At 74.1% G+C, this 113,669-nt stretch carries 102 protein-coding genes, 1 tRNA gene, 1 pseudogene and 1 riboswitch (1 of these 105 running past the window's edge); of the genes and pseudogenes, 39 read left to right on the forward strand and 65 right to left on the reverse strand.

Annotation, left to right across the window (positions count from 1 at the left end; genetic code table 11):
* Positions 1-458: 458 nt before the first annotated feature.
* Positions 459-1,349, forward strand: coding sequence for a serine/threonine-protein kinase (locus HNR61_RS12590; protein ID WP_182843327.1), 891 nt, complete (start codon positions 459-461; stop codon positions 1,347-1,349).
* A gap of 16 nt (positions 1,350-1,365) precedes the next feature.
* Here HNR61_RS12590 and HNR61_RS12595 read toward each other — a convergent pair whose 3' ends face one another.
* Positions 1,366-2,478, reverse strand: coding sequence for a PP2C family protein-serine/threonine phosphatase (locus HNR61_RS12595; RefSeq protein ID WP_182843328.1), 1,113 nt, complete (start codon positions 2,476-2,478; stop codon positions 1,366-1,368).
* A 163-nt stretch (positions 2,479-2,641) separates the two neighbouring features.
* Here HNR61_RS12595 and HNR61_RS12600 point away from each other — a divergent pair, with 163 nt between their 5' ends.
* The gene (locus HNR61_RS12600) at positions 2,642-2,833 is read left to right on the forward strand and encodes a hypothetical protein (protein ID WP_182843329.1); all 192 of its coding nucleotides are present in this window, start codon (positions 2,642-2,644) and stop codon (positions 2,831-2,833) included.
* A gap of 33 nt (positions 2,834-2,866) precedes the next feature.
* On the opposite strand, the gene HNR61_RS12605 is transcribed toward HNR61_RS12600, so the two are convergent.
* From HNR61_RS12605 to HNR61_RS12635, 7 genes are all read right to left on the reverse strand, one after another.
* Positions 2,867-3,343, reverse strand: coding sequence for a ribose-5-phosphate isomerase (locus HNR61_RS12605; protein WP_067817857.1), 477 nt, complete (start codon positions 3,341-3,343; stop codon positions 2,867-2,869).
* Positions 3,344-3,385: 42 nt separating this feature from the next.
* Positions 3,386-4,333 carry an ATP-binding protein gene (locus HNR61_RS12610; RefSeq protein ID WP_182843917.1) on the reverse strand — a complete coding sequence of 316 codons (948 nt, stop codon included), beginning with the start codon at positions 4,331-4,333 and terminating at the stop codon, positions 3,386-3,388.
* Between the two features lie 119 nt (positions 4,334-4,452).
* Positions 4,453-5,244 carry an energy-coupling factor ABC transporter ATP-binding protein gene (locus HNR61_RS12615; protein WP_182843330.1) on the reverse strand — a complete coding sequence of 264 codons (792 nt, stop codon included), beginning with the start codon at positions 5,242-5,244 and terminating at the stop codon, positions 4,453-4,455.
* Positions 5,241-6,005, reverse strand: a complete 765-nt coding sequence (gene cbiQ / locus HNR61_RS12620) for a cobalt ECF transporter T component CbiQ (RefSeq protein ID WP_182843331.1) — start codon at positions 6,003-6,005, stop codon at positions 5,241-5,243. Before cbiQ ends, HNR61_RS12615 begins: the two co-directional genes overlap by 4 nt.
* Positions 6,002-6,310, reverse strand: coding sequence for a PDGLE domain-containing protein (locus HNR61_RS12625; protein WP_182843332.1), 309 nt, complete (start codon positions 6,308-6,310; stop codon positions 6,002-6,004). Before HNR61_RS12625 ends, cbiQ begins: the two co-directional genes overlap by 4 nt.
* Before the next feature lie 4 nt (positions 6,311-6,314).
* Positions 6,315-7,016: an energy-coupling factor ABC transporter permease gene (locus HNR61_RS12630; protein WP_182843333.1), complete on the reverse strand. Its 702-nt coding sequence runs from the start codon at positions 7,014-7,016 to the stop codon at positions 6,315-6,317.
* A 95-nt stretch (positions 7,017-7,111) separates the two neighbouring features.
* On the reverse strand, positions 7,112-7,726 hold the full coding sequence (locus tag HNR61_RS12635; protein WP_182843334.1) for a mycothiol-dependent nitroreductase Rv2466c family protein: 615 nt from the start codon (positions 7,724-7,726) through the stop codon (positions 7,112-7,114).
* A gap of 164 nt (positions 7,727-7,890) precedes the next feature.
* On the opposite strand from HNR61_RS12635, the gene pepN reads away from it, so the two are divergent.
* From pepN to HNR61_RS12650, 3 genes are all read left to right on the forward strand, one after another.
* On the forward strand, positions 7,891-10,428 hold the full coding sequence (gene pepN, locus HNR61_RS12640; RefSeq protein WP_182843335.1) for an aminopeptidase N: 2,538 nt from the start codon (positions 7,891-7,893) through the stop codon (positions 10,426-10,428).
* Between the two features lie 190 nt (positions 10,429-10,618).
* Positions 10,619-11,230, forward strand: a complete 612-nt coding sequence (locus HNR61_RS12645; protein WP_220509294.1) for a Uma2 family endonuclease — start codon at positions 10,619-10,621, stop codon at positions 11,228-11,230.
* Positions 11,231-11,311: 81 nt separating this feature from the next.
* Positions 11,312-12,307: a hypothetical protein gene (locus HNR61_RS12650; protein ID WP_182843337.1), complete on the forward strand. Its 996-nt coding sequence runs from the start codon at positions 11,312-11,314 to the stop codon at positions 12,305-12,307.
* On the opposite strand, the gene malQ is transcribed toward HNR61_RS12650, so the two are convergent.
* On the reverse strand, positions 12,288-14,402 hold the full coding sequence (gene malQ, locus HNR61_RS12655; RefSeq protein ID WP_182843338.1) for a 4-alpha-glucanotransferase: 2,115 nt from the start codon (positions 14,400-14,402) through the stop codon (positions 12,288-12,290). The genes HNR61_RS12650 and malQ overlap by 20 nt on opposite strands.
* A gap of 72 nt (positions 14,403-14,474) precedes the next feature.
* Entirely contained in the window at positions 14,475-15,899 is a 1,425-nt protein-coding gene (locus HNR61_RS12660; RefSeq protein WP_182843339.1) for an amidase, read from the reverse strand.
* 225 nt (positions 15,900-16,124) lie between these two features.
* Between HNR61_RS12660 and HNR61_RS12665 the strand changes: the two genes are divergently transcribed.
* The 3 genes from HNR61_RS12665 to HNR61_RS12675 all read left to right on the forward strand — a co-directional run bounded on the left by HNR61_RS12665 (position 16,125) and on the right by HNR61_RS12675 (position 19,519).
* Positions 16,125-16,964, forward strand: coding sequence for a nuclease-related domain-containing protein (locus tag HNR61_RS12665; protein WP_182843340.1), 840 nt, complete (start codon positions 16,125-16,127; stop codon positions 16,962-16,964).
* Between the two features lie 251 nt (positions 16,965-17,215).
* Positions 17,216-19,072 carry a dihydroxy-acid dehydratase gene (ilvD, locus tag HNR61_RS12670; protein ID WP_182843341.1) on the forward strand — a complete coding sequence of 619 codons (1,857 nt, stop codon included), beginning with the start codon at positions 17,216-17,218 and terminating at the stop codon, positions 19,070-19,072.
* A gap of 102 nt (positions 19,073-19,174) precedes the next feature.
* Positions 19,175-19,519 carry a DUF1330 domain-containing protein gene (locus tag HNR61_RS12675; RefSeq protein WP_182843342.1) on the forward strand — a complete coding sequence of 115 codons (345 nt, stop codon included), beginning with the start codon at positions 19,175-19,177 and terminating at the stop codon, positions 19,517-19,519.
* Here HNR61_RS12675 and HNR61_RS12680 read toward each other — a convergent pair.
* From HNR61_RS12680 to HNR61_RS12690, 3 genes are all read right to left on the reverse strand, one after another.
* Positions 19,516-19,731, reverse strand: a complete 216-nt coding sequence (locus tag HNR61_RS12680; protein ID WP_182843343.1) for an FmdB family zinc ribbon protein — start codon at positions 19,729-19,731, stop codon at positions 19,516-19,518. The genes HNR61_RS12675 and HNR61_RS12680 overlap by 4 nt on opposite strands.
* Before the next feature lie 24 nt (positions 19,732-19,755).
* The gene (locus HNR61_RS12685) at positions 19,756-20,265 is read right to left on the reverse strand and encodes an HNH endonuclease (RefSeq protein ID WP_067817898.1); all 510 of its coding nucleotides are present in this window, start codon (positions 20,263-20,265) and stop codon (positions 19,756-19,758) included.
* Positions 20,266-20,535: 270 nt separating this feature from the next.
* Entirely contained in the window at positions 20,536-21,054 is a 519-nt protein-coding gene (locus HNR61_RS12690; RefSeq protein WP_182843344.1) for a hypothetical protein, read from the reverse strand.
* Positions 21,055-21,271: 217 nt separating this feature from the next.
* Between HNR61_RS12690 and HNR61_RS12695 the strand changes: the two genes are divergently transcribed.
* Together HNR61_RS12695 and HNR61_RS12700 are read left to right on the forward strand one after the other, a co-directional pair.
* Positions 21,272-23,350 (forward strand): prolyl oligopeptidase family serine peptidase, encoded by a 2,079-nt coding sequence (locus tag HNR61_RS12695; RefSeq protein ID WP_182843345.1) that lies wholly within the window; start codon positions 21,272-21,274, stop codon positions 23,348-23,350.
* Positions 23,351-23,458: 108 nt separating this feature from the next.
* A complete protein-coding gene (locus tag HNR61_RS12700) occupies positions 23,459-24,250 on the forward strand; it encodes a class I SAM-dependent methyltransferase (protein WP_182843346.1) in 792 nt (263 codons plus the stop codon).
* A gap of 103 nt (positions 24,251-24,353) precedes the next feature.
* Here HNR61_RS12700 and HNR61_RS12705 read toward each other — a convergent pair whose 3' ends face one another.
* Both HNR61_RS12705 and HNR61_RS12710 read right to left on the reverse strand, forming a co-directional pair.
* Positions 24,354-24,986 (reverse strand): GNAT family N-acetyltransferase, encoded by a 633-nt coding sequence (locus HNR61_RS12705; protein WP_312897878.1) that lies wholly within the window; start codon positions 24,984-24,986, stop codon positions 24,354-24,356.
* 57 nt (positions 24,987-25,043) lie between these two features.
* Complete coding sequence (locus tag HNR61_RS12710; protein ID WP_182843348.1) at positions 25,044-26,624, reverse strand: NsdA family TPR-like regulatory protein; 1,581 nt, start codon at positions 26,622-26,624, stop codon at positions 25,044-25,046.
* 562 nt (positions 26,625-27,186) lie between these two features.
* On the opposite strand from HNR61_RS12710, the gene HNR61_RS47605 reads away from it, so the two are divergent.
* The 4 genes from HNR61_RS47605 (at position 27,187) to HNR61_RS12730 (ending at position 31,435) form a co-directional block, all read left to right on the forward strand.
* Positions 27,187-27,576: a hypothetical protein gene (locus HNR61_RS47605; protein ID WP_245681653.1), complete on the forward strand. Its 390-nt coding sequence runs from the start codon at positions 27,187-27,189 to the stop codon at positions 27,574-27,576.
* A gap of 756 nt (positions 27,577-28,332) precedes the next feature.
* Complete coding sequence (locus tag HNR61_RS12720; protein WP_246442646.1) at positions 28,333-29,367, forward strand: mechanosensitive ion channel family protein; 1,035 nt, start codon at positions 28,333-28,335, stop codon at positions 29,365-29,367.
* 56 nt (positions 29,368-29,423) lie between these two features.
* Positions 29,424-29,813 carry a globin gene (locus HNR61_RS12725; protein WP_182843349.1) on the forward strand — a complete coding sequence of 130 codons (390 nt, stop codon included), beginning with the start codon at positions 29,424-29,426 and terminating at the stop codon, positions 29,811-29,813.
* Positions 29,814-29,845: 32 nt separating this feature from the next.
* Entirely contained in the window at positions 29,846-31,435 is a 1,590-nt protein-coding gene (locus HNR61_RS12730; protein ID WP_182843350.1) for a glycoside hydrolase family 13 protein, read from the forward strand.
* Between the two features lie 116 nt (positions 31,436-31,551).
* Here HNR61_RS12730 and HNR61_RS12735 read toward each other — a convergent pair whose 3' ends face one another.
* On the reverse strand, positions 31,552-32,958 hold the full coding sequence (locus HNR61_RS12735; protein ID WP_182843351.1) for a S28 family serine protease: 1,407 nt from the start codon (positions 32,956-32,958) through the stop codon (positions 31,552-31,554).
* 164 nt (positions 32,959-33,122) lie between these two features.
* On the opposite strand from HNR61_RS12735, the gene HNR61_RS12740 reads away from it, so the two are divergent.
* On the forward strand, positions 33,123-33,731 hold the full coding sequence (locus tag HNR61_RS12740; protein ID WP_182843352.1) for a hypothetical protein: 609 nt from the start codon (positions 33,123-33,125) through the stop codon (positions 33,729-33,731).
* Between the two features lie 3 nt (positions 33,732-33,734).
* Here the strand turns inward: HNR61_RS12740 and HNR61_RS12745 are convergent, their stop codons facing one another.
* The 17 genes from HNR61_RS12745 to HNR61_RS12825 all read right to left on the reverse strand — a co-directional run bounded on the left by HNR61_RS12745 (position 33,735) and on the right by HNR61_RS12825 (position 55,426).
* Positions 33,735-34,172, reverse strand: coding sequence for an acyl-CoA thioesterase (locus tag HNR61_RS12745; protein ID WP_182843353.1), 438 nt, complete (start codon positions 34,170-34,172; stop codon positions 33,735-33,737).
* Positions 34,173-34,298: 126 nt separating this feature from the next.
* Positions 34,299-35,963: an energy-dependent translational throttle protein EttA gene (ettA, locus tag HNR61_RS12750; RefSeq protein WP_182843354.1), complete on the reverse strand. Its 1,665-nt coding sequence runs from the start codon at positions 35,961-35,963 to the stop codon at positions 34,299-34,301.
* A 108-nt stretch (positions 35,964-36,071) separates the two neighbouring features.
* On the reverse strand, positions 36,072-37,361 hold the full coding sequence (locus HNR61_RS12755; protein ID WP_182843355.1) for a sensor domain-containing diguanylate cyclase: 1,290 nt from the start codon (positions 37,359-37,361) through the stop codon (positions 36,072-36,074).
* A 293-nt stretch (positions 37,362-37,654) separates the two neighbouring features.
* A complete protein-coding gene (locus HNR61_RS12760) occupies positions 37,655-38,206 on the reverse strand; it encodes an apolipoprotein A1/A4/E family protein (RefSeq protein ID WP_182843356.1) in 552 nt (183 codons plus the stop codon).
* Positions 38,207-38,744: 538 nt separating this feature from the next.
* Positions 38,745-39,182 carry a single-stranded DNA-binding protein gene (locus HNR61_RS12765; protein WP_182843357.1) on the reverse strand — a complete coding sequence of 146 codons (438 nt, stop codon included), beginning with the start codon at positions 39,180-39,182 and terminating at the stop codon, positions 38,745-38,747.
* Between the two features lie 110 nt (positions 39,183-39,292).
* On the reverse strand, positions 39,293-40,984 hold the full coding sequence (locus HNR61_RS12770) for a GTPase family protein (RefSeq protein WP_246442649.1): 1,692 nt from the start codon (positions 40,982-40,984) through the stop codon (positions 39,293-39,295).
* A complete protein-coding gene (locus tag HNR61_RS49135; protein ID WP_312897879.1) occupies positions 40,981-43,311 on the reverse strand; it encodes an AAA family ATPase in 2,331 nt (776 codons plus the stop codon). The genes HNR61_RS12770 and HNR61_RS49135 overlap by 4 nt, the downstream gene beginning before the upstream one ends.
* Positions 43,308-44,546, reverse strand: a complete 1,239-nt coding sequence (gene cobA, locus HNR61_RS12780; protein ID WP_312897880.1) for a uroporphyrinogen-III C-methyltransferase — start codon at positions 44,544-44,546, stop codon at positions 43,308-43,310. The genes HNR61_RS49135 and cobA overlap by 4 nt, the downstream gene beginning before the upstream one ends.
* A gap of 155 nt (positions 44,547-44,701) precedes the next feature.
* Complete coding sequence (gene cobT / locus HNR61_RS12785; protein ID WP_182843359.1) at positions 44,702-46,441, reverse strand: nicotinate-nucleotide--dimethylbenzimidazole phosphoribosyltransferase; 1,740 nt, start codon at positions 46,439-46,441, stop codon at positions 44,702-44,704.
* Positions 46,425-47,447: an Rv2231c family histidinol phosphate aminotransferase CobC gene (gene cobC, locus HNR61_RS47615; protein ID WP_182843360.1), complete on the reverse strand. Its 1,023-nt coding sequence runs from the start codon at positions 47,445-47,447 to the stop codon at positions 46,425-46,427. Before cobC ends, cobT begins: the two co-directional genes overlap by 17 nt.
* Positions 47,444-48,052, reverse strand: coding sequence for a precorrin-8X methylmutase (locus HNR61_RS12795; protein WP_312897881.1), 609 nt, complete (start codon positions 48,050-48,052; stop codon positions 47,444-47,446). The genes cobC and HNR61_RS12795 overlap by 4 nt, the downstream gene beginning before the upstream one ends.
* A 10-nt stretch (positions 48,053-48,062) precedes the next feature.
* Positions 48,063-49,397 carry a cobalamin biosynthesis protein gene (locus HNR61_RS12800; protein ID WP_182843362.1) on the reverse strand — a complete coding sequence of 445 codons (1,335 nt, stop codon included), beginning with the start codon at positions 49,395-49,397 and terminating at the stop codon, positions 48,063-48,065.
* Positions 49,394-50,524 carry a cobalamin biosynthesis bifunctional protein CbiET gene (locus HNR61_RS12805; RefSeq protein WP_182843363.1) on the reverse strand — a complete coding sequence of 377 codons (1,131 nt, stop codon included), beginning with the start codon at positions 50,522-50,524 and terminating at the stop codon, positions 49,394-49,396. The genes HNR61_RS12800 and HNR61_RS12805 overlap by 4 nt, the downstream gene beginning before the upstream one ends.
* Before the next feature lie 3 nt (positions 50,525-50,527).
* Positions 50,528-51,337: a GNAT family N-acetyltransferase gene (locus HNR61_RS12810; protein ID WP_182843364.1), complete on the reverse strand. Its 810-nt coding sequence runs from the start codon at positions 51,335-51,337 to the stop codon at positions 50,528-50,530.
* The gene (locus HNR61_RS12815) at positions 51,334-52,668 is read right to left on the reverse strand and encodes a cobyrinic acid a,c-diamide synthase CobB (RefSeq protein WP_312897924.1); all 1,335 of its coding nucleotides are present in this window, start codon (positions 52,666-52,668) and stop codon (positions 51,334-51,336) included. The genes HNR61_RS12810 and HNR61_RS12815 overlap by 4 nt, the downstream gene beginning before the upstream one ends.
* 11 nt (positions 52,669-52,679) lie before the next feature.
* Positions 52,680-53,282, reverse strand: coding sequence for a cob(I)yrinic acid a,c-diamide adenosyltransferase (gene cobO / locus HNR61_RS47620; RefSeq protein WP_182843366.1), 603 nt, complete (start codon positions 53,280-53,282; stop codon positions 52,680-52,682).
* On the reverse strand, positions 53,282-55,426 hold the full coding sequence (locus HNR61_RS12825) for a putative cobaltochelatase (RefSeq protein WP_182843367.1): 2,145 nt from the start codon (positions 55,424-55,426) through the stop codon (positions 53,282-53,284). Before HNR61_RS12825 ends, cobO begins: the two co-directional genes overlap by 1 nt.
* Positions 55,427-55,471: 45 nt before the next feature.
* A riboswitch (cobalamin riboswitch) is annotated at positions 55,472-55,666 on the reverse strand.
* Between the two features lie 19 nt (positions 55,667-55,685).
* Here HNR61_RS12825 and HNR61_RS12830 point away from each other — a divergent pair.
* Positions 55,686-56,318, forward strand: a complete 633-nt coding sequence (locus HNR61_RS12830; protein ID WP_182843368.1) for a TetR/AcrR family transcriptional regulator — start codon at positions 55,686-55,688, stop codon at positions 56,316-56,318.
* Positions 56,319-56,328: 10 nt separating this feature from the next.
* Here HNR61_RS12830 and HNR61_RS12835 read toward each other — a convergent pair whose 3' ends face one another.
* Positions 56,329-56,988 (reverse strand): ATP-binding protein, encoded by a 660-nt coding sequence (locus HNR61_RS12835; RefSeq protein WP_182843369.1) that lies wholly within the window; start codon positions 56,986-56,988, stop codon positions 56,329-56,331.
* A 448-nt stretch (positions 56,989-57,436) separates the two neighbouring features.
* Here HNR61_RS12835 and HNR61_RS12840 point away from each other — a divergent pair, with 448 nt between their 5' ends.
* From HNR61_RS12840 to HNR61_RS12860, 5 genes are all read left to right on the forward strand, one after another.
* Positions 57,437-58,279, forward strand: a complete 843-nt coding sequence (locus HNR61_RS12840) for a helix-turn-helix domain-containing protein (RefSeq protein WP_182843370.1) — start codon at positions 57,437-57,439, stop codon at positions 58,277-58,279.
* Entirely contained in the window at positions 58,276-58,476 is a 201-nt protein-coding gene (locus HNR61_RS12845) for a DUF397 domain-containing protein (protein ID WP_182843371.1), read from the forward strand. Before HNR61_RS12840 ends, HNR61_RS12845 begins: the two co-directional genes overlap by 4 nt.
* A 133-nt stretch (positions 58,477-58,609) precedes the next feature.
* Positions 58,610-59,629 (forward strand): LLM class F420-dependent oxidoreductase, encoded by a 1,020-nt coding sequence (locus HNR61_RS12850; protein WP_182843372.1) that lies wholly within the window; start codon positions 58,610-58,612, stop codon positions 59,627-59,629.
* Positions 59,630-59,739: 110 nt separating this feature from the next.
* Positions 59,740-61,395 (forward strand): acetolactate synthase large subunit, encoded by a 1,656-nt coding sequence (locus tag HNR61_RS12855; RefSeq protein ID WP_182843373.1) that lies wholly within the window; start codon positions 59,740-59,742, stop codon positions 61,393-61,395.
* Positions 61,396-61,471: 76 nt separating this feature from the next.
* Entirely contained in the window at positions 61,472-63,187 is a 1,716-nt protein-coding gene (locus HNR61_RS12860; RefSeq protein WP_182843374.1) for a hypothetical protein, read from the forward strand.
* Position 63,188: 1 nt separating this feature from the next.
* Here HNR61_RS12860 and HNR61_RS12865 read toward each other — a convergent pair whose 3' ends face one another.
* Together HNR61_RS12865 and HNR61_RS12870 are read right to left on the reverse strand one after the other, a co-directional pair.
* A complete protein-coding gene (locus tag HNR61_RS12865; RefSeq protein WP_182843375.1) occupies positions 63,189-64,160 on the reverse strand; it encodes an aldo/keto reductase in 972 nt (323 codons plus the stop codon).
* Positions 64,161-64,179: 19 nt separating this feature from the next.
* The gene (locus tag HNR61_RS12870; RefSeq protein ID WP_182843376.1) at positions 64,180-64,791 is read right to left on the reverse strand and encodes a TetR/AcrR family transcriptional regulator; all 612 of its coding nucleotides are present in this window, start codon (positions 64,789-64,791) and stop codon (positions 64,180-64,182) included.
* Positions 64,792-64,862: 71 nt separating this feature from the next.
* Between HNR61_RS12870 and HNR61_RS49140 the strand changes: the two genes are divergently transcribed.
* Positions 64,863-65,069, forward strand: a complete 207-nt coding sequence (locus HNR61_RS49140; RefSeq protein WP_312897882.1) for an SDR family oxidoreductase — start codon at positions 64,863-64,865, stop codon at positions 65,067-65,069.
* Here the strand turns inward: HNR61_RS49140 and HNR61_RS12880 are convergent.
* The 4 genes from HNR61_RS12880 to HNR61_RS12895 form a co-directional block, all read right to left on the reverse strand.
* Positions 65,062-66,048, reverse strand: a complete 987-nt coding sequence (locus tag HNR61_RS12880; RefSeq protein ID WP_182843377.1) for an NAD-dependent epimerase/dehydratase family protein — start codon at positions 66,046-66,048, stop codon at positions 65,062-65,064. The two genes, HNR61_RS49140 and HNR61_RS12880, sit on opposite strands and share 8 nt — an antisense overlap.
* Entirely contained in the window at positions 66,045-67,079 is a 1,035-nt protein-coding gene (locus HNR61_RS12885; protein WP_182843378.1) for a hypothetical protein, read from the reverse strand. The genes HNR61_RS12880 and HNR61_RS12885 overlap by 4 nt, the downstream gene beginning before the upstream one ends.
* Before the next feature lie 21 nt (positions 67,080-67,100).
* Complete coding sequence (locus HNR61_RS12890; protein ID WP_182843379.1) at positions 67,101-67,901, reverse strand: methyltransferase domain-containing protein; 801 nt, start codon at positions 67,899-67,901, stop codon at positions 67,101-67,103.
* A 102-nt stretch (positions 67,902-68,003) separates the two neighbouring features.
* Positions 68,004-68,264: a hypothetical protein gene (locus HNR61_RS12895; RefSeq protein ID WP_182843380.1), complete on the reverse strand. Its 261-nt coding sequence runs from the start codon at positions 68,262-68,264 to the stop codon at positions 68,004-68,006.
* Positions 68,265-68,460: 196 nt separating this feature from the next.
* Here HNR61_RS12895 and HNR61_RS12900 point away from each other — a divergent pair, with 196 nt between their 5' ends.
* On the forward strand, positions 68,461-69,651 hold the full coding sequence (locus HNR61_RS12900; protein ID WP_182843381.1) for a trans-sulfuration enzyme family protein: 1,191 nt from the start codon (positions 68,461-68,463) through the stop codon (positions 69,649-69,651).
* A 9-nt stretch (positions 69,652-69,660) separates the two neighbouring features.
* Here HNR61_RS12900 and HNR61_RS12905 read toward each other — a convergent pair whose 3' ends face one another.
* A complete protein-coding gene (locus HNR61_RS12905; RefSeq protein WP_182843382.1) occupies positions 69,661-70,254 on the reverse strand; it encodes a dihydrofolate reductase family protein in 594 nt (197 codons plus the stop codon).
* A 148-nt stretch (positions 70,255-70,402) separates the two neighbouring features.
* On the opposite strand from HNR61_RS12905, the gene HNR61_RS12910 reads away from it, so the two are divergent.
* Positions 70,403-71,344, forward strand: coding sequence for an ankyrin repeat domain-containing protein (locus tag HNR61_RS12910; protein WP_182843383.1), 942 nt, complete (start codon positions 70,403-70,405; stop codon positions 71,342-71,344).
* On the opposite strand, the gene HNR61_RS12915 is transcribed toward HNR61_RS12910, so the two are convergent.
* The 4 genes from HNR61_RS12915 to HNR61_RS12930 all read right to left on the reverse strand — a co-directional run bounded on the left by HNR61_RS12915 (position 71,275) and on the right by HNR61_RS12930 (position 75,381).
* Entirely contained in the window at positions 71,275-72,471 is a 1,197-nt protein-coding gene (locus tag HNR61_RS12915; RefSeq protein WP_182843384.1) for an MFS transporter, read from the reverse strand. The genes HNR61_RS12910 and HNR61_RS12915 overlap by 70 nt on opposite strands.
* A 104-nt stretch (positions 72,472-72,575) precedes the next feature.
* The gene (locus HNR61_RS12920; RefSeq protein ID WP_182843385.1) at positions 72,576-74,546 is read right to left on the reverse strand and encodes an ABC transporter permease; all 1,971 of its coding nucleotides are present in this window, start codon (positions 74,544-74,546) and stop codon (positions 72,576-72,578) included.
* Positions 74,546-75,229, reverse strand: coding sequence for an ABC transporter ATP-binding protein (locus HNR61_RS12925; protein ID WP_182843386.1), 684 nt, complete (start codon positions 75,227-75,229; stop codon positions 74,546-74,548). The genes HNR61_RS12920 and HNR61_RS12925 overlap by 1 nt, the downstream gene beginning before the upstream one ends.
* Complete coding sequence (locus HNR61_RS12930; protein WP_182843387.1) at positions 75,229-75,381, reverse strand: hypothetical protein; 153 nt, start codon at positions 75,379-75,381, stop codon at positions 75,229-75,231. The genes HNR61_RS12925 and HNR61_RS12930 overlap by 1 nt, the downstream gene beginning before the upstream one ends.
* Before the next feature lie 139 nt (positions 75,382-75,520).
* On the opposite strand from HNR61_RS12930, the gene HNR61_RS12935 reads away from it, so the two are divergent.
* Genes HNR61_RS12935 through HNR61_RS12945 form a run of 3 tightly spaced genes read left to right on the forward strand, consistent with a single transcriptional unit; the run spans position 75,521 to position 77,747 of the window.
* Positions 75,521-76,735 carry a sensor histidine kinase gene (locus HNR61_RS12935; protein WP_220509297.1) on the forward strand — a complete coding sequence of 405 codons (1,215 nt, stop codon included), beginning with the start codon at positions 75,521-75,523 and terminating at the stop codon, positions 76,733-76,735.
* Complete coding sequence (locus tag HNR61_RS12940; RefSeq protein ID WP_182843388.1) at positions 76,732-77,379, forward strand: response regulator; 648 nt, start codon at positions 76,732-76,734, stop codon at positions 77,377-77,379. The genes HNR61_RS12935 and HNR61_RS12940 overlap by 4 nt, the downstream gene beginning before the upstream one ends.
* Complete coding sequence (locus tag HNR61_RS12945; protein WP_182843389.1) at positions 77,376-77,747, forward strand: hypothetical protein; 372 nt, start codon at positions 77,376-77,378, stop codon at positions 77,745-77,747. Before HNR61_RS12940 ends, HNR61_RS12945 begins: the two co-directional genes overlap by 4 nt.
* Here the strand turns inward: HNR61_RS12945 and HNR61_RS12950 are convergent.
* Positions 77,744-78,883, reverse strand: a complete 1,140-nt coding sequence (locus tag HNR61_RS12950) for a hypothetical protein (protein WP_182843390.1) — start codon at positions 78,881-78,883, stop codon at positions 77,744-77,746. The two genes, HNR61_RS12945 and HNR61_RS12950, sit on opposite strands and share 4 nt — an antisense overlap.
* A 162-nt stretch (positions 78,884-79,045) precedes the next feature.
* On the opposite strand from HNR61_RS12950, the gene HNR61_RS12955 reads away from it, so the two are divergent.
* Positions 79,046-79,726, forward strand: a complete 681-nt coding sequence (locus tag HNR61_RS12955; protein ID WP_182843391.1) for a DUF4328 domain-containing protein — start codon at positions 79,046-79,048, stop codon at positions 79,724-79,726.
* Positions 79,727-79,770: 44 nt separating this feature from the next.
* Positions 79,771-80,187, forward strand: a complete 417-nt coding sequence (locus tag HNR61_RS12960) for an SgcJ/EcaC family oxidoreductase (protein WP_182843392.1) — start codon at positions 79,771-79,773, stop codon at positions 80,185-80,187.
* A 75-nt stretch (positions 80,188-80,262) separates the two neighbouring features.
* On the opposite strand, the gene HNR61_RS12965 is transcribed toward HNR61_RS12960, so the two are convergent.
* The 3 genes from HNR61_RS12965 to HNR61_RS12975 all read right to left on the reverse strand — a co-directional run bounded on the left by HNR61_RS12965 (position 80,263) and on the right by HNR61_RS12975 (position 84,298).
* Entirely contained in the window at positions 80,263-83,565 is a 3,303-nt protein-coding gene (locus HNR61_RS12965; protein WP_182843393.1) for a DNA polymerase III subunit alpha, read from the reverse strand.
* A gap of 9 nt (positions 83,566-83,574) precedes the next feature.
* Entirely contained in the window at positions 83,575-83,853 is a 279-nt protein-coding gene (locus tag HNR61_RS12970) for a DUF6504 family protein (RefSeq protein ID WP_182843394.1), read from the reverse strand.
* 145 nt (positions 83,854-83,998) lie between these two features.
* Positions 83,999-84,298 (reverse strand): hypothetical protein, encoded by a 300-nt coding sequence (locus HNR61_RS12975; protein ID WP_312897883.1) that lies wholly within the window; start codon positions 84,296-84,298, stop codon positions 83,999-84,001.
* Positions 84,299-84,575: 277 nt separating this feature from the next.
* Between HNR61_RS12975 and HNR61_RS12980 the strand changes: the two genes are divergently transcribed.
* Both HNR61_RS12980 and HNR61_RS12985 read left to right on the forward strand, forming a co-directional pair.
* Positions 84,576-85,250 (forward strand): TetR family transcriptional regulator, encoded by a 675-nt coding sequence (locus tag HNR61_RS12980; protein ID WP_182843395.1) that lies wholly within the window; start codon positions 84,576-84,578, stop codon positions 85,248-85,250.
* A gap of 56 nt (positions 85,251-85,306) precedes the next feature.
* Positions 85,307-87,079 carry a serine/threonine-protein kinase gene (locus tag HNR61_RS12985; protein WP_182843396.1) on the forward strand — a complete coding sequence of 591 codons (1,773 nt, stop codon included), beginning with the start codon at positions 85,307-85,309 and terminating at the stop codon, positions 87,077-87,079.
* 21 nt (positions 87,080-87,100) lie between these two features.
* On the opposite strand, the gene HNR61_RS12990 is transcribed toward HNR61_RS12985, so the two are convergent.
* Positions 87,101-88,051, reverse strand: a complete 951-nt coding sequence (locus tag HNR61_RS12990) for an alpha/beta hydrolase (RefSeq protein ID WP_182843397.1) — start codon at positions 88,049-88,051, stop codon at positions 87,101-87,103.
* A 44-nt stretch (positions 88,052-88,095) separates the two neighbouring features.
* On the opposite strand from HNR61_RS12990, the pseudogene HNR61_RS12995 reads away from it, so the two are divergent.
* Positions 88,096-89,187: pseudogene (locus tag HNR61_RS12995) on the forward strand (serine/threonine-protein kinase); the annotation flags it as partial.
* 106 nt (positions 89,188-89,293) lie between these two features.
* Complete coding sequence (locus tag HNR61_RS13000; protein ID WP_246442651.1) at positions 89,294-90,694, forward strand: amino acid permease; 1,401 nt, start codon at positions 89,294-89,296, stop codon at positions 90,692-90,694.
* Here the strand turns inward: HNR61_RS13000 and HNR61_RS13005 are convergent.
* The 11 genes from HNR61_RS13005 to HNR61_RS13055 form a co-directional block, all read right to left on the reverse strand.
* Positions 90,691-91,326: a LysE family translocator gene (locus tag HNR61_RS13005; protein WP_182843398.1), complete on the reverse strand. Its 636-nt coding sequence runs from the start codon at positions 91,324-91,326 to the stop codon at positions 90,691-90,693. The genes HNR61_RS13000 and HNR61_RS13005 overlap by 4 nt on opposite strands.
* 52 nt (positions 91,327-91,378) lie before the next feature.
* Complete coding sequence (locus HNR61_RS13010; RefSeq protein WP_312897884.1) at positions 91,379-92,668, reverse strand: polysaccharide deacetylase family protein; 1,290 nt, start codon at positions 92,666-92,668, stop codon at positions 91,379-91,381.
* Positions 92,669-92,772: 104 nt separating this feature from the next.
* On the reverse strand, positions 92,773-94,335 hold the full coding sequence (locus HNR61_RS13015; protein ID WP_182843399.1) for an ABC transporter ATP-binding protein: 1,563 nt from the start codon (positions 94,333-94,335) through the stop codon (positions 92,773-92,775).
* On the reverse strand, positions 94,332-95,189 hold the full coding sequence (locus HNR61_RS13020; RefSeq protein WP_182843400.1) for an ABC transporter permease: 858 nt from the start codon (positions 95,187-95,189) through the stop codon (positions 94,332-94,334). Before HNR61_RS13020 ends, HNR61_RS13015 begins: the two co-directional genes overlap by 4 nt.
* A complete protein-coding gene (locus tag HNR61_RS13025; protein WP_312897885.1) occupies positions 95,176-96,192 on the reverse strand; it encodes an ABC transporter permease in 1,017 nt (338 codons plus the stop codon). Before HNR61_RS13025 ends, HNR61_RS13020 begins: the two co-directional genes overlap by 14 nt.
* Positions 96,177-97,757: an ABC transporter substrate-binding protein gene (locus tag HNR61_RS13030; RefSeq protein ID WP_182843401.1), complete on the reverse strand. Its 1,581-nt coding sequence runs from the start codon at positions 97,755-97,757 to the stop codon at positions 96,177-96,179. The genes HNR61_RS13025 and HNR61_RS13030 overlap by 16 nt, the downstream gene beginning before the upstream one ends.
* An 82-nt stretch (positions 97,758-97,839) precedes the next feature.
* Positions 97,840-99,354: an AMP-binding protein gene (locus HNR61_RS13035; protein ID WP_182843402.1), complete on the reverse strand. Its 1,515-nt coding sequence runs from the start codon at positions 99,352-99,354 to the stop codon at positions 97,840-97,842.
* A gap of 169 nt (positions 99,355-99,523) precedes the next feature.
* Positions 99,524-100,165: a DUF1444 family protein gene (locus HNR61_RS13040; protein WP_312897886.1), complete on the reverse strand. Its 642-nt coding sequence runs from the start codon at positions 100,163-100,165 to the stop codon at positions 99,524-99,526.
* Positions 100,166-100,273: 108 nt separating this feature from the next.
* Complete coding sequence (locus tag HNR61_RS13045; RefSeq protein WP_182843927.1) at positions 100,274-101,785, reverse strand: cobyric acid synthase; 1,512 nt, start codon at positions 101,783-101,785, stop codon at positions 100,274-100,276.
* 22 nt (positions 101,786-101,807) lie between these two features.
* Complete coding sequence (locus HNR61_RS13050) at positions 101,808-102,743, reverse strand: cobalamin biosynthesis protein (RefSeq protein ID WP_182843403.1); 936 nt, start codon at positions 102,741-102,743, stop codon at positions 101,808-101,810.
* On the reverse strand, positions 102,727-103,521 hold the full coding sequence (locus HNR61_RS13055; RefSeq protein ID WP_312897887.1) for a phosphotransferase: 795 nt from the start codon (positions 103,519-103,521) through the stop codon (positions 102,727-102,729). Before HNR61_RS13055 ends, HNR61_RS13050 begins: the two co-directional genes overlap by 17 nt.
* Before the next feature lie 122 nt (positions 103,522-103,643).
* On the opposite strand from HNR61_RS13055, the gene HNR61_RS13060 reads away from it, so the two are divergent.
* The 4 genes from HNR61_RS13060 (at position 103,644) to HNR61_RS13075 (ending at position 106,236) form a co-directional block, all read left to right on the forward strand.
* Positions 103,644-103,720 (forward strand) — tRNA-Arg (locus HNR61_RS13060).
* 155 nt (positions 103,721-103,875) lie between these two features.
* On the forward strand, positions 103,876-104,676 hold the full coding sequence (locus tag HNR61_RS13065; RefSeq protein WP_182843404.1) for an alpha/beta fold hydrolase: 801 nt from the start codon (positions 103,876-103,878) through the stop codon (positions 104,674-104,676).
* A gap of 23 nt (positions 104,677-104,699) precedes the next feature.
* The gene (locus HNR61_RS13070) at positions 104,700-105,491 is read left to right on the forward strand and encodes a MerR family transcriptional regulator (protein ID WP_182843929.1); all 792 of its coding nucleotides are present in this window, start codon (positions 104,700-104,702) and stop codon (positions 105,489-105,491) included.
* Between the two features lie 76 nt (positions 105,492-105,567).
* The gene (locus tag HNR61_RS13075; RefSeq protein WP_182843405.1) at positions 105,568-106,236 is read left to right on the forward strand and encodes a hypothetical protein; all 669 of its coding nucleotides are present in this window, start codon (positions 105,568-105,570) and stop codon (positions 106,234-106,236) included.
* 92 nt (positions 106,237-106,328) lie between these two features.
* Here HNR61_RS13075 and HNR61_RS13080 read toward each other — a convergent pair whose 3' ends face one another.
* The 4 genes from HNR61_RS13080 to HNR61_RS13095 form a co-directional block, all read right to left on the reverse strand.
* Positions 106,329-106,832 carry a hypothetical protein gene (locus HNR61_RS13080; RefSeq protein ID WP_182843406.1) on the reverse strand — a complete coding sequence of 168 codons (504 nt, stop codon included), beginning with the start codon at positions 106,830-106,832 and terminating at the stop codon, positions 106,329-106,331.
* Between the two features lie 54 nt (positions 106,833-106,886).
* Positions 106,887-107,546, reverse strand: a complete 660-nt coding sequence (locus HNR61_RS13085) for an HAD family hydrolase (RefSeq protein WP_182843407.1) — start codon at positions 107,544-107,546, stop codon at positions 106,887-106,889.
* A 55-nt stretch (positions 107,547-107,601) separates the two neighbouring features.
* Complete coding sequence (locus tag HNR61_RS13090; protein ID WP_182843408.1) at positions 107,602-108,495, reverse strand: helix-turn-helix domain-containing protein; 894 nt, start codon at positions 108,493-108,495, stop codon at positions 107,602-107,604.
* Between the two features lie 109 nt (positions 108,496-108,604).
* Positions 108,605-109,405: an SAM-dependent methyltransferase gene (locus HNR61_RS13095; protein WP_182843409.1), complete on the reverse strand. Its 801-nt coding sequence runs from the start codon at positions 109,403-109,405 to the stop codon at positions 108,605-108,607.
* Between the two features lie 423 nt (positions 109,406-109,828).
* On the opposite strand from HNR61_RS13095, the gene HNR61_RS13100 reads away from it, so the two are divergent.
* Together HNR61_RS13100 and HNR61_RS13105 are read left to right on the forward strand one after the other, a co-directional pair.
* Complete coding sequence (locus HNR61_RS13100; RefSeq protein ID WP_182843410.1) at positions 109,829-110,980, forward strand: FKBP-type peptidyl-prolyl cis-trans isomerase; 1,152 nt, start codon at positions 109,829-109,831, stop codon at positions 110,978-110,980.
* A 364-nt stretch (positions 110,981-111,344) separates the two neighbouring features.
* Positions 111,345-113,669 carry the 5' portion of a transglycosylase domain-containing protein gene (locus tag HNR61_RS13105; RefSeq protein ID WP_182843411.1) on the forward strand. The gene runs 135 nt beyond the window's last position, so only the first 2,325 of its 2,460 coding nucleotides appear in the window; its start codon is at positions 111,345-111,347; the stop codon falls past the right edge of the window.

Consider the following 113,669-nt stretch of genomic DNA (forward strand, 5'->3'; position numbering starts at 1 on the left):
GTGGCAGGGATCCCCGCTCATGCCTCAAGCGAAGCCCATTATTCCTACCAAGTCAATAGGTTATATCGGGAGGCGGACGGCCGACGCCCGCACGCACGGCGCCTCCCACCCCTGGGGTGCCGTCCGCGCGGGCATCGCCTTCGGTGCCGCCGGCCGCCCACCGGGCCCCGCGCCGAGGAGGGATCACCGGTCCGGGGGTGGCCGTCGAACTGCCCCTTACTCTGCCGTCGCCCCGTGCACCAGGCGTTACCAGGATGTTACTTCCGGGTGAAACCAGCGCGGATACGGCGCCTCAGGGGCCCCGGCCGACGATCCGTGGAGATTCGACCTCATACTTTGCCGACTTTCGGGCACAAGGGGGCTGATCGACAAAAGCTCCGGAAGGGGAAGGAGGCGCGAGGCACGACATGGACGGGCACAAGAGCGAGGCTCAGCCGGGCGGGAGCATGGCGTGCGAGGTGAGCCCTCTGGAAGACGCCGATCCGCGTACGATCGGCGGCTACCCGCTGCTGGGGCGCATCGGCACGGGGGGCATGGGCACGGTCTTCCTCGCGCGCGAACCGGACACCAGCGAACGCGTCGCGGTCAAGACCATCCATCCGCGGCTGGCGGGGGACGCCAAGTTCCGGGAACGGCTGCGCGAGGAAGCGGTGATGGCGAGCCGCGTGGCCTCGTTCTGCACCGCGCGGGTGCTGGACTACGGCGAGGACGCCTCGGGGCTCCCCTACATCGTCAGCGAGTACGTCGGGGGCATGTCCCTCCAGCGGCGCCTGCTCCAGTCGGGACCGCTCCCGGCGGCCGACCTGCACGGCGTCGCGGTCGGCGTGGCGGCGGGCCTGTCGGCGGTGCACGCGGCGGGCCTGATCCACGGCGACGTCAAGCCGGCGAACGTGATCCTCACCCTCTCCGGGCCCCGCGTCATCGACTTCGGCGTCTCCCGCAAGTGCGACTCCCCGTCCCCGGCGCCGTCGGGCACCGTGGTCGGCACGCCCGGCTGGGTCCCCCCGGAGGTCATCAGGGGCGGGCCGCCCACCCCCGCCGCCGACGTGTTCGGATGGGGCTGCCTGGTGGCCTACGCGGGAACGGGCCGCCTGCCGTTCGGCGAGGGCGAGCCCACGGAGGTGGCGCTGCGCACGGCCAACGAGGAGCCCGACCTGTCGGACGTCCCGCCCGACCTGCTCCCGACGGTCCGCGCGGCCCTCGCCAAGAACCCCCTCGAACGTCCGACCGCGCCCGACCTGCTGCTGTCCCTGGTGGGCTACCCGGCCTCCCCGGAACCGACCCCGGCCGTCCCCGCTTCGGCCGAGGAGCCCCCGGAGGAGACCAAGGAGTTCAGCGCGGTCGCCTAAGGGCACCGCGGCCCGGTCAGGTCCGCCAGATCAGCACGAGGGCGCAGTCGTCGTCGCGCGCCGCCGCCATCGTCTCGACCAGCTCGCGGGCGCCCTTGCGGAACCCCTGCGGGACCAGGCGCTCGGCCTCGCCGAGCAGACGGTCGATGCCCGCGTCCAGATCGCGGCCCGGGGACTCCACCAGCCCGTCGGTGTAGAGCAGCAGCGCGTCGCCGGAGCGCAGCTGGCCGCGCACCGCGTCGGCGTCCATGTCGGGGACGACCCCCAGCACCACGCCCTTGGCGGGGCTCACCTGCCAGGTGCCGCTGCCCGCGTCGAACTGGACGGCCGGGGGGTGGCCCGCCGACTCCACCGTGTACTCGCCGCTGGTCAGGTCGATGACGACGTGCACCGCCGTCACGAAGCCCTCGTCCCAGTGCTGGCGGTGCAGGAAGTCGTTGCACGCCGGGAGGAACCGGTCGGGCCGCACCGAGCCCAGCAGCCCGCCGAACGCGCCGGAGAGCATCAGCGCGCGGGTGCCCGCGTCGGTGCCCTTGCCCGAGACGTCCACCAGCGCCAGTTCCAGGGTGTCGCCGCGCCGCACCGACACCACGAAGTCCCCGCCGAACGACGACCCGCCCGCCTGGAGCATCACCACCTGCGCGTCCCAGCCGTCGGGGAGCCTCGGCATCTCGCCCTGGCGGAGCAGCCGGTCGCGCAGCTCCAGGAGCATCGAGTCGCCGCGCAGCCCCTGGACGCCGAGCTTCTGGCGGGTGCGGGCCAGCGACAGCGCCAGCACCGCCGTGATGCCCAGCGGCCCGATCGTGCCGGGGCCGACCACCGCGTGGTGGAACCAGGCGGTGTAGGCGACCATCACCGCGACCACGCCGAGCAGCGCGACCAGGCCGCGCACCTTCAGCAGCAGCCCGCCGCCGAGCACCGTCAGCACCAGCGCGCCCGACGGGGCCCACTCCCACTCGGCCGCGCCGATGCCGATGACGACCGTGAGGATCGCCAGCACCGCGAACACGTGGCGTTCGCGGGTCAGCCTGCCCCGCCGCAGCCACTGGTACAGCGCCACCAGCACGGGGACGCGGCGCAGGAACGCGCGCACCCGTGGCGGCAGGAGATGGACCAGACGTTGCAGCATCTCCGGCACTGTACCGAGCATCGCGCCCGCCCGGCGGTCATCCGCGCCAGTGATCATCCCTGGTGGCGGGATCGGGGGCGGGACCGGGCGGGCGCCCGGTCTTGCGCGGGGACCGGTCCGGTGGTGTGCAATGGGGATCCGGACCGGAGCAAGGAGGCGGAGCGTGGGTCAGCCGAGCATGCGGATCACGGTGGACGCGGCGATGCGGGCGCGGGAGGTGTCGCGGCCGCTGCCGGAGGGCGAGCGCGAGCCCGCGCCGCCGCCGGGCGCCGCCGAGCCGGGCCGCAGCGGCCGGGCCGCCAAGAACGAACGCCGCCGCCTCGGCAAGCGGGGCGGCGGCGCGCGGCTCCGGTAGCGGCTCCGGCGGCGGCTCCGGCGGCGGTGGGGGTCAGCCCTCGCCCGGCAGCGCCGGCAGCTCGCCGGTCCGCTCGTACGCGCCGAGCATCTCGATGCGACGGGTGTGGCGCGGCTCCTCGGAGTAGGGCGTCTCCAGGAACAGCTCGACGAACCGGGTGGCGGTGTCCAGGTCGTGCTGGCGGGCGCCGATGCTGATCACATTGGCGTCGTTGTGCTGGCGGGCGAGGGTGGCGGTGTCCTCGTTCCACACCAGCGCGGCGCGCACGCCCTTCACCTTGTTGGCGGCGATGGCCTCGCCGTTGCCGGAGCCGCCGAGCACGATGCCCAGCGAGCCCGGCTCGGCCGCGACCCTCTCGGCCGCCCGCAGCACGAACGGCGGGTAGTCGTCCACGGCGTCGTACTCGAACGCGCCGCAGTCCACGGCCTCGTGGCCGTTGGCCTTCAACCAGGCGACCAGGTGCTCTTTGAGCTCGTATCCGGCATGGTCACATCCAAGAAACACGCGCATGCCCAGATTCTCGCAGGTGGCGCCGCCCCTTCCGCCCCCGGGTCAGACCACGGACACCGCCGGGAAGCGGAAGTCCGGGTCGACCTGCTGTTCCAGGTCGCGGCCGGTGGCGCGGTTGGCCCAGCTGCGGGCGTTCTTGACGTGGAACTCCACCGCCTGGCGCTGGAACCCGTCCCAGTCCTTGGGGCGGGCGTCGAGCGCGGCGAGCATGGTGTCGAGCGCGGCGGTGTTGGCGTCCTCCAGCACGGCGCCCTGGCGGCCCTGCTCGAACGCGCGCACCGCCGCCGACTGCCCGACCCACGTCAGCAGGTCGTCGCCGACGTGCTCGCGCAGGTAGGCGACGTCGTCGTCGCTCTGGACCTTGTTGCCGACCACGGCGATGGCCACGTCGTAGTCGCGGGCGTACTCGGTGTACTGGCGGTAGACGCCGACGCCCTTGCGGGTCGGCTCGGCCACCAGGAACATCAGGTCGAACCGCGTGAACAGCCCCGAGGCGAAGGTGTCCGCGCCCGCGGTCATGTCCACCACGACGTACTCGCCGGGCCCGTCGACCAGGTGGTTGAGGTACAGCTCGACCGCGCCGGTCTTGGAGTGGTAGCAGGCCACGCCGAGGTCGTCGTCGTTGAACGGGCCGGTGGCCAGCAGCGTCACCCCGTCGACCTCCTGGCCGAGGGCGTGGACCGGGTCGTCGCCGCGCAGCCGCAGCAGCCTCGAGCCGGAGCCGGGCGGGGTGGTCTTGACCATGGCGTCGGCGGAGGGGATGCGGGGGTTGTCGCCGCGCAGCCAGTCCTTGATCTCGGGCAGGTGGTCGCCCATCGCGGGGATCTTGGCGCAGCGGTCCTCGTCGAGGCCGAGCGCGACCCCCATGTGCTGGTTGATGTCGGCGTCGATGGCCACCACCGGCAGCCCGCGCGCGGCGAGGTGCCGGGTGAACAGCGACGACAGGGTGGTCTTGCCGCTACCGCCCTTGCCGACGAACGCGACCTTCACGAAAGCCCCCATTCGGACATGAAAACCGTTGTCAGTTTCAGTCCGAGAGCCTGCCGGAACGCGGGGGCCGAAGCAAGCAGAATCCCCGAACCCGTCCCGGCGGGTCGGTGACACCTTCCTCAGCGAAGACGGGCCGCCGCGGCGGCCGGGTCGAACCCGAACGGCAGCTCCAGCCGGTGTTCCCGCAGCAGCTCCTCCTCCGCCAGCAGCTCCAGCGTCGGCGCGTCGGCCGCGATCACGCCGCCGGACAGGATCACCGAGCGCGGGCACAGCTCGGCCGCGTACGGCAGGTCGTGGGTGACCATCAGGACCGTCACGTCCAGCGACAGCAGGATCTCGGCCAGCTCGCGGCGGCCCGCCGGGTCGAGGTTGGACGACGGCTCGTCCAGCACGAGGATCTCCGGCTCCATCGCCAGCACGGTCGCGACGGCGACGCGGCGGCGCTGCCCGAAGCTGAGGTGCTGCGGCGGCCGGTCGGCGACGTCGAGCATCCCCACCCGCTCCAGCGCCCCGGCGACGCGGCGGTCCAGCTCCGCGCCGCGGACCCCCAGGTTGGCGGGGCCGAACGCGACGTCCTCGCGCACCGTCGGCATGAAGAGCTGGTCGTCGGGGTCCTGGAAGACGATCCCGACCCGGCGGCGGATCTCCCGCAGGCCCCTGCGGTCCCCGGGGTCGATCCGCAGGCCGCCGACGCTGACGGCGCCGAGGCCGCCGGCCAGGATGCCGTTGAGGTGCAGGACGAGGGTGGTCTTGCCCGCGCCGTTCGGGCCGAGGAGCGCGACGCGCTCGCCGCGTCCGATGGTGAGGTCCACGCCGAACAGCGCCTGCGTGCCGTCGGGGTAGGCGTAGGCGAGGCCCCGCACTTCCAGGGAGGGCGCCGTCTCCGGGGAGGGCGTCGTCGATGTCGTCACGGCGCCATCCAAGCAGCCGTCATCAGCAGCGCCGCCGCCAGCGGCAGGACGGCGGCGGCCGCCCACTGCGCGCGGGAGGCGGCGGTGGCGTGCAGGACCGGCATCCGGCCGTCGTAGCCGCGGCTGAGCATGGCGAGGTGGACGCGTTCGCCGCGCTCGTAGGAGCGCAGGAACAGGGCGCTGAGCGAGCGCGCCAGCACCTTCGCGTCCCGCGCGTCGCGCGCGACGAACCCGCGCGAGGCGCGCGCCACCCGCATCCGCTGCGCCTCCCCCACGATCACGTCGGCGTAGCGCAGCATGAACGCGGCGATCTGGGTGAGCAGCGCGGGCATCCGCAGCCGTTCCAGCCCGAGCAGCAGCACGCGCGGCTCGGTGGTGGCGGCCAGCAGGATCGTGGCCGCCGCGCCGAGCGTCGCCTTGGCCAGGATGTTCCAGCCGGCCCACAGGCCGTTCTGGCTGACGGCCACGCCCAGCACCTCCACGCGCGGGCCGTGCGCGACGAACGGCAGCAGCACCGCGAACAGCACGAACGGCACCTCGACCACCATCCGCCGCGCCACGAACCCCGGCGGCACGCGCGCGAGGGCCGCCACGAGCGCCAGCAGCGCCGCGTAGCCGGCGAACGCCCACATCCGCTCGCGCGGCGTGGCGACCACCGCCAGCGTGAACGCCAGCACCGCGACCAGCTTGCACTGGGGCGGGAGCCGGTGGACGGGCGTGTCGCCCGGCCGGTGGAGCCGGTGGGTGTGACCCGCGCTCATCGCCGGCCGGCGGGGGCGCCCCGGCGGCGCAGCACCCAGAACAGGCCGCCGCCGACCGCCAGCGTCAGCCCGACGCCGATCACCCCGGCCAGGCCGCCCGACAGGCGCTCGTCGCCCACGCCCTTGACGCCGTAGTCGCTCAGCGGGGAGTCCTTCAGGGTGTGCTCCTTCTCCTGGGAGATGAAGCCCTTGTCCTCGGCGACCTTGGTCAGGCCGTCGGGGTGGGAGCTGGCGTAGAAGCTGAGCAGGCCCGCCACGACCACGGCGACCAGCAGGAAGACGGCGAAGAAACGCTTGGTGCTCATCGGCTCAGGCTCCGCTGGTCTGGGGTCCGGTGGTCCGGGGCTCGCGGATCTCCAGCGGCCGCCCGGCGTCGCGCAGCCCGTACACCAGGTCGGGCCGCACGGCCGCGACGCCGCCCACGGTCACGGCGGTGATCAGGCCCTCGCCCAGCCCGATCAGCAGGTGGACGCCGACCATCGCGGCGGCCACCGCGCCGAGCGACAGCTCCGCGGTGCCGCCGATCGCGAACAGCCCGACGAACACCAGCGCCGAGGCGGGCACCGACAGCGCCGCGCCCAGGAACGAGGCGGCCGTCACCGTGGACCGCCGCGTCGGCAGGACGGCGGTGACCAGGCGGAACACGCCGTACCCGACCAGCACGCCGACCAGCGCCATCAGCGTGACGTTGATGCCGTAGGCGGTGATGCCGCCGTCGGCGAACAGGATCTGCACCAGCAGCACCACCGCGATGCACAGCACCCCGGTGTAGGGCCCGACCAGGACGGCCGCCAGCGCGCCGCCCATCAGATGGCCGCTGGTCCCCGCGCCGATCGGAAAGTTGATCATCTGGGCGGCGAACACGAACGCCGCCACCAGCCCGGCCAGCGGGGCGGTGCGGTCGTCGAGCTCGCGGCGCGCGCTGCGCAGGCACAGGCCGAGGCCCGCCGCGGCGACCACTCCCGCCCCGACCGAGACCGGCGCGTCGAAGAAACCGTCGGGTACATGCACGGGCGTCCACCGTCCTACCTGTTCGCACTGTCGCGACCAGTGTGCGGCGAACGCCCGTTACCTGCAATAGCGTCGCAATAACGCCTTCGTTGCCGTCAGTCGAAGATGGGGTCCCGGGTGCGGGTGCGCTTCAGCTCGAAGAAGCCGTCGGTCCCGGCGACCGCGACGACGCCGTCCCACAGCCTGGCGGCGGCCTCGCCGCGCGGGGTCGGGGAGACGACCGGGCCGAAGAACGCGCTGCCCTCGACCTCGATCACCGGGGTGCCGACCTCCTGGCCGACCCGGTCGATGCCGTCCTGGTGCGAGGCGCGCACGGCCTCGTCGTACTCGGTGGACTCGGCGGCCGCGGCCAGCTCCGGGTCCAGTCCGGCGGCCTCCAGCGCCTCCCGGAACATGGCCACGTCCAGGGGCTTCTTCTCGTGGTGGCGGCGCGTCCCGAGCTCGGTGTAGAGCCCGCCGAGCACCTCGGGGCCGTACTTCTGCTCGGCGGCGACGCACACGCGCACCGCGCCCCAGGCGTCGACGAGCATGTCGCGGTACTCCTGCGGGATGTCCTTGTCCTCGTTGAGGACGGCGAGGCTCATCACGTGCCAGCGGACCTCGATCGGCCGCAGCTTCTCCACCTCCAGGATCCAGCGGGAGGTGATCCACGCCCAGGGACATTTGGGGTCGAACCAGAAATCGACCGGAGTGCGGGCTTCATCGGCCACGGGGGTCTCCTCAAACCTGTCGTCGCTTAACAGCGGCAACCCCGGGCACCTCCGTCGGATTCCCGCCGATCCCGGTCGCCCCGAACCTCGCGCCGAGGGCACCGAAGTCGGCTCTGGTTGATAGACATTGGGGGGACACAGCTTTAGGCGACCAAGGAGTACATGTGGCAGGCAACCTCACGCGCGATGAAGCGCGGGAACGGGCCCGGCTGCTCACCGTCGACTCGTACACGGTGGAACTGGACCTGACCAGGGGCGCGGAGCGGTTCGGCTCCACCACCGTCGTCCGGTTCGGGTGCGCCGAGCCGGGAGCGTCGACCTTCGTCGACCTGCACGGGGGCGTCGTGCACGAGGTGACGCTGAACGGCGACGCGCTCGACCCCTCCTCCTACGACGCCGAGAAGGGACGTCTCCCGCTGCCCTCCCTGGCCGCCGAGAACGAGCTCAAGGTCGTCGCGGACGCCACCTACTCGCGTTCCGGCGAGGGCCTGCACCGGTTCGTGGACCCGGTCGACCAGAGCGTGTACCTGTACACGCAGTTCGAGACGGCCGACGCGCACCGGATGTACACGTGCTTCGACCAGCCGGACCTGAAGGCGACGTTCGAGCTGACCGTCAGGGCCCCCGAGGACTGGCAGGTGGTCACCAACGAGCCCACCGACCGGGAGGAGGGAGGCGTCTGGCACTTCGCGCCGACCCCGCGCGTCTCCACCTACATCACCGCGCTGGTCGCCGGTCCGTACCACGTCGTGCGCGACGAGTACCGGCGCGAGGACGGGTCGGTCATCCCGCTCGGCGTGTTCTGCCGGGCGTCGCTGGCCGAGCACCTGGACGCCGACGCGATCATCGACGTGACGCGGCAGGGCTTCGCGTTCTTCGAGAAGGTCTTCGACCAGCGCTATCCGTTCGGCAAGTACGACCAGCTGTTCGTGCCGGAGTTCAACGCGGGCGCGATGGAGAACGCGGGCTGCGTGACGTTCCTGGAGGACTACGTCTTCCGGTCGCGCGTCACCGACGCCGCCTACGAGCGCCGCGCCGAGACCATCCTGCACGAGATGGCGCACATGTGGTTCGGCGACCTGGTCACCATGCGCTGGTGGGACGACCTGTGGCTGAACGAGTCGTTCGCCACCTACATGAGCGTGCTGTGCCAGGCCGAGGCGACCAAGTGGAAGAACGCCTGGACGACGTTCGCCAACGTGGAGAAGGCGTGGGCCTACCGGCAGGACCAGCTGCCGTCCACGCACCCGATCGCCGCCGACATCCCCGACATCCGCGCGGTGGAGGTCAACTTCGACGGCATCACCTACGCCAAGGGCGCCAGCGTCCTCAAGCAGCTCGTCGCCTACGTCGGGCTGGAGAACTTCCTGGAGGGCGTGCGCCGCTACTTCCAGCGGCACGCGTGGGGCAACACGGTGCTGGGCGACCTGCTCGACGCGCTGGAGGAGACCTCCGGGCGCGGCGACCTGGCCCAGTGGTCCAAGGAGTGGCTGGAGACCGCCGAGGTCAACACGCTGCGGCCGGTGTACGAGGTGGACGGCGAGGGGAACTTCACCTCGTTCGTCGTGCAGCAGGAGGCCAAGCGGGACTACCCGACGCTGCGTTCGCACCGGGTGGCGATCGGCCTGTACGACCGGACCGCCGAGGGCGTCGTGCGGCGCCGCCGGGTCGAGCTGGACGTGCGCGGCGCCCGCACCGAGGTGCCCGAGCTGGTCGGCGAGAAGCGGCCGGACCTCGTCCTGGTCAACGACGACGACCTCACCTACGCCAAGATCCGCCTGGACGAGCACTCGCTGCGCACCCTCGTGGAGGGCATCGGCGACATCAGGGAGAGCCTGCCGCGCGCCCTGTGCTGGTCGGCGGCGTGGGACATGACCCGCGACGCCGAGATGGCGACCCGCGACTACGTGAAGCTGGTTCTCTCCGGCATTCGCGGCGTCACGGACATCACGGTCACGCAGACGCTGCTCCGGCAGGCCCGCACCGCCGTCCAGCAGTACGCCGACCCCGCCTGGCGCGCCACGGGCCTCGGCCTGATGGCCGACGCGCTGTACGAGCTGGCGCAGGAGGCCCCGGCGGGCTCGGACTTCCAGCTGGCGTACGTGCAGGCGTTCACGGCGACGGCGACCTCCGAGGAGCACCTGGGCTACGTCCGGGAGCTGCTGGACGGCGCCCAGGTCCTGGACGGGCTCAAGGTCGACACCGAGCTGCGCTGGGCGCTGCTGCGCCGCCTGGTCGCCACCGGCCGGGCGGGCCAGGCGGAGATCGACGCCGAGCTCCGGCGGGACCCGACCGCCGCGGGCGAGCGGCACGCCGCCGCCTGCGCCGCCGCGATCCCCACCGCCGAGGCCAAGGCCGCCGCCTGGGACCGGATCACCGGCGGCGAGCTGCCCAACGCGGTCTTCCGCGCCACGCTCGGCGGCTTCGTCGAGCCCGACCAGGCCGAGCTGCTGGTCCCCTACGTGGACCGGTACTTCGCGGAGGTCGGCCGGATCTGGAAGGAGTGGTCGAGCGACATGTCCCAGACGTTCGCCGAGGTCGCCTACCCCTTCCTGGTGATCGAGCAGTCCACGATCGACCGCACCGACGCCCACATCCGGGAGCAGGACCCGCCGGCGGCCCTGCGCCGCCTGCTGTCGGAGGGCCGCGACGGCGTGGCCCGGGCCCTGCGGGCCCGCGCCAAGGACACCGCCGCGTCCTGACCCGACACCCGCCCGTGGCCGCCTCCCGAGGGAGGCGGCCACGCCGCGTCCGGCCCGCCCCTCGCGGGTATGCGGAACGTGAGGCACACTGAGAGTAGTCAGCTTTCACAAACGCAAAGCAATCAGTCGGTCACGCCGCGACACTGTCGGACATGTCGACTGAAGGCGGTGAGGGGCGGTGCGAACCGCAGTGGCGCGAACCGTGGTCGTATCCGACCGGCTCTACACGATCCACGACCTCCTCGAACTCAACGAGGAACGGTGGCCGCGCTTCGAGGTGCTGGGCGGAACCCTCATGATGAGTCCTGCCCCGGCCCCGAAGCACCAGATCTTCGGCGACAACCTCCAAACCCTGCTGACCGTCGCCGCACCGCGTGGAGAGGCCGTCATCACGGCGTCCCACCTGCGGCTCTGCGAAGACGAGACAGGGATGGTCCCCGACCTCCTGGTCCTCCACCCCGGGGTGAACCTGGAGCGCACGTACTTCGAAGCCGAGGACGTGCTCGCGGCCGTCGAAGTGGTCTCTCCCGGCAACCACAAGAACGACCGGATCGTCAAGGCCATCGCGTACGCTGAGGCGGGCATCCCCTTCTACTGGCGCGTCGAACTCGCTCCCTTCCCCGGCCAGGGCGAGGACCGGCTGCCCGTCGTCCTGGTGCAGGAGCACACGGGAGACGGTTACCGCGAGGTCGAGCGGTTGACCGCGGGCTCGGTCGGCAACGTGACCCGACCGTTCCCACTGAGCATCGACCCGGCCGTGCTTCTGGATCCGGCCTGGCAGCGCACGCTCCTCTCCCGCTGAACCGGCCGGAACGCCGCCGTCGCCGGGATCGTTGCCGGGACGATTGCACGATCACGGTGCGGCGGGTGGAAGGCTTGGTGCGTGGAGACGGCACGGGATGTTCTGACGGAGTTGGCGCGGCGGCACGCGTTCGGGGATCTGGAGGCGCTCGTCGGGGACGGGACGCTGCTCGGGAGGCGGACCGGGGAGGTCGCGGCGCTGTGCGCGTTCGGGCAGCGGGTGCTGGACCTGGACGCCGAGGACTTCGGGATGCCCGAGGCCGTCGGGGACGTGCCCAGGGACCTGCTGGACCGGGCGCGGGCCAGCCGGATGCCGCAGGCGCCCAAGGAGCGGCCCCGGGGCGCGCTGGCCAGCCTGCGGCCCGCCTACGCGCTGCTGCTGGAGGCCATCGCCATCCGGTGGGAGCGGCGGGAGATGGCCGCCCTCGTCGCCGCGCTGCACATCGCCAGCGAGTACCTGCCGATGCTGGCGTGGGAGCCGGTGCTCGGGCACTCGGGGGACCCGGCGCTGCTCGGCCGGGCGGTGACCGGGGCGGGCAGCCGGTTCGGGGTGCCGATCGAGCCGGGCGCCGAACGCATGTGCGACCACACCCGGCCCGAGCGGTCGGCGTGCGAGCGGGCGCTGCGGGTCGCGAACGAGCCCCCGCCCGGCTGGCGCGCCTACCTGGACCGCCAGCACAGCCAGGTCGCCTCCGCCCTCGGGGACTGCGCGGCGCGGTGCCGGACGCCGTGCTCGGTGATGTCGCGGATCCCCGAGCCGGTGCGGCGGGACCTCGTCGACCGGTGCAAGCTCGCCGCCGACTTCACCGACAGCGCGATCGTGCGGCTGCGGCACGCGGCACCGGTCGGGCACGGGTTCGGGGTGCCGTCGCCGGAGGAGGTGCAGACGGCGTGGGCGCGGGCGTGCAAGTCGCTGCGGCACCACCCGCTGGGCGACGCCGCGCTGGCGCACGCCGACGCCGACCCCTACCCGCTGCCGGGGCTGCCCGCGCTGGTCTCCGCGATCGCCGCCACCGAGATCGCGCCGGACGGCCTGCTCAACGAGGTGACCGTCCGGCTCACCAGGGCGCTCGGCTGACCGGGTCCAGGGCGTCCCGCACGCGGGGGTCGGTGAACAGGTCGTCCAGCGGCAGCGGCCGCCCCTCCGCGTCGGCCAGCGGGATCCGCCAGTTGGGGTACTCGTCGACGGTGCCGGGCTGGTTCTGGGTGCGGCGCTCCCCGGCCGCGTCGGCCAGGGACACGCCGACCAGGCGGGCGGGCGTGCGCAGCAGGAACGCGTGCAGCGCGGCCGTCACCTCGGCGTCGTGGTCGGTCTGGCCGCGCCGCAGCGCCGCCAGCACCGTCTTCGGCGGGGTCGCCAGCAGCCCCTCCTCGTGCAGGAGGTCCAGCCATTCGCCGAGCTGGCGGCGGTGGTCGGCCAGTTCCTCGTCCAGAGTGCGGGTGTAGAGGCCGAGGCGGTCGCGCAGCTCGATGTGGTCGCCGTGCAGGATCCCGGTGATCGGCGGCATGTCGTGGGTGCCGACCGTCGCCAGCGACAGTTCGCGCCACCGCGACGGGGGTTTCGGGCGGCCCTCGCCGTCGCGTTCGAACCACAGCAGCGAGGTGCCGAGGACGCCGCGGGCGGCCAGGTCCTCGCGGACCTCCGCCTCGACGGTCCCCAGGTCCTCCCCCACCACGACCGCGCCGGTGCGGGCCGCCTCCCAGGTGAGACAGGAAAGAAGGACGTCCCGGTCATAACGCACGTAGGTCCCCTCGGCCGGGGAGCCGCCCTCGGGGATCCACCACAGCCGCGACACCTGCATGGCGTGGTCCAGCCGCAGGCCGCCGCCGTGCCGCAGCGCCGCGTTCAGCATCTCCCGGTACGGCAGGTACGCGGCCTCGGCGAGGCGGCCGGGGTGCCAGGGCGGCTGCCCCCAGTCCTGGCCCATCTGGTTGAACTCGTCGGGCGGCGCGCCCACGCTGATGCCCTCGGCGAACAGGGGCCGGTTCATCCACACGTCGGCGCTGCCGTGCGCGACGCCCACCGCCAGGTCGTGCATGATCCCGATGTGCATCCCGGCGGCGCGGGCGGCCGACTGGGCGGCGGTGAGCTGCTCGTCCAGCTGCCACTGGAGCCAGGCGTGGAAGTCGACGCGCCCGGCCAGGCGCTTGGCGGCGGCCGCCACGGCGGGGCCGCGCGCGTCCCGCAGCTCCTCGGGCCAGCGCCGCCAGTCGGGGCCCTGCTCCTCGCTGATCGCGCACCAGGTCGCGAACGCCGTCAGCGCCTCCCCCTCGTGCTCGCGGAACCGCTCGAACGCCCGCTGCCGCGCCGTGCCGCGCGGCCGCCGGTACAGCAGCTCCAGGGCGTGCCGCTTGGCCGTCCACACCGCGTCCCGGTCCAGCACGTCCAGGGTCTCGTCCCGGCCGCGCAGCGGGTTCGCCAGCAGGTCGACGCGTTCGCGGTCCTCGGGCGGCAGCGCCGCGTACTCGGGGACGTCCTCCACCCGCAGGTAGAGCGGCGCGCCGAAGCGGCGGCTCGCCGGCGAGTACGGCGACGGCGTGATCGGCGGGGACGGCTCGGCCGCGTGCAGCGGGTTGACCAGCACGAAGCCCGCGCCCATCGCGCGCCCGCCCCAGGTCGCCAGGTCCGCCAGGTCCCGCAGGTCGCCGATCCCCCACGACGCCCGCGACCGCACCGAGTACAGCTGGGTCGTCAGGCCCCAGGCGCGCGGGACGGGCGCCAGCCGCGCCGGGGCCACCAGCAGCGGCGCGCTCTGCTCCAGCGGCCCCTGGCGGACCACCAGGCGGTGCCAGCCGAGCGGGGTCCCCTCCGGCAGCGCGCAGGGCAGGACCCCGTCCGCGGGCGGGCCCGGCGCGGGCGTCAGGACCCGCCCGTCGGCCAGCTCGACCGCCACCTCCGTCCTCCCGGCGGCCCGCACCGGGACGCGCAGCGGCTCGGCCCGCGCGCCCATCCGGTGGGTCACGACCGGGGGCAGCAGCCGGACGCGTTCGGTCTCGGCCAGCCGCGCCAGCTCGTCGCGCACGGCGGCCGGGGTCGCCACGTCGGCGCCGAGGGAGGTCAGCACGGCGCGCAGGGTGTCGGCGGGCACCGTCGCCTCCCGCCCCCGCCAGTCGGTGTAGCGCGTCGCGACCCGGTGCGCGCGCGCCAGCCTGTTCAGCTCGTCGTCCAACACGACTGCCCCATGCCCCCGAAAACCGTGTTCAAAGGTGGGGTGGCCGCCGACGGCCACCCCGAAACCGGCAATTCAGGCGTTCCAGACCTCGGGTTTGCGGTCGGCCCAGGGGCGGGCCTCCTCCAGCTGCGCCGACAGCGAGACCAGCACGCCCTCGCCGCCGAGCCGCCCGGCCAGCATCACGCCGATCGGCAGGCCCGCGTCGGTCCAGTGCAGCGGAACGCTCACCGCGGGCTGCCCCGAGACGTTGTAGACCGAGGTGAACGGCGTGAACATCTTCTGCCGCCGGAAGTTCTCCGCCGGCTCCTGCCCGTGGAAGTACCCGACGGGCACCGGGGGCTGGGCCAGCGTCGGGTGCAGGATCGCGTCGAACTCGTTGGTCACCGGCAGCGCCCGGCGCAGCGCCGCCTGGAGCGCCGCGTGCGCCTTGAAGATCTCCGGCGCGGAGGTGGCGTGGCCGCGCTCGCGCAGCCAGCGGGTGAGCGGCTGGAGCAGGTGCTCGCGCTCGGGGGGCACCGGGTTCAGCGTCGCCATCACGCCCCACAGCGCCTCGAAGTGCGGCACCAGGTCCGGCTCGAACGTCGGCGGCAGCTCCACCACCTCGTGGCCCAGCTCCTCCAGCAGCGCCGACGCCTCCTCGTAGGCCGCCAGGCAGTCGGGGTGGACCTCGGCGCCGGGAACGGACGGGACGGCGCTGCGGGCGATCCGGAGCCGTCCGGGCGGGCGTTCGGCGTAACCGAGGAAGGTGCGTTCGACGGGCGGGGCCAGGTACAGGTCGCCGGGCTCGTTCCCGGCCATCACGTCCAGCAGCAGCGCCGCGTCCCGCACGGTGCGGGCCAGCGGGCCGCTGGTGGCCAGCCCGAACAGGTCCGGGTTGACCGGGCCCTGGGAGATCCGGCCCCGGCTCGGCTTGATCCCGAACAGCCCGCACGCGCTGGCGGGGATGCGGATCGAGCCGCCGCCGTCGCTGGCCTGCGCGGCCGGGGCCAGCCCGGCGGCGACGGCCGCCGCCGCGCCGCCGCTGGAGCCGCCCGCCGACCGGGTCAGGTCCCAGGGGGTGCGGGCGGGCGGGGCCACGTCGTTCTCGGTGTAGCAGGGCAGCCCGAACTCGGGGGTGTTGGTCTTGCCGGTGAGGATCGACCCGGCCTCCCGCAGCCGCACCACCACGGTGTCGTCGGCGAACCCGGTCAGGTCGTGGTAGGCCGCCGAGCCGAAGGTCGCCGGCACCCCGGTCACCAGGTTCAGGTCCTTGATCGGGATCGGCACGCCCAGCAGCGGGGGCAGGTCGGCCGGGTCGGCCGTGTCCGCCACCAGCTTCGCGGCCTGCCGCGCCTGGTCGCGGGCCTGCTCGGCGGTCACCGTGACGAACGCGCCCACCCGCGGGCCGACCCGCTCGATGCGCTCCAGGTAGTGATCGACGATGTCGACGGGGGAAAGCTCGCGGGAGCGGACGGCCTGCGCCAGTCGCATCACGGACAGGTCATGGATATGGGGCATAACGTCGAACGCTAGACGGCGGAGACCGGAGCATCAAAGATGGCGGCGAGGGGCCGACGCCGAAAGAGGGGGTGAATACCGCCCTACCCGCGTGAGGCATGGACGAACCCCCGGACACGGCGACAAAACTATTAACCCGGCATGTCTAGTAGTCATCTCTGGAAATGATTACTCTGCGCACGGAGGATCATGCTTCCGAGCCGACAGGAACACGGAGCGTCACTTATGGCCATCATGGAGCGGGGCAACGCACACGGAGAGGCCCGCGGGCAGCCTTCCGCCACGTCGGCCGGGACATCGGCCGCCACGTCGCCGGTCACCGACCAGGCCGACGACCGGGAGACCAGACCCGGGGGCGGCCGGACCTACGGGGACCTGCTGGGCGATCCGCAGATACGCCGCTGGCTCGAACGGGCCCTGCTGGGCGTCGCGGTGGGCGCGTTCGTCGCGTTCTTCTTCGGCCTCCAGCTCGGCGTCACGGCGGCGCTGCTGGTCGTGGTCGTGGACGTGGTCCGCCGCGCCCGCACCTCCTCCAGCATCGCGGCCTGGCAGAAGTCCTCGGCGGCCGAGCGGCGCACCGAGAAGCAGCTGAAGGGCCTGGAGCGCAACGGCTACCGCGTGCTGCACGCCCGCGCCGTCCCGATGGACGACGAGGGGGTCAGCGACGGCCGGATCGACCATCTGGTCATCGGGCCGAGCGGGGTCTACGCGATCGACTCGGAGAAGTGGGACAAGCGGCTCCCGGTGCGGACCCTGTCGCACCGCAAGCTGTTCCACGGGCCGTTCAACAAGAAGGACCGGCTGGACGAGGCGCGCTGGGAGGCCGAGCAGGCGAGCAGGATCATCGGCGCGCAGGTCGGCTTCGAGGTGCCGGTCCAGGCATCGGTGGCGATCTACGGTCCCGCCATCCCCTGGAAGGTGATGCGGGTCCGCGACGTGGACGTCTACGCCGGCAACCGGGCGCGCGGCTACCTGCGCCGCCGGCCGAAGATCCTCACCGCCACCGACGTGGAGCGGATCTACCAGGCGGCCGAGAAGTCGCTGCCGCCCAACTACCCCGAGTAGGGGGCGCTCCGCGGGACGCACCGGGCGGCGCGGGACGACGGCACGCCGGGCCGCCCTCTCCTCCCCCTCCCCTTCCCTGGAGGGACTCCGAACGCCGGGCGACGTCGCCCGGCGTTTTTGCATGCGGTTGGTAACATCGCTGGACACGGCCCGGCCCCGTCACGACCTCTGCTCGGCCGGTGGCAGCGACGCGATCCGCCGCCGCCCCGCCGTGTCCGCAACCGCACACCACCAGCTTGGAGAGGTCTTCGATGCCCCCGCTCAGGTCACGCACGGTCACCCACGGCAGGAACATGGCGGGCGCCCGCGCGCTCATGCGCGCCAGCGGCGTGGCGCGGGAGGACTTCGGCAAGCCGATCGTCGCGGTGGCCAACAGCTTCACCCAGTTCGTGCCCGGCCACGTCCACCTGCGCGAGGTCGGCGACGTGGTCGCCGGCGCCGTCAAGCAGGCCGGGGGCGTCCCCCGCGAGTTCAACACGATCGCCGTCGACGACGGCATCGCGATGGGCCACGAGGGCATGCTGTACTCGCTGCCCTCCCGCGAACTGATCGCCGACGCCGTCGAGTACATGGTCAACGCGCACCAGGCCGACGCGCTGGTCTGCGTCTCCAACTGCGACAAGATCACCCCGGGGATGCTGCTGGCCGCGCTGCGGCTGAACATCCCGACCGTGTTCGTCTCCGGCGGCCCCATGGAGGCGGGCAAGCCCGTCGAGGGCGTCATGGGCGGCCACAAGCTCGACCTGATCGACCCGATGATCGCCTCGGCCGACGAGTCGATCAGCGACGCCACGCTGCTGGAGCTGGAGGAGAGCGCCTGCCCGACCTGCGGGTCCTGCTCGGGCATGTTCACCGCCAACTCCATGAACTGCCTCACCGAGGCGCTCGGGCTGGCGCTGCCCGGCAACGGCACCGTCCTGGCCACCCACACCGCCCGCCGCGGGCTGTACGAGGACGCGGGCCGCACCGTCGTGGAGATCGCCAAGCGGTACTACGAGGGCGACGACGAGTCCGTCCTGCCGCTGAACATCGCGACCCGGGAGGCGTTCGAGAACGCCATGGTCCTGGACATCGCGATGGGCGGCTCCACCAACACGATCCTGCACCTGCTGGCGGCGGCCGTGGAGGGCGGCGTCGACTTCGGCCTGGACGAGATCGACGCGCTGTCGCGGCGCGTCCCGTGCGTCTGCAAGCTCGCCCCCGCCACCGCCAGGTACCACGTGGAGGACTGCCACCGCGCGGGCGGCATCCCGGCCCTGCTGGGCGAGCTGAACCGCGCCGGGCTGCTGAACTCCTCGGCCCACTCGATCCACTCGGCGTCGGTGGACGAGCTGGTCGACAGGTGGGACCCGACCTCCCCCAACGCGCTGCCCGAGGCCCTGGAGCTGTGGCACGCCGCGCCGGGCGGGGTGCGCTCGACCTCGGCGTTCAGCCAGTCCGCCCGCTGGGAGGAGCTGGACCTGGACCGGGAGAACGGCTGCATCCGCTCGGTCGAGCACGCCTACACCGCCGACGGCGGCCTGGCGGTGCTGCGCGGCAACATCGCCCCCGACGGCGCGATCGTCAAGACCGCGGGCGTCGAGGAGGAGCTGTGGACCTTCACCGGCCCGGCCGTGGTCTTCGAGAGCCAGGACGACGCCGTCGAGGGCATCCTCGGCGGGAAGGTCAAGGAGGGCGACGTCGTCGTCATCCGCTACGAGGGCCCCAGGGGCGGCCCCGGCATGCAGGAGATGCTGTACCCGACGAGCTTCCTGAAGGGCCGCGGCCTCGGCAAGAAGTGCGCGCTGATCACCGACGGGCGGTTCTCCGGCGGCACCTCGGGCCTGTCCATCGGGCACGCCTCCCCCGAGGCGGCGGGCGGCGGGGTCATCGCCCTGGTCGAGGACGGCGACGAGATCGTCATCGACATCCCGAACCGGAGGCTGGAGCTGAACGTCCCGGCCGACGAGCTGGAGATCCGCCGCGAGAAGCTGCTGGCCGACCTCGGCGGCTACCGCCCCCGCGACCGGCAGCGCCCGATCAGCGCGGCGCTGCGCGCCTACGCGGCCATGGCGACGTCGGCGTCCACGGGCGCGGCCCGCGACGTGTCCCAGCTCGACCGTCTCTGAGGTGACGGGCGGGCGGTTACCCGCGGGGTAATCGCCCGCGTTCCCTCCGGGCGGCAGACTCGGTCATGTCAGGCAGAACGCCCCGACCGCCCGGAGGAAACGATGCCCGCCTACGCGATGGCCCACCTGCGCCCCACCGAGATGCCCAACGACGAGGTGCTGGAGTACATCGAGCGGATCCAGGCGACGATGGACCCCTTCGGCGGCCGGTTCCTGGTGCACGGCAGCGAGGTCGAGGCCGTCGAGGGGACGTTCGAGGGCGCCTTCGTGATGATCGAGTTCCCCGACCGGGACGCGATCCACGCCTGGTACGCCTCGGAGGCCTACCAGGAGATCCTGCCGCTGCGCGCCCGGAACATCCCCGGCGACGTGTGGATCGCCGAGGGCGTCCCGGAGGGCTACGACGCGAGGCGGACCGCCGCGAAGCTCCGCGCGGCGCGCGGCTAACCGCAGCAGCCGCCCCCGCAGCAGCCGCCCCCGCCGCTCGGCGGGGGCGCGGAGCCGCCCCTGGCGGTGCCGGTGACGGCGACCGTCGACAGCAGCTTGACCGTGTCGTCGTGCCCCTCGGGGCAGGGGGCGGGCGCGGACGCCTCGCTCATCGGGCGGGACATCTCGAACGTGGACCCGCAGGCGCGGCAACGGTAGTCATAGCGTGGCACGCGCCCAGGATACGTTCTCCCGCGCTACGCGGCGGGCTCCCGGACGTAGGGGGCCCACTGGGGGTCGTTGTCGCCGTTGAGGCCGATCAGCCGCCAGTGGGCGCCGCGCGGCACCGACGGCGTGATCGGGAGCGACCAGCCCAGCTCCTCCAGCAGCCGGTCCGCCTTGCGGTGGTTGCAGGTGGTGCAGGAGGCGACGCAGTTCTCCCAGACGTGCTTGCCGCCGCGGCTGCGCGGCAGGACGTGGTCGATGGTCTCGGCGCGGCGGCCGCAGTAGACGCAGCGGTGGTTGTCACGCCGCATCAGGGCGCTGCGGGTGAGCGGGACCCTGCTCCGGAACGGGATCTTCACGTACCGGCGGAGCCGGATCACCGAGGGGACCTCGACCGCCATGGTCGCCGAGTGCAGGACCGCACCCGTGGAGTCGTGGTGGACGATCTCCGCCTTCTCGCGGAGCACCAGGCAGACGGCCCGGCGGAGGGAGAGCGTGGTGAGGGGTTCGTACGTCGCGTTCAGCAGGAGGACCTGTCTCATCGGACGGCCCCCCGCGCGAAGCGCTGCTGCTTTTCGGCCTCGGCGGGCGCGCTCCCACGCGCCCCATACCGAGGCCCGATTATTGTCTCCGGCACCTGAGCACCCGCCATGAGGACCTCCCCAGGGGCGAACCGACCCGAAATCAGTGTGACGGCTGAGGGAGGCCGTCCGCTACCCCATTAATCCCCATAAGCGCGCCGGATCGAACGTGAAAAAGGCCCCACGGCCGCGAAAACGCGCCGCCGCCGGGCCCCTTCCGGTCACGGACCGTCAGTCGCCCGCGCTCCCCTCGGCCGGGGCCTCGGCCTTCCCGGCGCCGGTGGCCGCGGGCGAGGCGGAGGGCGCGGGGGCGGGCGCGGGGGCGGGCGCGGCGCCCCGCTGCTGCCAGGTCACCCGGCCGTTGATCTGCACGTTGCCCGCGGCGGTCGCCGGGACCTCGGCGACGATGACGCCGCTCCTCGCCTCCCCGGCCTTCAGGGAGCCGTACTCGCAGCGGATGGCGTCCTTCAGCACCCGGCACCGCGCGCTGACCGACCGCACCTTCATGACCGGCCTGAACCGGTGGGTCAGCACGACCTTCTCGACGGGCTCGCCGCCGTTGTTGCGGATGCTCCACCCCCAGGTGACGCTGTCGCCCGCCCGGGAGACCTTCGGGGCCGTGTACACGAACTCGACCTTGCCGGGCGCGGCGGCCTGGATCGGCGGCGCGGCCAGCAGGCAGCCGCCCAGCGCGAGCGCCCCGGTGACGGCGCGGGCCGCCGTCCGGTGCGCGGTGACGATGCTCCTCATGTTCAACCCCCGTGTGGAAGAGCGCGGTGACCAGGCCACTTCTACCGAAGATGACCGGCGCGTTCACCTCGCCACACGTGGCGTCCGGCGGGTCGGTCCGCAAGAGTGATCATCGTTGCGGGCGGGACGGTGGAGATGACCCGCTCCGGCCGGGGAGGGGTTCCACCGCCGTGGCGTTGCCGTCCTGCGGGGCGAGGGCCGAATAGGGTTCTGACCCATGAGCCGACCGCCCTACCCGCCCGCCCCGCGTCAGGACATCGTCGACGAGCTGCACGGTCGCCGCGTCGCCGACCCCTACCGCTGGCTGGAGGACCGTGACGACCCGGACACGCGCGCGTGGCTGGACGCCCAGGACGCGCTGTTCCACCGGGTGGTGGACGACCTGCCGGGACGCGACCGGCTGCGCAAGCGGCTCGGGGAGCTGCTGGCCGCGGGCAGCGTCGGATCGCCCGTCTGGCGCGGCGGGCGCCGCTTCTTCACCCGCCGCGCCGCCGACCAGGAGCACCCGGTGCTCTACACCGTGGACCCGGGCGGCACCGAACGCGTCCTGATCGACCCCGTCGCCCTCGACCCCGAGGGCACCACCACGCTCGACATGTGGCAGCCCGACAAGGAGGGACGGCGGCTGGCCTACAAGGTGTCGCACGGCGGCGACGAGGAGGCCCTGCTCTACGTCATCGACGTGGAGACCGGCGAACGGGTCGAGGGCCCCATCGACCGCAGCCGCGAGTCGTCGGTGGCGTGGCTGCCCGGCGGCGAGGCGTACTACTACGCGCGCCGCCTGTCCCCCGACCGGGTGCCCGAGGGCGAGGCCCAGTACCACCGCCGCGTCTACCTGCACCGCGTCGGCACCGACCCCGACGCCGACGACGTGCTGGTGTTCGGCGAGGGCCGCGACAAGACCGACTACTACGGCGCGGGCGTCAGCCGCGACGGGCGCTGGCTCACCGTCACCGCGTCGCAGGGCACCGCGCCGCGCAACGACCTGTTCGTCGCCGACCTCGCGGCGTCCTCCCCCGAACGCCCCGAACTGCGCCCCGTGCAGGTCGGCGTGGACGCCTCGACCGGGCTGTACGTGGGCCGCGACGGGCGCGCCTACATCTTCACCGACCTGGACGCGCCGCGTTCCCGGCTGTGCGTCGCCGACCCGGCCGACCCCGCGCCCGGGAACTGGCGGACGCTGATCCCGCAGGACGACGAGGCGGTGCTCACCGACTTCGCGATCCTGGACGACCTGGACCGGCCGGTGCTGCTGGCGGGCTGGACCCGGCACGCCCTCAGCGAGATCACCGTGCACGACCTGGCGACCGGCGAGCGGATCGGCGAGGTCCCGGTGCCGGGCCTCGGCTCGATCGGCGGCATCGTGGAACGCCCCGAGGGCGGGCACGAGGCGTGGTTCGGCTACACCGACAACGTCACCCCCTCGTCGGTGCTGCGCTACGACGCCCGCACCGGCGAGACGAGCCTGTGGGCGTCGGCGCCCGGCTCGGTCGAGGTGCCCGACCTCGACACCCGGCAGGTCGCCTACACCTCCCGGGACGGCACCACCGTCCGGATGCTCGTCATCTCCCGGCCCGGCTCGACCGGCCCGCGCCCGGCGATCCTGTACGGGTACGGCGGCTTCAACATCTCCCTCACCCCCGCCTACTCGGCCAGCATCCTCGCCTGGGTCGAGGCGGGCGGCGTGTACGCCGTCGCGAACCTGCGCGGCGGCTCGGAGGAGGGCGAGGAGTGGCACCGCGCCGGGATGCGCGACCGCAAGCAGAACGTCTTCGACGACTTCCACGCCGCCGCCGAACGCCTCATCGCCGACGGCCTCACCACCGCCGACCGGCTGGCGATCTCCGGCGGCTCCAACGGCGGCCTGCTGGTCGGCGCGGCGCTCACCCAGCGTCCCGACCTGTACCGGGCGGTCGTGTGCTCGGCCCCGCTGCTGGACATGATCCGCTACGAGCGGTTCGGCCTGGGCCAGGTGTGGACCGACGAGTACGGGACGGTGGCGGACCCCGAGGAGTTCGGCTGGCTGCGCGCCTACTCCCCGTACCACCACGTGGCGGAGGGGACGGCGTACCCGGCGACGCTGTTCACCGTCTTCGACAGCGACTCGCGGGTGGACCCGCTGCACGCCCGCAAGATGTGCGCGGCGCTCCAGCACGCCACCTCCTCCGACGCGCCGGTCCTGCTGCGCAACGAGACGGAGGTGGGGCACTCGTCGCGTTCGGTGTCGCGGTCGGTGAACCTGATGACGGACACCCTGTCGTTCCTGGCCTCCCAGACGGGCCTGGACCTGACCTGAGCGGGGACCGCTCCGGGGCCGGGCGGGGCGCGTGGGGTCGGTCACATCGGGCCGCGCGGGCGGACAGCGGCAATTGACGGGTGGTCGAATAAAGGGGTGAGCCCTTCGATGGCACGGACCCCGGTCCACGACCGGATCCTGCGGCTGCTGTCCGCCCCGCCCGCCGAACCCGACCTGTCGGCGGGCTATCTCGACCTGCTCGGCCCCGGCGCCGCGCCCGCCCCGACGGTCGCCCAGCGGGTGATGCGCTCGACGTTCCTGCCGCAGATCTACGAACGCCTGTGGCGGCCGGTCGGCTTCAACCTCGCCAAGGGCTGGCCGTTCGGCCCCGACACCGCCGCCGAGCAGGCCCTGGCCCGCGACTGGCTCGGCCTGGGCCGGCCCGGCGACGCCGGGAGACCGGCCGCGACCGTCCTGGACGTCGCCTGCGGCCCCGGCAACGTCACCCGCGCCCTGGCGGCGGGCGTCGCCGGGGACGGCCTGGTCGTCGGGCTGGACGCGGCCCCCGCGATGCTGGACCGCGCGGTGACCGACACCGCCGGCACCACCGGCGGCGGCGCGATCGGCTACGTGCGCGGTGACGCGGTGGAGCTGCCGTTCGGGGACGCGACGTTCGACGCGGTGTGCTGCTTCGGCGCGCTGTACCTGTTCGACGAGCCGTGGACCGCGCTGGAGTCCATGCTGCGCGTGCTGAGGCCCGGCGGCCGGATCGTCATCCTGACCTCCCGCCGTCCGGTCCTGCCGGTGGGACGGCTGGGCGCCGAGGCGTTCGGCCGGGTCGCGGGGCTGACGGTGTTCGGCGACCGCGAGGTGACGGGCTTCCTCCGGGAGCACGGGCTGACCGACGTCCGGCAGCGCCGCTTCCCGCTGATGCAGCTGGCGGGAGCCCGCAGGCCGTGAACGGGCCCGGGCCGTGGCGGTCGGCGTGCCGCGTCACACCGTCCGCCACGGCCCCGGGGTCCGCTGCTCCCCTCAGCGGAGTCCCGCTCCGCGGAGCGCTCGCTCAGCGCAGCCGTTTCTCGATGTAGATGTTCTCGATGCCGCCGATCTTCTCGCGGCGGGTCTCCTTCCACCCGAACGAGCGGTACAGGGTCAGGGCCGCCTGCTGGTAGGCCGTGGTGTCGCCCTTCAGGAGGCGGTAGCCGAGCTCGACGGCGCGTTCCTCCAGGGCCCGGACCACCGCCGCGCCGTAGCCCCGGCGCTGGCGGTCCGGACGGACGCGCAGCCGCACCATCTCCGCCGCGTCGAGGGCCGGGTTCCCCAGGGCGTAGCCGCCGAACGCGCGGGACGAGCCGCCGGGGACCAGGTCGGCGCGGCGCAGGCCGCCCATCGCGACGATCTCGCCGTCGGACTCGCCGACGAGGAACTCGCCGTCGTTGCGCAGATAGATCTCCTCCATCCGGAAGAAGTCATGGTCGTAGTAGACGCCGTCGCCGGGGCGCAGGCCCACCTGGGCCAGGCCCTCACGGTGCAGGTCGAGCACCGTGGCGTGGTCGGTCGCGCGGTAGCGGCGCAGGCGCAGGCCGCCGACCGGCCCGCCCAGCCGCCACACCGGGGGCTCCGCCTGGAGCCGGACGAGGGTCCGGGCACCGGCGGGGCCGTCGCCCCCGTCGCTGCGCGCGGAGGCACGTCGCACCTCCCCTGCGGCCTGATCATGCTGCCGAGGGGTGCTGTCCGGGGATTCCATCGCCCGTCAGACCTGCTCTGAGGGCGGGACGGCAGGCGGCGCGGGGGGTGACGCCTTGGTCGGGCTCGTCACCGAGGGACCGCTCAACGCCTCGTAGAAGTCGCGCAGCATCGGGCTGTCGCCGTACTTGGCGCGCACCGTCGCGCCGATCTGCCTGGCCCGGTGGACCAGGATGTCGCTGCGGTGCTCGGTCGGCAGCTCCTCGATCGCCTCGCGGGCCGTGGCCAGCGCGGCGTCGATGTGCCCGGCGTGCAGCCGGCAGGCCGCCCGGTCGAGGCGGACCAACGTCAGGTCGACCCGGTCGGTCGGCGCGTAGAGGGTGAGCGCGCGGCTCAGCGCCTCGTCGCCCGCCCGGTGGTCACCGAGGTTGGTGAAGGTGTCGCCCTCATAGAAGGTCATCTGCCGGTCGGTGAAACCGAACGCCAGGTCTCCGGTGTCGTCCCTGGAGAGCTGGTCGAAGACCGCGCGGCCCCGCACCAGCGCGCGGCGCGCGCTCGGGGCGGCGTCGCCACGGCCGCGCAACGCGAGCATGCCGAGGGCGCGCGCCTCCACCGCGGGCGCCATCGCGGCCGCCACGCTGGGGGTGCGCCCCGCCAGGTCCTGCGCCTTGCGGGCCAGGTGCAACGCCTCACGCGGATCGCCGTAGTACATCGGGACCAGCGCCTCGCGCACCGTCACCCAGGCGCGCAGCTTGCGGTCGGCGGTCTCGTCGGCGGCCGTGCGGGCGGTCCGGAAGAACGAACGGGCCAGCCGGTGGTCACCCAGATTGATCATGATCAGCCCGGACAGCCCGGACAGCTGGGCGGCGATGCGGCACAGCCGTTCCTGCAACTCCACCGGCTGGCGCTTGTCGCACATGCGCCGCACCTCGCTGAAGTCCAGCAGCACGTCGCACAGCATCCGCAGCGACGGCGTCGCCTGGTACTGCTGACCGTAACCGAGGGTCGTCTCCTCCCACTGGTCGAGCATGGTCGGCGACACCGTGGCACTGACCAGGGTGTCGTCCATCTTGCGACGAAGGTTGTCCACTGCGCCCAGGAACTGACCGTCGAGCGCCACGCCCGCCCCGGCCAGTAGTTGCAGAAGGGTCCTACGAAGCACGATGTCCTCCTCTCCCACATCGATGGAAAGGGGGCCTTCGGCGCGGTCAGGGCCCCGTTGCTGTTCGATGACCGTCATCCGGTGACGGTCGCCAGGGACGAGGACGGCGCCCTCCAGGGCGTCGGGTTCCCCCGGTCCTCGCCGGTCCGGCCCCTCCGGCAGGGGCGCGGTGGCGTCGACCAGGCGGACCGCGTGCCCGCGGCCGCAGATGCAGGGGCTCTGGTACCCGAGCTTGTCGGGCTCCACCCGGTAGACGGCGCAGAGATAGTGCAGGTACTCCGGACCCGGTCGTTTGTAGCCGCTCTCGTAGGCCGACAGCAGCGTCTCCCCCAGCTTGGGGGCGGGCTTGCCGTCCACCTCGAACAGCGCTCTGACCTGGGCGACGATGTCGGACAGCGCGACACCGTGGGCCAGCCGGTGTGCCTTGACCATGCTGGTCCCGAACAGCGGCCCGCACTGGTCGTGGATCTCGTGGGCGATCTCCACGGGGGAGCGTCCACGCGCCAGACCGTACGCACGGATGCGCCGAGCGATGTCCGTCTCTTTACGAGGGGGGTCCGACATCGTTTTCCGGCCTCCTCACCGCCGGCCCGCCGGACCCCTCCCTTGGGAGCGGGGCCCCGCGACCGCGGCGACCGGTGTCCAGATGGCCACGACTGATAATCTCTCGCGCACGCAGCGTAACGCCGTCAACAGGGCAGGCCAAGCCTTCCCTGAGAAACCCGGGCGGCCTGGGCGCAACCTTCAACACCAGGGTAGAGATTTATCCTCCACAGAGGACCAGAACACCTCTGAGGAGGCAAAATCGCGTCCTTCGCGGGACAGCGGCACCCTTGACCCTCCACCGTGTGAGTTGCAATTCTCACCCCGAGCGACCAACCGGTCCCGCAGAGTTCGATCAACGGCCCGCCCCCGGGCCGCATCACGGGGTCGATCCGGCGCTCAGGGAGCGATCACGTGCGGGCGGCGCGAGCCGCCGCGCGGGAGGCACGACACACGGGAACGTCGGAGCAGACCTCGCAGCACGAACGACGGAGGGGGTGCGCAGGTGGTCAGCGACAGACGCGTCGACTACCTAGAGGAGCTGGAGCAGGAACTCGACACGCGCGGGCTCGTCGCCCGGGTCGTGCGGACCCGTTCCGGGCCCGCCTTCCTGCGGGTGGTCAACCCGGAGGCGGCCAGCCTCGCCGAGGACGTGACCTGCGCCCCGGCGCCCGAGTCACACGATCATTACTACTGGTGGTCCTGGGGGGAGCGCATGCACCGGGTGGACGATCCGGGCGGCGCCGCGGTGAAACTGGCGCACGTCCTGCAGCCGCTCCGGCGGGAGCTGCGCGGCGAGACGGGCGGCACCGCGACGCGGGACCCCGGGGCGCAGGGCCTCGGGTCCCACCTGCCCGGACCGGCACCGACCGAGTGGCCGTCCGGCCACTCCTGAAAGCCGGGCGCGTCCCGTGGTCCCGCGGCCGGTACGGCGCGGCGGCCGCGGCGTACCGCGGGACGCGCTCGCCCCATCCCGGTGCGTGCACGGGCGGTGCGGTGCGTGCGCGGGCGGTCCGCCGCCCGCGCACGCACCACATCGAAGGAACCGCCATCGAGGGAACCGACGGGACAGACATCCGACCGGAGGAGCCGATGAACCGGACCGACCGACCGGAACGGCGGGCCATGGGCACGGCGCGGCGTCGCGGGGGCGCGGCGCGACGTCTCCGGTCCCCCGCTCCCCGGCCCTTGGGCCACCGGCTCTCCGCGCCGGCAGGCTTCCGAGCCGGACCGGCAGGACCTGCTGCCCCACACGGGACATTTTGGGAAATTTTCGAAATCTATCCCCACGGAGACCCCCTCCGGCGATTGGTCCGGCGAAAGCACACCGGGCGCGCAGTTCGACAAGACCATAGGTAGAGGATTTTCCACCGCGGAGGTCGCCCCGACGGCCTCCGCGAGGGTCGGCCCGTCCGACCACTCCGGGCACCGAGAGGGAGAACACCGACCTTCCCGGAGTGCCGCGGACCCGGCGCACCCACGCCCGCACACCGGGTCCGCGGCACGCGAGCCACCCTCCCCGGCCGGGTGACGCCACCCGCCCGGCGTCGTACGAACCGGTCGTCACCGTCCCCTACGATCGGGCTCGTGCCGCCGCAGGTCCACGGCGACGTGACGTGAAACCCACAACCGGCCGGGGAGGGTCCGCCCGATGTCAGCGACGATGAACGCCCTTGCCGCCCAGGCGGTGACGGCCGCCGAGCCGCTGCTGCCCTGGGCCCAGAACGGCGGCTCGGCCGAGAAGGCGTGCGCGCCCGGCGAGCCCAGCATCGCCTGCCGGATCGTCTGGAACGTCTCCAACGACGACTTCACCCGTTTCTACCGGACCTGGCTGGACGGCCCGCTCAACACGACCGTCACGATCGTCATCACGCTCGCCATCGCGCTGCTCCTGCGCAACATCGCCCACCGCATGATCACCAGGGTGACGCTGCGGATGGCCGAGAGCACCATGTCGGAGAAGGTGCGCGAGCGCAGCCGCACGGCGTTCGAGGGCTCCCCCGCGCTGCTGTCGCAGCGGCGGGCGCAGCGCGCCAGGACGCTGGGCTCGGTGCTGCGCAGCATCTGCTCCATCGTGATCATGGGCACGGCGGCGTTCAGCTGCCTCGGGGTGATCGGCCTGAACCTGACCCCGGTGCTGGCCAGCGCCACCGTGATCGGCATGGCGGTCGGCTTCGGCGCGCAGAACATCGTCAAGGACTTCCTGGCCGGGCTGTTCATGCTGCTGGAGGACCAGTACGGCGTCGGCGACTTCATCGACGTCGGCACCGCCAAGGGCACCGTCGAGGCCGTCACCCTGCGGGTCACCCGGATGCGCGACGTCAACGGCGTCGTCTGGTACGTCCCCAACGGCGAGATCAAGAAGGTCGGCAACGAGTCCCAGAACTGGGGCCGCACCGTCCTGGACATCCCGGTGGACATCACCGAGGACATCGAGAAGGTCAAGGAGATCCTCCAGAACACCGCCGACGCGCTGGCCTCCGACCCGCACTGGGACGACCTGGTCCTGGAGGAGCCCTCGGTGTGGGGCGTCCAGGAACTGGCGGGCAACGCGCTGGTGATCCGCGTGGTGCTGAAGACCGCGCCCGGCAAGCAGGGGGACGTGGCCCGCGAGCTGCGCGAACGCGTCAAGGTCGCGTTCGACGAGGCGGGCGTGACGGTCGCCACCCCGACCGCCCCGGCCTGATCGTCGCCGGTTCTCCCCCCGGAATAAGCGACCGCTCGCGTAGGCTGGAGATCGTTATGACGCAACAGGTCACCTTTTACGAGGCGGTCGGCGGCGAGGAGACCTTCCGTCGCCTGGTCCACCGCTTCTACCAGGGCGTCGCGGACGACCCCCTGCTCCGCCCGCTCTACCCGGAAGAGGAGCTCGGCCCGGCCGAGGACCGGCTGCGGCTGTTCCTCATCCAGTACTGGGGCGGGCCCAACACCTACAGCCAGCAGCGCGGCCACCCCCGGCTGCGGATGCGGCACAACCCGTTCGTGATCGGCGAGGCCGAGCGGGACGCGTGGCTGCGGCACATGCGGGACGCCATGGACGAGCTGGCGCTGCCCGAGCAGCTCGACCGCATGATGTGGGACTACTTCATCATGGCCGCCAACAGCATGATGAACGCGCCCATCAACGGGTGACCCCGCCCCCGCGACGGGGTAGATCGCCGGGTATGACACCATCCCCCCGGAACGTTCCGGGCGACGGCGTTCCCTGGTGGCGGAACGCCGTCGTCTACGAGGTCTACGTCCGCAGCTTCGCCGACTCCGACGGGGACGGCGACGGCGATCTGGCGGGTGTCCGCTCCCGGCTGGGCCACCTGCGCGACCTGGGCGTGGACGCGCTGTGGCTCACCCCGTTCTACGTCTCGCCGCTGGCCGACGGCGGCTATGACGTCGCCGACTACCGGGACGTCGATCCCCGGTTCGGCTCGCTGCGCGACTTCGACGACCTGGTCTCCGCCGCCCACGACCACGGGCTGCGGGTGATCGTCGACATCGTGCCCAACCACACCTCCGACCGGCACCCCTGGTTCCGGGAGGCGGCGAAGTCCCCGCCCGGCTCCCCCGCCCGCGACCGGTACATCTTCCGCCCCGGCAAACCCGACGGCTCCCCGCCCAACGACTGGCCCTCGACGTTCGGCGGCCCCGCCTGGACCCGGCTGGACCCCTCCGACGACGCGAGCGAGTGGTACCTGCACCTGTACGCGCCCGAGCAGCCCGACCTCAACTGGCGCAACCCCGAGGTCCGCGCCGAGTTCGAGACCATCCTGCGGTTCTGGCTGGACCGGGGCGTGGACGGGTTCCGCATCGATGTGGCGGCGGGCCTGTTCAAGGACGCCAACCTCGCCGACCTGGGCGAACGCCGCCGCCATGTGGTGGACGGCCCCATCTACAGCCGTCCGGAGGTGCACGAGGTGTACCGGGACTGGCGGCGCGTCCTGGACGCCTACCCCGGCGAGCGGATGGCGATCGGCGAGGTGTGGACCGACAGCGCCGCCGAGCTGGCCCGCTACCTGCGGCCGGACGAGCTGCACCAGGTGTTCCAGTTCGACCTCCAGCTCGCGCCGTGGTCGGCCCCGGCGTTCCACAAGGTGGTGACGGCGGCGCTGCGCGAGATCGAGCCGACGGGCTCGGCGCCGACCTGGGTGCTGTCCAGCCACGACGCGGTGCGGCACCTGACCCGGTACGAGCAGCGCGGCGGCGTTCCGGGGATCGGGTACGCGCGGGCGCGGGCGGCGCTGCTGTTCCTGCTGGCCCTGCCGGGCTCGGCCTACCTGTACCAGGGCGAGGAGCTGGGGCTCCCGCAGGCCGACGTGCCCGACGACGCCCGCCAGGACCCCGTCTTCCTGCGCACGGGCGGGGTGGAGAAGGGCCGCGACGGCTGCCGCGTGCCGATCCCCTGGTCGGACCGGACCTCCCCCTACGGCTTCGGGCCGGAGGGGACGCGCCCCTGGCTGCCGATGCCGGAGGGCTGGGCGTCCCTGACGGTCGAGGCGCAGCGGCAGGACCCGGGGTCGATGCTGTCGTTCTACCGGGAGGCCCTGCGGCTGCGGCGCGAGCTCACCCCGGGCCTGCCCGGGACGCTGGAGTGGACCGAGGTCACCGAGACGACGCTGGCCTTCCGGCGCGACCGGCTGGTCTGCGTGGTCAACTTCGACGAGAACCCGGTCCGCCTGCCCGAGGGCCGGCCGGTCCTGACCACGATCCCGCTCTACGGCGACCTGCTCCCCGGCAACGCCGCCGCCTGGCTGACCACCTGAGGTACACGCCGAAACGCACGCGGCACCCGTCCCCACGAGGGACGGGTGCCGCGCGCCGTTCCAGCCGAAACCACCGGAGCGGGGGGTGTGGGGGGTCGCCCCCCACACGGGACTGCTTACAGCGGGGGGCGACGGCCTTCCAGCTTCAGGGGGTCGTCGGCCTGGTCCAGGACCGAGGCGGAACGGACGCCCGGCTGGACGGCCGCCCAGCGCAGCAGGTCCGCGGTGGCCTTGGCGCGCTGCGCGTCCGGCAGCGTGCCGATCAGGCGGCCGCTGTGGTTCTGGCCCGGGGAGGTGTAGACGTAGGAGTCACGGCTGCCCCGGCCCAGCCGGAACGGCTCGGCCTTCCACGGGTCGTTGCCGCCGTAGACGAACATGAGCTGGCGGCCGTGGTTGCGGACCCAGGAGTCGATGTCGCGCATCGCCTTGCCGCCGTCCCAGCGCACCTTGATCGAGCGCGGCAGGTAGGCGCGGGCGTTGTTGTAGGTGTGCTCGTACCGCAGGTAGGGGCGCAGGTGCTTGAACTTGGGGTTCGGAGCGCCGAGCTGGTAGCCCGCCTGGTAGTAGTACGGCAGGTACGGGTCCAGGCCCTGGTCGGTGTAGAACGACAGGCCCGCGATGGCGTCGAGGCTCTTGTAGAGGGTGTCGTCGTCGGCCTTGGGCGATGGCACGATCTTGCAGTCCGACTGCAGGTGGTACTGCCAGAAGCCCCACTCGTAGTCCATGACCGAGTTCTCGAACGCCCGGTCCATGGTCCGCAGGTACTCGAACGTCCAGCCGTTCTTGGCGGCGTCGGCCTTGAAGCGCTTCAGCATCGCCGGGCGGCGCTTGAGGAGCTCGCGGGCCACGCTCTTGAGCTGGGCGCGGCACTGCGGGTCGGTGCCGACGGTGGCGAAGAAGCGGTCGTAGGCGCTGTCCTCGCGGTCGTTGACGTTGTTGGGGGCCACGTAGGCGACGGTGCCGTCCACGTCGCGCGGGTAGAAGCGCTTGTGGTAGACGGCGGTCATGCCGCCCTTGCTCGCACCGGTGGAGATCCACTTCTTGCCGTAGATCTTCTTGAGCCGCGTGATCAGGCGGTGCTCGTCGGTGGCGGCCTGCCAGATGGTGTCCTTGGTCCAGTCGGTGGGGACCGGGCGGGACGGGGTGAAGTAGCGGTACTCGACCGAGACCTGGTTGGCGTCCAGCAGCGTGGTCGGCTCGGACCGGAACATCACCTCGGGGGTGTGGTAGCCGCTGGTGTACAGCACCATCGGCTTGCCCGCGTCCTTGTGCTGGAGCATGACCCGCTGCTCGAACCACTGGCCCTTGGGCTTGCGGTGGTCCACCGGCTGCTTGTAGGTCAGCCAGAACCAGCGGTAGCCGGGAAGGGTGGAGGGTTTCTCCTCCACCTTCATTCCGGGGATCGCCTTGAGCTGGGCCGTGATGTCGGCCGGAGTCGCCTGGGCGGGAACGGCGGTGAGGGCACCGCCCGCCAGCCCGGCGGCCAGCAGCAGGGCGGCCGTTCCTTGTGAGAAGCGCGGCATGGCGCCCCTTTCACGTGGGGAGATCGTGAATCAGCAGGGGCACCATAAAGGGAAAATCGCGGCCAAAACGGATTCATGTCGCGCTTGTTATGCACCCGTGACGGCCCGGTTGTCAGCCCTCCGTGACCAGGCGTAGCGTCGAGAACACACGCGAGGGGGGCGTGATGTTCGTTCAGATCATTCAGGGCCGGATCACCGACGCGGCGGCGCTGCGCGCCGCGATCGACCGCTGGGTCGCCGAGCTGGCCCCGGGCGCGTCCGGCTGGCTCGGCGCGACCGCCGGGGTCACCGAGGACGGGTCGCTGTTCAACCTCGCCCGGTTCGCCACTCCGGAGGACGCCCGCCGCAACAGCGACCGGCCCGAGCAGGGCCGCTGGTGGGAGGAGGTCTCCCGGCTGTTCGACGGTGAGCCGGTCTTCCACGACTGCGAGCGCGCCGAGACGTGGCTGGACGGCGGGTCCGACGGGGCCGGGTTCGTCCAGGTGATCCAGAGCCGGGTCCGCGACTTCGACGGGCTGGTCGCCCGCATGCGGGAGCGGGCCGTCCCGCGGCTGCGCGCGCTGAGGCCGGACGTGATCGGCGGGCTGATGTGCCCGCACGGCGACGGCGGCCTGACCGAGGTCGTCTACTTCGCCTCCGAGAAGGAGGCCCGCGAGGGCGAGGGCCGGACACCGCCGCCGGAGGCGCAGGCGGAGATCGAGGCGCTGACGCGCTTCTACGAGGGCGGCCTCACCTACCTCGACCTGCGCGACCCCTGGCTGTACTCCCCCTGAGCGTCAGTCCGCCGGGGGCAGGTAGCGGCCGATGAACTCGCGTTCGTAGGGGGTGAACCGGCGCAGCCGGTTGCCCTCCACGTCGAACGCCACGATCGTCGAGGCCGCCTCCGCGTAGACGTGGTCGTCGTCGCACACGCGGTAGGCCAGCCTGCACGAGGCCGCGCGGGCCTCGGTCACCCATGTCTCCACCCGGATCGGCCACACGGTCGGCAGCAGCGGCGTCCGGTAGTCGATCTCGTGCCGCGAGATCACCATGCCGCGCACCGGCTCCTCGCCCTTGCGCACCGGGTCGCCGTGGAACATCTCCAGCCGGGCGTCCTCCAGGTAGCCGAGGAACTTCACGTTGTTCACGTGCCCCTGGGAGTCGATGTCACCGAACCGGATCTTGAACTCGTACACATGCCGGAACTCGGCCGGGGGCACCTCGCTGCGCTGCATGTCCTCGCCTGGGGGTCGGTGACGTCGCTCCTGGTCGGGCCCGATGGTACCCGGCGGAGAACGCGGCGGAGCGCCGCACCCGGCGTGGGGTGCGGCGCTCCGGCCGTGCGTTCCGTCCCGCGGTGATCAGTCGCGGGTCAGGCGGCGGTGGGTGACGCGGTGCGGGCGGGCGGCGTCGGCGCCCAGCCGCTCGACCTTGTTCTTCTCGTAGTCGGCGAAGTTGCCCTCGAACCAGAACCAGTTCGAGCCCTCTTCCCACGCCAGGATGTGGGTGGCGATGCGGTCGAGGAACCACCGGTCGTGCGAGGTGATCACGGCGCAGCCGGGGAACTCCAGCAGCGCGTTCTCCAGGCTGGACAGGGTCTCGGTGTCCAGGTCGTTGGTGGGCTCGTCCAGCAGCAGCACGTTGCCGCCCTGCTTGAGGGTGAGCGCGAGGTTCAGGCGGTTGCGCTCACCGCCCGACAGCACGCCGGCGGGCTTCTGCTGGTCGGGGCCCTTGAAGCCGAACGCGGCCACGTAGGCGCGCGAGGGCATCTCGACCTGGCCGACCTTGATGTGGTCCAGGCCGTCGGAGACGACCTGCCAGACGTTCTTGTTCGGGTCGATGCCGCCGCGGCTCTGGTCCACGTAGGAGATCTGGACGGTGTCGCCCAGCTTGACCGCGCCGCCGGTCGGCTCCTCCTCGCCCACGATCATGCGGAAGAGGGTGGACTTGCCGACGCCGTTCGGGCCGATGATGCCGACGATGCCGTTCGGCGGCAGGTTGAACGACAGGTTCTCCATCAGGACCCGGTCGCCGAACGCCTTGGTCAGGTCGTCGGCGACGATCACCGTGTTGCCCAGGCGCGGGCCCGGCGGGATCTGGATCTCCTCGAAGTCCAGCTTGCGGGTCTTGGCCGCCTCGGACGCCATCTCCTCGTAGCGCTGGAGACGGGCCTTGGACTTGGTCTGGCGGGCCTTCGGGTTGGACCGGACCCACTCCAGTTCCTCCTGGAGGCGCTTCTTGCGCTTGGCGTCCTTGTTGCCCTCGACCTTCAGGCGCTCGGCCTTCTTCTCCAGGTAGGTGGAGTAGTTGCCCTCGTAGGGGAACAGGCGGCCGCGGTCGACCTCGCAGATCCAGCCCGCGACGTTGTCCAGGAAGTACCGGTCGTGGGTGACCGCGAGGACGGTGCCCTCGTACTTCTCCAGGAACTGCTCCAGCCACTGCACGGACTCGGCGTCCAGGTGGTTGGTGGGCTCGTCCAGCAGCAGCAGGTCAGGGTGCTCCAGCAGCAGCTTGCACAGCGCGACGCGGCGGCGCTCACCACCGGACAGGTTCTTCACCGGAAGGTCGCCGGGCGGGCAGCGCAGCGCGTCCATGGCCTGCTCGAGCTGGGAGTCCAGGTCCCAGGCGTTGCGATGGTCGAGCTGCTCCTGGAGCTTGCCCATCTCGTCCATCAGCTCGTCGGAGTAGTCGGTCGCCATCTTCTCGGCGATCTCGTTGAACCGGTCGAGCATCGCCTTGGTCTCGGCGACGCCCTCCTCGACGTTGCCGAGGACGGTCTTGTCCTCGTTCAACGGGGGCTCCTGCTGCAGCATGCCCACGGTGTAGCCGGGCATCAGGCGGGCCTCGCCGTTGGAGGGCTGCTCCAGGCCGGCCATCATCCGCAGCAGCGTGGACTTGCCCATGCCGTTCGGCCCCAGCACACCGATCTTGGCGCCGGGCAGGAAGCTCATGGTGACGTCGTCAAGGATGACCTTGTCACCGTGCGCCTTGCGCACACGCTGGAAAGTGAAGATGTAGTCGGCCATGGTTCCCAAGCCTAGAGGGTTTTCAACACCGTTCGTTGCAACGTCGTCAGGCCCGCCGGCATTCCGGCGGGCACGGGGCGGACGGGCCGGTGGGGCGGGGGGCGGCGATCAGGCCTCGGGTTCCCTGGAACCGTCGACCGCCGGGAGGCAGACGCGGTCGCGGCCGGACTGCTTGGCCCGGTACAGCGCCAGGTCGGCCGCCGCCAGCAGCTCGATCAGGTCCTCGCCGTGCATCCGGAACAGCGAGACCCCGACGGAGATCGTCACGGTGACGGTGCCGTCGTCGGTGGGGACGGCCAGGCGGCGGACGCGGCCGCGCAGGCGTTCGGCGACCCGGCACGCCTCGACGGTGTCGGCGCCGGGCAGCAGCACCACGAACTCCTCGCCGCCGAAGCGGCCCACCACGTCGTAGTCGCGGAGCTGGCCGCACAGGGTGCTGGCGACGCCGACCAGGACCTGGTCGCCGACCAGGTGGCCGTGGGTGTCGTTGACCTTCTTGAAGTGGTCGATGTCGATCAGCAGCAGGGCCAGCGGGTCGTGGGTGCGCACCGAGCGGGACAGCTCGGTGTCGGCCTCGCGCTGCCAGGCGGCGGCGTTCAGCAGGCCGGTCTTGGCGTCGGTGCGGGCGGCGGCCTGGAGCTGCTGGTGCATCAGGCTGCGTTGCAGCAGCATCACCGGGGGCAGCGCCAGCAGCAGCATGCCCAGCGACAGGGTGCTGGTGACGGCCACCAGGACCCCGACGCACAGCTCGACGACGTCCAGCAGCAGGCTCTCGCGGTTCCACAGGACGTCGCGCCAGCGGCTCTCGGGCTCGGCGGCGTGCGCGGCGACGGCCACCAGCAGCGTGTTGACCACCGCGAACAGCGCGGCGCAGCCGATCGCCACGGGGATGCCGGGGTAACCCTGGACCACCCAGTCGGGGGTGCCGGCCAGCGGAGCGGGCACCGCCCGGTGGAACACCACCGACGCCGCGGCCCCGGCCAGGCCCAGCGCCGAGGTCACCAGGATCCGCCGGTGCGGCAGCGTGCGGCGCACCCGGAACTGGAGCAGGATCTGCAACGGGATCGGCGTCAGCAGCGCGTACAGCGGGGGCAGCAGCAGCGCGGCGGGCAGCCACCACGCCGACAGCAGGTCGCGCGCCACCCCGGCGGGCATGCCGAGCCGGCGCGTCGCCTCGATGCAGACCGCGCCGCACGCCAACAGCGCGGCAAACGTCAGTAGATCTTCCGGCCGGAACGCGGTGCCGAGCAGGGCGACGACGGTCAGCACCAGGTGCAGGCCGACGACGGCGGGCACGTACACGGCCAGGAAGGGCGGGCGGCCCGCAACCGCCCCCCGGCCGGGCTTCGGGGCCAGCTCACCGCCACGATCCTCGGCGGACGACTGCACTGCCGTCATCCTTCCCCCCTACGGCTCACGTTGTGTAACACGATAGTTGCAACGTGTGCGGAACGCGTTGGAAAACGGTACCTTCGATTACGCGGGCGGCCGGACGGCCGCCCGTCGCGGGGCCCGCGGGAGGCCGCGGCCCGCGACGCTTCCGGAGGGGGAGAGATCATGGGCGTTTCCTGGATCTGATCGGAAAGCGGCCGCAACCCCGACGGCACGGAGTGTCGGCCCGCCTCCGTCCCGTCCTCCGAGGATCCCGCACCCGGCGATCCGACACGCGAGGTTCGCGCACATCGGGCGGATCAGGATCGCGAGGGTCGCTCCATCACCCTGATGGACGGCGCCGAGCCCTCCCGGTCAAGGGTCTCCGCCCGTTCCCCGATCTCCGCGAGCCGCGCGGTGATCTCGTCCCGCAGGGCGTCCAGCCGTCCGCACATCTCGGCGCGCAGCGACTCGGCGGTGTCGTCGACCCGGCCGCGCAGCCACTCCGACGAGGACTGGACCTGCTCGCGGTGGGCCTGGGCGTTGACGCCGATCTGCTCCCGCAGCACCTCGGTGGCGCCCTGGACATGCCCTCGCAGCGCCGCCACGTCCGCCCGCACCTGCCCGCGCAACCGGTCCACATGCCCCTGCGTCTCCCTGCGCTGCCCCTCGGCCTCGGCCTGCATCTCCCGGCGCAACCCGTCGGTGCCGGCGTGCAGCTCGGCCCGCAGCCCGCCGAGCCCGGCCCTCATCTCGGCCCGCAGCCCCTCGCAGGCGGCGCCCGTCCCCGCGCGCAGCCCCTCCACCGAGGCGGCCGTCTCCCCGCACAGTCCCGCCACCTCCGCCTTGATCATCCGAACGGCGAAGGTCACGGTCACGAGGATCGCGGCCGAGAAGAGCGTGATGGCAACCCAGCCTTGATTCATAATTACCGAGCGTACATCAACTTTTACTCTCCGCATAGCCGGTTGGGAAGCGACGTCCCCCTTCCCCCTGTCGCGTTCACCCCTTGAGCCCGGAACTCCAGGACTTCCACCCATTCCCAGCAAACGCCGCGACCACACAGCAAGTCCCCGATCCCTATCGCTCCCGGGCGACGCCCCCGGGCCCGTCGCGGGGACGGTCCGGCGGGCGAGCGAGACCTCCGTGATCGCGAACCGGTCCCGCCACGACGGCGCGTCGGCGAGCCGCCGCCCGATCCGCTCCGCGTCCCGACCCCACACGTCGAGGGTGACGACGGCGTGCTCCGGCTCCGCCGGGGAGGCGCCCAGCACGGCGCCCGCGACCAGCGGGGACAGGCGCACCTGCACGCACGCGACGTGCTCGCCCCGCACCCGCACTTCTCACCCGTTGGCGCGGGTGGGACGTCAGGCGGGTCGGGGCGGGCGGCTCTGCGTGGTTCGGGCGGGGTCAGGGCGTGGTGGTCTCCTCGGGGGTCGATGTCGTGGGAGCGGTTTCTCGGGGCTCGTGGTGGTCGGGGGCGGCCCGATCGGGCGGGTGGAACGTCGCCGCTCCCCGGCTCAGGTCGTGGCCCACCGTCAGGGCCTCCACCTCGGCGGAGAAGCGCCACTGGCCGTCGCGTTCGTACTGGCGGATGCGCAGGCGGCCGGTCACCACGACCGGATGGCCCCGGCGGAACCGGGAGGCGCGGACGTTGTCGGCCAGGGCCCGCCAGCAGTTGACCGTCAGGAACAGGGACGGCTCGTCGTGCCACTGGGCCGTGCGGCGGTCGTAGCGGCGGGGCGTGCAGCCGACCCGTAACGCCAGGTACGGCGTGCCCGAGGCGGTCGTGCCGTGGCGGGGGTCGTCGGCCACCCAGCCGGTGACGGTGATCAGGGCCTCGTTCACGGGTCCTCCACGGGTGATGCCGGGCCCGGAGTCTCCGGGCCCGGCATCCACGGTGCAGGACGGGAGGGCGGCGGCGGAAGGGCCGTCCCCAGGTTGTGGACAACCTCCGGTCAGGCGCTGCGGACCGCGTCCACGTCGTTCCGGAACGCCGCGTACGCCGCCAGCTCGGCGGCCACCGGGCGCAGCACCTTCTCCTCGGCGACGCCGCCGATGCGGTCGCGCATGTCGCGCTCCATCCGGTCGCCGTGCCGGGCCGACGACAGGGCGACCAGGTTGCGGCAGGCGGAGGAGGTGAGCCAGCCCATCCCCAGCGTGCAGACCACCAGGACCGCCACGTACGGGATCAGGCCCGCCTCGCCGAGCAGGCCGTCCATGTCGCCGAGGCCGAGCACCCCGTAGGCGATCAGCAGGCCGATCCACACCACGCCCAGCACGCTGGTCAGCGTCAGGAAGTACTGCCAGGTCTTCACCAGCCACCACCAGCGCGGCACCTGGTTGAACGCGGGCAGCGCGTCCTTCAGCGCCTCCCCCAGGTCCTCGGGCAGCTCGTGCGCGTGGGAGCGGGCGGCGGCGCGGACCGCGCGGGCCCACGGCGCGGGCAGGCCGGCGGTGACGCCGTCGGTGGCGGCGGCCAGGGCCGCGTCCACGTCGCCCTGCTGCGCGCCGACGGGGCCGGTGAACGCCCCCCGCAGCTCCTCGCGCAGCTCCGACAGCTTCATCCGGCGCAGCGGGTCGCGGCGCAGCCGGTCGACCAGGGCCGCCGCCGGCCAGCCCACGAAGTCGGCGGCGCGCAGCTCGTAGGCGCTCTCCATCGTCTCGGCGACGGCGGGCGCCCCGGCGGCGGAGGTGAGGTTCTGGATCAGCTCCTCGCGGTGCGCCTCGTCCACGCCCGCGGGCGGCTCGGCCGCGCCCCGGTACTCGGCGAACCGGTCGGCCAGGCCCGTCACGTCGGTGGCCAGGCGCTCGTTGCGGGCGCGGCGGGCGGCGACGGTGTCCACCAGCACCTCGCGGAACCCGGCCACCCCGTCGGACGTCACCGCCGACGTCGTGATGATGTTCGGATTGCGCAGGCCCTCGGCCTCCAGCAGGCGGCGCAGGTCGGCGACGCACTCGTCGACCTCGGCGGCCTCCAGGCGGTCGATCTGGTTCAGCACGATCAGCGTGACCGACGCGTACCGGGCGAACGGCACGATGTAGTTGCGGTGCAGCGCCGCGTCGGCGTACTTCTGCGGGTCCACCACCCACACCAGCAGGTCCGCGACGCCGATGAACCGGTCCACCTCGGCGCGGTGCATCGCCTGGATGGAGTCGTGGTCGGGCAGGTCCAGCAGCACCAGGCCCTGCAACGAGGAGTCCGAGCGGGCGACGTCCAGGGCGCTGGCGCGGGCGTAGCGGTGGCGCTTGTCCACGTCGAGCCAGTCGAGCAGCGGCCCGGCGCCGTCCAGGCCCCACACGCAGGCGTGCGCCTTGGAGGTCATCGGGCGGCGCAGGCCGGTGGGCGACAGCTCCAGCCCGCAGACGGCGTTGAACAGGGACGACTTGCCGCTGCCGGTGCCGCCCGCGAGCGCGACGACGGTGTGCTCGGCCGACAGCCGCAGGCGCTGCCCGGCCCGGTCCAGCAGGGCCTCGGCGTCGTCGAGGAGCCGCTGGTCGAGCCGTCCGGTCGCGGCCCGGACGACGCGGTCCAGGGCCGCGAGGCGGTCGGGCAGGCCGGGCGGCTCGGGCACCGGGGCGGGGACGGGCGCCACCGGGACGTCCGGGGCCGGGGGATTCGCGGGCGAATCGTTGACCTGGGTGGTCATCGGGCGACCTCAAGGTTGTAGGTGGCCTGGTACAGCGAGACGGGAACGGTCTGGTCGGGGATGCCGGCCGCGTCGAGCGCCTGCCCGAACCGGATGGCCTCCTCGTCGAACAGCATCCCGATGCGGCTGCGCAGGTCGGCGCGGGCCTTGGCGCCCATGCCGCGCAGCGACTCGGCGCCGAACAGCGCCTTCAGCAGCCGCTGCGGCAGCGCGCTGGTGCCGCCCTCCACCTTGACGTCGGTGGTGCCGTAGCCGAGCAGGCCGACCATCAGCACCAGCGACAACGCCTCGGGGTCGAACGACACCAGCTTGGCGACCGAGCGCTTGGTGACGCCCTCGGTGCGGACGAGTTCCTGGACGTGGTCCTGCCAGGAGCTGACGGCGCGGGTGACGCGGCGCGACAGCTCCGGCGAGACGCCCTCCAGCGGGGCGGGCCCGCCGAGGACCCGCTCGCCCGCCGGGTGCTCGCGCCAGCCGGTCAGGACCTGCTCGGCGGCGTGCTCGGCCGACGACATGATCAGCGATTCGAGGCCGCCGCGCAGCGCCGCCTTCAGCGCGCGGACGCGGGCGGGGCTGCGGTGCCGCCGCGCCGAGCCCCGGCCCCGGCGGCGGCGCGCGTGCAGGGAGCGCAGCAGGTCGCCGGTCCCGGCGAAGTCCTGCCAGCGGGCCAGCACCTCGCCGCGCAGCAGCGAGCCGTTGCGGGTGGCCTCGTCCAGCTCGGCCAGCGCGGTCGCGTAGGCCGACTCGACCCGCTGGGCGAGTTCGGCGCGCTGCTCGACCTGCACCTCGACCTGCTTGGCCAGCTCGGGGACGCGGGTGCGGAAGCTGTCGAGCACCCCGGCCAGGGTGTCGCCGATCACGACCTCGCGGCCGTCGCCGTTCTCGGCGACCCCCACCAGCCAGGACCGGATATCGGCGACGGCCTCCTCGGGCAGGCGGCTGTCCTCGATGCGGGTCTCGGGCACGGTGAAGCGGTGCGCGTCGCCGACGCCGTTCTCGGTCAGCATCTCGCCGAAGTGCTCGACGACCTCCTGGCCGGCGCCGTCGGGGACGCGCGACAGCACCACGCCGATGGTGGCGCCGTTCTCCTTGGCCCGCCGGAGCATCTGCCAGACCTGCGCGTCGGCGTACCGGGCGGCGGTGGTGACGCACAGCCACAGGTCGGCCGCCGCCATCAGCTTGGTCGCGAACTCGTAGTGGTCCTCGAAGACCGAGTCGAAGTCGGGGCTGTCCAGCAGCGCCAGGCCGGGCGGCAGCGCCTCGCTGGCGATGACCACCAGCTGGTCGCCGGCGATGGCGTCGGGCGCGGGCCCGCGCACGCGGCCCATGCCGGGCAGCAGCGGCCCCTCCATGAACCAGTCCACGTGGTCGGGGTGGCACACCAGGATGGGGCTGGAGGTGGTGGGCCGCAGCACGCCGGTGGCGGACACGCGCGCGCCGACCAGCGTGTTGACCAGCGTGGACTTGCCCGCGCCGGTGGAGCCGCCGAGCACCACCAGCATGGGCTTGCCGGAGGCCTGGACGCGCGGCAGCACGTAGTCCGCGAGCTGGTTGCGCAGCTCGTCGCGGGCCTCGCGGGCCTCCTCGACGCCGGGCACGTCCAGCACGAACTCGAACGCCCCGAGCTGCTCGCGCAGCGAGGTGAGCGCGGCGACCAGCTCGCCGCGGGTCATCTTCGCCGCGCCGGTCCCGGCCCCGGTGACAGGCGGGGCGCCGGGCGGGGCGCCGGGCACGATGTCGGGAACGGTCTCCGGTACGGGCTCGACGGCCGGGGCGTCGGGCACGGTGTCGGGGACGGGCTCGACGGCGGCGCTCGCCCCGGGGGACGTGGCCAGCGCGTCGACGGCGGCCGCGACGTCCAGGCCGGGCGGCTCGGCGCCCTTCCCGGGCCCGGGGGGCGCCTCCTCGCCGGCGGGCTCATCGGCCTCGGCGACCTCGGCGACCTCGGCGGGCTCGCCGGGCGTGTCGGCCTCGGCCGGGCCGTCGGCCGCCGCCTCCTCCCAGCCCTTCCCGGGCGCGTCGGCGGACGCCCCGGCCGCGCCCGCGACCTTCGTGTCGCCGGGGACCGCGTCGTCCGGCGTCGCCTCGCCGGCCGCCGGTTCCCCGGCCTTCACCGGGGGTTCCTCGGCCTTCGCGGGCGTGTCCCCGGGCTTCGGCGGGGTCTCGCGCTTGGCGTGCCTGCCCTTGGCGTGGCGGCCGCGAGGCTCCGGGAGCGGCACCCCGGCGGAGGCGCCCGCCGTGTTCCCGCCCTCCTCGGAACGCTCGGAGGCGGAACCGGTCCCGCCGGTCTCGTCGTGCAGCGCGCTTCGTTCTGCCGGGGGTGTCACGGATCCCGTCCCATGTCCGCTCGAATCATGTCGATCTCTCGTGCCACGGTGACCACGTCGCCCACCACCACGATCGCCGGAGGCCGGACGCCCGCCTCGGTCATGGCGCCGGCCACCGTGCCCAGGGTGGCCGTCAGCGCCCGCTGGCCCGGGAGCGTGCCGTCCTGCACCACCGCGACCGGCGTGTCGGACGACCGACCATAGCGTATGAGGGCCTCGGCGATGAGGGGCATGCGCTCCACCGCCATCATCAGCACCAGCGTGCCGTTGGAACGGGCCAGCGCCGACCAGTCCACCGTGGAGTCGGGGTGGCCGGGGGCGACGTGCGCCGAGACCACGTGGAACTCCTGGGAGACCCCCCGGTGCGTCACCGGGATGCCCGCGGCGGACGGCACCGCGACCGGGCTGGTGATGCCGGGGACGACCGTCACCGGGATCCCGTGCCGGGCGCAGTGGATCGCCTCCTCGCCGCCGCGCCCGAACACGAACGGGTCGCCGCCCTTGAGCCGCACCACGAACTTGCCCTGCTTGGCGTGTTCCACCAGGTAGTCGTTGATCCGCTCCTGGGTGACGGTGCGCCCGTAGGGGATCTTGGCGGCGTCGATGACCTCGACGTCGGGGGGCAGCTCGTCGAGCAGCTCGCGGGGGGCGAGCCGGTCGGTGACCACGACGTCGGCCATGGCCAGCAGCTGGCGTCCGCGCACGGTGATCAGGCCGGGGTCGCCGGGGCCGCCGCCGACCAGGGCGACGCCGACCGGCTTGCGGCGGGACTGACGGGACTCCAGCGCCCCGTCGCGCAGGCCCTCCACGATCGCGTCGCGGATGCCGGCCGCGCGGCGCGGGTCGCCGCCCGCCAGCACGCCGACGGTGGCCTCCCCGGCGTGGCCGGACGCGGGGGTCCAGCCCGGGGAGGCGTCGGCGTCGTCGGCGCGCACCGACCAGATGCGCCGCTCCTCGGCCTCGGCGACGACGGCGGCGTTGACCTTGCCGTCATCGGTGACGGCCTGGACGAGCCAGGCCCCTTCGCAGTCGCCGGGCCGGTAGGGGCGGGCGTGCCAGGTGACGCGTCCGTCGTTGATCAGGTCGTCGAGCGAGGGCGTGACCTCGGGCGAGACCAGCACGACGTCGGCTCCGGCGGCCAGCAGCGCCGGAACGCGGCGCTGGGCCACGCGTCCTCCGCCGACGACGAGGACGCGTCGGCCGCCGAGTCGCAGGCCGAGCAGGTACGGGGGCACGTCGGTGTTCTCTCGTTGCTGAGGGTCGGCGGTCTCGCCGGACGCGGGTGACGGACTTGTTCCTTTGTGGACCAAAGGTACTCGGCCGGGCCAGATCATGGAGAGGGTCCCCGGCCAGTTGACACCCGACGGTGACTTCTCCCGTGATCACGTTGTTACGTCCGGGACGGTTTGTCGCTCACCCCGGCCGAGTCGAAGGTGGCGACCTCGTGGAGGACCCGGACCGCGCCTTGGACCAGGGGCAGCGCCAGCAGTGCGCCGGTCCCCTCGCCGAGCCGCAGTTCCAGGTCCACCAGAGGATGGAGTCCCAGGTGGGACACGGTAGCGGAATGTCCCGGTTCGGCGGAACGGTGACCCGCCACGCACGCGCCGAGGGCGTCCGGGCACAGGGCGGCGGCGACCAGCGCGGCGGCTCCGGCGATCACGCCGTCGAGGACGACGGGCACGCGCAGCGCGGCGGCCCCGAGGATGAACCCGGCGAGCGCGGCGTGCTCCAGCCCGCCCACGGCGGCGAGGATCTCCAGGGGCGGGCGCCCGGCCGGGCGGTGCAGGTCCAGGGCGGCGGCGATCACGGAGATCTTGTGGGCGTGGGTGGCGTCGTCGATGCCGGTGCCTCGCCCGGTGACCTCCGCCACCGGCCGCCCGGTGAACGCCGCGACCAACGCCGCCGACGCGGTGGTGTTGGCGATGCCCATGTCGCCGGTGAGCAGGCAGCGCGCGCCGCCCGACACCAGGTCGCGGGCGACCTCGATGCCGGTCTCGACGGCGCGGCGGGCCTGGTCGGCGGTCATCGCCGGGCCCCGCGTCAGGTCGGCGGTGCCCTTGGCGATCTTGCGCGGGAGCAGGCCGGGCGCGGGGTCCAGGTCGGCGGCCACGCCGACGTCCACGACGCTGACCTCGGCCCCGACCTGCCGCGCGAACGCGTTGACGACCGCGCCCCCGGCCAGGAAGTTGGCGACCATCTGGGCGGTCACCTCCTGCGGCCAGGGGGTGACGCCCCGGGCGTGCACGCCGTGGTCGGCCGCGAACACCGCGACGGCGGCGGGCTCGGGCAGCGGCGGCGGGCACTGCCCCGCCAGCCCGGCGAGCCGGACCGAGACCTCCTCCAGCACGCCGAGGGAGCCGGGCGGCTTGGTCAGGCGGTTCTGCAGGTCGCGGGCGTCGCGCATGGCGGCCTCGTCCAGCGGACGGATGGCGGCGATCGTCTCGTCGACGAGGTTCACGGTGTCCTCCCCGGGCAGGCCGCGTCGGCCGTAGGTCTCGTTGTGGACCGCCCACGACAGCGGGCGGCGGTGCGCCCAGCCGCTCAGCGCGAGCTGGGGGGCGGGCGGGAACGCCTCCACGTGCCCCACGCACAGGTAGGCGACGACCTCCAGGTGCTCGGGGAGGCCGAGTTCGGCGTTCAGCTCGCGCTCGTCGAAGAAGCTGACCCAGCCGACGCCGAGGTTCTCGGCGCGGGCGGCGAGCCAGAGGTTCTGGACGGCGCAGGCCACCGAGTAGGGGGCGGTCCGGGGCTGGCTGTGGCGGCCCAGGGGGTTGCGCCCGCCCCGGGTGGGGTCGCAGGTGACGGCGATGTTGACCGGGGCCTCGCGGATCGCCTCGATCTTCATGCCGTCGAAGCGGGCCGCCCGGGAGGGGACCAGCGAGGCGGCGTAGATCCGGCGCTGGCGTTCGGCGAGGGCGTGGACGCGGGCGCGGCGCCCCGGATCCCGGATGATCACGAAGTCCCAGGGCTGGGTGAGGCCGACCGAGGGGGCCCGGTGGGCGGCCTCCAGGACGCGGGTGAGGGTCGCGTCGTCCACCGGGTCGGGCCGGAAGCCGTCGCGGATGTCGCGGCGCTCCGCGATCACCCGCTGGACGGCGTCCGCGTGGACGGCCTCAGATTCCCAGCTCACCCAGCACCTCCAGCAGCCGGTCGTTGGTCTCCCGGTCGCGCACGGCGACGCGCAGCCAGTCCGGGCCGAGCCCGGGGAAGGTGTCGCCGCGGCGGACGGCGTAGCCGCGTCCGCGCAGCAGGGCGCGGATGCCGAGGGCGTCGGGGACGCGCAGGCACAGGAACGAGGCGCGCGGCTCGGGCACCACGTACAGGCCGCGCGTGGCCAGCTCGGCCGCGAGGCGGTCGCGTTCGGCGCCCATCTCGGCGGCCCAGGCGTCGGCCTCGGCGACGGCCTCGGGCGCGCAGCACGCCTCGACCGCCACCAGGGCGGGGGTGGACACCGCCCACAGCGGCTGCGTCCCGGCCAGCCGCGCGACCAGGTGCCGGTCGGCCAGGACGTAGCCCGCCCGCAGCCCGGCCAGGCCCCAGGTCTTGGTGAGGCTGCGCAGCACGACGACGCCGGACGGCAGCCGGCTCGCCAGGGACTCGGGCTCGCCGGGGACGCAGTCCATGAACGCCTCGTCCACCACGACGGTGCGGCCGGGCCGGGCCAGCGCGGCGATCATGGCGGCGGGGTGCAGCACCGAGGTCGGGTTGGTCGGGTTGCCGATCATGACGAGGTCGGCGTCGGCGGGGACCAGCGCGGGGTCCAGGGTGAAGTCCTTGCCGAGGATGACCCGTTCCACCGGGTGCCCGGCGGCGCGCAGCGCGGCCTCCGGCTCGGTGAACTGCGGGTGCACCACCACGGCCCGCTCCGGCCGCAGGGCCCGCGCCAGCAGCACGAACGCCTCGGCGGCCCCGGCGGTCAGCAGCACCTCCTCGGTGGCGCGGCCGTGGCGGCGGGCCACGGCGCGGCGGGCCCGCGCGGGGTCGGGGTAGGCGGCCAGGTCGGCGACCGCGTCGCGGAGGCGGGCGGCGAGCCAGGCGGGCGGGGTGCCGGTGCGGACGTTGACGGCGAAGTCGACCAGGCCGTCGCCGACCTCGGCGTCCCCGTGGTGCCGCAGGTCCGGTTCGTCGGCGGTCACGAGAGGTCCCCCTCGAAGTAGAGCAGCGCGTTGAGGGCCGCGGCGGCGACGGCCGAGCCGCCCTTCTCCGAGACGTTGCTGACCTGCGGCAGTCCGCTGTCGCGCAGCGCCCTCTTGGCCTCGGCCGCGCCGACGAACCCGACCGGCAGGCCGATGACCAGGGCGGGCCGGACGTCCCGCTCGATGATCTCGTGGAGCGCCGAGGGGGCCGAGCCGACGACCCAGACCGCGCCGGGGCCGACCTCGGCGTAGGACAGCCGGACGGCGGCGGCCTCGCGGGTGATCCCGGCGGCGCGGGCCAGGCGGGCGGCGGCGGGCTCGTTGAGCTGGCACACCGCCGGGCGTTCGGTGATCCCGGCGGCGACCATGCCCTCGTCGGCGACGATCGGGGCCCCGGCGCGCAGCGCGGCCAGGCCGCGTTCCAGGTCCTCCTCGCGGGTGACCAGGTCCACCGCGTACTCCAGGTCGGCGCTGGCGTGGATGACGCGCTCGGCGACCGCCCGCCACAGCGGCGGCATCGGGGACAGGTCGACGCGGGACCGCAGGATCTCGTACGACCGGACCTCGACGGGATGGGGCTGGCGGACCTGGTGGACCTCGGTCACCGTCTCCTCCTCAGGCGTCATCTCGTGGGGGCAGAACAGGGTCGCACGAATGCGGGGCAAAGCGCGCATCTCCTGTGATCCCGGGCACTTTTTCGAGGAGGAAGGCGTCGGTGGAGACGGCCGTCGCCCAGGAGCCGTCGCCCGGCCTGGCGAGCGCGACGGCCCGGCCCCGCACGGCCTCCTCGAAGGCGAGGTCGAGGGCCTCCTCCGGCAGGACGAGCGTGCCGGGGCGGACCAGGTCGGCGACCGGCGCGTCGGTGATCACCAACGAGGCCCGCCGCAGCGCCGCCCGCGCGCGGGCCGTGATCAGGTCGCGGTCCCCGGGGCCGAGCCCGACGACGGTCAGCCGCCCCTTGGGGGCCAGCCGGGCGACGGCGGCGGTGGCGTGCGCGGACTTGCGCTTCTCGGCGACCAGCTCGCCGCCCCGGCCCAGTGAGCGGGCCGTCCACAGCGCGGCGGCCTCGGCGACGCTGGGCGTCCCGACCCCGGCACGGGCCGCGTCGGTGGGGTTGGGCACGGGCACGCGGGCGAGCACGTCGGCCGGGTGGGCGATGACCCGCCAGCCGCGTTCCTCGGCGAACGCGCGGATACCCGGCTCGTCGGCCTTGACCTCCACCGTCGCCAGGCACCGCACCGACTCGGGGGCGAGCCCGGCGGCGGAGAGCGTGGCGTCCACGAGCTTCGCGATCTCCCCGGCCCCGGTGCCCGCGCACGCGCCGACCCCGACGACCAGCGAGGGCGGCCGGTAGACCAGGCGGTTCCCGAACCATCCCTCGTGGCACATGCACTCCAGCGCGGCGCGGTCGGTGACGAGGATGCCGGTGGCGGGGGCGTCGTGCGTGCCGACGTTGGGCGGCAGCGCGGGCAGCGGCCAGCCGTCGGCGCCCTCCAGCCCGACCGGCTCCCCGGCCAGCACCGCGGCCTCGACGTGCGGGAGCAGGGCCGGATCGTGCACGGTGAAGCCGAGATCGGCCCCGTAGCCGGCGAGGGACACGGTGTCGTTCTCGGTCCCGGTCGCGGTGGAGACCGGCACGCACCCGAGCACCGGGGCCAGCCGGTGGGCCAGCCGGTACGCGCCCCGGTGCTCCCCCAGCAGCGCGAACGCGAACCGCATGCTCTCGTCCACGCACACCACCGGGACGCCGGTCGGCGGATGCCCCACCAGCGCCTGCGCGACCGCGCCGACCGGCATGAACGCGACGACCGCCGCGCATCGGGCGACAGCGTCCCGCAACGCGTCCGCGGCCCGCCCGGCCTCGACGAGCCGCGTCTCCTCCGGCCAGGCGGCGACCAGCGTCTCGGCGGCGGAACGCCCACCCGCCGAGCCCGCGACGACCCCGATCATCCGCCCCGCTCCCCGGCCCCACGCACCGGACGACCGGGCCGCCCCGCCATCCGCGCGGCGGCCCCCGTCCCGTCCGGCGTTCCCTGGTCCTGCGGCGGGTGTGGGGCCTTCGGGGGCTCGGGGTCGCCGGGGGCCTCTGGGAGCGGGGTGATCGTTTGGGGGCGGCGTTCGGGGCGGGCGCGCGGGGGCTCCGAGGTCGCGGGGCCGCGTTCGCCCCACACGACGAAGGTCGAGCGCGCCGGGCCCGGCGCCGGTGTCGCGGCCAGGTGGACCGCGTGGGCCCGCATGCCCTCCGCGCGGAGGATCTCCAGGGCCGGGCCCACCCCGGTCTCGTCGCGGGTCAGGGCCACCACCGCGCGCAGGGCGCGGATCGCGCTCGCCCGGAGCGCCTCGGGCTCCGCGCTCCCCAGGAAGATCGCGTCGGGGTCGGGGAGGTGGGTGAAGACCTCGGGGGGCTCGCCCCGGGAGACCGCCACCCGCACGCCGTGGGCGCGCACGTCGGCCTTGGTCCGCTCCCACGCCGCGCGTTCGCGGGCGACCGCCACGGCCGCCGCGCCCAGGCGGGCGCACTCGATCGCCACCGCGCCGCCGCCGTCCACGTCCCACACCAGGTCACCGATGCGCGGCCCCAGCTTCGCCAGCGCGAACGCGCGCACCTCCGCGCCCGGCACCTCCCCCTCGAACGCCTCCTCCCCCAGCGCCCATCCGGCCGGCCCCGACCGCGAACCCCGCACCCACGACACGTCCTCCGACTCCGGGTGCGCGTCGGTGGCCGCGCCGGTGTGCGACGCCAGCACCAGCACCACCGACGGGTCGCGCCACGGGCGGGTGGTGGCCTCGGCGGGGCGCACGTGCACGATCCGCTCGCCCGGTCCGCCCAGGTCCTCGCACACCACGAACGCGCGCGGCGACTGCGGGAACAGCGCCCGCGCCAGCTCGGCCGGCCCCGCGTCCGGCCCGGTCAGCACCGCGACCTTGGGGTGGGCGCGGCAGACGTTGACCGCGCGGCGCAGCCCCTCCTCGGGGGCCGACACGACCAGCGCGCCGTCCCAGTCCAGGCCCGCCCGCGCGAACGCCGTCGCGACCAGCGTCAACGCGGGCGGCCCATGGCCGATCACCGTGATCATCGCTCACCCCGTGCGGGCCATCCGGCCGTACATGCCGACCATGCGCGTGCCACCGGCGTCCACCATCACGACCTGCGCCGCGACGCTCCCGTCCACGATCTCCTCCAGGCGCAGCGCGACGCGGCGGCACAGTTCGCGGCCGCACGGCCCGAGCAGCCCGGCGTCCTCCCACAACCCGTAGACCCGGGCCGGGGAGGAGCCGGCGACGGCGGCGGCCGGTTCGGGCAGGCCGCCCATGTCGGCGGTGATCTCGGCGAGCGGGACGCCGTCCGCCAGCGCGTCGATCGTGCCGACCACGATGAGCTGGGCCAGGCCGTGCGCGGCCGCCGCGCGGACGGCGTCGTCGGCGCGTTCGCCGGGGTCGGTGAAGCACACGTCGGGAAGGGCGGGCAGCATCCGGCGGGCGGCCTCGCCCGTCCGGTCGCCCGTGTGCAGGACGAGGGTGCGCTCCCCGGCCGCCGCGATCGCCGCGACGTTCGCCGTGATGTCGTGGGTCATGGGCGTCGAGCCTGGCGAAGCCGCCGCCGGAACGGGCGCCGACCCGCCGACCGCGACCGAGTCGAGATCCGCGTCTAGGTCCGCGTCGAGGTCCGGCTCGATCAGGTCGAACACGTACCGGTCGACGTCGCGGCCCGCGACCCGCCCGGCCCCGCGCGCCACCCCTTCCAGCCGGAACCCGGACTTCCCGGCCACCCGGACCGACGCGGCGTTGGCGGTGAGTGTCCGCAGCTCGCTGCGGTGCGGCCCGCAGTCGGCCGGCGTCCACCGGGCGAACGGCCGGACCGGCCCGCCGGACGTCCTCCCGCCGCTCACCGGCACGCCTCCACCAGCCGCCGCGCGAACAGCGGCGTCGCGGCCCAGTGCAGGTGCAGGTACGACGCCACGCACCGCCCCCGGACGAACCCCGCCGGTCCCTCCGCCGACCACTGCCACGCGGGCGTCGCGCCGTGCGGGGGGTCGGTGGCGGTGCGGTGGAACTCGTGCCCGCGCACGCGTTCCCCGGCGCGCGCCACCACCGAGTCGGCGACGGCGACGGCCGCGCGGTACCCGAGCGTGAGGCGCGGCGTCATCGTGGCCGTGACCTCGTCCAGCACGCCGCACATGGGGGTGCCGTCGAGTTCGCGGGCCAGGTACAGCAGCCCGGCGCACTCGGCGTAGACCGCGCCGTCGAACGCGGCCACGGCCTTGCGCAGCGGCTCGTTGGCCCCCAGGTCCGCCGCGTACACCTCGGGGAACCCGCCGCCGATCACCAGCGCCCGCGCGCCCTCCGGCAGCGCCTCGTCCCGCAGCGGGTCGAACCGCACGACCTCGGCCCCGGCGGCGCGCAGCAGCTCCTCGTTCTCGGCGTACCCGAAGGTGAACGCCGCTCCCCCGGCCACCGCGACGACCGGCCGTCCCGGCACCGGGTCGCCGGTCGCGGGCTCCCAGGCGGGCGCGTCCAGCGGCGGGGCGCCGCGGGCCAGCGCCACCAGCGCGTCCAGGTCGCAGGACTCCGCCACCAGCTCGCCGAGACGCCGCACGGTCTCCACCGCGTCGGCGTGCCGTTCGGCGGCCGGGACCAGGCCCAGGTGCCGCGACGGCTTGGCGATCTCCGGCCGGCGGCGCAGCGCGCCCAGCACCGGCAGGCCCAGCGCTTCCACGGCCTCCCGGCACATCGCCTCGTGCCCGGCCGAGCCGAGCCGGTTGAGGATCACCCCGGCCAGCCGGACGTTCCCGTAGGACCGGAACCCGTGGACCAGCGCCGCCACCGACCGCCCGGCCGCCGCCGACGCGTCCACCACCAGCACGACCGGCGCCTCCAGCAGCGCCGCGACATGCGCGGTCGAGGCGAAGTCCCCGCCGGACCGGCCGCCCTCGCCGTGCCCGGTCGCGCCGTCGAACAGGCCCATCACGCCCTCGACGACCGCGATGTCCGCCCCGACCGCGCCGTGCCGCAGCAGCGGGACGACCAGCTCCTCCGAGGTCAGCCACGGGTCGAGGTTGCGGCCCGGACGGCCGGTCGCCAGCGCGTGGTAGCCGGGGTCGATGTAGTCGGGGCCGACCTTGTGCGGCGAGACGGCCGTCCCGCGCGCCGTGAGCGCCGCCATCAGCCCGGTGGCCACGGTCGTCTTGCCGCTCCCGGACGCGGGAGCGGCGATCACGATCCGCGGAACGGCTACCACTCGATGCCCTTCTGCCCCTTCTGCCCCTGGTCCATCGGGTGCTTGACCTTGCCCATCTCCGTCACCAGGTCGGCGAACCCCACCAGCCGCGGGTCGGCGTCCCGGCCGGTGATCACCACGTGCTGGTTGCCGGGCCGGTCCCGCAGCACGGCGATGACGTCCTCCACGTCCACCCAACCCCACTTCATCGGATAGGTGAACTCGTCCAGCACGTACAGCCGGTAGGTCTCGGCGGCCAGGTCCCGCTTGATCTGCTCCCAGCCCTCACGGGCGTCGGCGGCGTGGTCGGCCTCGCTGCCCGGCCGCTGGATCCACGACCAGCCCTCGCCCATCTTGTTCCAGGTCACGGTGCCGCCCTCGGCGCTGTCGCCCAGCACCCGCAGCGCGGTCTCCTCGCCGATCCGCCACTTGGCGGACTTGACGAACTGGAACACCCCGATCGGCCAGCCCTGGTTCCAGGCGCGCAGCGCCAGCCCGAACGCGGCGGTCGACTTGCCCTTGCCCGGCCCGGTGTGCACGATCACCAGCGGCCGGTTGCGGCGCTGCCGGGTGGTCAGCCCGTCGTCGGGAACGTACTCCGGCTTGCCCTGCGGCATCACGCACTCCTCTTCACGGGCTTCCGCGCCTCGCGCACCACTCCGGCCAGCCCGTCGGCGGCCAGCTCGTCCAACCTCACGACCTCGCCGCCCAGGCGGGCCCCCAGCGCGGCGGCCAGCCCGAGCCGCACCGGCCCGCCCTCGCAGTCCACCACGACGGCGGCCACCCCCGACAGCAGCGGCAGCACCGCGGCCGGGTCCGGTCCGTGCGTGGCGCGGCCGTCGGTCACCAGCACCAGCAGCGGACGCCGCGCCGGGTCCCGCAGCCGTTCGACGCGCAGCACCTCGGCGGCCCGCAGCAGCCCGGCCGCCAGCGGGGTGCGGCCGCCGGTCGGCAGCCGCTCCAGCCGCCGCGCCCCGGCCTCCACCGAGGAGGTCGGCGGCAGCGCCAGCTCCGCGTCGCGGCCCCGGAACGTGACCAGCCCGACCTTGTCGCGCCGCTGGTAGGCGTCGCGCAGCAGGCTCAGCACGGCCCCCTTGACGGCCCGCATCCGCCGGCGCGCGGCCATCGACCCGCTGGCGTCCACCACGAACAGCACCAGGTTGCCCTCGCGGCCGTCGCGCACCGGCTCGCGCAGGTCCCCCGGCGCGATCAGCAGCCCCGGGCCGGTCCGGCCCCGCGACCGCTGGTGCGGGGCCGCCGCCCGGAGCGTGGCGCTCAGGTGGACGCCGCCGTCGCCGGGCCGCGAGCCCGACACCCGCCCGTGCGGGCTGCGCGCCTTGGACCGCCGCCCCGGCGCGCCCTGCCCCAGGCCCGGAACGGTGAACAGGCGCGGCTTGTAGGCGTCGTCGGCGGGAACGGCCTCCTGCTCCCCGGCCGGGGACGCGCCGCTCTCGGGCCGCTCCGGCTGCTCGGGCTGTGCGGTCTGCCCGTTCGGTGACGGGGGGACGGCCCCGTCCGGCGCGTCGCCGGGCGGGGCGCCGCCGCCACCGCCGTCCGGCCCCGGGTCGTCGGGGTCGTCCTCGGGCCACTCGGGCTCGGCGGGCGGCGGGGGCTCCTCCTCGCGGTGGCGCTCCAGGATCTCGTCGAGCCGGTCGGCGTCCAGGCCCGGCGCGTCGAACGGGTCGCGCCGCCGCCGGTGCGGCAGCGCCAGCCGCGCCGCCGTCCGCACGTCGTCGTCGGTGACGCCGGTCCGCCGGTTCCAGGCGGCCAGCGCCATGGCGGCGCGCGCGGTCACCAGGTCGGCGCGCAACCCGTCCACCTCGAACTCCGCGCACACCGCCGTGATCTGCCGCAGCGCCGCGTCGGTCAGCTCGACCTCCGCCAGCCGGGCCTGCGCGGCCTGGATACGGGCGGCCAGCTCGGCCTCGGCGACGGCCCAGCGGGCGGCGAACCCGCGCGGGTCCTCCTCGAACCGCAGCCGCCGCCGCACCACCTCGGCGCGCTCGGCCGGGTCGCGGGTCGCGGCGACCTCCACGGTCAGCCCGAACCGGTCCAGCAGCTGCGGCCGCAGCTCGCCCTCCTCCGGGTTCATCGTGCCGACCAGCAGGAACCGCGCCGCGTGCCGCACCGACACGCCCTCGCGCTCCACGTGCGACTCGCCCATGGCGGCGGCGTCGAGCAGCAGGTCCACCAGGTGGTCGTGCAGCAGGTTGACCTCGTCGACGTACAGCACGCCCCGGTGCGCGGCGGCCAGCAGGCCCGGCTCGAACGCCTTGACGCCCTCGGTGAGCGCCCGTTCGATGTCCAGCGACCCGGTCAGCCGGTCCTCCGACGCGCCGACCGGCAGCTCGACCAGCCGCGCGGGCCGCTCGACGGCGTCCTCGCCGCCGGCGTGCGGGCCGTCGGGGCAGGCCGGGTCGGGGTCGCGCGGGTCGCACGAGAACCGGCAGCCCGCCACCACCCGCACGCCCGGCAGCAGGTCGGCCAGCGCCCGCACGATCGTCGACTTGGCGGTGCCCTTCTCGCCGCGCACCAGCACGCCGCCGACGGCGGGCGACACGGCGTTCACGATCAGCGCGAGCTTCAGGTCCTCCATGCCGACCACGGCCGAGAACGGGTAGCGGGGCGTGCGCGCGGCGTTCGGCTCGGGGCCGCCCGTCGCGGCGGGGGTGGTCCCGGGGAGCTCGGGGGTGTCGGGTCCGTCGTCCCCGGTGCGAGCCGAGTCCGGCTCCACGGCGTTGTCCTGCCCGGCAGGGGGCATGCGTCACGTTCCTTCCGTCGGGTGTCCACGCCCATCGGATGTCCACAGCGGTCGCGTCCGACGGCCGGAGTCTCCTGGCTCCCGGATCGCCGTTCCCCCTCGGCCTTCCAGCGTCGCCGCCGTGGCCCGCGCTGAGGCGGAACTCCCCGGTCACAGTTGCGGGACAGCCCCGGATTCGCACCGGAGTTCCTCCGTGTCCGTCGCCGCCCAGGATGGCATACCGCCGGAATCGGCCCAAGTCGCGGCATAGGCTGGGCGGGTGCCCCGCTACCGACGGTTGTCCCCCGACGAGCGCCGCGACCAGATCCTGCGGGTGGCGCGGCGGCTGTTCACCGAGCTGCCCTACGCGGAGGTCTCCACCACCGCGATCGCCGAGGAGGCCGGGGTGCGCCGCGGCCTGCTGCACTACTACTTCGGGACCAAGCGCGAGCTGTTCCTGGAGGTCGTGCGGGAGCTGGCCGCCGACGCCGCCGTGCAGGCCCCGCCGCCGGACGTGGGCCTGCCGCTGCCGGAGGCCGCCGACCTGTGCGTGGCGCGCTACCTGGACACCGCCGAGACCAACGCGACCACCTGGTTCGCGGCGATCGACGCCGAGGGCTTCGGCCGCGACCCCGAGCTGCTGCGGATCGTCAACCGGTTCCGCGACCTGACGGTCGGGCACCTGCTGTCGGTGCTGGGCCATCCCGACCCGGACGCGACGCTGCGGGCGGTGGGCTGCGCCTACTCGGGCCTGGCGGAGGCGGCGACCCGGCAGTGGCTCCAGGAGAGGACCCTGACCCGCCCGCAGGTGCACACGCTGCTGACGCGTTCGCTGCTGACGATGCTCACCGACATCGCGCCCGCGCTGGGGGAACGGCCGGACCCGGCGGTGGCCGGACCCGGCGGTGGCTAGGGAACACGGCCTAGACCGAGCGCGGCTCCTCGTCGCCGAACGAGATCCGCTCGGTCACCCGGATCGCGAACCACACCGCCTTGCCCCGCACCGGCGGGCCCAGCCGCGACAGCGTCCGCAGCACCCCCCAGCGGCCCTCCGCCAGCTCCCGGACGATGCTCAGGCCGCGTCCGCAGTCGCCGGACGTCCACGAGTAGCCGGGCAGCCGGGCGTCGGCGTGGCCGTCGAACACCGCGCAGCGGATCTCCGCCGTCGGGCGGGCGCCCGGCGGCGTCCACGGCAGGTCCGGGACGGCGGGCGGGTCGCCCAGGTAGAGCCACAGCTCGTGCGGGCCGTGGTCCCCGGCGTGCTGGTAGGCGTTGGTGGCCAGCTCGCTGACCATGAGCTGGGCGTCGGCGACGGTGTCGCGCGGGACGCCGAGCCCGGTGAGGGCCTCCCCGAGCACCCGGCGGGCGTGGGAGGCGCAGGCCGGGCCGCTGGGCAGCGCCCAGACCCGTCCGGGCCGCCCTCCCCCCGGGTCCGGCCGCCGGCCGTCGTCGTCGCGGACGTGGTCGTCCCGGACGTCGCCGTCCCAGCTCCCCCCGTTCCAGGCCTCGTCCCAGGTGTCGTCGTCTCCGGCCGGGTCTCCGGCCGGGTCCGTTCCGGTGCTGCTGTCCGCCGAGATCCTCACGGGTTCCTCCCGCGTTGCGTGCCCTCGCCTGCCCCTGCGACACGGCGCGTGACCGGCGGCGCGAGGCGGCCGCGCGTCCGGCGCGCCCGCGCCGCCCCGGACCGCTTCGTCACTTTCGGTCCCCGAGTCGTCACGATTCAGCGTCTCGTGGGATTCTCATCCCCGCAACCACCTCCGGCATATTGTTCTGGCGCGGTGTGACGGTCGGGAGCGTTCCGCACCCCCGTGACCGGTGACGACCCCCGTTGGCCGTGTCCGGCCGACCGTTTTCGTCGTTTCCGTTGCCGGTCGGCCGCGGAGCGTGGACACTGCCCGCCATGACCTGTCCATTGCCGCACCTCCGGCACGGCGGGTCCCGGCGCTCGGACGCCGGGTCTTCCCTCGTCGCTTACAGGATCGCTCGCAAGCTCCCGATCTTGACACTCCTCAGTCCAGACCAGGCGGCGCCATGACCTACCGGCCAACCGTGCGCGGTCGGCGGCTCGCCCGCGAGTTGCGGAACCTGCGCGAGGACCGCGGACTGACCCTGCAGGAGGTGGCCGACCGGCTCGAATGGTCGCGGGCCACCGTCTCCCGGGTGGAGACCGGGCAGACCCGGCCCAAGGTCGAGGACGTCGCCGGGCTGCTCGACCTGTACGGCGTGCCCAGCCCCGAGCGCGACGCGCTGCTGACCCTGACCCGCGAGGCGGGGCAGCGCGGCTGGTGGACCGCCTACGCCGACGTGTTCTCCGGCAGCTACGCGGCGCTGGAGGACGGGGCGTCGCAGATCCGCAACTGGGACCCGCAGCTCATCCACGGCCTGTTGCAGACCGACGACTACGCGCGCGCCGTGATCACGGCGGGGCGGCTGCTGCCGCGCCCGGAGGACATCGAGCGGCGGCTGGCGGCCCGCAAGATCCGGCAGCGGGTGCTGGGCCGCGCGAACGCCCCCGAGCTCCACCTGGTCATCGACGAGTCGGTGCTGCTGCGCCCCATCGGCGGACGCCGGGTGCTGTCGAGCCAGCTGGCGTCACTGGCCGAGGCGGCGGAGCGACCGAACGTCACGGTGCAGGTGGTCCCCTTCGAGGCGAACGAACACGCCGGCCTGGACGGGCGTTTCACGATCCTTTCGTTCCCGGACCGCGCCGACCCCGATATCGCCTACGTAGAGGGCACCATGGGTGACGTTTATCTCGAAAGCGCGGAGGCAATAGCCAAACACAGAGACCGCTTCGAGCGGATCGAGGCGGTGGCCCTGTCCCCCGAGGAGTCCGCGCGGTACATCCGCGAGGCAGCAGGGAGCAGCCAGTGAACGACCTCCAGCGCCAACTCACCACGGCCATCTGGCGCACGTCGTCGCACAGCGGTAGCGGCGACCAGTGCGTCGAGGTGGCCTCCCTCACGGGCGACCGGCACGCCGTGCGCGACTCCAAGGACCGCGGCGGTCCGGCCCTGATCCTGTCCCCCGCCGACTGGCGCGCGTTCCTGGCGACCGCCCGCGCGCACTGATCCACCCCACCCGAACGCACCCTCACGACGGGTCGTGGCGGCATGCCCGCCGCGGCCCGTCCGGGGGCCCGCCCCTTCCGCCGAACTAGAACACGTTCTACTATCGCCCTCGTCGACTACCGGAGGGTGATCCATGACGGCGGAACTGAGGCTCGGCATCAACGTCGGCTACTGGCAGCGCCACCCCGAGGACCAGACCGAGACGGTGCTGGCCGCCGAACGGCTCGGCTACGACGCGGTGTTCACCGCCGAGGCGTACGGGTCGGACGCGTTCACCCCGCTCACCTGGTACGCCGCCCGCACGTCCCGGATCCGGCTGGGGACGGCGGTGGTGCAGATGTCGGCGCGGACCCCGGCGGCGACGGCGATGCACGCGCTGACCCTGGACGCGCTGTCGGGCGGCCGGGTGATCCTCGGGCTGGGCGCGTCGGGCCCGCAGGTGGTGGAGGGGTGGTACGGGCAGCCGTTCCCCAGGCCGCTGGCCCGCACCCGCGAGTACCTGGACATCGTCCGGCAGGTGTGGCGGCGCGAGGCGCCGGTGACCAACGACGGCCCGCACTACCCGCTCCCCCACCCGGGCGGCGCGGGCCTGGGCAAGCCGCTGAAGTCGATCGTGCATCCGCTCCGCCCGGAGATCCCCGTCTACCTGGGCGCGGAGGGGCCGAAGAACATCGCGCTGGCCGCCGAGCTGACGCAGGGCTGGCTGCCGCTGTTCGTGGACCCGCGGCAGATCGAGCCGCTGTTCGGGGAGTCGCTGCGCGGCCGCCCGGACGGCTTCGACATCGCCGCGACCGTCACCACGATCGTCACCGACGACCTCGCCGCCGCCCTGGAGTTCGCGAAGATCCCGCTGGCGTTCTACATCGGCGGGATGGGGGCCCGGGACCGCAACTTCCACCTAGACCTGATCGGCCGCCTGGGCTACGCCGAGGAGGCCGCGCGCGTGCAGGAGCTGTTCCTGAAGGGCGACCGCGCCGCCGCGGTGAAGGCCGTCCCCGACGACCTCGCCGACGCGATCTCGCTGCTGGGCCCGCTCGGCCGCATCCGGGAGCGCCTCCAGCTGTGGCGCGACAGCCCGGTCACGACCCTGCTGGTGGCGGGCGTGAAGGACGAGCCGACGCTGCGCGCCCTCCGCGACCTGGTCAAGGGCTGAGCCCGCCCGGGTGGCGTGGCTCACAACGCGCGGCGGAATAGGGGGCGTGGTGACCGGGCTGCACCAGACGTCCGGACCTCACCCAGCAGCAACCGGAAGAAGGACACACGATGTCCAGCCAGAGCGACGCAGCCCGGCTCCTCGTCCGCACCCTGGAGGCCGAAGGCGTCGAGTACGTGTTCGGCATTCCCGGCGAGGAGAACATCCACTTCGTCGACGCGCTCAACGACTCCCCGATCCGCTACGTCCTGGTGCGCCACGAGCAGGGCGCCGCGTTCATGGCCGAGATCTACGGCCGCCTCACCGGCAGGGCCGGGGTCGCCTCGGCCACCCTCGGCCCCGGCGCGATCAACCTGCAGCTCGGCGTCGCCGACGCCACCACCAACTCCACCCCCGTCGTCGCGATCTCCGCGCAGGTCGGCCTGGACCGCATCTACAAGGAGTCGCACCAGATCGTGGACCTGGTGTCGCTGTTCCGGCCGATCACCAAGTGGTCGGAGCTCGCGCCGACCGCGCGGGCGCTGCCGGAGATGGTCCGCAAGGCGTTCAAGACCGCGCAGACCGAGCGCCCCGGCGCGGTCTACCTCGCCATCCCCGAGGACGTCGAGTCCGCGCCGGTGCCCGCCGACCTCGCGCCCCTGCCCCGCAACGTCGTGCGCCCGCAGGAGCCGTCGCCCGCGCAGATCGCCCGCGCCGCCGACGTGCTGGCCCGCGCGCGGCAGCCGATCGTGCTGGCCGGGCACGGCGCGACCCGCGCGCACGCCTCCGACGCGCTGGTCCACTTCTCCGAGCGGCTGGGGCTGCCGGTCGCGACCACGTTCAACGGCAAGGGCGTCTTCCCCGACGACCACCGCAACGCGCTCGGCGCGGTCGGGTTCATGCGGCACGACTACGTCAACTTCGGGTTCGACGAGGCCGACGTGCTGATCGCCGTGGGCTACGAGCTGCAGGAGTTCGACCCGGTCAAGGTCAACCCCAACGCCGACAAGAAGATCATCCACATCCATCAGTTCCCGGCCGAGGTGGACGACCACTACCCGGTCGAGGTCGGCATCCAGGGCGACCTCTCGCACTCGCTGCGGCAGCTCGGCGAGGCGGTCCACCGGCGCTGGGACGCCACCGGCACCGGCGAGCAGATCCGCCGGATGATGCGCGAGGAGCTGGAGCAGGGCCGCGCCGACGACGGCTTCCCGCTGTCGCCGCGCCGCGTCGTCGCCGACATCCGCGAGGTGATGGGCCGCCACGACGTCGTCCTCGCCGACACCGGGGCCGTCAAGATGTGGATGGCCCGCATGTACCCGACCTACGAGCCCAACACGCTGCTGGTCTCCAACGGCCTGTCCTCGATGGGCTTCGCGGTGCCGGGCGCGCTGGCCGCCAAGCTCGCCCGCCCCGACCGGAAGGTCCTCGCGGCGACGGGCGACGGGGCGTTCCTGATGAACTCGCAGGAGATCGAGACGGCCGTGCGGGAGAGGGTCCCGTTCACGGTGCTGGTCTGGCAGGACGACGCCTACGGCCTGATCGAGTGGAAGATGAACCTGGAGCTGGGCCGCAGCTCCCACATCCGGTTCGGCGGGATCGACTACGTGAAGTACGCCGAGAGCCTGGGCGCGCAGGGCTACCAGGTGACCTCCGCCGACGAGCTGCTGCCGACGCTGCGCAAGGCGCTCGACCACGACGGCGTCTCGGTGGTGGCGGTCCCGGTCGACTACTCGCACAACCTGCGCCTGACCGACCGCCTCGGCGAGCTGACCGACCCGTTCTGACCGCTTGCGGCGCGCGGGCGGGATGCGCCACCATCCCGGTCATGACCTACCGGAAGGGCGGACCCCGCCCCGCGCGATGAGCGCCCCCACGTGGCTGGACGCCGCGCTCACGAACGGCACGGCCCTCACCCCCGGCGCACCGGAGCGAAGCGAGATCTTCGATGCGGTCCGCGCGGCCCCGGAGGGCGCGGTGGCCCGCCGCCTCCTCGCCCGCGCCGCCGAGGGGGATCGGACGGCGCTGACCCTGCTCGGGGAACTCGTCCCCTGGAGCGAGACGTGGCACGCCGCGGCCACCGTGGCCGTTCCGCATCTGCTGCACGACGATCCCGGAACGCGCCGCACGGCCGCTGTCACGGTGGCCCGGGCGGGCGGCCCCGATCTGGCTGCGGCCCTGCTTCTACGGGACGCCGGGCGGCTCGTGCCGGAGGCGGCCGGTGTCGCCCGGGAGGCCGGGACGGTCGCGCGGACGGCGTTGGCCGAGGCCGCGTCGTGGCGCTTCACGGCCGACGACCTCGCCGCGCTGCGCCGCGATCCCGACCCCTCGGTGCGGCTCGTGGCGGCGCTGTCCGCGCTGCACGGGGCCGCGCCGGAGGAACGGCCCGCCATCGAGGACGCGCTCCGCGCCGACCTGCGCCTCTGGGCCGAGACCGACTCCCCGGTCCGGCAGGACGTCGGCGCCCGCTGGGCCGCCGTCCACATCTACCGCGAGGACCGCGAGGAGCACTGCTACGCGCTGGCCGCCGAACTGCTGGCCGCCGACCAGCCGCCGCGCGTCCGCGAGGTGGGGGTGGAGGTCGCCCGCGCCGCGTTCCACACCTGGCGGGCGGCGTTCGAACGCCTCGCCCCGCTGGTACACCCGCTCCTGGACGTTCCCGAGCTGCGCGACCGGGCGGCCGGTTTCCTGGAACTCCACTCCGACGCGATCCGGCAGGCGGCCGACGTGCCGCCCCCGCCGCCGGACGCCGAAGCCGTTCGCGATCTGCTCGACAAGCTCCGGGACGGCGTCGTGACGCGGGACGTGTCGTTCGCGTTGCGGAGGGTTCCGCCGGAGGCGCTGGCCCCGGTCGTGCCGGTGCTCACCGAACGGCTGCTCGTCGCGTTCCGGCGCGGTGACGATACGCGCGGGCTCGTGGACGCCCTGGGTCTGGCGGGCCCGGCCGCCGCGCCCGCCGTGCCGCTGTTGCGCGCGATGCTCGCGGTCGCGCTCGACGACGGCGGCGACACCTCGGGGCTGGTGGAGGCGTTCCGGCGGATCGGGCCCGCCGCCGCCCCGGCCGTCCCGTTGCTGCGGCGGTTGGACACGGCGGCGGCGGCGATCACGCTGGTGGAGGTCACCGGGGACCGGCGGTGGGCGGAGGAGATGCTGAACGCGCTGCCGGACGGACCGCGGCCGCTGCGCACCCGGCTCCGGCTGCTGGAACGCCTGCTCGACCACGGCGGGCTCGACGACGGGCAGGAGCGGATGCTGCGCGAACTGTTCGCGCGGTCCGGCCTGCCGCACGTGCGGGTGGCGAGGCTGCTGTGGCGGCACGCCGGAGCGGCGGTCGCCGAGGAGGTCGCCACGGCGGTGGCCGGGCACATCGGGGACGAGTACCTGGGGCCGGAGGCGCTGCGGTTGATCGCCGAGATGGGTCCGTCCGCGCGGGCGGCGCTGCCGCAGGTGGAGGCGGTCATCGAGCGGCGTCGGCGGCTGCCGTCCAACATGCCCTCGGCGGAGCAGGAGACGGTCGCCGACGAACGTCAGCTCGCCCTCGCCCGCCGCGCCCGCGCGCGCATCCTCGCGGAGGGCTGACTCACCGCACGTCCAGCCGGTCCACCGCGTCGCCGTGGATGCCGGGGTGCGGGGCGATGAAGTCGTGCGGGAAGCCGGGGTCGAGCGCGGCCGCCGCGGTCAGCCGGTCCACCGCCTCCTTCGGCAGGGTCACCTCGACCGCGCCGAGGGTCTCGCGCAGCTGGTCGGCACGGCTCGCGCCGAGGATCGGGCAGACGGCGCGCGACCGCGCCCGGACCCACGCGATCGCCGCCTGCGCGGGGGTGACCTCCAGCTCGGCGGCGACCTTGGCGAGGGTCTCGACGACGGCGGACTCCCGGTCGTCGAGGTCCCGCCGGGGCCGCCCGGCCAGCGCGCCGTGCGCCAGCGGGCGCCACGACGCCACGGTCAGGCCGAGCGCCTCGGCCATCGGGAGCAGCTCGCGTTCGATGTCGCGGTGCAGCAGGTTGTAGGGGACCTGGAGGCCCGCGAACGGCGTCCAGCCGTGCCACTCGGCCAGCGCGTTGGCCCGCGCCACCACCCAGGCGGGCGCGTCCGAGATCCCGACGTACAGGACCTTCCCGGCGCGCACCGCGTCGTCGAGCGCCCGCATCATCTCCTCGACCGGCGTGAACGGGTCCCACACGTGCGCCCAGTACAGGTCGATGTAGTCGGTGTTCAGCCGCCGCAGGCTCTCCTCCAGCGCCCGGGTGAGGTTCTTGCGGTGGTTGCCGCCCGCGTTCAGGTCGGTCCGGTCGCGCGTGCAGGTGTACTTGGTGGCCAGCACGAACCGGTCGCGCCGCCCCGCCACCACCTCGCCGACGACCTCCTCGCTCTCCCCGGCGCCGTACATGTCGGCGGTGTCGATGACGTTGCCGCCGGCGTCCTCGTACAGGCCGACGATGCGGCGCGCCTCGTCGAGGCCGACGCGGCCCGTGCGCTCGCCGAACGTCATCGCCCCGAGGAACACCTCGGAGACGCGCAGCCCGGTGTTGCCCAGCAGTCGGTAACGCATGTGGGGGGTCTCCCTTTCGTCAGGACCTGAGCAGGTTGCCGTGCAGGAACGTGCGGACGCCCGCCCGCACGGTCGCCTCGACCTCGGCGTCCGTACGGGGCGCGGCCCGGTAGGACCAGTTGGTGACGCCGACCAGGAGCATCAGCTGCAGGGCGGCGCGCTCGGGGTCGTCGAACTCCAGCAGCCCCCGGTCGGCCAGCCGCCGCAGATGGTCCGCCAGCGCGCGGATCACCCGCCGGGGGCCCTTCTCCTGCCAGGCCTCGATGACGTCCGGGGGGACGTGCCCGGCCTCGGCGTTGATCCGCCGGACGAGGGCGGTGTGGGCCTCGTGGCCGGTCATCGGCGCGGTCCAGTCCAGGCCGAACTCGACCAGGTCGTCCTCCAGGTCCACCACCTTGCGCAGGTGCCGGTCGATGACGGCGGTCTGCGCCTCGGCGACGCGCGTGGAGCTCTCCTCGACGACGGCCTGGAACAGCGCCGCCTTGTCGGCGAAGTGGTTGTAGATCGTGCGGGTGGACACGCCCGCCTCGGCCGCGATGGCGTCGACGGCCGCCCGCGTGTACCCCTCCCGCGCGAACACGGCCAGGGCCCCGTCCAGGATCGCCCGCCGCTTGTCGCCCCGTCCGCTCACACCCCCAGGGTAAAACGCTCGCTGTACTTTTTACAACGGGCGTTGTACCGAGATCTCGTCACGCTGTCCGCGTGCGCCTGGCCGATCGCGTCGCCGTCGACACCGGCTGGGCCGGCCCGGAGCTGACCGCGAGCGTCGGCCGCGCCCTGCCCGCCGGCCGCTGGGGCCGCCCGGACGACGTGGCGAACCTGGTCCGCTGGCTGGTCTCCGACGACGCCGCCTGGATCACCGGCCAGGTCATCGACTCCGAGGGCGGCTTCCGCTGCTGGATCATGTGAGCCCGCCCGCCAGGAGCCGCGCCTCGGTCTCGGGGGCCAGGCCGACGCGGGGACGGTCGGGACGCTGTGGGGCCTCGCCGCCCAGGAACCGGAGCCAGGCCCAGGTGTCGGTGACCGTCTCTTCCACGGGGCGGCAGCGCAGCCCGCTGGCCAGGGCCCTGCCCACGTCGCCGCGCTGGAGGAAGTCGTAGGTCTCGCCGGGCGGCAGCCAGCACGGCAGCTCCGTCCACGGCGCGACGCCCGCCGCGAGGATCGTCTCCGGGTCCGTCCAGCGCAGGTCGGCGTCCGCGCCGGTGGCCCGCGCGCACGCCTCCAGCAGCCCGCCCATGGTGGTGTGGGCCGGTGGGCTCGCCAGGTCGCAGGGGCCGCCGAGGCCGCGTTCGGCCGCGTCGAGCGTCCAGACCGCCAGGTCGCGCACGTCGATGTACTGCACGCCCTGGTCGCGCGGGCCGGGGGCGAGGACGGGGCCGCCGCGCGCGACGCGGTTCAGCCACCAGGGCAGCCGCCCGATGTTCTCGTAGGGGCCGAGGATCAGCCCGGCGCGCACCAGCAGCGCCCGGTCCCCGAAGGCCTCCAGCGCGGCCAGCTCGCCGCCCCGTTTGTCCCGCGCGTAGTCCTCCTGGTCCGCGTCGGGCGAGCCGTCCACCACCGGGGCGTCCTCGTTCATGCCCGGCCCGCCGGGGAACGCGTAGACCGAGCGGCTGGAGATGTAGACGTAGCGGTCGGCGCGGACGGCGCGCGCGGCGTCCCGCACCGCCCGCGGGGCGCCGGACCAGGTGTCGACGACGGTGTCCCAGCGGCCGCCGTCGAGGGCGGCCAGGCCGTCGTCCGCCAGCCGGTCCCCGTGCAGCGCGGTCACCCCCTCCGGCGGGGCGTGCCGCCCGCGGTGGAAGACCGTCACCTCCCAGCCTCTGGCCAGGGCCTCCTCGGTGACGGCCCGGCCGACGAACTCGGTCCCGCCCAGCAGCAGCAGTCTCATCTGTCGATCTCCCATCGCAGAAGCCGGCCGTCGTTCCAGGTCAGCCACGTCCCGTCGCCCAGCGGGAGGGGCGGGCCGGTGACGTCGCCGGGGTAGGCGATCGGCGCGGACCACCGCAGGAGGGTGGCCGCGTCCAGCAGCCAGTGCCGTTCGGGGCCGAGGCCCCGGTCGCATCCGGCGGTCGAGGCGATGACGTGGCCGGCGTCCACGTAGCCGCAGCCGAAGTCCCAGGAGAGGTGCGCGCCGGGGGCGTGCGGCGGGACCGTCCCGGCGGGCAGGCGGGCCGTGCCGCCGCCGTCCGGGAAGCGGTGCAGGACGATGTCGTCGCCCCCGTGGGCCACCGTCAGGAACGCGTCCGCGCGGGCGTCGGCGAGGTAGCGGTCGTCGTCCAGCGGCCGGACGGTCTGCTCCGCGCCGTCCCAGCGGCCCCAGAACACGGGGGCCCGGTCCTCCCCCTCGCCGACCGACAGCCCCATGTGCAGGCCGTCGGGGTACGCGAGGTGCTCGGAGCCGGAGGCCACGGTGTCGAGGGCGGTGCGGGCCAGCGCCGTTCCGGTCCCGGCGTCCAGCACGAGCCATTCCTCGCCCTCGACCTCGTCGCCGCCGTGCGGCACGTGCGCCCAGACCGCCGAGCCGTCCGCCGTGATCCGGCACGAGCCGGACTCCGTGTTCGGGCACACCTGCGCGTCGTCGGTGTGCGGGTGGCCGACCTCGGCGTCCCAGCAGGGGTGCCGGTACTCCCACAGCGTCCCGCCCCCGGCGGTCACCGCGCGGACGGACCGCTGCCCGGACAGCACCGCGAACGTGCCGTCCGGGCTCACGCTGTGCCCGCCCCGCGTCCAGCCCGGCCAGGGGAACGGGAACGCCACCGCCGGTTCGGTCCTCCCCCGGAACAGCTCCTCCAGGTCGTACACCGCCAGGACGTCCCCGTCGACCAGCAGGACGCGGCGTCCCTCCAGGTCCGGAGGGTGGTGGCGGCCCTCCGCGCCGGGCAGGCGGGCGGAGGCCGCGAGACGCGCGCGGTTCGTCACAGTCCCGCACGATAGCCGGGGTCAGGCGCGGCAGATGATCTCACCGTGCGGAACGCCGAACCAGCCGTCCTCGGCCGCCGCCCACGCCTTCCATCCCGCGTGGAACTCCGCCAGCTCCTCGCGGGTGGCGTGCCCCTGGGAGACGGCGTGGTCGGCGACCTCCGAGTGCAGCAGGCGCCCGCCCCACGAGTCGCTCCACCACTCGCGTTCCTCCGGGGTGGAGTAGCACCAGACCGAGGCCGACGCGGTGACGTCGGTGAAGCCCGCCCGCCGGGCCCAGGACGGCAGGCGGCGGCCGGCGTCGGGCTCGCCGCCGTTGCCGCGGGCGACGGCCTGGTAGACGGGGCGCCAGCGGTCCATGCCGGGCGGGTCCGGGTACCAGATCATGCCGCCGAAGTCGGCGTCCCGGGCCGCCACGACCCCGCCCGGTTTGCAGACGCGCCGCATCTCGCGCAGCGCCGCCACCGGGTCGGGCAGGTGCTGGAGGACCTGGTGCGCGTGGACGACGTCGAAGGCGTCGTCGGGGAAGTCCAGGGCGTGGACGTCGCCGGTGGCGAAGGTGACGCCCGCCAGGCCCCTTCCGGCCGCCTCCCGGGCGGCCTCCGCCACGACGGAGGCGGCGGGATCGACGCCGACGACCCGGCCGCCGGGGGCGACGCGCTCGGCCAGGCCGGTGGTGATGGTGCCGGGCCCGCAGCCCACGTCCAGCACCGACAGGCCGGGGCGCAGGTGCGGCAGGAGGTGGGCCGCCGAGTTCTCGGCCGTGCGCCAGCGGTGCGAGCTCAGCACGGCCTCGTGGTGTCCATGGGTGTAGGTGGGCATGGGGGTCACCTCCGCGAAACGGGAGTCCTCGTCGGCTCCGCTGCCCACGACACTAGACCCGCTTCTCAGAGAGTGAGAAGCGGGTCTCAGTATGCGAGATGACTAGGCGGCCAGGGCGATGCGTTCGACATGCCTCGGGAGCGCCGGGGGCAGGGGCTCCACGACGGTCAGCGGCGGATGGGACCCGGTCGGGTGGGACCCGGTCGGGCGGGACCCGGTCGGGCGGGACCCGGTCGGACGGGACTCGTCGGGGTAGGCGTTGAGGGACAGGCCGGACAGCTCCCCGATCCACGGCTGGACCAGGGTCCGCTCCGCCGGGCCGTCCAGGTGCGAGCGGGTGAGATGGAACGTCGTACCGTTCACTTCCTTACCCCTTCCGTCTTCCGCGGTATACCCGGTGGTACGCCTCGGACAAGGCGCGGGTTCACCGGGAATTCCGCGGTGTCCTCCACGCGTGAACCACACTAGGGATCGGCACCGACATTTCCGGGCCGCCCTTCAAGGCCACTTCACCGGATTGGCCCTGTTTGGCCCCGCGGGGGGCGGACACGCTGGCGTTATGGAGAACCTGCGTCCCGAGACCCGAGCCGTTCACCCGCCGGTCGTCATTCCGTCCGGCAGCCGCCCCTTCACCACTCCGATCTACCAGTCGCACCTGTTCTCGTTCGAGACGGCGGAGGCGTTGACGGGCGCGTTCGACGGGCCGAATCCCGACGGTTCGGGTTTCCTCTACGACCGTTATGGAAATCCCACCGCGCAGGCGTTCGAGCGGGCCGTCGCCGACCTGGAGGGCGGCGCGGCGGCGCTGACCACCGGGTCGGGGATGGGCGCGGTGAACGCGGTGCTGATGTCCCTGCTGCGCTCCGGCGCCCACGTGGTGGCGCAGCGCTGCCTGTACGGCGGCACCCTGGTCCTGCTGAACGACCTCGCCGAGCGCTGGGGCGTGGAGGTCACCTACGTCGGCGGCGACGACCCGGCCGAGGTCCGCGCCGCCCTGCGCCCGACCACCGCGCTGCTGGTCCTGGAGACCATCGCCAACCCGACCACCCAGGTCGTGGACCTGCCCGCGCTGAGCGCGGTGGCCCGCGAGGCCGGGGTGACGACGGTGGTGGACAACACGTTCGCCACGCCGCTGCTGTGCCGTCCGCTGGAGCACGGCGCGGACATCGTCCTGCACTCGGCGACCAAGTACCTGGGCGGGCACTCCGACGTGCTGGGCGGGATCGTGGTGTTCGCCGACGCGGAGCTGCGGCGGCGCGTGTGGACGCACGCCATCGAGCTGGGCTCCGCGCTCGACGCGCACTCGGCCTACCTGCTGCTGCGCGGGCTGGCGACGCTGCCGCTGCGCGTGCGCCGCCAGTCCGACAACGCCCGGTACCTGGCCGAACGCCTCACCGGGCACCCGGCCGTCACGCGGGTCCACCATCCCAGCCTGCCCGCCCACCCCCAGCACGACCTGGCCAGGCGGCTGCTGCCCGAGGGGGCCGGGGGCGTGCTGGCGTTCGAGCTGGCGGGCGGCCGGGAGGCGGGCCGGACCTTCACCGAGGCGCTCCAGGTGGCGCTGCTGGCCCCGTCCCTGGGCGATGTGAAGACCCTGGCGATGCACCCGGCCTCCACCTCGCACGCGGCCGTCCCCCCGGAGGACCTGGCGTCCGCGGGCGTCACCGAGGGCCTGGTCCGCGTCGCCGTGGGCATCGAGCACCCCGAGGACCTGTGGCAGGACTTCGCCCGCGCCCTGGACAAGGTCTGACCCCGCCCCTCAGCGCGACACGCGGTAGGTCAGGTGGGTGACCAGGTCGGTGCCCGACTGGTCGACCAGCTCCAGCCCCAGGTCGCCGACCCCGGCGAACAGGCGCTCGCCCGCGCCGAGCACCACCGGCGCCAGGTGCAGGCGCAGTTCGTCGATCAGCCCGGCGGCCAGGTACTGGTTCACCGTGTGCGCGCCGCCGGCGACCGCCACGTCGCGGTCGCCGGCGGCCTCCCGGGCCCGCGTCAGGGCGGCCTCGATCCCGTCGGTGACGAAGTGGAACGTCGTGCCGCCCTTCATCGGCACGCTCGCGCGGGGCCGGTGGGCCAGCACGAACACCGGCGCGTGGTACGGCGGCTCCTCGCCCCACCAGCCGGTCCAGTCCAGGTCCCATTCGCCCCGGTCGGCCCCGAACATGTTGCGCCCCATGATGAACGCGCCCGCCGCGGTGATCTTCGCGATGGCCTCGGCGTTGGCGTCGGGCTGCTCGAACATCCACCGGTGCAGGCGCTCGGCGCCCACCCCGAGGGGGTCCTGGCGGCTCTGGTGGGGACCGGCGACGAACCCGTCGACCGACATCCCGATGTCGCAGGTGACCTTGCTCATGGCGTTCTCCCTCTGGTTCTTTCCGGCTCTGGCCCTTCCGGCCCTGGCCGCCTTTCGCCCACTGGTCGGAGCCGCCGCGGGGTTCTCGACACCGGTCCGGGGAATTCTTCCCGGGATTCTGTCGGTGGGCGTTGGGAGCATGATCGCCATGAGCGACGGCACGGGCGGATGGGCGGGCATCGGGTACGGCGACTGGACGGACCTCGCGGGGATCCGGGCGCGGCTGGACGCCGGGGCCGATCCCGACGCCGAGGTGTGGGCGTACCAGCGGCCGCTGCACGTCGCGGCCGAGGAGGGCTCCCCCGAGGTCGTCGCGGAGCTGGCCCGGCGGGTGGCCGACGTCGACGCCGAGCACGAGGGGCGCAGCGCGTTGTGGAACGCCGTCTACCACGGCCGTCCGGACAACGCGCGGGTCCTCGTCGCCGCCGGGGCCGACCCGTGGCGGCCGATGATGCGGGGGTGGTCACCCGGCCGGCTGAGCCTGCTGGGACCGGAGCCGGAGCTGTTCGGCGACCCCGGCCGCGACCCCGGGCTGACCGTCGAGGAGGCCGTCGTGGTCGCCGTCGCCCCGCAGGCGCGGCGGGTGTTCGACGGGTTCCTCCTCGACGGGCTGGGGCTCGCCTGCGTCGCGGGCGTCGACGCGGGCGAGGCGGTGCGGCGGCTCGGCGGCGCCCCGGCCGCCGTGGACCTCGACGGGCTGGACCCGTTCGGCGACGAGGCCCTGGAGATCGTCGGCGTCACCGAGGTGCCGGGCGGCTGCGTGATCGCCCAGCCCTGGGGGTACGCGCCCCAGCGGACCGATCTCATGAAGCGGCTGTCGAGGGGCACCGTCGCCTACGGGCTGTACGCCAATCCCAAGAGCGGCAACCAGGGCTGCGTCTTCCGGGACGGCGAGGCCGAGAGCTGGGGCCTGAACCCCGGCGGCGGCCATCCGTTCCCCGACGAGCCGTCCCTGGAGATCCTCACCGGCTACCTGACGCGGGACGGCGCCGTCGCGCACTGCTGCGCGTTCGTGGGGCTTCACCCCTCCGACACGCGGCCCGTCGAGGGGCCGCCCGACCTCTGGATCAGGCTGCCCGCCGAGCGCTGAGCCCGGCCGGGGAACGCCGGGGCCCTGACCATCAGAAGCGGCGGGACCAGCAGCAGCGCCGCGCCCGCCGTCAGGAACGCCGCCGCCCCCGTCCCGCCCGCGACCCCGGCGAACACCGCCACCACCCCCGGAACGGCCGGCTGCGCCACGCCCCACGACGCCCCGAAGAACGCGAACCACCGGGGCCGGTCGCCCTCCGGGGCGATGTCGGCGACCATCGTCTGCCAGCGCCCGAGGAACAGGCTGTAGGCCGCCGCCCAGGCCAGGTAGACCGCCACGGTCCCCGCGACGCCGCCGAACGCGGCCATCGCCAGCGCGAACACGCCCATCAACGCCGTTCCCGCCGCCACGGGCACCGCGCTGGCCGAGCGGCGGGCCACCCAGACGACCAGCGGGGCCAGCAGCGCCGACCCGGCCAGCACCAGTCCGGGCACCCACGCGGGCGCGCCCCGTTGCAGCAGCGTGAACGGCAGGAACATGATCACCGCCAGGCAGCCGTAGGCGAACGCGGTGCCCGCCGCCGTCAGCCGCAGCAGCTCCCGGGGCGGGCGCCACCGGTCGGCACCGGAGCGCCGCGGGACCGTCCGCGCCTCCCGCCCGCCCAGGAACGCCAGCGTGATCGCGGCGGCGGCCAGGCAGGTCGCGCCGTCCACGACCATCAGCCACCGCGCCCCGAACGGCAGCAGCACGGCCGCGACCAGTCCCCCGGCCGACCCCGCCGCGACCAGGCTCGCCCCCAGCAGCGCGTAGGCGTCGGAGCGGCGCGGCCCCTCGGTCAGCCGGGCGAGGAGCTCCTGGGTGGCGGGCTCGTAGAGCTCGAACGCCAGCCCGACCACCGCCACCGCCGCCACGATCTGCGCCGGTCCCCGCGCCGCCGCCAGCAGCAGCAGCGCCAGCCCGGTCCCGACCAGCCCGGCGGCGATCACCGTGCGCGGGGGCAGCCGGTCCAGCAGCAGGCTCCCGGCCCACCGGGAGGCCAGCGCCGTCACCCCGAAGACCCCGAGGACCGGCGCCGCCAGGTCGGGTCCGGCGAGCACGGCGAGGAAGCCCATCGCGTAGGAGCCGACCTGGTTGAGGACCCGCACGACCAGCAGCGTGCGCACCGGCCCGGGCAGCTCTTTGATCATTCCCACAGCCTGTCAGGCCCCGCTGACATCTTCGGACATGACAGAGCCGGGTCCCGCACGCGCGGGACCCGGCTCCGGGATGAACGGATGGACCTGTCGCGCGGTCAGTCCGGCCTGGGGGCCGGGTCGGTGGTGACGGCGCGCAGCAGGGGGCGGCTCAGCGCGCTCGCGCCCACGATCCCCGCGACGCCCACGACCACGCAGGCCAGCAGGGTCAGCGCGCCGCCGGCCCCGAAGCCCAGCGCGAACGGCGCCGCGAAGAACAGCCCCGTCGCCAGGGAGCCGCCGCCCAGGACCGCCAGCGGGATCAGCGTCTCCTGGCGGCGGGCCCGGTCCAGGACCTCCAGCGGCGTCCCGGCCAGGCGGAGCATCGCGTAGGTCTGGCGGCGGTCCAGGACGGCCGACGCCCCCGTGATCCCCGCGCTGGTGATCGCGATCAGGAACGACACCGCCAGGACCGTCAGCGCGCCGGTCCGGACGTCGGCCAGCAGCGCGTCGCCGGACCGGTCGTCGCCCGAGGTCGCGGTGGTGCGGCCCGGGAGCACGCCGGTCAGGGCGGTGCGGGCGCGGTCCACCTCGGCGGGCCCGCCCGTCACGGTGATCACGACGGGGACGTCGTCGGCGGCGCGGCCGGGCCGTTCGACCCTGATCGTGGCGAGCAGGCCGGCGAGGCGTTCGCGGGCCCGGTCCGCCACGGCCTCGACCCGGGCCGGGGGCACCGACAGCCCGATCCGCCCGGTGCGGGCCGCCGGATCGGCGGCGGGCGGGTTCAGCAGCGACAGGAAGCCCGCGACGAAGCCGGTCAGCGCGATCCCGGCGACCGTGCGCCAGGCGGCGCGCGGGTCGTCGAGCAGCCGGCGGCCCGCCAGCAGGCGGACCGGCCCCCGTGCCGTGCCGACCGCGACGCGGCCGATCAGCGCGACCACCCACGGGCCGACCAGGTTGATGCCGACGAACGCCAGCCCCAGGAACACCAGCAGCACGGTGATCCCGGTCCTCCCCATCCCCGACAGGCTGCCGCCGACCGCCCCGAACGCCACCAGGATCACCGCGAACGCCACGGCCCGGACCGCCCGCATCCGGGGCGGCGTCTCCCGCCGGGCCACGCCCAGCGGGCTGACCACGACCCGCCGCAGCCCCACGACCGCGCTGATCCCGACCAGCACCGGCACCGCCAGCAGCACGCCCAGCAGCGGCAGCGGGCCCGGCCACAGGTCGGCCGGGTACCAGGCGCCGCCGCCGATCTCGATCCGCGCGACCGCCGGGACCGTCAGCCCGTACAGCGCCGCGCCGGCCACGGCCCCGGCGGCGGCCGTCAGCACCGCCTCGGCGACGGTGACCGCGACGACCTGGCCGGGGGTGGCCCCCACCAGCCGCAACGCCGCCAGCCGCTGGTCGCGCCGGGCGACCGTCAGCCGCGCGGCGGCGCCGCCGAACACCAGCAGCGGGACGACCATCAGCACCGACGCGACCAGCATGAGCAGCCGGTACGTCTCCGACAGCGGCGACACCGCGCCGGTCTGGAACGCGGCGATCCGCGTCGGCGTGGCCGTCAGGCCGAGCCCGAAGTCGTCGGGGCGCTTCCCGGTCAGCGCCGGATCGTCGGCCGTCCGGCCGACCACCGCGACCAGTTCGCCCGGGTGCACGAGCGCGTCCCGGTCCAGCGTCCCGGCGAGGGGCGGGAACCGTCCGGCCAGCTGGTCGGCGGGCAGCGACCTCATCAGCTTCGCCAGCTCCGGCGACGCCCACGTCTCCCCCGGCTTGGGAAAGCGCGGCATCCCGGGGGGCGTCGGCGCCCCGCCGCCCAGCGCCGCCAGGTCCACCACCGCGACCGCCCGGCCGCGCACGTGGTCGGTGGACAGCGCCTCGACGGCGGTCGCCGCCCCCGCCGCCGCCTTCGGGTGCCGCCAGGCGTCGGCGTCGGCGCGGACCCCGAACGCGTGGTTGGCGCCCACCGCGAACAGCAGCAGGCCCGTCGACACGGCCACCGCCGCCGCCGTCAGCAGCGACCCCAGCATCCCCCGGCGGCCGCCGCCGCGCAGCAGCCGCCAGGTCAGGTCGAGGACGGTGCCCATCACGCCTCCGCCCGCGCCGGGTCCACCAGACGGCCGTCGCGCACCTCGGCCCTGCGGTCGCACCAGTTCGCGACGTCGACGTCGTGGGTGACGACCACCAGCGACGCGCCGTTGTGCTTGGTGGCCTCCACCAGCAGCCGCATCGTCCCGTGGCCGGTGTTCTGGTCGAGCGCGCCGGTCGGCTCGTCGGCGAACACCACGGCGGGCCGCGTCACCAGCGCGCGGGCGATGGCGACGCGCTGCGCCTGCCCGCCCGACAGCTCGCCGGGCCGCCGCGACTCCATGCCGGCCAGGCCCAGCGGGCCGAACCAGACGCGGGCGGCCCGCACCGCCTCCCGGCGCGGCGTGCCGCCCAGCATCAGCGGCAGCGCCACGTTCTCGTCGGCTGGCAGCTCCGGCAGCAGCTGCCCGAACTGGAACACGAACCCGAACCGGGTCCGCCGCAGCTCGCTGCGCCGGCGTTCGCCCAGCGCGTCGACGCGCTGCCCCAGCAGGCGCACCTCGCCCGCGTCCGGCCTCATGATCCCCGCCAGGCAGTGCAGCAGGGTGGACTTGCCGGAACCGGACGGCCCCATGATCGCCAGCGTCTCGCCGCGGCCCACCGACAGGTCCACCCCGTCCAGCGCGACCGTGGCGCCGAAGCGCTTGACCAGCCCGGTCCCCGAGAGCACGACCTCGGTCATCAGGCGGCGGCCTTCCGGCCCGCCTCGCGGTCGCCCCGGTGGTCCCGGAGCGAGTCGAGGATCTCCCTGGCGGGCATGACCAGCCCGCCGTAGACGACGAAGGCCACGAAGAAGGCGGCCACCGGCACGTAGATCAGGTACATCGCGTTCATGCCTCTACTGTGGGCGAAACCGCAGGTCAGCCACACCGGGCACACGGCCGGTCCGCGCACCGCCCGGATCGGCCGAACGGCTGATCCGCGCATCGGCTGCGGGTCGTAGCCTCGGGTCGGGGAGAGGAACAGGGGGGACATGAACGATCCGGAAGCCCGGCTGAAACGGGTCAACTCGGTCGGGGGCTGCCTGGTCCGCACCGTGGCGTGGGGGCTGGCGGGCCTGTTCATGCTGCTGTCGGTCGTGTCCACCACGGGGAGCGGGAACGGCCTGTCGCCCTACGACGTGGGGCTGCACCTGGTGGCGGTCGCGGCGGCGATCGGCGCGCTGATCCAGCGGCACATGGAGCGCTGGGCGTTCGGGACCGCGCTGGCCTCGGTCGTGCTGACGATGACCATCGGCTTCCGGAACGCCGACATCGACAACCCCAGCGTGATCCTGGAGGTCTGCGGCCTGCTGGTCCTGGTGGCGCGGGTCGTCTGGAAGGTCCCGCGCGACCGCCTGGTCGCGATGACCGCGCTGACCGGCGGGGCGGTCGTGGCCCTGCCGTTCCGCGCCTCGCCGTGGACGACGCTGCTGTTCTCGGCCCCGCTGGCGGTGCTGGTCGCCGTGGCGATCGGCGCGGGCCTGTACCTGCGCGCGCTGGACGCCCAGCGCGCCCGCACGCTGGACGCCGCGCGCCGCGACGAGCGCCTGGAGCTCGCCCGCGACCTGCACGACTTCGTCGCCCACCACGTCACCGGGATCGTCGTCCAGGCGCAGGCCGCGCGGTTCGCGGCCCAGCCCGGCACGGCGCAGAGCCCCGAGCAGCTGGACCGGATGTTCGCCGGGATCGAGAAGGCCGGGACCGAGGCGCTGACGTCGATGCGCCGCATGGTGGGGCTGCTGCGCGAGGCGCAGGACGGCGCGGGCGGCGAGGAGGGCGGCACCGGCTCCACGACCCGCCCGGTCGGCGACCTGGCGCAGGTGGAGGAGCTGGTCGACGGCTTCACCGACCCGCCCGCCACCCTCCATCTGGACCCCGGCCTCGGCGCGCTCCCGCCGGAGGTCGCCACCTCGGTGCACCGCGTGGTGCAGGAGGCGCTGACCAACGCCCGCAAGCACGCCGCCGACGCCACCGCCGTCACCGTGTCCGTCGCGCGCCGCCCCGACGGCTCGGTCGAGATCGCCGTCCGCGACGACGGCCGGGGCGCCTCCCGCCGCCTGCCGTCCAGCGGCTTCGGCCTGGCCGGCCTGGGCGAACGCGTCGAGGCGCTGCACGGCCGCCTGTACGCCGGCCCCCGCCCCGAGGGCGGCTGGGAGGTCGTCGCCGTCCTGCCCACCGGCGGGAGCCTGGGAGAATCACGTCCGTGACCATCCGCGTGCTGATCGCCGACGACCAGGAGATGGTCCGGACCGGGTTCCGGATGATCGTCGACTCGCAGGCCGACATGGAGGTGGTGGGCGAGGCCGCCGACGGGGCCGAGGCGGTCGAGCTGGCCCGCCGGCTGCGGCCCGACGTGTGCCTGTTCGACATCCGGATGCCCCGGCTGGACGGGCTGGCCGCCACCCGCGCCCTGGCCGGGCCGGACGTGCCCGACCCGCTCCGGGTGGTGATCGTCACCACGTTCGACATGGACGAGTACGTCTACGGGGCGCTGCGCGGCGGCGCGGTCGGGTTCCTGCTGAAGGACAGCGGCCCGGCGCTGCTGGTGGAGGCGGTGCGGGCCGCCGCCAACGGTGAGGCCCTGGTCTCCCCGTCGGTGACCGTCCGGCTGCTGGAGCACCTGGCCACCCCGCGGCCGCAGGCCGCCGCCCCGCGCGAGCAGCTCACCGAGCGCGAACTCGACGTCGTCCGCCTGGTGGCGCGCGGCCGCACCAACGAGGAGATCGCGGGAGAGCTGTACGTCTCGCTGTCCACCGTCAAGACGCACCTGGGCAACGTCCAGCGCAAGGTCTCCGCCCGCAACCGGGTCGAGATCGCCGCGTGGGCCTGGGAGTCGGGCCTGATGCGGTGACGGCGCCGGTCCCCGAGTCACTGGCCGGGGTCCCGGTGCCGGTGGTCGTGCTGGTGGCGTTCGCCGTCACCGGCTGGCTGCTGGTGCTGGCCGGGCTGCGGCGCGGCCTGCGCGGCCCGGAGCGGGGCCCGGTGCTGCTGCTGCACACGCTGACCCCGCCGGGGCTGGTGGCGGGGTTCTCGTTCGCGGGCTACGGGACGCTGCACGCGCTGGTCGCGGCGACCGCCGGCTGGTGGTCGCTGGTCGTGGTCGCCGGACGGGCCCCCGAGCGCCTCGTCCGCCGCGGCACCCTGCCCCGCCTGGCGGCCTGGCTCGGGCTGGCGGCCGCCGTGACCGTCGTCGCGTCCCGCCTGGTCGGGCTGTCCTAGAAGTCGGCGATCCACTGCCACCCGTGCGCGGTGGAGACCACCTCGTGCCGCTTCTTCCACGCGCTCCGGGCCTTGGGGAACGCCGCCATGGCGTCCGCGACGGCCGCGGGCAGGTCGGCCAGGTCGTCCGGCACCGGGATCGTGACCAGCAGGTTCTGCTTCTCGTGGACCAGCAGCAGGCTCCCGTCCGGATCGACGCCGTGCAGCCGGAACGCCTTGAGCGCCTTGTACTCCTTTTCCTCGACCGGCAGCCTCGCCAGCCGCGCCCCGGTGTCGTCGAAGACGTACAGGCCGAACGTGTTGAGGTGGACGATCCGCCGCCCGCGGGCCACGGCCACGTCGTACCGGGTCCCGCGCCCGGCCCCGTCCCGGTAGGCGTCGAGGTCGAGCAGGCCCTTCCAGGAGCCGTCCGCGCCGATCAGGGCGAACACGAAGTCGCCGCCGCGCTGCCGCAGGTACTTGGTCCTGCTGACGACCGCGACGACGAACGTCTCGTCGTCCAGCGGCACCGCGTCCCACAGCCCGTACAGCATGCGGTAGCCCAGCTTCTCCCTGAGCAGCGCGGCCAGGTCGCCGCCGCCCGGCCCGAACGTGGGCGGGGCCGCCGGGAACTCGCGCGCGTAGTCGGTCACGAACGTCGTGACGGGCCGCAGCGCGGGCAGCGGGTCGGCGGTCAGCGGCGTCTCGGTGACCGCGACGGCGACGCCCCCGCCCAGGCACACCGCCCGCCCCGAGGGGGTGAGCCGCGCCCGCGCCGCCCACCGGCCCGTGCCGGTCGCCAGGGCGGCGGAGGCGAGGTCGGCGCCGACCACCATCGTGACGTTGTCCCGGCCGGTGACCAGGAACCGGCCGTCGGGCAGGGCGCACGGCGCCGCGTCGGCGGTGTTCAGGCCCTCGACCACCGCCTGCCGCACGGGCGCGCCGTCCGGCGCGAACCGGGTCATCACGTGGTCCACCGACCGGCGGCGCTCCCCGGCGCGGTTGGTGAAGAAGTGCTCGAACAGCGTCAGCACGTGCCGGTCGCCGCCCGGGGAGGCGACCACGCCACGGGCGGTCCAGGCGAACTCCGGGTCCTTCCGCAGTCCGCGCTCCTCGGACAGCTCCCGTGACACGAACAGCGGGTGCACCTGGCTCACGTGGGGGTCCTTCCTCCTCGTCCGTCGCTCGGCCGAGCCTACGGAGCACCGCCGACGTTCCGTCCCCGATCTCCGTCCCGGAACGGTGAACCCGCTGCGTACGCCGTCGGTCAAAGGTACGTAGGATCCGTGCAAGAGGAGCGTAAAGCCCCGGAGGTGGCCATGCCGTGTGCGATGTGCGGTGACATCGTTCCCACCGAGGTCGCCCGCTGCCCCGGCTGCGGCGCCTGGTCGCGGCGGCGGGACTTCCGGGCGCTGGGCGTGGCGGTGTTCATGCTGCTGGGCTTCAACGCGTTCGTGGACCTGGGCGCGGGCATCAGCCTGCTGCGGGCCGCCGAACCCCTCGACGTCACCACCCACGACGCGTTCGACCCCGCCGAGGCCGAACGGATGCTCGGCCCCTACGGGGACGTGTTCGTGATCTCGGGCGTGATGGCCGTCGTCACCGGCCTGCTGTACCTGGTGTGGCTGTGGCGGGCCCGCGGCCAGTCGCCGGGACCGCACCGGCACCACCGGGCGTGGCTGCTGCTCGGCTGGGCGACCCCGGTCGTGAACCTGTGGCTGCCCCCGCGCATGGTCTACGACATCTGGGTCAGCAGCGGCCGCTACCGCACCGTCCAGCGGCAGCGCGCGGCGGCGGTCGTGGGCGCGTGGTGGACGTGCCTGCTGCTGGGCACGGGCCTTGGCAAGGTGTTCGTCGCGGGCTCGGCGCAGACGCTGGCCGAGGCGCGGTTCGCGGTGCACGTGGGGGTCGCGGCGGCGGCGTTCCAGGCCCTGGCGGCGGCGCTGTGCATGGGCGGCGTCTTCGAGATCACCCGCCTCCAGGTCGGCCGCGAACCCTGATCACCCCTTGACCTCAACTTTGGTCGAGGTTCCAGGATGGCGGGATGGATCAGGCAGACGAGCGCGATATCAGGGACACCGTGGCGACCTACACCGATCTGTGGGTCCGGCACCGGATGGACGAGTGGGGCGCGCTGTTCACCGAGGACTCGGACTTCATCACCCATCGCGGCCTCTGGTGGAGGTCGCGGCGGGAGAACGTGGCGGGGCACGAGGACGTCCCCGCCTCGGTCGTCGAGCAGAAGAAGAGCTACACGCAGGAGGTCCTGAGCGTCCAGGACGTCGCGCCCGGCGTCGCGCTCGTGCACACGGCCTGGCGCTGGCCGGACCACCGCCCGCCCGGCGCGGCGCCGGAGGACCGGCGGGGGATCGTCACCCTGGTGATGGTGAAGCGCGACGGGTCGTGGCTGATCCGCGCGGCCCACAACACCAGGGAGAACGGCCTGGAGGAGACCGCCTGACCCCGCCGGGGCGCTCGGTCGTCGGTGGTCGCCCCGCCATCATGAACGCCGCCGCGCGCGCGTCGGGGACCCCGCTCAGGGAAGGGGGCCGGAGCTGCCGCCGCTCGTGTGCCACAGCGGGCGTCCCACCGCGCCGCCCGCCGGGGTGACGTCGGAGTAGGGCGAGGCCGCGAAGCCCGTCGCGGAGAGCCGGCGGCCCCCCACCGGGCGGCCCCGCCCCGGGTCCGTCCGCGCCATGGCCCGGCGGACCGCGTCGGCGCCGCCCGCGCGCCACTCCTCGTGCAGCTCCGCCAGGTCCCAGCAGTCCGTCGCGGTCAGCGACACCGCGCGCGGCCCGGCCCGCCGGACCCGCCCGCGCGCCAGCAGCAGCCAGGACCCGAACACCGTCGCGGCGCAGCGGTCCTGCACCGACTCGAAGAACGCCAGGTCCACCGGCCCGGTCACGTCGTCCAGCGTCGCGAAGATCACGCGCTGGCCGGAGCGGACCGGCGGGGTCTGGGTGGCGACCTTCGCGCCCGCGACCAGGACCTCCCCGCCGTGGGGACGGCCGGGCAGGTCGCGGGCGCGGACGACGCCCAGCGCGGCCAGCAGGTCCGCGTAGCGGGTCAGCACGTGCTCGGAGACGTCCAGTCCGAGGATCTCCAGCTCGGCCCGGACGCGCTCGCCGGGCGTCATCGGGGGCAGCTCCCCGGCGGGGATGCGCTCGGTCCCGCCGGCGGCGTCGAGGTCGTCGTCGAACGCGAGCTGCCCCTCCGGCGGGCGCGGGGCGGAACGTTCGAGCGCGCCCACGCGCAGCAGCAGGTCGCGGCGGTCGTGCCGGTCGTACAGGGCGTCGAACGCGCCCGCCAGCACGAGGCGTTCGGCGGTCGGGCGGGACACGCGGGCGCGCCGCCAGAAGTCGGTCAGGGACCGGTAGGGGCGGGCGGTGACGATCCGGTCCACCTCCGCGCCGGAGATGCCCCTGACCTCGTTCAGCGCGACCCGGATGCCCGCCGTCCCGCCGCGCGCCACCGGCTCGACGTGCCAGTCGGGCGCCGAGCGGTTGACGTCCAGCGGCAGGACCGGGACGCCGAAGTGCCGGGCGTCGTGGAGGATGACCCGCTTGGGGTACATGCCGGGGTCGTGGGTGAGCACGCCCGCGTAGAACGCCGCCGGGTGGTGCCGCTTCAGCCACGCCGACTGGTAGGTGGGCAGCGCGAACGCCGCCGCGTGCGCCTTGCAGAACCCGAACGCCCCGAACGCCGCCAGCGTCCGCCACACCCGCTCCACGGTGGCGGCGTCGTGGCCGCGCGCGAAGGCCCGCTCCCGGAACCAGGCGCCGACCTCGGCCTGACCGGTCTCGTCGGCCAGCCTGCGCCGCGCCGCCTCGGCCTCCGACAGCCCGCAGCCGGTCATCACGTCCAGCACCCGCAGCACCTGCTCGTGGAAGACGACCACGCCCAGGCTCTCGCGCAGCGCGTCGGCCAGGTCGGGGTGCGGGTAGACGGGCGCGCGGCGGCCGTCGCGGGCCTCCAGGAACGGCGTGACCATGTCGGACGCCACCGGTCCCGGCCGGAACAGCGAGATGTCGATCACCAGGTCGTCCAGGGTGCGGGGCTGGAGGCGGCCGAGCAGCTCCCGCTGGCCCGGCGACTCGATCTGGAAGCAGCCCAGCGTCCGCGCCGACCGGATCAGCGCGAACGTCGCCGGGTCGTCGCGCGGCACCCGCTCCAGCGCGAGCCGCCCGCCCCCGACGCGTTCGACCTCGGCGACGGCGTGGGCCATCGCCGACTGCATCCGCACCCCGATGACGTCGAGTTTCAGCAGGCCCATCGCCTCGACGTCGTGCTTGTCGAACTGGCTCATCGGGAAGCCGAGCAGGCTCGGCTCGACGGGGGTGCGGTCGCGCAGGGTGGCGTCGGACAGCAGCACGCCGCAGGGGTGCAGGGCGATGTGCCGGGGCAGGCCGTCCAGGCGCCGCGCGATCGTGAAGACGACCTCCAGCCGGGCCCGCCCCAGGTTGCTCTGCCGCAGTTCGGGCAGGTCGCGCAGGGCGTCGCCGATCTGCCGGGCGCGGATGTGCGGGAACGCCTTCGCGATCGCGTCGATCTCGTGCGGCGGCAGCCCGACCGCCGCGCCCACGTCGCGGATCGCGCTGCGCGCCCGGTAGGTCTCGCGCATGGACACGCACGCGACCGCGTCCTCGCCGAAGCGGTCGAACAGCGCCCGGTACGCCTCGGTCCGCCGCGCCGACTCCACGTCCAGGTCGATGTCGGGCAGCCCGGGGCGGCCGTCGGACAGGAACCGCTCCATCACCAGGTCGTGCCGGAGCGGGTCCAGGTCGCTGATCCCGAGCAGGTGGTTGACCAGGCTGCCCGCGCCCGAGCCGCGGATCGCGCAGCGGATGCCGCGCCGCCGGATCAGCGCGGCGGCGTCGGCGACGGTCAGGAAGTAGGCGGCCAGGCCCCGGCGCGCGACGATCCCGAGCTCGTGGTCCAGCCGCGCCCGCGCCGCGTCCCCGAGGCCGCGCCGCCGCAGCCCCTCCTCGCAGCGCGCGACGAGGCGCGCGTAGGGGTCGTCGCCCGCGTCGGGCAGGTGCGCCCGCCCCATGCCGAGGTCGCGCCCGGGGTCGAGGACGCAGCTCTCGCCGAGTTCGCGGGTCGCCGTCAGCAGCGCCCCGGCCTCGGCGGGGGTGTGGAAGCGCTCGGCGACGCGCCGCATCTCCTCGGGGGACTTCAGGTAGGCGTGCCCGGTCCGGTCGTCCAGGTGGCTCCGGTGCAGCGGGACGCCGCGCCGCGCCACGTCCAGCACCTGCGCGACCGGGAGGTCGCCGGGGTCGAGGTAGCGGACGGCGTTGGTCAGCACGGCGGGGACCCCGGCCTCCCGCGCCAGCGCGACCGTCCGCGCCGCCCGGTGCGCCTCGCCCCGCCCCAGGTGGTCGACGACCTCGACCGCGACCGGGACGGCCTCCCGCCAGGCCGCCAGCCGCGCCGCCGCCAGGTCCGGGCGGCGTTCGGCCACGGCCCGCCCCACGTCGGAGGACGGTCCCAGCAGCACGGTCAGTCCCGCGGCGTGCGCGGCGACCGTCTCCCGCGTCACGGCGGGGCGGCCGCGTTCCCCGGCGTGCGCGGCGGTGACCAGGCGGCACAGCGACGCCCAGCCCCGCGCCCCGGCGGCCAGCACGACCACCCGCCCGGACCCGGCGGCCAGGTCGGCGCCCACGACCGGGCGGACGCCGTGCTCGCGGCACGCCGCCACGTGCCGCACCGCGCCGTACAGCCCGTCGCGGTCGGTCAGCGCCAGCAGGTCCATGCCCATCTCGGCCGCGCGCCGGACCAGGGCCTCGGGCGCGGCGACGCCGTACCGGGGCGAGCACGCGGAGGCGACATGCAGATGCACCGGCCCGCCTCAGTCCCACATCCGCGCCAGCGTCCACACGCCGGCGACCGCGTCGTGGCGCAGCTCGTAGACCCCCGTCTCGCGGCCCGGGGAGGCCTCGACCCGCCAGTACTCGCGTTCGCCCGGTTCCGTGTCGGCGAGGTCCCGCTCGTGCCACCAGTCCCGGGTGGTGACCCAGTGCTCCAGCACCCGCCGCACCGTGTACTCGCGCCCCCGCCAGACGAACCCCCGCGGTCGCCCGTCGGCCGCCGTCGCGACCTCGATCGGATCGCCGAACACGCGCGTCATCTGCCTCCCCCGCCCTGTGAGCGATGCGATCACCGCACGGGGGAAGGCATGCGGTCTGTCTCGAACATACGTTCGGACACGAGTCTAGGGAAGGGCCGGGACGGGCCGCAAGGCGGGGTGATCTTTCGGGACCGGCGGCGGGCGATCAGGCGAGCAGGCGGGCCAGCCGGTCGGCGACCTCGGCGACCCGGCCGACATCGGCCATCCCGCCGCCGGACCACAGGAACGACCAGCCGCTCGCGACCGGGGTCGCCACCACCATCACCTGCCGCCGGGTGCGCGGCCCCACCACGCTGAGCACCGACTCCTGCGGGCCGGCCAGCCGCCACCGCAGCCCGCGCGCCTCGACCTCGTAGGCCAGCACGGCCAGATGCCGCCGCCGCACCTCGCCCACCTCACGCACACCGACGACCGACACCATGACCACCCACCACCCGGTCCGCACCGGCCGCCCCATCCGGTGACATGCCGCACTCGAACGGCGACAATTGGTAACTACTCCCCAGCATGGCCCGGAACAAATGATCAGCGCAGGTTTTCCGGGAGAGTCGCTGGACCCATCTTCCGGACGGTCCGGCGCCCGTCCCCTGGACCACCGGCCGGGTTCATACTTGCCTATGACCCCCCATGACGCCGGAAACCGGGCGGTCCGCACCGTCCGTTCCGTGATAGACCGTCCACGAGGCGTCCGCACGGCCGCCCCGGGGAGAAGGAGTCCGCCGATGACCGCAACCGAGCCGCCGACCGCCGTCCCGGCGGGTGGCGTGGCGGGCGCGGACCGGGCCCGGGACGGGCTGCGCGAGCACAAGAAGCAGCGGACCCGCCAGGCGCTGATCGACGCGGCGCTGGAGCTGTTCGTGGCGCAGGGCTACGAGGACACCACCATCGACGAGATCGTCGCGGCGGTGGAGGTGTCGCAGCGCACGTTCTTCCGGTACTTCGCCACCAAGGAGGACGTGGTCATCGGCGTGTTCGCGGCCTACGACCGGGCGATGCTGGAGGAGCTGCGCGAGCGGCCCGCCGACGAGACGCCGTTCACCGCGATGGCCGAGGCGCTGCGGGTGGCGCTGCGGTCCATCGCCGACAGCGGCCCGGCCGAGAGCGCCCGGTTCCGCCGCCTCCGGCAGGTGATCGAGACCACACCCGCGCTGGTCGCCGCGCACCTGGCCCACCACACCGCCATCGAACGGGCGCTCGCCGCGGAGATCGCCCGCCGCCAGGGCGTCGATCCGGAGGCCGACCTGCGGCCCCGGCTGCTCGTGGCGATCTTCATCGGCATGGTGCGGGTGGCGTTCAAGCACTGCGCCGAGCACCAGGCGTGGGACGCCACCACCATGGCCGCGCAGATCGACTCCATCGTCGACGCCGCCCGCCGGACCGTACGCGACTGGGTCTGACCCGTTCGGACGGTAGGGTTTCCGACACATCAGGCCTTCCGACCTCCAGGACCACGATGACCACGCACGCAGGTGAGAACTCCGACGCCCTCCGGCCCGAGGACCCCCGCGAGCTCGGCCCCTACCGGCTGCTGTCCCGGCTGGGCCGGGGCGGCATGGGAACGGTGTTCCTGGGACAGGATCCCGGGGGGCGACGCGTCGCCGTCAAGGTGATCAACCGGGAGCTGGCCGGGGAGCCGGCGTTCCGCGACCGGTTCCGGCGCGAGGTGAACGCCGCCCGGCAGGTCCGCCGGTTCTGCACCGCGCCCGTGATCGACGCCGAGGTGGGTTCGGACGGCGTAATGGGCAGGGACGCCGACCCGCTGTACGTGGTCACCGAGTACATCGAGGGCCCCAGCCTGGAACGCGCCGTCGCCGAGCGCGGCCCGCTGCCCGGCTCGGACCTGGAGGGCCTGGCCGTCGGCGTCGCGACCGCGCTGGCCGCCATCCACGGCGCCGGGATCGTGCACCGCGACCTCAAGCCCGCCAACGTGCTGCTGTCGGCCACCGGCCCGCGCGTGATCGACTTCGGGATCGCCCGCGCCCTGGACGCCGCCGACGGCCCCACCCGCACCGGCCAGCTGGTCGGCACCCCCAACTACCTGCCGCCGGAGCTGCTGCGCGGCGAGCCGGTCACCCCGGCCTCCGACGTGTTCTCCTGGGGCTGCGTGGTCGCCTACGCGGGCACGGCGCGGGCGCCGTTCGCGGGCAACACCGTTCCGGAGATCTTCTACAAGGTCGCGCACGAGCCGCCGAAGCTGGACGGGCTGGACCCGTCGCTGAGCGAGCTGGTCGGCGCGGCCCTCGACAAGGACCCGCGCAAACGCCCCTCGGTGCAGGAGCTGCTGGCCCGCCTGGTCGGGCACACCGATCCCAACCCCGCGCTGATCGCCGAGACCGTCCAGGCGAGCTGGCACGTCCCGGGCGCGCCCCCGGTCCCGCCGCCCCCGGCCGCTCCGGCGCCCCCGGCGGCCACCGGCCTGGGGCGGACGCCGGCCGGTGAGCCCGCGCCGACGGCGACGCTCGGCGCGGACACCACCCGCCGCGACGCCGCCCCCGGCCCGGTGGCGCGGCCGTCGCGCGGCCCGTCCCGCAAGCCGCTGCTGGTCGGCGCGGGCGTCGTCGCCGCCGCGCTGGCCGCCGTCGTCGGGATCGTCGCGGTGGCGGGCTCCGACGGGCCGCCCGACCAGCTGGCCACGGTGTTCAGCGACAACTTCTCCAGCACCGGCTCCAACTGGGGCGGCGGCACGTTCACCAGCGGCTACGGCTACGCCAACGGCGTGTACCGGATGGACACCAACAGCACCTATCCGGCCCGCGACCAGTGGTCCCCCAAGCCGGGCTCCGAGGTCCCGCAGAACGCGCTGGTCTCCGTCACGGTGACGTCGGCGGCGGGATCCCCCGACAGCCAGTACGGGCTGGCCTGCCGCTCCAACAACGACGGCAAGGACCAGTACGCGTTCGTGGTGCGCAAGGACGGCAAGGGCGCGACCCTGACCAAGTACTCGGCCCGGACCGGCTCCAAGGACCTGCTGACCGTCGACGAGGTGCCCGGCCACAAGGCCAAGGGCCCCAACCGGCTCCAGGTCGCCTGCGCGGACCCCGACGGCAAGGGCAAGGAGGTCCGGCTGCGGCTGTGGGTCAACGGCGAGCAGGTCCTCGACCACGCCGACGAGCAGCAGCCGCTCGCCAACGGCTGGGCCGGGCTCACCGTCCGGCGGGGCGGCAACCCCTCGGTGCCCTCGGTCGTCGACTTCGACGACTTCGACATCTCCAAGGTCATCGGCTGAGCCGCCGCCCCGGCGGGGCCGTCAGGCGGGCAGGTAGCCGCGCATCCAGCGGGCCAGCTCGCCGAACACCTCGTCGCGGGCGGGCTTGGCCGACAGCACCAGGTCGTGCAGGCCGTTCTCGATCCGCACCAGGGTGACGTTGCGGCCCAGGCGCGGCGCCCAGCGGGCCATGTGCTCGACGTCCAGCACCGCGTCACCGCCGGAGACGTCGATCACACCCGGCCGGGGCCGCACCGACCGCCGGGACGTCATCACCAGCACCGGGACGTCGATGTCCAGTCCGGCGTGCAGCCGCAGCTGGCCGCGCCGCACCGCCGCCAGCCAGGCCGCCCGCACCGGGAACCCGAGCAGGGGCTTCCACTCCAGGTCGAAGTCCCACTCGCCGCCGTGGTCGCGGTGCAGGCTGCGCGCGTAGGCGTCCGACACCCCGGCGGGCAGCACCGCCCTGGGGAACCGGCGGTGCAGCGCCCGCGCCAGGCCCGCGCCGAGCCCGCGCACCGGCGGCGGCTCGTTGATGTCCAGGAACGGGCTGTTGAGGAACACCCCGTCGACCAGCCCCCTCCCCCGCGCGTCGGCCCACAGCGCGGCGATCAGGCCGCCGGTGGAGTGGCCGTTGATCAGCAGCACGTCGTGGCCGTCGTCCTCGCGGACGATCCGCACCGCCGCGTCGATCTCCGGGAAGTACTCGGTGAGGCTGCGCACGAAGTTGGGCGTCTGGTGGGGGCGCAGCGAACGCCCGTACTTGCGCAGGTCCAGGGCGTAGAAGTCGAAGCCCTGCTCGACGTAGAAGTCGGCCAGGTGCTTCTGGAAGAAGTAGTCGACGAACCCGTGCACGTACAGCACCGCCCGCCGCCGCGGGTCGGTCGCGCGACGGCGCACGAGGGTGGCCACGACGGGCCCCTCGGAGTCCTCGCCCATCGGCAGTTCGATCGCCTCGTACCCCGGGCCCAGCACGTCCACGCTCACGTCCATGGGCACAGCGTACGGGGGCGTCCCCGCCAAGATCAGGGACGCCCGCCTACACCGCGCCGGAGGTCCTGAACGGCGGGGAGGTCACGCGGGCGACCGACGTGTTCGCGTGGGGCTGCGTGGTGGCGTTCGCGGGGACGGGGCGCGCGCCGTTCGCGGGCGCGACCGTGTCGGAGGCGCTGTACCGGATCTCGCACGAGCCGCCCGACCTGGAGGGCCTGGACCCGGCGCTGGTGGAGCCGGTGGGCGCGGCGCTGGCCAAGGACCCCGCCGAACGCCCCACCCCGCAGGATCTGCTGGTCCGGCTGACCGGGCACGCGGCCCCCGCCCGCGCCGATCCCGGCCGCACCGCCGTCGACCCCGGCCGCACCACCGTCGAGCCCGCCCCGGCGCGTCCCCGGCGGGGCCGCCGCCCCCTGGTCGCGGGGGGCGCCGCGCTCCTGGCGCTCGGCGTGGCGCTGGGAGCGGCGGGCCAGGCGCGGCTGGGCGACGGCTTCCGGCCGAGGGGGAAGACCCCGGCGACCGCGCAGGCGCCCTCCCCCGGGACCCCGTTCTTCCCCAAGGACGGCTTCGACAACGACCGCGGCGGCTGGGACGGGACCGGGTGCGGCGTGTACCGGGACCACAGTCTCCAGGTCTCCACCGACACCACCGACGCCACCGAGGAGTACTGCTCGCTGCCCGGCGAGCGCGCCGTCGCCGACGGCCGCACCCTGCACGAGGTGTCGGTCTCCTTCGCCTCGGGCGGCTCCAGCGGGTACGCGGGCCTGTACGTGCTCAACCGGGAGAACTCCGACGACGAGGGGAGCCGCTACGAGGCGATGCTGCGCTGGGACGGCGTGCTGCGGCTCCGCAAGGTCGTCGACGACGACCCGGTGCGCGGCGCCGTCCGCACCGTCGAGCTGCCGGGCTTCCGCGCCCAGCAGGCCAACCGGCTCCAGGTCGAGGTGGACCTGACCGGCCGCGCCACCGGGCTCCGGGTCTGGGTGAACGGACGCCGCGTGCTGGAGTTCACCGACTCCGCCCGGCCGCTGCGGCGGGGGACCGACGCGCTGGCCGTCCACCAGGCGGACGGCGCGGACGAGACCTCCGACGCGATGGCTCGTTTCGACGACTTCATCATCACCCGCCTCCACTGATAGAGCCTGTCCGGAATATGGACAACCCGGCCCGGTATTCGAGCATCTCCGCAGGACACCTAAGGTAAGTCCCTGCCAGGAGCGTCAACCGTCCAGAAGGCCAGGGATGTCCGAAAACCACCAGCAGACCGGGCTGCAGGCCGGGCTGCGCCGCCGCCACATGACCATGCTCGCCATCGGCGGAGCGGTCGGCGCGGGCCTGTTCGTCGGCAGCGGCAACGTGATCAGGACCGCGGGTCCGGCCGCGATCCTGTCCTACGCCGCGGCGGGCCTGCTCGTCCTGTTCGTGCTGCGCGCGCTCGGCGAGATGGTCGTGGCCCGGCCCGTCGCCGGGTCGCTCGCCGAGTACGCCCGGATGGCCCTCGGCCCGGCCGCGGGCTTCACGATCGGCTGGCTCTACTGGTACCTGTACGTGATCCTGGTCGGCGCGGAGGCCGTCGCCGGGGCCGCGATCCTGGCCTCCTGGATCGACCTGCCGCAGTGGCTGCTGGCCGCCGCGCTGCTGCTGGTCATGACCGCGGTCAACCTGGTGTCGGTGCGGTCGTTCGGCGAGTTCGAGTTCTGGTTCGCCTCGATCAAGGTCGTCGCGATCCTGGTCTTCGCGCTGCTCGGCGTCCTGTACCTGCTCGGCCTGTGGCCGGACGCCCCCGGCGGCCTGGGCAACCTCACCGGGCACGGCGGCCTGGCGCCCAACGGCGTCACCTCGATCTTCACGGCGATCGTGGCGGTGATGTTCGCGTTCGGCGGCACCGAGATCGTCACCATCGCCGCCGCCGAGAGCGACGAGCCCGGCCCCGCCGTGGCCCGCGCCACCAACAACGTGCTGTACCGCGTCGGCCTGTTCTACGTGCTGTCGATCTTCCTGGTGGTGGCGATCCTGCCGTGGAACGACGCGCACGTGCTGGAGAGCCCGTTCGTCAGCGCGCTGGACACGATGGGGGTCCCCGCCGCCGGAACGATCATGCAGGCGATCATCCTGACCGCCGTCCTGTCGGTCCTGAACTCGGCGATCTACGTCTCCTCGCGCATGCTGTACGTCCTGACCCGCGACGGCGACGCCCCCGCGGGCCTGGTGAAGCTGAACCGCAACGGCGTCCCGGTCCGCGCGATCCTGCTCGGCACGGTCGCCGCCTGGGGCGCGGTCGTGGCCTCCTACGTCTCGCCCGACGAGGTCTTCAGGTTCCTGATGAACTCGATCGGGGTGATCCTGGCCTTCGTCTACCTGGCGATCATGCTCTCCCAGCTGCGCCTGCGCGCCCGCCTGCGGCGCGAGGACCCCGCGAGCCTGACCTACCGGATGTGGGCGTTCCCGTACCTGTCCTGGCTGACGGTCGCGGCCCTGCTGGCGGTGCTGGTCTCGATGGCGCTCATGCCCGGCCAGCGCTCCCAGCTCGCCGCCTCCCTGGTCAGCCTGGTGGTGGTGGCGGCCCTGTACCCGCTCCGCAGGCGCTTCGGCGCCAGGCCCCCGGTCCGCGAGGTGGAGACGATCCCCGCCCGGCGGCCCTAGTCCCTGCGGCCGGTGGCGGCGACGGTGACGCCGAGGCCGATCATCATCAGGCCGCCGGTGCCGCCGATCGCCGCCAGGCGGCGGGGCGAGCGGGCCAGCCACGTGCGGGCCGCGCCCGCCGTCAGGCCCCACACGCTGTCGCACAGCAGGGCGATGGCGCAGAAGATCAGGCCGAACAGCAGCATCTGGAGCGGCACGTGGCCCCGGTCGCGGTCCACGAACTGCGGCAGCACCGCCACGAAGAACACCAGCGTCTTGGGGTTGGTGGCCCCGACGACGATCCCCTGCCACAGGGCGCGTCCCCGGGGGACCTCGACGGGGCCGCCGACGGCGTCCTGGAGCGAGCGGCGGTGCCGGAACGCCTGCACGCCCAGGTACACCAGGTAGGCCGCGCCGAACAGCTTGAGCACGGTGAAGACGGTCACCGACCGGGCGACCACCGCGCCGACGCCGAACGCGACCGCGGCGACGACCGCGAACGCGCCCAGCGCGTTGCCGAGGACGCTGACCAGGGCGGTGCGGCGGCCGTGCGCCAGGGCCCGGCCGACGACGAACAGCACGCTCGGGCCGGGGATCACGATGATCACGGTGGCGACGGCCGCGAAGGCGACCGCCTGGGAGAAAGTGGGCATGGCCGCACCCTAGGCCGCCGTCTCCGGCGGACGACACCTCTTTTCGGCGGGGTCAGGGGGCGCTGAGGACCGGGCCGGAGTCGGCGGCGTCGCCGCCGGGCCAGGCCGCGGGCCGCTGCCCGACGTCGAGCCGCCGCAGCTCGCGCAGCACCGCGGGGTCCTGCGCGTCCAGCCAGTCCACGAGCTCGCGGAACGACACGCACCGCACCTCCGCCTTGACGCACACCGTGCGCATCACCTCCTCGACGGCCTCCATGTAGATGCCGCCGTTCCACCGCTCGAAGTGGTTGCCGATGATCATCGGGGCGCGGTTGCCCGCGTAGGCGCGGTGGAAGCCGCGCAGCAGCCCCTGGCTCATCTGGTCCCGCCACGCCGCGCGGGCCCCGGTCCGGCCCAGCGACCGGCGGGACTGGTTGGCCATGAAGTTGTAGTCCATGGTCAGCACCTCGAACGGCCGGCCGGGCATCGGCACCTGCTGGAGGGGCAGGTCCCACAGCCCGTCGACGCGGCGCGGCCAGACCTGCTCGCCGACGCCGCTGGAGTCGTAGCGGAAGCCCATCTCGCGGGCGGCCCGGCGGAGGTTGGCGCGGCCCTCCAGGCAGGGGGCGCGCCCGCCGATCAGCTCCCGGTCGTAGTCGAAGGGGAACGGCGGCAGGTCCCGCCACCCGGTGGTGGTCTTCCAGTTCTTGACGAACCACCTGGCCTGCTCGATCTCCGAGCGCCACTGCCGCGGCGTCCACGACCCGACGCCGCCGGGCCCGCAGAAGTGCCCGTTGAAGTGGGTGCCGATCTCGTGGCCCTCCAGCCACGCCCGGCGGATCTCGTCGACGGTGCGGCGGATGCTGGCCTCTCCCAGGTAGGAGATCGCGGACGCGCCGCGCGGGTGGCCCGGCGGCCGGTACCGCATCCGCTGCCGCTCCGGCAGCAGGTAGATGCCGCTCAGGAAGAACGTCTGGGTCACGTTGTAGCGCCGCCCGAGCTCCCGGAAGCGCGAGAACAGCCGGTTGTCGTCCTCCCCCGCGCCGTCCCAGGAGAACACGACGAACTGCGGGGGCCGCGCGCCGGGTGCCAGGCGGGCGGGCCGGTCCAGGCCGGGCTGGGCGCCGCTGAACGCGGTCGAGCCGTCCCCGATCAGCGTCTGCCGCGCCGGCGGGGCCGCGCCCTCGGCCGCCACGACCCGCTCGGCCACCTGCCCGGCGGCCTGTTCCACCGCCTGCGGCCGGGCGGTCGGGCTCAGCTCCGGACCGGGCGCCACGTTCCCGCCGCCGAGCAGCCCGCACGCGTGCGCCGTGCCCGCCACCATGGCCACCGCGACCGTCGCGCCGGCGGCCGCCTTCGCCACACCCGCCACCTCAACCCCCGGACCACATGATCATGTGTCCACGGTGGCAGCACCGGGGGCGGGACCCGTCCGGAACGGCGTGGTCTTTCCGGACGCTCACCGCGTCATTGCCGTCCGGTTGCCATCGCCGGGACCGCGTCGAGCAGCGCCCGCGTCTCGGGGTGCCCGGCGGAGTCCAGCGCGGAGACGGGCAGGTCCTCCACGACCCGCCCGGCCGCCAGCACCACCACGCGGTCGGCGATCCGCCGCGCGACCCGCAGGTCGTGGGTCACGAACACCACGGCCAGGCCCTCCTCGCGGCGCAGCCGGTCCAGCAGCGCCAGCACGCGTTCCTGGGCCAGCACGTCCAGGCCGGTCGTGGGCTCGTCGGCGAGCAGCAGCGCGGGCCCGGCGGCCAGCGCCCGCGCGAGCGCGACCCGCTGGCGCTCCCCGCCCGACAGCGTCGCGGGCCGCCGCGCGGCCAGCGCGGGGTCGAGGCCGACGCGTTCCAGCAGCGCGGCGACGCCGTCGCGCCCTCCCAGGGCCTCGGCGACGACCCGCTCGACGGTGTAGCGGGGGTCGAACGAGGCCAGCGCGTCCTGGAACACCAGTCCGGCCCCGCGCCGCACGGCGCGGCGGTCGCGTTCCCGCAGCGCCCACACGTCGCGTCCCCCGGCGCGCACGGCGCCGCCCTGCGGCCGGTCCAGCGCCGCCAGCGTCCCCACCAGCGTGGACTTGCCCGAGCCGCTGCGGCCCACCACGGCGACGGCCTCGCCGGGCGCGACGGAGAAGTCGACGCCGTCCAGCGCGACGGTCGTGCGCCCCCTCCCGCGCAGCACCCGCCGCACGGCCGCGGTCTCGCGCGGCGCGGGCCCCGGCGCCGGCCCGCCCCCGCGCGGGCTCGCGGTGTCCGGCCCGGCGGCGGCCACCAGCTCGCGGGTGAACGCCTCGCGCGGCGCGGCCAGCAGCTCCGCGGCCGGGCCCCGCTCGATCACCCGCCCGCCGGACAGCACCGCGATCTCGTCGGCCCAGCGGCCCGCGACGGCCAGGTCATGGGTGATCAGCAGCACGGCGCGGCCGCGCTCGGCGGCCTGGGCGCGCACGGTGTCCAGGACCTCGGCCTGGGTGACCGGGTCCAGCGCGGTCGTCACCTCGTCGGCGATCAGCAGGTCGGGTTCCAGGACCGTCGCCAGCGCCAGCGCGGCCCGCTGCGCCTGCCCGCCCGACAGCTCGAAGGGCCGGGCGCCCCACACCTCGCCGGCCGCCAGCCCGCACCGCTCCAGCGCCGCCGCGCCCACCTCGAACGGGTCCCCGGTGCCGTGGGCGCGGACGGTCTCGGCCAGGTGCCGCCCGATGGTGATCGTCGGATTGAGGCTGGCGGCGGCGTCCTGGAACGCGTACCCGACGCGCCGCCCCCGCAGCGCCCGCAGCCCGCGCGCCCCGAGCGCCGTCACGTCGGTGCCGCCGACGGCGATCCGCCCGCTCACCCCGACCCCGGCGTCCGGGTCGTGCAGCCGCACCACCGAACGCGCCGTCAGGCTCTTGCCGCTGCCGCTCGGCCCGACCAGCGCGACGACCCGGCCCGCCGGGACCGACAGCGACAGCCCGTCCACGACCGCGCGCCCGGCGACGCGCACCACCAGGTCCTCGATCTCCAGCGCGGCCGCGCCGGTGCCGGTCACGGTCACCAGGCCCTCCCCTCGCCCCGCGCGACGGCGGAGGCCAGCACGTTGACCGCCAGGATCGTCACCACGACGCACGCGGCCGGGAACGCGACGGTGTACCACTCGCCGGTCAGCAGGTGCGCCTGCGCCTCGGTGAGCAGGTTGCCCCAGCTCGGCCGGTTCGGCGGGACGCCGAGGCCGAGGAAGCTCAGCGTGGACTCGGTGAGGACGGCGTGCCCCACCTCGAACGCCGCGATCGACGCGACCGGCGGCAGCGCCCCCGGCAGCAGGTGGCGGCGCAGCACCTGGCCGCGCGACAGCCCGAGCGCGTAGGCGGCGCGCACGTACAGCCGTTCCCGCTGGCTGACCAGTTCGGCGCGGGCGACCAGCGCGACCGGCATCCAGCTCGTCACCGCGACCGCCACCACCACCGTGCCCAGCGACGGCCCCATGACGGCGGCCAGCGCCAGCACGACGATCAGCATCGGCAGCGACAGCAGCACGTCGGCGGTCCGCGCGACCAGCTCGTCGAGCCAGCGCGGCCCGGCCGCGGCGACCGCGCCCAGCAGCACCCCGGCCACGACGGTGATGGCGGCGGCGACCAGGCCGACCAGCAGCGAGGTCCGCGCCCCGTACAGCAGCCGGGCCAGCAGGTCGCGTCCCAGCAGGTCGGTGCCGAGGGGGTGGCCGGGCGATCCCGGCGGCAGGCTCGTCGCGCCCGTGTCGGTGGCGATCGGGTCGAGGGAGGTCAGCAGCGGCGCGCACACCGCCGCCAGCGCCAGCAGCCCCAGCACCGCGCCCGCCGCCCACACGCCGGGCCGCCGCGCCGGCACCCGGAACGCGAGGAAGCCGGGGCGGGCCCGGTCAGTGACGGCCATCGGTGGTCCTCCCCGCCAGCCGCACGCGCGGGTCCAGCCACGCCACGGCCAGGTCTCCCAGCAGGTTCGCGACGATCACGATCACGCCGGTGACCAGCACCACGGCGGTCAGCACCGCGTAGTCCTGGTCCCGCGCCGCCAGGATCGCCTGCCGTCCCACGCCCGGCCACGAGAAGATCTGCTCGGTGGCGTAGGCGCCCGCGACCAGCCCGCCGACGCCGACGCCGAGCCGCGCGGTGAACGGCACCAGCCCCGGCCGCAGCAGGTGCCGCACGGTGACGGTCCGTCCCCGCAGGCCGCGCGCCCGCGCGTTGGCGACGTGCGGGGCGTTCCGCAGCCGCCCGACACCGGTCTCCACCAGCCGCGCGTAGGTCCCGAAGTGGTGCCCGAACGCCAGCGCCAGCGCGGGCAGCACCAGGTGCGGCACCAGCACCCCGAGCGTGACGGGCTCGCCGGGCCGCGCCAGCCCGCCCGACGGCAGCACCCGCAGCCAGGCCGCGAACACCCACAGCAGCAGCAGCGCCGTCACGAACCCCGGCATCCCGCCGAGCACGAACAGCGCCGTCTCGATGCCCCGCCGCACCCAGGCCCGGCGCGTCACCGCCGCGACCAGCCCGACCGCGACGGCCCCGGCCACGCTGAACGCGGTCGCGACCAGCGTCAGCAGCGCCGTCCACGGCGCGGTCTCGGCCAGGATCTCGCCGACCGGGCGGCCGCTGCCGTAGGACAGGCCGAAGTCGCCGCGCACCGCCCCGGCGACCCACCGCCCGTAGCGCTGGGGCAGCGGGTCGTCCAGCCCCATGTGCCGCTCCAGCCGGGCGACCTCGGCGGCGGACGGCGGGCGGCCGCCGTTGCGCGCCTCCAGGATGCTCTCGGCCGGGGAGCCGGGCGCGAGGTCCAGCAGCGCGAAGCACAGCGCCGAGAGGGCGACGACGACCCCCAAAGCCGTCACCGCCCTCCGGACGAGAAACCTCAGGAGCGGGGGGCTCAGGACCAGGCCCACTTCTCGACGTTCCAGAAGAAGCCGTAGCCGTGGTGGCCGAGGGTGCGCCGCTGCGGACCGGTCAGGCTTCTGGGCACCGCGTTGTTGGTGTCGAGGTAGGCGATCCACACGAACGGCGGGTCCTCGGCCAGGGCCTTCTGGAAGTCGGCGTAGGCGGCCCGGCGCCCGCCCTCGTCCAGGGTGCCGCGCCCGCGCTCCAGCGCCCTGTCCACCTCGGCGTTCTTGTAGGAGCCGTAGTTGGAACCGCCCTTGTCCAGCTCCTCGGAGGAGTGGAACGGGCCGAACACCGACGAGTCGGCGTCGTAGGGCGTGCCCCAGCCGATCACGAACGCGCCCAGGTCGCCCCAGTGGTCGCGGACCCAGGAGCGGGGCTTGGGGGTGCCGGAGATGTCGAACCCGGCCTGGCGGAGCTGGGTGGCGGCGACGTTGAGGATCGCGACGCGCGCCGAGTCCTCGGCGAACGTGGTCAGCTCGAACCGGACGGTCTTACCGTCCTTCTCCCAGAGCCCCTGGGCGTTCCTGGCGTACCCGGCGCCCTTCATCAGCTCGTCGGCCCTGGCCGGGTCGTGGCGGAACGGCGCGGGCCCGCTCTTGAACGGGTTGGTGTCCAGCGGCCCGGTGGCGGGCTTGCCCTGCCCTGCCAGCACGCTCCTGACCACCGCGTCGCGGTCCACGGCGAAGTTCATCGCCTGCCGGACCCTCTTGTCGGCGAACACCGGGTTCTTGAAGTTGAACAGCAGTGCCCGGTAGTCGGCGGTCGGGTAGGTCTCCAGGCGGACCCGGTCGTCGCTCTTGGCCCTGGCGACCTGCTGGGGCTGGATGTGGGCCCCGTCGACCTCGCCGTTGCGGAGCTGGATCAGCCGCGCCGAGTCGTCCGGCACGTACTTGATCACGATCTTGGGCAGCCTGGGCCTGCCCTCGTAGTACCTGTCGAACGCCTCCAGCTCGGCGTACTGCCCCGGCTTGAACGCCTTCAGCCGGAACGGTCCCGCCCCGACCGGGGCCTGCCCGAACCCGCCGTCGGTGATCTTCTTGCCCGTCAGGGCGTGCGCGGGCAGCAGTCCCATCGACACCGCGTCCAGCAGCGGCGCGAACGGCCTGCTCAGCGTGAACGTCGCCGTGGTGTCGTCGGGCGTCTCGACGCTCCTGACCGCCGAGAAGTTGCGCGACAGCGGCGCGTCGGCTCCGGCCGCCTTCACGGTGTCGATCGTGAACTTGACGTCCTTGGAGGTGAGCGGCTTGCCGTCGTGCCAGGTGAGGCCGGGCCGCAGCTTGAAGGTGTACTCGGTGCCGTTCTCGGCGACCCGCCAGGACTCGGCCAGCCCCGGCACGACCTTGTTGTTCGCGTCGTGCCGGGTCAGCCCGCGGAAGACCATCTCGGTCACCGGGTCGGTGTGCTCGTCCTGGAGCGCCGGGTTGAGCGTCTCGGGCTCGTCGCCGATCGCGTAGGTGAACGTGCCACCGGACGTCCCGCCCGCGGAACCGGACCCCGAGCCACCGCACGCGGTGGCCAGGAGCCCGGTCGCCATGGCGATCGACCCGACGACGAGGACGGACTTACGCATGAGTCTCCTTGTTGCAATCAATTCGCAACAGGCGACTATATCCGCAATCGCGTCTCCCGTCCGATTCGCCCCGGCCGGCCGTTCAGTCGGCGCCCCGGCCGAGCGCCACCCGGTCGATCTTGCCGGTGGCGGTGTGCGGCATCTCGGCCAGCAGCGTCACCGACAGCGGCACCTTGTGGTCGGGCAGCCGGTCCCGGGCGAACGCCAGCAGCTCCCGCTCGGCCTCCCCGCGCGGCAGCCACGCGGGGTCCTCCAGGACCGCGAACGCGCGCAGCCCCGGCCGTCCCCCCACGTCCGCGTTCCCGTCGTTCATGACCACCGCGACCTCCACCACGGCGGGGTGGCGGCCGAGGACGCGCTCGACCTCCAGCGGCGCGACCCGCTCCCCCGCCACGGTGACCTGGTCGAGGACCCGCCCGTGGTGGTGGACGAACCCGTCGGCGTCCACGTGGACCAGGTCCCCGGTGCGCAGCCACCCGTCGGGCCCCAGGACCTCGGCGGTCTGCTCCGGCCTGCCCAGGTACCCGGTCATCACCGACGGGCCCCGCACGTACAGCACGCCGGTCCGCCCCGGGCGCACCTCGCGGCCCGGCCCGCCGGGCGCGCCCTCGGACCGCACGGAGATCTCGAACGGTTCCAGCACCACCCCCAGGGCGCCGCGGCGGCGGCGGGTGACGGTGTTGGAGACGAAGGTGTGCCCGACCTCGGTGCTGCCGAGGCCGTCCAGCACCGGGCAGCCGAACGTCTCCTCGATCCGGTCGCCCAGCGACGGCAGCAGCGGCTCGCCCGCCGACACCACCGCCCGCACCGTGCCGAACGCCTCCCGGACCGCGTCCCGCGCGCCGTTGCCCACCAGCCGCGCGTACCAGGTCGGAACGGTGAACAGCAGCGTCGGCCGGTGCCGCCGCGCCTGCTCCACCGCGCCCCGCACGCTCGGCCGGGAGGACCACAGCACCGACGAGCCCCCGCACAGCATGGGGAAGAACACCGTCGCGCCGAGACCGAGCGGGTAGCACGCCTTCGACAGCGAGAACACCACGTCCTGGGGGGTGATGCCGAGCGCGCCGATGCCCAGCGCGCGGAAGTAGACCTCGGCGTCGGTATGCCTATGCACGGCCCCCTTGGGCTTCCCGGTGGTCCCGGAGGTGTACTGCACGTACGCGGGGGTGTCGGGGAGGACGGGCGCGGGGTCGGGGATCACGGCGGGCTCGTCGGTGAGGTCCCCGTCGGTGAGCGTGTGCGCGGAGGCGAACCGGTCGAGCAGCCCGGACGCGCACACCACCGCCCGCGGCTCGGCGTCGGCGAGGACGTGGGCGTGCTCGGCGGCGGTCCGCTCGGGCCCGGTGAGCACGGCGACCGCGCCGAGCCGCAACGTGCCCAGCAGGGCCGTGACGAAGCCGACCGAGTCGGGCAGCGCGATCAGGACGCGCTGCCCCGGCCGGACCCCGGCGGCGTGCAGCACCCCGGCGGCGGTGGCGGCCGCGTCATGGACCTCGCCATGACTGAAGGTGGTCTCGCCGGAACGGAACAACGGGCGGTCCCGCCAGCCGTAGGTATCGGCGCGGCGGGCGAGCAGGGCTGCGAGATTGCCTTCCATGGCGCGGCTCCTCCTGCCTGGGGACGACAAGCGGAGGTTACGCCGGGTAGGCATACCGACACGGCGGGTTCCCCTGATTTCGGTCTTGGACCGGGGATGATTAGGCCATACCTACGGGGACGCCGGTCACGGGGCCGCGCCACCGGCCCGGACGAACCGGGCGGGCCGGTCAGGCGGGGAGCGCCGCCCAGGCGTCCCCGGTGCGGACCAGCAGGTCGCGGGTGAGCAGCTGCCCGGCCGGGACGTCCCAGGCGGGGTCGGCGTCCGCGTCGGTCCCGGCGGCGAGCCGGTCCTCGGACCAGACGCGCTCCACCGCCCACCGCAGCCGCTCCACCCCGTCGGGGTGCCCGGTGCCGGTGGCGACCAGCACGTCCCGGCCCGGGACGGCCACCACCAGGTCGCCCTCGACGTCCTGGGCGAGCTTCTCCAGGAACGCCTCGTCCAGCAGCAGCCCCGAGTCGAGGCCGCCCTCGCCGAACGCCACCGTCACGGCCCGCGCGTCGGGGTACCAGTTCATCGTCAGGCCGGGGCGGCGCGCGTGCAGGTTGACGGCGGCCAGGCGGCGCAGGTCCTCCGGCGCCACGTCCATCTCGTCGCAGTGCCGCCGCGCCACGTACTCGTAGCGGCGCCCGCCGGGACGTCCCGCGACCGGCTCGTCGTCGAGCTCCAGCGCGTAGGTGACGTACAGGTCCCCGGCGAAGGGCTCGCGGATCGGCTCCTCGCCCGGTGGAAGCGGGAACTCCAGCTGCACCTCCGCGGGCACCCGCGCCCTCATCAGCGGGACGATGAGACCAGTCCGCGGCTCGGTCACGGGTCGCTCCTCCTCAGGCGGCCTTGGCGTCCAGAGTGGATCACCCTACCCGGGTCGCGCCGCCGCTCACCGGAACCCTGCCATCTCGGTCTGTGACGTCGCCCGCGCTCAGCGTCCACCCGGCACCCGCGGCGCGCCGCCGGGAGCCACGACGGGCAGCACCGCCGGGGCCCCGTCCTCGACGAGCCGCCACAGCGCGTCGGTGTCGAGGTGCCGTTCGACGAGATCGCCGAGCGTGTCGAGGGTCGCCTCCCGGATCGCCGCGAACGACACGTCCGGCGCGACCCGGAAGTCGCGCCCGGCGACCCCGGCCACCTCGGTCAGGAACGCGCGCCGGAAGCCGTCGTTCTCCAGGGCCCCGTGCCAGGTGGTCCCCCACACCGCGCCCTCGCGGCACCCGTCCAGGAACGGCTCCCCGCCCGATGTCTCCACGATCCCGTGGTGGATCTCGTAGGCGCTGACGCGCTCGCCGTAGGCGGTGCCCTCGGGCCGCCCCAGGGTCTTGTCCGGGGCGAACGCGACCCGCGCGGGCAGCAGCCCGAGCCCCGCGACCGTCCCGGCCCCGGACTCGACCTCGTCGACGATCTCCCGCGCGAGCATCTGGTAGCCGCCGCAGATCCCCAGCACGGGCCGTCCCGCGCGGGCGCGCCGGACGATCGCGTCGGCGAGGCCGCGCTCGCGCAGCCAGGCCAGGTCGGAGACGGTGGCGCGGCTGCCCGGCAGCACCACCAGGTCGGCGTCGGCGAGGTCGCCGGGGCCGGCGGCGTGGCGGACCACGACGCCGGGCTCGACGGCCAGGGCGTCCAGGTCGGTGAAGTTGGAGATCCGCGGCAGGCGCACCACCGCGACCCGCAGCGTCTCGGGCCCCAGCGGGGCGCGCGCGTCGGGCCGGGGCCGGTCCAGCGCGAGGGAGTCCTCGGCGTCCAGGTACAGGCCCGGCGTCCAGGGCAGCACCCCGAGCGTCGGCCGTCCCGTCAGCAGCCGCAGCTGCTCCAGGCCGGGGGCCAGCAGCTCGGGCGCGCCCCGGAACTTGTTGATCACGAATCCGGCGACCAGCGCCTGGTCGGCGGGCTCCAGCAGCGCGACGGTCCCGAACAGCGAGGCGAACACCCCGCCCCGGTCGATGTCGCCGACCACGACGACCGGCAGGTCCGCGGCGCGGGCCAGGCCCATGTTGGTGATGTCCCCGGCCCGCAGGTTGATCTCGGCGGGGCTCCCGGCGCCCTCGCAGACCACGACGTCGTACTCGTCGCGCAGCTCGGCGAGGCTGGCGTTCACGACCTCGCGCAGGCGCTCCTTGTGCGCGCCGTACTGCACCGCGTCCACCTCGGCGACCGGCCTGCCCAGCAGCACGATCTGGCTGCGCCGGTCACCGCCCGGCTTGAGCAGCACCGGGTTCATCACCGCGCGCGGCTCCACGCCCGCCGCCTGCGCCTGCATGTACTGCGCCCGCCCGATCTCCGCGCCGTCGGCGGTGACCATCGAGTTGAGCGACATGTTCTGCGCCTTGAACGGGGCGACCTTCACGCCCTGCCGCGCCAGCCACCGGCAGATGCCCGCCGTGACCACGCTCTTGCCCGCGTCCGAGGTGGTCCCCGCCACCAGCAGCGCCCCGCCCACACGCACCTCTTCGTCCGTCGCCCTAACGGCGGGCCAGCGCCCGCGCGACCCCGGCCGAAACCAGGGCAGCAGCCACCGTAACGCCCGCCGACAGCCGCACGGCCCGCCGGATGTCCCCTACCTCGGGTCCGCGGCCGTCGCCGAGCCCGGGACGGCGCTCGACGCGTCCGCCGTAGCTGTTGGCCCCGCCGAGCCGGACCCCGAGCGCGCCCGCGAACGCCGCCTCGCAGCGTCCGGCGTTGGGGCTGGGGTGCGCCGCGCCGTCCCGCCGCAGCACCCGCCACGCCTCGCCCCGCGCGCCCCGGGCGCAGGCGACGGTGAGCAGCCCGGTCACGCGCGCGGGCACCCAGTTGGCGAGATCGTCGAGGCGGGCCGAGGCCCACCCGAACCGCTCGTACCGTTCGCTGCGGTACCCGACCATGGCGTCCAGCGTGTTGACGGCCCGGTACGCCAGCAGCCCCGGAACGCCCGCGACCGCGCCCCACAGCAGCGGCGCGATGGCGGCGTCCGAGGTGTTCTCGGCCACCGACTCGGTCGTGGCCCGCGCGAGGTCGTCGGCGCCCAGCCCGGCCGGGTCCCGGGCGCACAGGTAGGACAGGCGCCCCCGCGCCGCGGCGAGGTCCCCGTTCTCCAGGTGGGAGGCCATCAGCCGTCCCTCCCGGCCCAGCGAGGTCCCCCCGAGCACGGCCCAGGTGGCGAGGGCGGTGACCCCGGCCCTCGCCACGGGTCCCCGGGCGGCCCGCTCCACCGCCCAGCCACCGGCCGCGACGCTCCCGACCAGCACGGACGTGTAGAGCACGCCCCGCCCGCGCGAGTCGGCGTAGACCGCGCGCTCCCACGCCTTGGCCGCACGGCCGAACAGCGCGACCGGATGCCCCCGCCGGGGGTCGGCGAACACGGCGTCCAGCGCCACGCCCAGCAGCAGTCCGGCGGCCCGTCCCTCAGTGGAGGCGCGCATCGAGCTCGTCCCAGTGCCTTTCCAGCCAGTCCTGCGCCCGGCGGATCCGGGGCCCGGCCCCGCTGTGCCAGATCCGCGCCCAGCCGCCGCCGAGCCGTTCGGCCCGGGTCCGCATCGCGCGGTAGGAGCGGTCGAACCGCACCCGCGCCGCCGGGAGCAGCTCCCGCCGGCTGTCGCGGTCCAGCCCGTAGGCGTCGCAGAACATCCGCATCCGCCGCCCCACGTCGGCGCCGTACAGCAGCCCGTCGCGGTCCGCCGGGTCGGCGATCGGGGCCCAGTGCCGCAGCGTGGTCACCACGTCGTACAGCCGGGTCGTCGGCCGCGCGAGATCGAAGTCGATCAACGCGACGGGCAGGCCGTCCCGGAAGACCACGTTCTCCGGCGTGACGTCGCAGTGCCCGATGATCTCGGGGGCGGCGTCCAGGTTCGACGCCTCGGTGTCCCAGGGCTGGTCCGTCGGCACCCCGTAGGACTCGACGGCGTCGTGGTAGCGCCGCAGCAGCCGCGCGAGCCCCGCCAGCGCGTCCTCGCCCGCCGCGTACGCGGGCAACGGCCGTCCGGGGGCCTCCCCCGGCATCCAGCTCAGGACCTCCCGGCCCTGCCCGTCGACGCCGAGCACCCGCGGGGCCCCGTCGAACCCGACCTTCTCCAGATGCCGCAGCAACCCGTGCACCGCCGGGGTGTGCGCCCGCACCGGCCGCCGGACGGTGTCCCCGACCCGCACGACCCCTTCGGTGACCTCCCCACCGGAAAGCGGCACCTCCACGTCAACCCCCACAGCCGTCAACGATATGCCGCCCGGCGACCGCTCACGCCGACTTCCGTCCATCCCCGGCCACGCCCACACCGGGCCGCTCGTGCGAAGACCACGCATCGCGCTCTACACTCATGACCCAACATGCGCCCATAGCTCAGCTGGATAGAGCACCGGACTTCTAATCCGACGGTCGGGGGTTCGAATCCCTCTGGGCGCGCCACGCACCACCCGCCGGAACGGGCCGCGACCAGGGGGAACGCCCTCCCCGCGAGGGCGGCTCCGTAGAGCCGATCACCGTCTCGTGCCGGACGTCTCGGCGATGGCGTCGCCGCGGCGGTTGACCCTGACGCAGGGTCAACCTCCCAGCATGGCGGCATGACCACTACGACCACTACGACCACTACGACGATCCGCCACGACGGCGTCACGATCCCGATGTCCCGCGGCGGCCGGGGGCGGCCGCTGGTCCTGTGCCCCGGCCTGAACTCGACCCAGGCCGACCTGCGCGGGCTGGCCGGGCTGCTGCGGCGCGACCACGACGTGGTGACCTTCGACCTGCGGGGCCATGGCCTCGCCTCGGCCGCCGACCGGTACTCCTTCGAGGCGTTCCTCAGCGATCTGACCGCCGTGGTGGCGGAGCTGGAACGCCTGCGTCCGGACGAGGCGCCCCTGCTGGTGGGCTACTCGCTGGGCGCGGACCTGGCCGTGCACTACGCCTCCGAGCATCCCGGCGTCGCCGGGCTCGTCCTCATCGACGGGGCGAACCCGGTGCCCGAACCGTTCCTCACCGAGGAGCTCCTGCCGGAGTTCCGCGCCATGTGGGAGGAGATGGCGGAGCAGCAGGAGGCCCTGCGGGGCACCGCGCGCCAGGTGCTGCCCACCGCCCGGGAGATCCTCGACCTGAACGTCGAGATCGACGCGGTGCGCTCGGGGATCCTCGACCGGTACCGGAGGATCGACCGGCCCATCAGCATGATCATGTCGTCCTCGATGGCCGGTGACGGCGCCGGAGGGCACGCGCCGCGCCTCAACCGGAACTGGCGTTCCGGCGTCGAGCGGCTGGTCCGCGAGCAGCCGCGCGTCGCCGTGTCCTGGCTCGACGCCGACCACGGGCTGGTCTTCACCCACGCCCCGGAGATCGCCCGGATCGTCCGGGACGCGCGGGCGGCCGGGTGAAGCGCCCGTAGGAGACTGGTGTGATGCTGACCATCGGCGAGCTGGCGTCGTACGCCGGGGTGACGGTGCGCGCGGTGCGGCACTACCACGCCAAGGGACTGCTGCCGGAGCCGGAACGCGACCACTCCGGCTACCGCAGGTACGACGCCGGCGCGGTGGTCGAGCTGATCAGGATCCGGACGCTCGCCGAGGCCGGGGTCCCGCTGGCGCGGGTGCGGGAGCTGCTCCAGGCCGGCGGGGAGGAGTTCGCCGCGGCGGTCGCCGACATCGACCGGCGGCTGCGGGCCGAGATCCGGCAGCGGCAGCGGCACCGGGAGCGGATCGCCCGGCTCGCCGCCGGGGACAGCCTGGCGCTGCCCCCGGAGGTGGTCGGGTATCTGGACCGCCTGCGGGCGCTCGGGATCGACGAGCCGATCGTCCGGGCCGAACGCGACGGCTGGATCCTGCTGGCCGCGCGCTCACCCGAACGGGTCCCGGAGTGGATCGCGCGCAAGCGCGAGCAGCTCGCCGACCCGCGGCTCCTCGATTTCTACCGCGTCCTGGGCCAGGCCCTCGAACGGACCGACGACCCGCGGCTGGTGGAGCTGGCCGACGAGCTGGCCGTCTACTTCACGCGGATGGCCGATGAGAGGGGCGAGGACTATGTCGACGACATCGACATCGAGGCGCCGCTGGTCAGGCTGATGGACGCGCTGGCGTTCGACACCGTGCCGCCGGGCCGCCGGTTGATCGAGCTGCTGAGGGAGCGGGGCTGGACCGGCTGGACCAAGCTCGAACGCGTAGCGCCCCCGCAGGCGTCCGACAACGGTCCCTAGCTCGCCGCCCTGCTAATAACGTCGGTGGCGTGGTGCAGGGTGGGCCCTGGATTTCCGGGATCTGGAGGAGGCGGTCGTGTCGGACGGCTTCATGGTGGCCGCGCGGATCGCGATGACGCGGGAGGGGTTCGACCGCTGGCTGGACACGCCCGCGCCGGGCCCGGACGCCATCGCCAACCCGGGCGAGATGTTCGACGGCTGGTTCTGGGACGGCCGCCGCGCCGACACCGGGTGGCGGAACGCCGCGGTGGGGGTGACGCCGCGGGACTTCTTCGCCGAACGCGTCCGGCGGGTCGGCTCCGGGGCGAGCGTCCTGCTGTACCGCGAGGGCGCGTTGGAGGCGTACCTGTTCGACGTGGGGTACGTGGAACGGGAGGTGCACACGGCGCTGCTGATGTTCGCGGCCGCCGGGGCGTTCAAGACCGAGCCCGCCTCCGACGCGGTGCTGTTCTGGGCGGAGGCCGGCGGCGGCCTGAGGGAGCCCGACTGGCGCGGATGGCTGGCGGTGTTGTCGGTGGACGAGGACCTGTCGCGCTTCACCCCCGCCTCCGGCCTGCCCCGGGCCGCTCTCGCCGACTCGATCGCCGCCCTGCGCCCGGTCGAGGACCGCTTCTTCCAGCTGGTCGAGCGTCTGGGCGAGGAGGAGGAGTCGTGGGACTGGGAGTCGGGAGAGGCGTTCACCACCACGACGCCCCGTGACGAGCTGTTCGTCGACCCCGAAGTCCTGCGACGGCCCGAACGCTAGAACCTCGTCGTCCCGTCGATGCGCCCGACCCTCCCGCCCGGCCCGCGGGGTGGGCCGGGCGCCCACGAGGCCGCCGGTGGACGGGCCTCGGTTCAGCGGCACTCGTATTTCTGTACGGCGTCGAACGCGGCCCGGTTGCGTTTCCCGTAGACGGGTTCGACCACCGCCCGCCCGCTGCCGCCCGGTTTGACCGCCCGCGCCGAGGCGGCGACCGCGTCCAGCACCGTGGTGAAGTGGCGGGCGATGTCCGGTGGCGCGCTCCCCCGCATCCGCTTGCCGTAGCCGGCGATGAGCGCGGCCTTCCTGCGCGGCTCGGCGAAGTCCAGCGGCTGGTTCTGGAGGACTTTGCCCACGTCGGCCTGGTAGGACAGCATGGCGAGCTGGAAGGTCGGAAGGTCGGCGCAGAACGCCGAGGACGCCCGGGACGGGGTGGGCGCGGCGGGCGCGGTGGGCGCGGGCGCCTTGGCGGCGGGGGAGGTCGGGGAGGCCGATGCCGAGGGGGCGCTCGGGTCGGAGCAGCCCGTCACCATCAGCGCGGCCACCACGGACACCTGCGCGAGTGAACGCGTACGGGAGCGTGTGCGGGGTGTGGTCATGATCTGACCGTAAGCGTCCACGGCCGTGTTGTCCGCCCCATGATTCACACCAGATCAGGTCGTTCGCGCCCCGTCGAGAAGGGCGGGGAGTTCGCGCATGTCGGTGAACACGACGGTGTCGGGGCCCTCCAGCCATTCGGCGGGGGTCAGTCCGCCCGCGTAGCCCAACGACCGCATCCCCGCCGCGCGGGCCGCCTGAACCCCGTAACGGCTGTCCTCCACCACCACGCAGCGGCCCGGCGGAACGCCCATCTCCCGCGCCGCCAGCAGGAACAGGTCGGGTTCCGGCTTGCCGTGGACCACCTGGGTGGCGCTGAAGATGCGGCCTTCGAAGCGTTCGTAGAGCCCCGTGCGTCCCAGGGTCCGGCGCATCTTCTCGTGGCTGCCGCTGGAGGCCACGCAGGTGGGCAGCGTGATCGCGTCCAGGGCCCCGGCGATCCCCGCCACGGCGGTCATCTCCGCGTCGAGGGCGGCGAGGTAGAGCTCCTGGAAGCGCCGGTCGGCCTCGACGGCCAGGTCCGGGCCCAGCCGGGCGGTGATCAGCTCGTTGATGGACTTGGTGGAGCGCCCGAGGAACAGCTCGACCACCTCGTCCGGGGTGATCGGCCACCCCAGCTCCGACAGCACCGCGACGTTCGTCCGCACCGCGATCGGCTCGGTGTTCACCAGCACGCCGTCACAGTCAAAGATCACCAACTCGATCGGCTCCGCCATCCGGCCACCCTAGGCGGGCGGGGTGCTCCCCACCAGACCGCGGCGGCCGGACGGGTCACAGGCCGCGCAGCAGGCGGCGGATGATGTGCGGGGTGGCCTCGGGCTGCTGCGCCTCGGTGACCAGGGTGTTGAAGACGTGCCAGTGGCGTTCGACCTCGTCGGGGCGCGACGGGTAGGAGGCCCCGTCGAACCGCTCCAGGTAGACCAGGTCGGGCAGGATCTGCTGGGGGAAGCGGACCAGGGTGAGCGACCCGCCGGTCATGGCGGTGGCGGCGCCGGCCTCGAACGTCGCGATCTGGAGCGTGACGTTCGGCCGGGCGTCCAGGTCGAGCAGGTGCTCCAGCTGGTCGCGGATGACCAGGCGGCCGCCGACCTGGCGGAGCAGCACCGACTCGTCCAGCACGATCCACAGGTTGACCGGGCGGGGGCGGCGGCGCAGCACGCGCTGCCGCGCCATGACCACCGCCACCCGGCGCTCCAGCTCCGCCGGGGTGGCCCGGGGATGGCGCAGCCGCAGGATCTCGCGGGCGTAGTCGGGGGTCTGGAGCAGGTCCGGGACGAGCTGCGGCTCGAACGTGCGGACCAGCTTCGCCGTCTGCTCGGCGCTGACGTACCGCCGCGCCCACTTCGGCAGCACGTCGAGGTGCTCCTCCCACCACCCGGGGATGTTCGTCTGCTCGGCCAGGGCCTCCAGCGTGACCCGCTCGGCCTCGTCGCGGACCCCGTACAGTGCCGCCAGCGCGGCCAGGCCCGCCGGGTCGCAGCCGGTCCTGCCGCGCTCCAGGCGGCCCAGCGTCGCCTCGGTCATCCCGACCGCGCGGGCCGCCGCCGGCCGGCTGAGCCCGGCCTGCCTTCGCAGCTCGCGCAGGCGCGTGCCGAGGAGCAGGCGCGGCACCAGCGGGCCGGTCGGGGTGGAGAGGGTACGTGCCGGGGTCGCGGTGGAAGTCAATCGGCACCTCGCTTGGCTCTCGCAGACGCGACCCCGACGGCGTCAGATCTTTCTTTTCCCCAGTGTGCCCGCCCGCGCGCACTCCGTGAAGACGGATCCGCCCATCGGGTCAGGGTTTGCGACCCACGCCACACAGGTCGGCGCGCCACGGGCGTTCGATGCCCGGCTCGGGGCGCCACCGGCACTCGGGGACCACGCCGGGGTCGAGCAGCTCCGTTCCCTCGAAGTACCCGCGGATGAACTCGGGGCCGCGCAGGATGTAGGGGACCGCGCCGGTCTCGTCGTAGCCGCTCTGCGCCTTCCGGAACGCCTCGTCCTCGTCGGTCGCGTCGTAGATCGCCAGGTAGCTGCCGGAGGGGACCCGCTCCATCACCCGGCGCACGACCGAACGGGCCTCGTCGTCGTCGGTGATGTGCCCGAGCACCCCCATGAACATCACGGCGATCGGCCGGGTGATGTCCAGCGTCTCCCCCGCCAGCTCGATGATCTTGTCGGGATCGTGCAGGTCGGCGTCGATGTACCGGGTGGCGCCCTCGGTGGTGCTGGTCAGCAGCGCGCGGGCGTGCGCCAGCACCAGGGGGTCGTTGTCGACGTAGACGATGCGCGACTCGGGCGCGACGCGCTGGGCGACCTCGTGGGTGTTGTCCACGGTCGGCAGGCCGGTGCCGAGGTCCAGGAACTGGCGCACGCCCAGCTCCCCGGCGAGCAGGTGGATGGAGCGGGCCAGGAAGTGCCGGCTGGCGCGGGCCATGTCCACGATGCCGGGGAAGGTCTGCTTGTAGGCGTCCCCGGCGGCGCGGTCCACCGCGTAGTTGTCGGTGCCGCCGAGCCAGTAGTTCCAGATGCGCGCCGAGTGCGGCACGGAGGTGTCGATCTTCGAGTGATGCGGTTCGGGGGTGGCGTCGGTCACGGCCCGTTGTTCCTTCCGCACGCGGAGACTTCGAACCTCCTCAACTTAGGCACACGACCGCGCCGCCCGCCGGAAAAGCCGTTTCCGGCCACCCCCTGTGACTGGTTTGCCGCACCTTTCGGACACGGGAACGCCGTGCGGCCCGGCGTTCCACGCCATTTCCCCTGGCGGCGGAACGCGGCCCGGGTGCGGAAACGCGGCGGGACGCGGATCGCGGCGCGGGCGCGGCCGCCGCGGCGCGAGGCGGGGTGACAGGGCGGGGGCCCGTCCAGCAGACTGGCCGGTGACTGGCTTGTCGGCGGCCCGGGGACCGGTAGATTGCGGAGCCGGTCTTCTTTGCCCTGTTTTCACAGCCGCCTTAGGCGCTGGATGGCAGGGTGATGGCTTTCATGGTGTCGTCGAGTCCGGAGCGAGTGAGGGAACATGGCCGAGGATGACAAGCCGGCGGTGAAGGCGAAACTGCCGAGCGCCAAGAACATCCGCAGCCCGGAGTTCAAGCCGCACGGTCTCGGCGGGGACAGCCGCACGCGCGGGCCCCGGCCGTCCGGGTTGACCGCCGCGCAGGCCAAGAAGCGACGGATGGCGACGATCGCCGGGGTCGTGGTGGTGGCGCTCGCCGTCGCCGGAGGGGCGGCCTACTACATGTCGCTGCCGGGCCCGAAGGTCGAGGTGAGCGGCAAGTTCAACGCCGAGCCCAAGGTCGTGATCCCCAAGGACCTGGTGCCCGGCAAGACGTTGAAGGTCACCACGCCGATCAAGGGCACCGGCAAGGCCATCGCCAAGGGCGACATGGTCTACGCCAAGCACGTGTTCTACAAGTGGTCGCCGGGCGAGGACGACAAGGCCCGCACCAGCACCAACAAGAAGGTCGGCTCCACCTACGCCCCGGACCCGAACAGCCCGCTCCAGCCGCTGCCCGCCGGCGGCGTCGGGGTCAAGGGCATCGACAAGGGCCTGGTCGGGCAGACCGTCGGCAGCCGCGTGGTCATGGAGATCCCGCCCGCCGAAGGGTTCGGCGAGAACGGCGCGCAGTACGAGCTCGGCAAGAACGACTCGCTGGTGTTCGTCTTCGACATCCTGGCGGGCGTGGGCAAGGACTCCGGGCCGCAGGGCACCGAGAAGAAGCTCGACGACCCCAAGCTGCCCAAGGTCGAGAAGTCCGACAAGCCGGGCCAGGCGCCGAAGGTCACGATCCCCAGTGATGAGGACGCGCCGAAGGACCTCCAGGTCAAGCAGCTGGTCGAGGGCACCGGCGAGGCGATCCAGAAGGGCGACCAGGCGATCGTCCACTACCAGGGCCAGCTGTGGCGCAACGGCAAGAAGTTCGACTCCAGCTGGGACAAGCCCGACGCGGGCGGCGGCCAGGGCGGCCAGCCGGTCGCGTTCCCGGTCGGCACCGGCGGGACCGTGCCCGGCTTCGACAAGGGCCTGACCGGGCAGAAGGTCGGCTCGCGCGTGCTGCTGGTGCTGCCGCCCAAGGAGGGCTACGGCGACAAGGGCCAGCCGCAGGCCGGGATCAAGGGTGACGACACCCTGGTGTTCGTCGTCGACATCCTCGGGCGGCTCCCCAAGTAGCCGCCCCGCGCGGACGGTGACCGCCGCCCGGTGACCGCGCGCACGTTCCCGACGACGGGGCACCAGAAGAGGTGTCCCGTCGTTGGTGTTTCGGTTGTCGTGTTTCGGAGGGGCGCCGCTGGGGACAGGTCGCGGCCGAAGGCGAACGTGACCCGCGGACGTGTGATCCGCGCCGCACCCGGGCCCGTGCTGCCAACGGTTCACGGGCGCGGCCCGTCCTCCTCACGGAAGGTACAGGAGTCCGCATGGACCGGCCGAAAGTAGCGACCTCCTCGGGTATCGTCGGTAACGAATTCATCACGGGGGGCTTGTGACTAGCAGGGACAACAGCCCGGGGGACGACCGACCCACCGGGTCGGAGGACGTGACGCCCGAAACCGGCGCGTCCACTCCGGCCGACGCCACGGTCGACACCACCGCGGCCGAGAGCACGGCCGCGTTCTCCGGGGACCAGGACGAGGACACGAAGGCGACGACGTCCGCCGCGGACGGCGCGGACGGCGGCGTGGGCGGCGCGGCCCCGGCGGGGGCGAAGGACTCCGCGACCACGGTCGCGTTCGAGTCCGTCGGCGAGTCCGCCGGCGAGGGCGGCGGGACCGCGACGGCGACCGCGACGCGTCCCGCGGGCGCGCCCGCCAAGAGCGCGAAGGCCGCCAAGGGCGGCAAGCCGAAGAAGCAGCGCAGCCGCAAGGCGAAGTTCACGCGGCGCGTCCTGTTCTCGGTGCTGGCGTTCGTCGGGTTCTGCGTCGCGGGTTTCGGCATCGCCTACCTGCTGACGCCGATCCCCGAGCCCGCGCAGGACGCGATCGAGCAGGGCCCGACGTTCCTGTACTCCGACGGCAAGAGCCAGATCGCCAAGACCGGCACCAACCGCGACGCGGTCAAGCTGGACCAGGTGCCCAAGCCCGTGCGCGACGCCGTCATCGCCGCCGAGAACCGCAGCTTCTACTCCGACCCCGGCGTGTCGGTGAAGGGCACGGTGCGCGCGTTCTGGACCACGGTCTCCGGCGAGCAGCTCCAGGGCGGCTCGACGATCACCCAGCAGATGGTCCGCAACTACTACGGCGGCATCGGCAAGGAGCGTTCGGTCACCCGCAAGCTCAAGGAGATCATGGTCGCCCTGAAGGTCGGCCGGGAGCGGGACAAGGACTGGATCCTCGAGCAGTACCTCAACACGATCTTCTTCGGGCGTGACTCCTACGGCGTGCAGGCCGCCGCGAAGGCGTACTTCGGCAAGGACATCAGCCGGCTGAACGCCGCCGAGGGCGCGTTCCTGGCCGCCTCCATCCAGCAGCCGAGCGTGTTCGGCGGCGACCTGAACGGCCGCGGCCTGACCTACGCCGAGGAGCGCTGGCGCGCGGTGCTCAACAACATGGTCCGCGACGGCGCGATCAGCCAGGCCGAGGCGACGGCGCTGAAGTTCCCCAAGCCGGGCAAGCAGAAGCTGACCGACATCATGCGCGGCCAGCGCGGCTACATGGTGAACGTGGCCAAGAAGGAGCTCATCGAGCGGCGCGGCTACACCGAGGACGAGATCAACCGTTCCGGTCTGAAGATCACCACGACGTTCGACAAGCGGCTGATGGACGCGCTCAAGGAGTCGGTGACGGCCAACCAGCCCGCCGGGATGAGCAAGAAGATCCGCACCGCGGCGGTGTCGGTGGACCCCGAGACCGGCCAGGTGGTGGCCTTCTACGGCGGCCGCGACTACCTGGACGAGGCGCTGAGCAGCGTGTTCGGCGACCACGCGCAGCCGGGCTCGGGCTTCAAGCCGATCGTGCTGGCGACGGCGCTGGACAGCGGCCTGCCGCTGAGCACCACGGTGGACGGCAGCTCGCCGCAGTACTACGGCGGCACCCCGGTCCGCAACGACTCCAACGCCGACTACGGCATGGTCAACATGGTGACCGCCACCCAGAACTCGATCAACACGGCCTACGTCAACCTGGGCCAGAAGGTCGGCCTGGACAAGGTCACCGAGATGGCGGAGAAGCTCGGCTACACCAAGGAGCAGCTCACCGCCAACGGCGCGAACGCCGCGTACACGTTCCCGCTGGGCGTCATCTCGGCGCACCCGGTGCAGCAGGCCGGGGTGTTCGCGACGTTCGCGTCCGAGGGGAGGTTCCGGCAGCCGTTCGTGGTGAAGGCGGTGACCGACGGCAAGGGCCGGAGCCGCACGTTCGAGGAGAAGGGCAAGCGGGCGTTCAGCGAGCAGACCGCGCGCGACGCCACCTACGCGATGCAGCGGGTGGTGCAGTCGGGCACCGGCCGCGCCGCGAACCTGCCCGACGGCCGCCCGGTGGCCGGGAAGACCGGCACCACCGACCAGGGCGCGGCGATCTGGTTCAACGGGTTCATCCCGCAGATGGCGACGACCGTGGCGATGTTCCGCAGCGACCAGAAGCCGCTCAGCATCCCCGGCTACGGGGCCTACGGCGGCCAGCTGCCCGCGCAGATCTGGCGCGGCTACATGGCGCAGGCCGTGGACGTCAAGGGCTTCGAGTACAAGTCGTTCGGCGCGCCGTCGTCCGCTCCCGGCAGCTACGACAGCGGCGGCTACGACGACCGGCGGACCGCTCCGCCGTCACGCGAGCCGAACCCGAACGGGCGGCCCACCCCGCCGAACTCGCAGCGGCCCCCGTCCAGCCGTCCCCCGTCCCCGCCCGGCGACGGCGACGGCCCCGGCAAC

This window comes from Actinomadura kijaniata, assembly GCF_014138665.1.
Lineage (GTDB): Bacteria > Actinomycetota > Actinomycetes > Streptosporangiales > Streptosporangiaceae > Spirillospora > Spirillospora kijaniata.

Excerpts from the sequence above, each read along its gene's own strand:
- HNR61_RS12725 (WP_182843349.1), top strand. The coding sequence starts at position 29,424 with ATGACGCAACAGGTCACCTTTTACGAGGCGGTCGGCGGCGAGGAGACC.
- cobO (WP_182843366.1), bottom strand. The coding sequence starts at position 53,282 with ATGCCGCAGGGCAAGCCGGAGTACGTTCCCGACGACGGGCTGACCACC.
- HNR61_RS12745 (WP_182843353.1), bottom strand. The coding sequence starts at position 34,172 with ATGCAGCGCAGCGAGGTGCCCCCGGCCGAGTTCCGGCATGTGTACGAG.
- HNR61_RS12625 (WP_182843332.1), bottom strand. The coding sequence starts at position 6,310 with ATGAGCACCAAGCGTTTCTTCGCCGTCTTCCTGCTGGTCGCCGTGGTC.
- HNR61_RS12955 (WP_182843391.1), top strand. The coding sequence starts at position 79,046 with ATGCCGTGTGCGATGTGCGGTGACATCGTTCCCACCGAGGTCGCCCGC.
- HNR61_RS12850 (WP_182843372.1), top strand. The coding sequence starts at position 58,610 with ATGACGGCGGAACTGAGGCTCGGCATCAACGTCGGCTACTGGCAGCGC.
- HNR61_RS12860 (WP_182843374.1), top strand. The coding sequence starts at position 61,472 with ATGAGCGCCCCCACGTGGCTGGACGCCGCGCTCACGAACGGCACGGCC.
- HNR61_RS12985 (WP_182843396.1), top strand. The coding sequence starts at position 85,307 with ATGACCACGCACGCAGGTGAGAACTCCGACGCCCTCCGGCCCGAGGAC.
- HNR61_RS12865 (WP_182843375.1), bottom strand. The coding sequence starts at position 64,160 with ATGCGTTACCGACTGCTGGGCAACACCGGGCTGCGCGTCTCCGAGGTG.
- HNR61_RS12990 (WP_182843397.1), bottom strand. The coding sequence starts at position 88,051 with ATGGACGTGAGCGTGGACGTGCTGGGCCCGGGGTACGAGGCGATCGAA.
- HNR61_RS13100 (WP_182843410.1), top strand. The coding sequence starts at position 109,829 with ATGGCCGAGGATGACAAGCCGGCGGTGAAGGCGAAACTGCCGAGCGCC.
- HNR61_RS12970 (WP_182843394.1), bottom strand. The coding sequence starts at position 83,853 with ATGACGCGCGTGTTCGGCGATCCGATCGAGGTCGCGACGGCGGCCGAC.
- HNR61_RS12920 (WP_182843385.1), bottom strand. The coding sequence starts at position 74,546 with ATGGGCACCGTCCTCGACCTGACCTGGCGGCTGCTGCGCGGCGGCGGC.
- ettA (WP_182843354.1), bottom strand. The coding sequence starts at position 35,963 with ATGGCCGACTACATCTTCACTTTCCAGCGTGTGCGCAAGGCGCACGGT.
- HNR61_RS13050 (WP_182843403.1), bottom strand. The coding sequence starts at position 102,743 with ATGCGCGCCTCCACTGAGGGACGGGCCGCCGGACTGCTGCTGGGCGTG.
- HNR61_RS12675 (WP_182843342.1), top strand. The coding sequence starts at position 19,175 with ATGCCCGCCTACGCGATGGCCCACCTGCGCCCCACCGAGATGCCCAAC.
- HNR61_RS12700 (WP_182843346.1), top strand. The coding sequence starts at position 23,459 with ATGGCACGGACCCCGGTCCACGACCGGATCCTGCGGCTGCTGTCCGCC.
- ilvD (WP_182843341.1), top strand. The coding sequence starts at position 17,216 with ATGCCCCCGCTCAGGTCACGCACGGTCACCCACGGCAGGAACATGGCG.
- HNR61_RS12890 (WP_182843379.1), bottom strand. The coding sequence starts at position 67,901 with ATGCCCACCTACACCCATGGACACCACGAGGCCGTGCTGAGCTCGCAC.
- HNR61_RS13065 (WP_182843404.1), top strand. The coding sequence starts at position 103,876 with ATGACCACTACGACCACTACGACCACTACGACGATCCGCCACGACGGC.
- HNR61_RS13070 (WP_182843929.1), top strand. The coding sequence starts at position 104,700 with ATGCTGACCATCGGCGAGCTGGCGTCGTACGCCGGGGTGACGGTGCGC.
- HNR61_RS12930 (WP_182843387.1), bottom strand. The coding sequence starts at position 75,381 with ATGAACGCGATGTACCTGATCTACGTGCCGGTGGCCGCCTTCTTCGTG.
- HNR61_RS13080 (WP_182843406.1), bottom strand. The coding sequence starts at position 106,832 with ATGACCACACCCCGCACACGCTCCCGTACGCGTTCACTCGCGCAGGTG.
- HNR61_RS13035 (WP_182843402.1), bottom strand. The coding sequence starts at position 99,354 with ATGGAAGGCAATCTCGCAGCCCTGCTCGCCCGCCGCGCCGATACCTAC.
- HNR61_RS12605 (WP_067817857.1), bottom strand. The coding sequence starts at position 3,343 with ATGCGCGTGTTTCTTGGATGTGACCATGCCGGATACGAGCTCAAAGAG.
- HNR61_RS12735 (WP_182843351.1), bottom strand. The coding sequence starts at position 32,958 with ATGCCGCGCTTCTCACAAGGAACGGCCGCCCTGCTGCTGGCCGCCGGG.
- HNR61_RS13000 (WP_246442651.1), top strand. The coding sequence starts at position 89,294 with ATGTCCGAAAACCACCAGCAGACCGGGCTGCAGGCCGGGCTGCGCCGC.
- HNR61_RS12840 (WP_182843370.1), top strand. The coding sequence starts at position 57,437 with ATGACCTACCGGCCAACCGTGCGCGGTCGGCGGCTCGCCCGCGAGTTG.
- HNR61_RS12910 (WP_182843383.1), top strand. The coding sequence starts at position 70,403 with ATGAGCGACGGCACGGGCGGATGGGCGGGCATCGGGTACGGCGACTGG.
- HNR61_RS12800 (WP_182843362.1), bottom strand. The coding sequence starts at position 49,397 with ATGATCGGGGTCGTCGCGGGCTCGGCGGGTGGGCGTTCCGCCGCCGAG.
- HNR61_RS12740 (WP_182843352.1), top strand. The coding sequence starts at position 33,123 with ATGTTCGTTCAGATCATTCAGGGCCGGATCACCGACGCGGCGGCGCTG.
- HNR61_RS12665 (WP_182843340.1), top strand. The coding sequence starts at position 16,125 with ATGGCCATCATGGAGCGGGGCAACGCACACGGAGAGGCCCGCGGGCAG.
- HNR61_RS12770 (WP_246442649.1), bottom strand. The coding sequence starts at position 40,984 with ATGACCACCCAGGTCAACGATTCGCCCGCGAATCCCCCGGCCCCGGAC.
- cbiQ (WP_182843331.1), bottom strand. The coding sequence starts at position 6,005 with ATGAGCGCGGGTCACACCCACCGGCTCCACCGGCCGGGCGACACGCCC.
- HNR61_RS13005 (WP_182843398.1), bottom strand. The coding sequence starts at position 91,326 with ATGCCCACTTTCTCCCAGGCGGTCGCCTTCGCGGCCGTCGCCACCGTG.
- HNR61_RS12880 (WP_182843377.1), bottom strand. The coding sequence starts at position 66,048 with ATGAGACTGCTGCTGCTGGGCGGGACCGAGTTCGTCGGCCGGGCCGTC.
- HNR61_RS13085 (WP_182843407.1), bottom strand. The coding sequence starts at position 107,546 with ATGGCGGAGCCGATCGAGTTGGTGATCTTTGACTGTGACGGCGTGCTG.
- HNR61_RS12595 (WP_182843328.1), bottom strand. The coding sequence starts at position 2,478 with ATGCTGCAACGTCTGGTCCATCTCCTGCCGCCACGGGTGCGCGCGTTC.
- HNR61_RS12805 (WP_182843363.1), bottom strand. The coding sequence starts at position 50,524 with ATGATCACGGTGATCGGCCATGGGCCGCCCGCGTTGACGCTGGTCGCG.
- HNR61_RS12730 (WP_182843350.1), top strand. The coding sequence starts at position 29,846 with ATGACACCATCCCCCCGGAACGTTCCGGGCGACGGCGTTCCCTGGTGG.
- HNR61_RS13020 (WP_182843400.1), bottom strand. The coding sequence starts at position 95,189 with ATGGCCGTCACTGACCGGGCCCGCCCCGGCTTCCTCGCGTTCCGGGTG.
- HNR61_RS12915 (WP_182843384.1), bottom strand. The coding sequence starts at position 72,471 with ATGATCAAAGAGCTGCCCGGGCCGGTGCGCACGCTGCTGGTCGTGCGG.
- HNR61_RS12935 (WP_220509297.1), top strand. The coding sequence starts at position 75,521 with ATGAACGATCCGGAAGCCCGGCTGAAACGGGTCAACTCGGTCGGGGGC.
- HNR61_RS12755 (WP_182843355.1), bottom strand. The coding sequence starts at position 37,361 with ATGACGGCAGTGCAGTCGTCCGCCGAGGATCGTGGCGGTGAGCTGGCC.
- HNR61_RS12905 (WP_182843382.1), bottom strand. The coding sequence starts at position 70,254 with ATGAGCAAGGTCACCTGCGACATCGGGATGTCGGTCGACGGGTTCGTC.
- HNR61_RS13030 (WP_182843401.1), bottom strand. The coding sequence starts at position 97,757 with ATGCGTAAGTCCGTCCTCGTCGTCGGGTCGATCGCCATGGCGACCGGG.
- HNR61_RS12925 (WP_182843386.1), bottom strand. The coding sequence starts at position 75,229 with ATGACCGAGGTCGTGCTCTCGGGGACCGGGCTGGTCAAGCGCTTCGGC.
- HNR61_RS12825 (WP_182843367.1), bottom strand. The coding sequence starts at position 55,426 with ATGCCCCCTGCCGGGCAGGACAACGCCGTGGAGCCGGACTCGGCTCGC.
- HNR61_RS12690 (WP_182843344.1), bottom strand. The coding sequence starts at position 21,054 with ATGAGGAGCATCGTCACCGCGCACCGGACGGCGGCCCGCGCCGTCACC.
- HNR61_RS12720 (WP_246442646.1), top strand. The coding sequence starts at position 28,333 with ATGTCAGCGACGATGAACGCCCTTGCCGCCCAGGCGGTGACGGCCGCC.
- HNR61_RS12695 (WP_182843345.1), top strand. The coding sequence starts at position 21,272 with ATGAGCCGACCGCCCTACCCGCCCGCCCCGCGTCAGGACATCGTCGAC.
- HNR61_RS12900 (WP_182843381.1), top strand. The coding sequence starts at position 68,461 with ATGGAGAACCTGCGTCCCGAGACCCGAGCCGTTCACCCGCCGGTCGTC.
- HNR61_RS12660 (WP_182843339.1), bottom strand. The coding sequence starts at position 15,899 with ATGCCCCATATCCATGACCTGTCCGTGATGCGACTGGCGCAGGCCGTC.
- HNR61_RS12980 (WP_182843395.1), top strand. The coding sequence starts at position 84,576 with ATGACCGCAACCGAGCCGCCGACCGCCGTCCCGGCGGGTGGCGTGGCG.
- HNR61_RS12960 (WP_182843392.1), top strand. The coding sequence starts at position 79,771 with ATGGATCAGGCAGACGAGCGCGATATCAGGGACACCGTGGCGACCTAC.
- HNR61_RS12855 (WP_182843373.1), top strand. The coding sequence starts at position 59,740 with ATGTCCAGCCAGAGCGACGCAGCCCGGCTCCTCGTCCGCACCCTGGAG.
- HNR61_RS12685 (WP_067817898.1), bottom strand. The coding sequence starts at position 20,265 with ATGAGACAGGTCCTCCTGCTGAACGCGACGTACGAACCCCTCACCACG.